Source organism: Rhizobium sp. PP-F2F-G48, assembly GCF_004342335.1.
Taxonomy (GTDB): domain Bacteria; phylum Pseudomonadota; class Alphaproteobacteria; order Rhizobiales; family Rhizobiaceae; genus Ferranicluibacter.
The window spans coordinates 153480-253843 of record NZ_SLVH01000007.1 but is presented as its reverse complement, the minus strand read 5'-3'; the positions used below and the strand labels follow the sequence as shown (position 1 = coordinate 253843).

Genomic DNA, 100364 nt, shown 5'->3' with positions numbered 1-100364 from the left:
CGGCCTGTCCACGGCGAACTTCGCAGTGCTCACCTCCACCCAGCTCGGCGGTCTGACGACCGCACAGGCCGGTGCTCTCGGAACGGCCCAGATCAAGGCGCTCTCGACCGCCCAGATCGCCGGCCTCAACACCGCACAGGTCGGGTCGCTCACCTCCACACAGATCGGTGCGCTCTCCACAGACGGACTGGCTTCCTTCACGACCGACCAGGTCGCAGCCCTCAGCGCAACCGCTGTCGCTGCGCTCTCCTCGGCCCAGATCGGCGCCCTGTCCTCCACCAAGCTTGACGCCTTCAGCACCAAGCAGCTCGCCGCTCTCTCGATCGCAGCAGTCGCAGGCCTTGCAACCGAGGATATGGCCACCATCTCCTCGACCGAGATCTCGGCGCTCAGCGCCAAGACGCTCGCCAGCATCGCCACCGCCAACTTCGCCGTCCTCACCTCCACCCAGCTCGGCGCTCTGACGACCGCGCAGACCGGTGCTCTCGGCACGGCCCAGATCAAGGTCCTCTCGACCGCCCAGATCGACGGCCTCACCACGGCGCAGGTCGCCGTGCTCTCCTCCGCACAGATCGGCGCCCTCACGACCGACGGCATCGCATCCTTCACCACCGATCAGGTGGCCGCTCTCAGCGCGGCCGGCGTCGGTGCCCTGAACTCCGCTCAGCTCGGTGCCCTCAGCACCACACAGCTCAACGCCTTCACCACCACGCAGCTCGCAGCCCTCTCCGCCACTGCCGTTGCCGGTCTCGATACCGACGACATCGCAACCATCTCCTCAACCGAGATCTCGGCCCTCAACGCCAAGACGCTCGCCGGTCTCTCCACCGCGACCTTTGCCGCCCTCACATCCACCCAGCTCGGTGGCCTGACGACGACACAGACCGCAGCGCTCACGACGGCCCAGGTCAAGGCTCTCTCGACCGCCCAGATCGACGGCCTGACGACCGCACAGATCTCCGTGCTGACGTCGAGCCAGATCGGTGCGCTCTCCACCGAAGGCGTCGCCTCGCTCTCCACCGACCAGGTCGCAGCCCTCAACGCCAAGACCATCACGTCCCTGACGAGTGCCCAGGTCGGCGCCATGAGCTCCACCCAGATCGGCGCGCTCAATGCGACCCAGATCTCCAACCTCGGCTCGGAAGAACTGGCGGCCATGGCCTCCGAGGACCTTGCAGCCTTCTCCACGGATGAGATCGCAGCCCTCAGCGCCAAGGCCATCGTCGGCCTGTCCTCCAGCGTCATCGCAACCCTGTCCACCGACCGGATCACCGCCCTCAACTCCGCAGCCGTCGGTGCCCTTTCGTCGGTCCAGATCGGGGCCCTGTCCTCCGCCCAGCTCGATGCCTTCACCACCGCGCAGCTCTCGGCCCTGTCGTCCACCGCGGTCGCAGGCCTCGAAACGGCCGACATCGCAACGATCTCCTCCACCGAGATCTCCGCGCTCAACGCCAAGACGCTCGCAAGCCTTTCCACGACCAACTTCGCCGTCCTCACCTCCACCCAGCTCGGCGCCCTGACGACCGCGCAGACCGCCGCCCTGACCGCTGCCCAGGTTCGCACCCTGAGCTCCACCCAGATCGACGGCCTCTCGACCACGCAGGTTTCGGTCCTCACCTCGGCCCAGGCAAGCTCGCTCACCACCGATGGTGTGGCCTCGCTCTCCACCGATCAGGTGGCCGTGCTGAACACAGCCGCTGTCGCTGCCCTGACCTCGACCCAGCTCGGCGCCCTGTCCTCCACCCAGCTCGGTGCCTTCAGCACTGCACAGCTGGCGGCCCTGTCGTCTGCAGCGATTGCAGGCCTTGCCACCGAAGACATGGCGACGATCTCCTCCACCGAGATCGCAGCCCTCAGCGCCAAGGCGCTCGGCGGCCTGTCCACGGCGAACTTCGCAGTGCTCACCTCCACCCAGCTCGGCGGTCTGACGACCGCACAGGCCGGTGCCCTGGGAACGGCCCAGATCAAGGCGCTTTCGACCGCCCAGATCGCCGGCCTGACGACGGCACAGGTCGGGTCGCTCACCTCCACCCAGATCGGCGCGCTCTCCACAGACGGACTGGCTTCCTTCACGACCGACCAGGTCGCAGCCCTCAGCGCAACCGCTGTCGCTGCGCTCTCCTCGGCCCAGATCGGCGCCCTGTCCTCCACCAAGCTTGACGCCTTCAGCACCAAGCAGCTCGCCGCCCTCTCGATCGCAGCGGTCGCAGGCCTTGCAACCGAGGATATGGCCACCATCTCCTCGACCGAGATCTCGGCGCTCAGCGCCAAGACGCTCGCCAGCATCGCCACCGCCAACTTCGCCGTCCTCACCTCCACCCAGCTCGGCGCTCTGACGACCGCGCAGACCGGTGCTCTCGGAACGGCCCAGATCAAGGTCCTCTCGACCGCCCAGATCGACGGCCTCACCACGGCGCAGGTCGCCGTGCTCTCCTCCGCACAGATCGGTGCCCTCACGACCGACGGCATCGCATCCTTCACCACCGATCAGGTGGCCGCTCTCAGCGCGGCCGGCGTCGGTGCCCTGAACTCCGCTCAGCTCGGTGCCCTCAGCACCACACAGCTCAACGCCTTCACCACCACGCAGCTCGCAGCCCTCTCCGCCACTGCCGTTGCCGGTCTCGATACCGACGACATCGCAACCATCTCCTCAACCGAGATCTCGGCCCTCAACGCCAAGACGCTCGCCGGCATCTCGACGGTCAGCTTCGCGGCACTCACCTCAACCCAACTTGGCGGTCTGACGACGGCGCAGACAGGTTCGCTCGTCACCGCCCAGGTCAAGGTTCTCTCGACCGGCCAGATCGCCGGCCTGACGACGGCCCAGGTCGGTTCGCTCACCTCCACCCAGATCGGTGCGCTCTCCACAGACGGACTGGCCTCGTTCACGACCGATCAGGTCGCAGCCCTCAGCGCCACTGCTGTCGCTGCGCTCTCCTCGGCCCAGATCGGTGCCCTGTCCTCCACCAAGCTCGATGCCTTCAGCACCAAGCAACTGGCGGCTCTGTCGACCGCAGCGATCGCAGGCCTTGCAACCGAGGACATGGCCACCATCTCCTCGACCGAGATCTCGGCTCTCAGCGCCAAGACCCTCGCCAACATCGCCACGGCCAACTTCGCGGTCCTGACATCCACCCAGCTCGGCGGCCTGACGACCACTCAGACCGGCGCTCTCGGCACGGCCCAGATCAAGGTCCTCTCGACCGCCCAGATCGACGGCCTCTCGACGGCACAGGTCGGATCGCTTACCTCCGTCCAGATCGGTGCGCTGACCACGGACGGGATCGCCTCGTTCACCACCGATCAGGTGGCGGCGCTCAGCACGGCAGCGATTGCCGCGCTCTCCTCCGCACAGATCGGCGCCTTGACCACGACGCAGATCGACGCCTTCAGCACCGGACAGCTGGCAGCGCTCTCCAGCAGCGCCGTCGCCGGGCTTGAGACGGGGGACATGGTGACGATCAGCTCGACGGAGATCACGGCTCTGCGGAGCGGGGCACTGGCGAGCCTGTCGACGGCGAACTTCGCCGCCCTCACGTCCACCCAGCTCGGCAGCTTGACGACCGGTCAGGCAGCGGCCCTCTCGACGGCCCAGATCAAGGTGCTTTCGACCGCCCAGATCGACGGCCTCTCGACGGCTCAGATCGGGGCACTGACCTCCGCGCAGATCGGGGCGCTGTCTTCCGACAACGTCATCTCGCTCACGACCCTTCAGGTCTCGGCCTTGAGCACGGCAGCGGTTGCCGCACTCTCGACCACGCAGCTGGATGCCATGTCGTCGGACCAGATCGGAGCCCTGACGGCGACGCAGGTCGCAGCCCTCGGTTCGGCAGCCATCGCCGCACTGTCCTCGCAGGACCTCCTGGCCTTCTCGACGGCCGATATCGCTGCCATCAACGCCAAGGCGATCGCAGGGCTCTCGACCTCGGATATCAGCAACCTGACGACGGCACAGCAGGTCGCCTTCACGACGACCCAGATCCAGGCGATGAACACCGACCAGACGAACGCGATCGTCCTCGCCTACCAGTCGATCTAAACAGAAACGCCGCCATCCGGTCCCGGATGGCGGCGCCTATCAGCAACGAAACTTCGCCGGCCGACGCTCCCGCGTCCGCCGGCTAAGTCCGTTGAAGAGAGCCGCAGCATTCTGTCCGCATGGCTTTGGCTGCAGCTTTAAGGATCAGAAGCCTTCGAGGACGATCTTGCCGCGCGCCTTGCCGCTTTCGATGACGGCATGGGCTTGCATCAGGGTCTCCGCATGGATGGGACGGAGCACGTCGGTCACCGTCGTGCGCAGCCGACCGGCATCGATCAGGGCGGCAACGTCGTCGAGGAGCTTGCCCTGTTCGGCCATGTCGGGCGTTTCGAAGATCGAACGGGTGAACATCAGCTCCCAATGGATCGACACCGCCTTGCGCTTGAAGCCGGTGACATCCAGACTTTCCGGGTCGTCGATGAGGCCGAAGCGGCCCTGAGGCGCGATAAGCTTCGCGATCTCGGCGAGATGACGGTGGGTTTCGGTCGTCGAAAACACGAAGGCGGGTGCGCCGATGCCGAGCGCAGCTATCTGATCGGCGAGCGGCCTGGAATGATCCACGACATGGTGGGCGCCGAGGTCGCTGACCCAGGCCCGGGTCTCCTCACGCGACGCCGTGGCGATGACCGTGAGATCGGTGAGCGCACGCACGAGCTGGATGGCGATCGAGCCGACCCCGCCGGCGCCGCCGATGATAAGGATGGCCTTTGCGGCGCCGGGCACCGGTTTGCGGACATCCAACCGGTCGAACAGCATTTCCCAGGCCGTGATGGCGGTGAGCGGCAAGGCTGCGGCCTCGGCATTGGAGATCGATGCGGGCTTGCGGCCCACCAGACGTTCATCTACCAGATGAAACTCGCTGTTTGCGCCCGGCCGCAGCAGCGAGCCGGCATAAAAGACCGCGTCCCCCGGCTTGAACGCCGTCACGGCACTGCCGACCTCGGCCACCCGACCGACCGCGTCCCAGCCCAGAACCTTCTGCGACCCCGCATCGGGATCCACGTTCTTGCGGATCTTGGTGTCCACCGGGTTGACCGAGATCGCATCGACCGCGACCAGGAGATCGCGGGGCCCCGGTGCGGGCCTGGGTAACTCGATATCGATGAGCGCATCGTCGCGCTCGATCGTGCCGGCCTTGGTATAGGCGACTGCTTTCATGATCGGACTCCTCGTCTTTTCGCCGCCGGGTCATCCGGTTGCGTCACGCACGATATGCGAATACGCTGGCAATATTGTTATACGCACAAAGACTGTCCATAGTGTCGAAAAGGATACCATCATGGCGAAGGTCCGGCACTCGCGGTTCGATTGCAGTCCCGGCTGCTCGGTGGAGGCCGCGATCGCCCTGATCGATGGCAAGTGGAAGTCGGTCATCCTGTTCCACCTCCTGTCGGGCACTCTGCGGTTCAACGAGATCCGCCGGACGATCCCCAACGTGACGCAACGCATGCTGACCAACCAGTTGCGCGAATTGGAAGAGGACGGACTGATCTCCCGCAAGGTCTATGCGCAGGTGCCGCCGAAGGTGGAGTACAGCCTCTCGCCACTCGGCCGGTCGATGGAGCCGGTGATGCTGGCGCTGAAGCAGTGGGGAGATGCCAATCTCAGCCTGTACGGCAAGCCGAAGACTGCGGAGACCGCTCATAACGTGCCGGAACGTGCCGAAAGCAGCTCGGCAGCTTGAAAGCTGAGGTTTGTCGGGTTCGGAATGGACATGACAGGCTGCCGATTTCCGATACGGGTTGAGGTCGGGCGGCGGAGCGGCTATCTGAAGCCGAGCGCACACGGCGCGCCTATCCCCCGAGAGTACCGTCCCCAGAGAACAAGGCGTCCGGCATGAACCAAACTTTTCTCGTCACCCATTCCGGTGGCTTCCATGCCGACGAACTCCTGTCGAGCGTCATTCTGACACGGCTCCATCCCGAGGCGAAGATCGTGCGCAGCCGCGCGCCGGAGTGGATTGCGGCGGGTGCGGACCGGATCGTCTACGATGTCGGCGGCGCCTATGATGCGGAGACCCGCATCTTCGACCATCACCAGCGGGGCGCACCGGTACGCGACGATGGCCAGCCTTACAGTTCCTTCGGATTGATCTGGCGGCATTTCGGACGGGATTATCTCCGCGCGTCCGGAATCCCCGAAACGCATGTCGAGGCCGTCCATGCCGCATTCGACGGCAGCTTCGTCCTGCCGGTCGATCTCGTCGATAATGGCGCGCTCAGCCCTTCGACGGCTGGTGTTCTTGCGGGCCTGACGCTTCCGGCGCTGCTCGAAACGCTGAAGCCCGTTTTCGACGACGCCGATCCGGAGGCCGAAACGCGGAGCTTTTACGGAGCCCTTGCCATCGCGCGCAGCTTCGTGGAGGCGAGCATCGGCAAGGCCGCCGCCAAGATTCGCGCGGAAACACTGGTGATGGACGCCATTGCGGCGGCAGGGCAGGGGCATATTCTGGAGCTTCCCATCGGCATGCCCTTCCGCTCGGCAGTGGTGAAGGCCGGGGCCGATCACCTGCTCTTCGTCGTGCATCCGCGCGACAAGGACTGGTGCGTGACGGGCATCCGGCGTGCGGATGAGGGTTTCGAGCTTCGCGCCGACCTGCCTATGGCCTGGGCGGGCCTGACAAATGCCGACCTGGAAGCGGCGAGCGGCGTGATGGGAGCGAGCTTCTGTCATAAGGGCCGCTTCATCGCCGCCGCCCGTACGCGCAAGGCCGCCCTTGCTCTCGCCGACATCGCCGTTGCCGAAGCGCTGGCCGAACGGGCCCACGCCGTCGCCTGACGGCGGCAGTTTCAGAAAGATCCGGAATGAGCGTTGCCTTCACCAAGGAAGAAAGCTTCGAGACCGCGTCGGAAACGCTCCTTCCCGATCGGCCCGTCTCCGCGCATCCAAACCTCGTCACGCAGGCGGGGTTTGCGGCACTGGAAGCCGAGATGGAGACGGCGCGGGTTGCCTATGCCGCCGCCAACCTGATCGAGGACGTCAACGAGAAGCGCCGGCAGGCCGCCACGCCACTGCGCGATCTGCGGTACCTTTCCGCAAGGATTCGAACGGCGCAAATCATGCCTGAGCCTGCGTCTCTCGCAGCTGTCGCCTTCGGCAGCACCGTGACCTTTGCCCGCGACGACGGCCGCGTTCAAACCTATCGGATCGTCGGGGAGGACGAGGCGGATCCGAAAGCCGGGACGATCTCGCACGTCTCGCCTGTTGCCGCCGCCCTGATGGGCAAGGCCGTGGGCGATGTCGTAACCGTAGCCGGGCACGAACTGGACGTGGTCAAACTTGGCTGAGCCTGCCGGTTCAACACCTTAAAAAATCTCCATCGTCGGGATTTGATCTAGTAAATATTTACTGACAGCGGCTTGCTAATCGGGCAGGCTGCGTCGTCTCTGCACCTTGTATCGATATTCGAGCGTCCGCATCTCATGGTCACCATCAAGGAAATTGCGAAAGCGGTCGGCGTCTCCTCGGCGACCGTTTCGCGCGTCCTGAACTACGATCCTGCCCTCTCGATCTCTGCCGCCAAGCGTCAGGCCGTCATCGAGACCGCGGAAGCGCTGAATTATGCAACGCCCCGCAACCGTGCCCGGCAAAGCGAGGCCTTGCAGCAGGATGGGGCGCAGAACGGAGCTGGCCATTCTACGAGCCACCAGGCCGGCCAGTTGGGACATGGCGAGCCGGGCCTGCTTCAGCGTCTCGCGATCGTCCATTTCCTCGAGCCGTCCGACGAGGTGGCCGATCCTTATTATGTCGGCGTGCGTCTCGGCATCGAGAATCGCTGCCGCGAACTGAAGAGCGATATCGTCAAGGTGTTCCACTCCGACAGCATGCCGGATGCAGCGCTCCTGGCGGATGTCTCCGGTGTCATCGTGATCGGCAAACACTCGGACAACGAGATCGCCTGGCTCGACAAGCACTGCCGCCATGTCGTCTTCGCCGACTTCGTGCCGCCGTCGGACCGCTTCGACTGCGTGCATAGCGATCTCGTCGCGGCCACGCATAAGGTCTTGGATACGCTCGATGATCTCGCTTACGAGCGCATCGCGTTCATTGGCAGCTACGAGCATCTGAACGGGGAAACCCAGCGGTTCGGCGAGCGGCGGTGCAAGGCCTATATCGACTGGCAGAAGGCGCGGGGCACCTTCGATGCGGATCTGCTGGTGCTGGGCGAGAGTTGCGATTCCGGGCAGAACCTGCGGCTGGAAACCGGCTACGAGCTCGCGCGCCAGCTGCTGTCCCGCCGGCCGTTGCCCGACATCATCGTGACAGCGAACGACAATATGGCGATCGGCACCTATCGGGCTGCGCGCGAGGCCGACCTTTCGATTCCAGACGACGTGGCGATCGTTTCCTTCAACGATATCCCCGTGGCACAGTTCCTCACCCCACCGCTCTCGACCGTGAAGATCCATGGCGAACATATCGGCGAGACGGCGGTCAACCTGCTGCTTGAGCGGCTCGGCGGCCGGGCCTATGCAAAAATGGTGACGATCCCCACCGAGACGATCTGGCGCGGCAGCTGCCGCACCCCGGAAGCCTTGTGAACGCAGGTGCAGCAGGCACTTTTTGCACCGCGATAAATATTTACTAAATATCGGTTGCCCTTGCCCAAAATTTAGGAAATACTCCCGCCCATGACAGGTGGAGCTGTCTCAGTTATCGGGACTTTCAGGGAGGAAGACCATGCATTTCCAGCGTATTTCAAAGACCTTCGCGGCCGTCGCTTTGGCGAGCACGAGCTTTTTCGCCGCCACCTCGGCCTTTGCGGGCGAGATCACCGTGTGGTGCTGGGACCCCAATTTCAATGTCGCGATCATGAAGGAAGCCGGTGCGCGCTATACCGCAAAGCACCCGGACACCACCTTCAACATCGTCGACTTCGCCAAGGCAGACGTCGAGCAAAAGCTGCAGACCGCACTGACCTCCGGCACGACGGACGCGCTTCCGGATATCGTCCTGATCGAGGACTACGGCGCGCAGAAATATCTGCAGTCCTTCCCCGGTGCCTTTGCGCCTATGTCCGATACGGTCGATTATGCCGGCTTTGCACCCTACAAGGTCAAGCTGATGACGGTGGACGACAAGGTCTACGGCATGCCGTTCGACAGCGGCGTGACGGGCCTCTACTACCGCAAGGATTACCTGGAACAGGCCGGCTTCAAGCCGTCCGACATGCAGGACATCACCTGGGATCGCTTCATCGAGATCGGCAAGGCCGTCGAAGAGAAAACGGGCAAGAAGATGCTCGGTCTCGACATCACCGACGCCGGCTTCACCCGCATCCTGATGCAGTCAGCCGGCCAGTGGTATTTCGATGCGGAAGGCAATCTGAGCATCGAGAACAACACCGCTCTGAAGGCGGCGCTCGAGACACAGCAGAAGATCCTCAAGGCCAACATTCACAAGCCCGCCGCTGGCTGGACCGATTGGGTTGGCACCTTCACGTCGGGTGATGTCGCAACGGTCACGACCGGCGTCTGGATCACCGGAACGGTCAAGGCGCAGGCCGACCAGTCCGGCAAATGGGGTGTCGCACCGCTTCCGAGCCTCGGCATCGAAGGCGCGACGCATGCGTCCAACCTCGGCGGCTCCAGCTGGTATGTCGTCGAAAGCTCGGCCGAGAAAAAGGAAGCCATCGACTTCCTCAACGAGGTCTATGCCAAGGACATCCCCTTCTACCAGAAGATCCTGACCGAACGCGGCGCCGTCGGGTCGCTGCTCGCCGCCCGCACGGGCGACGCCTACATGCTGGCCGATCCGTTCTTCGGCGGCGAAAAGGTCTGGCAGAATTTCTCGGACTGGCTCTCCAAGGTGCCCGCGGTCAATTACGGCGTCTTCACAAACGAAGTCGACACCGCCGTCGCAGCACATCTGCCGTCGCTGGCCCAGGGTGCCGACATCCCGACGGTGCTGAAAGAAATCCAGTCGCAGGCCGAAGGCCAGATTCAGTAAGCGGTTCCTCCCAACCGCGCTGCGGTGTCGCGCCTTCCTCCGGGCGCGGCACCCCTTTCTCGCCAGGGCCAAAAGGCCGGGCATTCAGGGCAGACGCGCAAGAAGGCTTAAGCCGCATCGAGCGCCATCATCATCCCAACAGGTTCCGGTCGAAACCATGGCTCACGCGAAAACAAGCGGCGCGCGGACAAGCGGGCTGAAGCGCTATTACGACGTCAACGGCTGGCTCTTCATCGCGCCCGCCATCGGCCTCATCGGCCTGTTCCTCATCTACCCCATCTTCCGCTCGCTCTATCTGTCCTTCTTCTCGGGCAAGGGCATGATGATGAAGTTTGCAGGCTTCGGGAACGTCGCGCGGCTCAGCAACGATCCGGTCTTCCTGAAAGCCTTGACCAACACGACGATCTTCTTCGTGGTGCAGGTGCCGATCATGATCGTGCTCGCGCTGATGCTCGCCTCGCTTCTGAACACCGACCGGCTCAGATTCGCGGGCGTGTTTCGCACCGCCATCTTCCTGCCCTGCGTCGCATCGCTGGTCGCCTATTCCATCCTATTCAAGAGCATGTTCTCGGTCGATGGCATCATCAACCAGGCGCTTCTGGCCGTCGGCATCATCGGCGCGCCGATCGGCTGGCTTACCGAACCGTTCTGGGCAAAGGTCCTCGTCATCATCGCCATCACCTGGCGGTGGACCGGCTACAACATGATCTTCTATCTCGCGGCCCTGCAGAACATCGATCGGTCGATCTACGAGGCCGCCCGCATCGATGGCGTTCCCGCCTGGGCGCGCTTCGTGCACCTCACCATTCCGATGCTGAAGCCGGTCATCCTGTTCACCACCATCATCTCCACGATCGGCACGATCCAGCTGTTCGACGAGGTCTATAACCTCACCGAAGGCAAGGGCGGGCCGGCGGACGCGACCATCACGCTGTCGCTCTACATCTACAATCTCACCTTCCGCTACATGCCGAGCTTCGGCTATGCCGCCACGATCTCGTATGTGATCGTCCTCATGGTGGCGGTGCTGTCCTTCCTGCAATTCTATGCCGCGAGGGAGCGTTCATGACCGCCATCTCCACCAGCCGCGCCGTCCCGGCCTCCCGCGCAGGCCGTGTCCTCCCGCGTGCCGCGACCTATGTCGCTTTGTCGGTCGCCGCCTTCGTCTCCGTCTTTCCCTTCATTTGGATGATGATCTCCTCGACCAATACGTCGATCGACATCATCAAGGGCAAGGCAACGTTCGGCAGTGCTTTTTCCAACAATGTCGCGAATTTCTTCGCGCAGGTCGACGTGCCGCTCGTGTTCTGGAACTCGGCCAAGGTGGCGATCCTCGCCACGCTGCTGACGATCGCCGTGTCGTCGCTCGCCGGCTACGGCTTCGAGATGTTCCGCTCGAAGATGCGCGACCGCATCTATTCGCTCGTTCTTCTGACGTTGATGGTGCCCTTTGCGGCGCTGATGATCCCGCTGTTCATGATGATGGGCAAGGCCGGCCTCATCAACACGCACATCGCGATCCTGCTGCCGACCGTCGCCTCCGCCTTCATCATCTTCTACTTCCGCCAGGCCACCAAGGCCTTCCCGACCGAACTGCGCGACGCAGCGAAAGTGGACGGGCTGAAGGAGTGGCAGATCTTCCTCTATATCTACGTTCCCGTGATGCGCTCGACCTATGCCGCCGCCTTCGTCATCGTCTTCATGATGAACTGGAACAATTATCTCTGGCCGCTGATCGTTCTCCAGTCGAACGACACGAAGACGATCACGCTCGTCGTATCGTCGCTGGCCTCGGCCTACTACCCCGATTTCGGCGTGGTCATGATCGGCACGATCCTCGCCACCCTCCCAACCCTTCTCGTCTTCTTCGTCATGCAGCGCCAGTTCGTGGCCGGCATGCTCGGTTCTGTGAAATAGGATGTCGACAATGCGCAGATATGAAAGCTTCAACGGCAACTGGACCTTCAGCGAAGGCTTCGATGCGGCCAAGGCCGGTCAGCCGCTGATCGGGGAAACGGTGCGCCTGCCGCACACCGCCGTCGAACTGCCCTACAACTATTTCGACGAGACGAGCTACCAGAAGGCCTTCACCTACCAGAAGGTGATCGCCTGGGAGCCGGGCTTCGAAGGCCGTGAAGTCTCGCTCGTCTTCGACGGCGCCATGGCCGACAGCGAGGTCTTCCTCAACGGCGAGAAGATCGCCTTCCACCGCGATGGCTACACGCCGTTCGAAGCGCGGCTGACGGCGGGCCTGAAGCCGGGCGACAACCTCGTTACCGTCAAGATCGACGGGTCGGAGAACCCGGAGATCCCGCCCTTCGGCGGCATGATCGACTATCTCTGCTATGCCGGCATCTATCGCGATGTCTGGCTGAAGGTCGCAAGCCCCGTCTCGATCCGCAACATGAAGATCGAAACGCCGGAGGCACTGTCGGCCAGCACGGTTTCGGTGCGCGTCGATCTTTCGAACCCGCAGGACCTGCCGACGGCAGGCACGATCCGCGTCTCGATCGCCGACAAAGCAGGCACGGTGGTCGGCAAGGGGACGGCGGATGTCGCGGGCGACAGTACGACGCTCGTCATCGATGGTCTTGCGGGCCTCGCGCTCTGGGACATCGACAATCCTGTGCTCTACACGCTGACGGCGGAGCTGGACACCGCGTCGGGCGCCGATGCGCTGTCGAGCCGGTTCGGTTTTCGCACGGCGGAGTTCACGCCGGACGGGTTTCTGCTCAACGGCAAGCCGCTCAAGCTGCGCGGGCTCAATCGCCATCAGGCCTGGCCCTATTCCGGCTATGCCATGGGCCGGCGCGCGCAGGAGAAGGATGCGGATATCCTGAAATTCGACCTGCGCTGCAACATCGTGCGCACGTCGCATTATCCGCAGGCAAAGAGCTTCATCGAGCGCTGCGACGATATCGGCCTTCTGGTGTTCGAGGAGATCCCCGGCTGGCAGCATATCGGCGGCGAGGCCTGGAAGGCGGAATCGGTCGAGAACGTCCGCCGCATGATCGAGCGCGACTGGAACCATCCGTCGATCATCATCTGGGGCGTGCGCATCAACGAAAGCCAGGACGACCACGACTTCTACGCCGAGACCAACAGGCTTGCGCGTGAACTCGACACCACCCGCCAGACCGGCGGCGTCCGGTTCATCACCAATTCCGAGCTGCTCGAAGACGTCTACACCATGAACGACTTCATTCTCGGCCAGGAGGAGATGCCGGGCAACAATCGCGGCCGCGTGGTGCTGCGCGACCGGGTCGAGACGACGGGAATCACCAAGCCGATCCCCTACATGATCACCGAATATAACGGCCATATGTACCCGACCAAGCGCTTCGACCAGGAGCAGCGGCAGGCCGAGCATGTCACGCGCCACCTGCTGATCCTCGATGCGGTCGCCGGCCGCGACGATATCTCCGGCTCCACCGGCTGGTGCATGTTCGATTACAACACGCACAAGGACTTCGGCTCGGGCGACCGCGTCTGCTACCACGGGGTGCTCGACACGTTCCGCGAACCCAAACTGGCCGCCTATGCCTACGCATCGCAGGGCGATCCGGCCGGTGGCGTCGTGCTGCAGCCGGTGACCTACTGGGCGCGCGGCGAGCGCAATATCGGCGGGGTTCTGCCGCTGATCATCCTGACGAACTGCGACTATCTGGAGATCACCTTCGGCGACTTCGCGCCGAAGCGCATCGAGCCGGATCGCGAAACCTATCCGCATCTCGCGCATCCCCCGGTCATCCTCGACATGCGCAATGTCACGCCGTCCGAGTTCGGCACCTGGGGCCGAATCTGGCGGGACGGCGTCATCACCGGCTATGTCGACGGCAAGGCGGTTAAGACCGTCGTGCTCCCGGCCGATCCGCTTCCCACGACACTGGAGATCGCGCCGGACGACACGCATCTGCGGGCCGGAGAGAAGGACGCCGTTCGCGTCATCGTTCGCGTGCTCGACCAGGGCGGCAACATCCTGCCCTTCTTCGAGGAGCCGATCCGCTTCGCCGTGGACGGCCCCGGCCGCATCATCGGCCCGTCGCTGCAGAGCTTCAAGGGCGGGGTCACCGGCTTCTGGCTCGAGGCCGGCGACGCAGCGGGAACCATCACGCTGACGGCGGAATGCGGACTGTTCGCAGACCAGACCGTCACTTTCACCGTCAGCGCATAGGAGCCGGTATGGCCGACGTCATTCTCAAGGACATCCGCAAGACATTCGGCGTGCTCGATGTCATCAAGGGCGTCGATCTCGACATCAAATCCGGCGAGTTCGTCGTTTTCGTCGGCCCGTCTGGATGCGGCAAGTCCACGCTGCTGCGCATGATCGCCGGGCTGGAGGACATCACCTCCGGCACGCTCGAGATCGGCGGGCAGGTGATGAACGATGTCGATCCCTCCAAGCGCGGGATCGCCATGGTGTTCCAGTCCTATGCGCTCTATCCGCACATGACGGTGCGCGAGAATATGGGCTTCGCGCTGCGTTTCGCCGGACAGGACAAGGCGGAGATCGCACGTCGCGTCGATGCGGCCGCGAAAATCCTCGAGCTCGGGCCGCTGATGGACCGCAAGCCGAAGGCGCTCTCCGGCGGGCAGCGCCAGCGCGTCGCCATCGGCCGCGCCATCGTGCGCGAACCCGACGTCTTCCTCTTCGACGAGCCGCTGTCGAACCTGGACGCGGAGCTTCGGGTGCACATGCGGGTGGAAATCGCCCGGCTGCACAAGGAACTGAACGCCACCATCGTCTACGTCACGCACGATCAGGTGGAAGCGATGACGCTGGCCGACAAGATCGTCGTTCTCCGGGCCGGCATCGTGGAACAGGTCGGCGCACCGCTCGATCTGTACGACGACCCCGCCAACCTGTTCGTTGCCGGCTTCATCGGCTCGCCGCGGATGAACGTCTTCGCCGGCCGGGTCATCGGCGCCAGCGGACCCTCCGCGCTCGTCTCGCTCGATGGCTTCGCCGACAAGGAAATCGCCGTGCCGCTGCAGGGTCCGGTGCCGTCTGCCGGCACCCCGATCCGTCTCGGCATCCGCCCGGAGCATTTCACCGATGCAGGCGAGGACAGCCTGTCGATCACCATCGACATGTTCGAGCATCTGGGCGGCGAGACGTTTGCCTATGGTCGCTCGACATCCGGCGAAACCATCGTCGTCACCACCCGCAACGGCCGCAGCCTCTCCACGGGTCATGTGCTGAAGGCAGGCTTCGACCCGACGCGGGCTCTGCTCTTCGCAGAAGACGGCAAGCGTATCCGGTAGGGATTGAAGACGTACGAACGAAAGAGCGCCGGCCCACACTTTGGTTCCGGCGTTTTTCGTTTGCAGAGCGGATGCTCTCGATTTTCACAGGGGTTGGTTCAGGCTGAGGGCGAAATGACACTCTAACGAGCGAAGTCCGCTATTAGGCTCGGAGCGGACAAGGCGTTGACTGCTCGGCTTTGACGCACCCGTGGTTTCCGCGTTATCTCGGTGCGATCTTTTGCCAGAGGGTGCGCATGTGAAGAAGCTGCTCGACAACGACGCTCTGGAGATTGAAATTCTGGCGGAATTTTTCAAGCAGAGCTGGACGCTGCTGGATTGTGCCGCTGATGGATCGACAAGCCATCAAACTGCTCATCGAGCTATCCAGCTACATTTCGAAAATGCTGAGCGGCTGTGGGGTGCGTACTCTAGCCAATATGTTCTGGCTAAGCGAAATGCCGCTCTTCCTGACACAAAATTACACACGGTAATCACTGCGTTAAACTTGAAGAAACAACTGATGCCGTAGCGCTGGTCGGCTACAACGATGGGGAACTGCTAGCATTTTCTGCCAACGGCCTCCGTTTGCCCGGCATGGCTCAGGACGCCATCTGGTGGACTGGAAAATTTATAAGCTGAAGCCCGCGAATGACCGCAATACTTGCACGAGAGGGAAGACGATGCCCGACTACGATAGACAACCCCTTTTAGAACACTCCCTTCAGGTGCTCATCGGCTTGCCTATGAGTATTGCTCGTAACGCTGCGGACATGAAGGTGTTTCATTTTGGCGAGATTCAGCCGCATCCTTCAGGCACAGGAACCGTCGGGCTCTATGCACTACATATTCAGTGTCCGTGGCGTCTAGTTTCCAGGGATACGGTATATACAGGGACTTCCGATCGGTTGATCGGGCCCGCCGACGGCAAGGAGGTAGATAACGGCGACCCTCGATCAGGTAGCCTGCAGGACGTCAAGCTCGCATCTCTCCTCGGAGGTTACGACGAGAAGACTAGGTCCTTCCTTAACACCAGCGAGCAGCTCATTGTTACCTCGGTCAATGTCGACAGCTTCGGTGGAGCTGATTTGCTCTTATCAGGGGATTATCGCCTGCAGATTTTTCCAGATGGATCGTGTGAAGAAGACTGGCGCCTTGTGGAAATGAAAGGGCGTCATCTCGTCATAGAAGGCGGCCGCCTACGCATTGACGATTAGCGAACTGAATCCTTAGCTACCTGAGTGCGTTGAAGGCATCGAGACAAACGTCCTGCCTTCCTTCGCCTTCCGCCTCTGCGGATATCGGCTCCCGTCACCACTCACGCCACTCCGCTGTAATATCCTCATCATCAGGGAGGCTGAAGCCCGACGCCCTTACCACCGCGTCAATCAGGACACCGAGTTCGTCGCGCTCCAGCGTCTCGATTATCCCGCTTCTGGCGTTGATCTCATTGATCGCGAGAACGATATCCTTGACCGCTGCCTGGATTGCCTGCGCATCCTGTTGGCTGGTTGCGACCTTCACCGTGTCGATGAACGCATTCAGCGATGTTTCAGCCATGGCTATGTCGAACTCGTTGAATAACTCATCTCCCTCGGCCATGGACTCCCGCCAACGTGGCGTTGGAATCTGATCCCGCAATCCTTCGACCTTATCGATATTGCCGGGCACGATCCTCTGCTCGGGCAAGGTTGCCTTCCGGCGCTTGGCCTTGACCATGGTGCGATCAGCCTGCATCAGATAGACCGCCATCAGCCGCAAGTTCGTGTCATATTTAGCGATCACGACCAAATTTCCGACAGCATGGGAATGAACAAAGCGTTCGGCTGAATGGTCCGGCAGCGTGCTGCTCTTGTCTTCTCGAAACGCACCTGCCCCGAGCTTCTCGGCCACCACGTCAGCGCTGTCTCCGAACGTCAGCCCGAATGGCAAGGCCCCTTTATAGGAACGTTGCACGACCCTGATGGCATCCAGCCCGGTAAACGACAGCCGAGAGACGATCCTCTCCTCGTCGTCCGGCAGGTGCCTTGATCGCACATCTGCGAATTCGGCAGCGTATGCGGGAAGGCTTTCCACCTGAAGGCCGAAACCACTATCAAAACCGCCAAAAAATCCAATATCCACATTTGTGCGGAAATCGATAGCATCCAGTTTTTCGTGATGGGCCAGGTACGATACGACGATAGGGTCAGCGATACTACGGCCAGGTATCTCCGAATGGTTCATTCTCCGCCTTGTCTTTTCCAGCATCCCTATCCGATGTTACCTTGTGATCTTTGTAACGTACCCTCGTCCTGCAGGCTTCCACAGAAACCGTACTGGAAACAAACGGCTCGGAGAAGCCTGTCGAAGTCTGGAAGCTTTTTCACTAAGATACCCGGCGGCTAGGCGATGAGATTGAAACAGGAGAAAAATGCATCTTGGGTTCCTCGTAGTCAACATTGCTTTGCGAAGTTGTCGGCGTAGACAGCGCTGCTATTCCCATGACCGCTGTTGGTGCGCGTCGGACGTCGAACCGTGATGTCCTCAGGACGCGGCAAGATTTGGATCAAATTCTCGACCATTATTTCCAATCTCGCTATGAGTAGGAGATCTTATGGATCCCTCGTTAAATATAAAATGAAAAATCATTTAATTTCAAACTACAACACATAGACCATCGAAGGAGGCACCGTAACATCAAGATGAAAAAATTCTTCTGGATTTTAGCCAGTTCGCTTGAAATTGGTTTCTGGGTGATGATCAGCAATCCTATATCTAATGTCATATATGCATCTTTCTTAGGTATAATAACTCTTCCTGTTGGTAGTTTTCTTGGCCTTCACCCATTGGTGTTAGCGATAATATCTTTTGTTTTTGTATTTTGGTGGAATCCAGCTAAAAAACTACGTTTGTTAGCGGCAACTAGACTCAGGACCTATTAAACTGATTTGAGATGTGATTCACAGTCTCCATTGAGGAGGCCGTGATGAGTGATTTGTTTTTGCTGAGCGAGCGTCAGATGTCTCGGATCTCGCCGTTCTTTCCCTTGGCGCATGGTGTGCCGCGGGTCGATGACCGGCGGGTGGTGAGCGGGATCGTCTATGTGATCCGCAACGGGCTGCAGTGGAAGGATGCGCCGAAGGACTACGGCCCGCACAAGACGCTCTACAATCGCTTCATCCGTTGGAGTCGGCTCAGCGTGTTCAACCGGATCTTTGCGGCTTTGGCGGGCGAAAGTCCCAAGCCCGAGCGCATCATGATCGACGCGACACACCTGAAGGCCCACCGCACGGCGGCGAGCCTGCTTGAAAAGGGGATGTTCCCCGACGTATCGGACGCACCAAGGGCGGCCTGAACTCCAAGCTCCACACCGTCTGCGACGACAAAGGCCGTCCCGTGGTCATGCTGCTATCGGAATGTCAGATGAGTGACCACAAAGGCGCCCGTCTCGTGCTGAACGCCCTCCCGCCAGCCAACGTCCTTATCGCCGATCGCGGCTACGACAGCACCTGGTTCCGGCAGGCGCTCGTAACCAAGGGCATCGAACCCTGCATTCGGTCGAGCCGAAGCCGGAAAATTCCTTATCCCTACGACAAGGGACTCTATCGCCAGCGCCACAAGGTCGAGAACCTCTTCGCCAAGCTCAAGGACTGGCGACGCATCGCTACACGATACGACAGATGCGCCCACACTTTCTTCTCAGCCATCTGCATCGCTGCAACCGTCATCTTCTGGATTTGAAACAATGAGTCCTGAGCCTAGCTATCGGACATCCATATTGTCTTTTTGGCAACATACAGCATGTGCATCGCGCTCGCGTCGGTCGGCAGATAATCGGGATGAGGGAATTCGCCGCCCTCAACTCTCATCCTAAGCCGCTGCATTACGATTTCAGAACGCTTGTTCGCCAATGCTGTAAAAGCGTAAAAGCGGGGCACATCCAAGGTACCAAATGCATAATCGAGAACCGCGCGAGCAGCTTCGGTTACATAGCCGTTGCCCCAACAGTCGCGACCCAGCCGCCAACCCACCTCTAAAGCCGGACCGAATGGAAAATCATCGCCGAGCCGATGCAGGCCAATTGCGCCAATCAATGAGCCGTCAGCGATACGCTCGGTAACCCAGAAAGTCTGGCTCGCCACCTTCGGAAAGCTGCGTCAATCGGTCAACGAAATCGCTTGTCTCAGACGCAGTCTTCGTGCCGCCGAGGAACTGCATCACTTCAGGATCAGCATGGATCACGCTCAGCAGGGCCTTATTCGCCTCTCGCCAATCCCTGAGTTTCAATCGGTCTGTCTCAATCACTCTTTCCCTCATGGCAAACAGGCTTCCGCTGCCACAATATCATCGGACCCTCTGCAAGTCATGATTTCAAATCTATAGAGCTGCAGCTTTTTGGATATCCCATGGATGGAATGAAAGACCGGAATAAGGTCAGGAAATGGTCTTCCATGAACTTTTCCAGGATGTCCCCTGTTGGCGTAAAGTGGTTGTCCCAACTGGAATAAAGACTCTTTGGGACAGCATTCAATCCATACAAATCAAAGCTTTCCGGCACTGAAATCCACAAGGGTTCAATTGGGACGACAGCCGGGGTGCTTGAAGTGTCATTCCGCCCCGTATCGGAACCGACACCTTCACAGATCCGGATGACGGACCGGATGGCGGTGGGCCATCCGGTCCGTCGGCGCGGCGGCGGCGGTCGTCGTCTCGACCCGGGAGGGTAGGTCGCGCGCTGTCTCGGCCGATCAGGCCGCGCGGACCTTCTTCTCGATGCGGGCCCATTGCGGGATCCATTCATTGTGCGCGATCAGGAGATCGTCCACCAGCGACCAGATCTGGTCGAGATCGAGTTCTGCCGCCGTGTGCGGATCCATCATGGCGGCGTGGTAGAGATGCTCGCGGTTCTCCGTCATCAGCGCCTGCACGGTCAGTTCCTGCACGTTGATGTTGGTGCGCATCAGCGCGGTCAGCTGCGGGGGCAGGGCGCCGACGAAGGTCGGCTGAATGCCGTTTTCATCGACCAGGCATGGCACTTCGGCGGCACAATTGTCCGGCAGCGACGTGATGCAGCCATTGTTGCGCTGGTTGCCGTAGATCACCGAGGGCTCGCCGGTCCAGATCGAGTTGACGATCGAGGAGGCATATTCCTTCGATTGCTTCACCTCGATCTTGTCGGCCGACATATAGGCCGCGGCCTGGCCCTTCCAGCGCTCGATCTGCTCGACGCACCGCTTGGGATATTCGTCGAGCGGGATGCCGAACTTCTCGATCAGGTCCTCGCGGCCTTCCTTGATGAAGTAGGGCGTGTATTCGGCGAAATGCTCCGAGCTCTCGGTGACGAAATAGCCGAGGCGCGTCAGCATTTCGTAGCGCACCTTGTTCGGGCAGCGCGGATTCCAGGTCGGCTTCGGCGCTCGGCCCTCGCGATAGGCGCGCAGGAGGTCCGGATAGAGATCCTTGTAGGAGCCGTCCGGCTGGCGGTGCTCGAATTTCAGATAGAAAGCCATGTGGTTGATGCCGGCCGACTTGTAGCGGATTTCCTCATAGGGGATATCGAGGTCTTCGGCGAGCTCCATGGCCGTGCCCTGCACGGAGTGGCAAAGGCCGACCTGCTTGATCTTCGGATATTTCTCGGCGATCGCCCAGGTGTTGATCGCCATCGGATTGACGTATTGCAGCAGGATCGCGTCCGGGCAGACCTGCATCATGTCCTCGCAGATCGACCAGAGGTGCGGCACGGTGCGCAGACCACGCATGATGCCGCCGACGCCGAGCGTGTCGGCGATGGTCTGGCGCAGGCCGTATTTCTTCGGCACTTCGAAGTCGGTGACCGTGCAGGGCTCGAAACCGCCGATCTGGAAGGCAACGACGACGAAATTGGCGCCATCGAGCGCGCGCTTCTGGCTCGAATGCATCTCGATGGTGGCTTTCGCGCCGAGCGACGAGATCAGCTTGCGGACGATGACTTCGCTTTCCTGAAGGCGTTCGGCATTGATATCCATCAGGGCGATCTTCGCTCCCGAAAGGGCCGGACGCTGGAGGATGTCGCCGATGATGTTCTTCATGAACGTCGTCGATCCCGCTCCGATGAAGGTGATCTTGGGTTGTCTGGTCATGGGTTGACTGGTCATGGGGGCCTCTTTCTGCTCAGGCTGCAACGTTGAAGGCGGCTCGGACGAGCCGCTCGGTGTATTCGGTCTTGGGGTTTGACAGGACCTCGGCGACAGGGCCTTCCTCGACGATCTTTCCCCGCTGCATCACCGCGACGCGGTGGCAGAGTGCGCGCACCACCTTCAGGTCGTGCGAGATGAACAGATAGGAAAGGCCCCGCTCTTCCTGCAGCTTGCGCAGCAGGTCGATGATCTGGGCCTGTACCGAAAGATCGAGCGCCGAAGTCGGCTCGTCGAGAAGGATGAACTCCGGCTCCAGCGCGATGGCACGGGCAATCGCGATGCGCTGGCGCTGGCCGCCGGAAAACTCGTGGGGAAACCGCCCGAGAATGTTGCCCGGCATGCCGGCACTCGCTAAGGCCGCATAGATCCGCCCCAGCCGCTCGTCGCGCGTCGCGCCGAGCCCGTTGACGATCAGGCCTTCCTCGATGATCTGGCCCACCGACATGCGCGGGTTGAGCGAAGAGAACGGGTCCTGGAAGACGATCTGCATACGGGCGCGCAGCGGGCGCATCTCCGTGCGGCCATAGGACTGGATCGCCTCGCCATCGAAGGTGATCTCGCCGCTCTCGGCATTCAAAAGCCGGATGAGCGCCTGGCCGAAGGTCGTCTTGCCGGAGCCGCTTTCCCCGACGATACCCAGCGTTTCGCCGCGTTTCAGCGAGAGGCTGAGATTGTTGACCGCCAAAAGCTCGCTGAATTGCGGCTTGAAGAACCCGCCGGATTTGAGCGTGAAGGCGACGCGGACATTGCGGCCTTCGAGGATGACCGGCGCCGTTGGCGAGATCGGCGCGACCGTGCCCTTCGGCTCGGACGCAAGCAGCTTGGCCGTATAGGGATGGCGCGGATCGGCGAAGAGAGCTTCGGTCGTATTGTGCTCGCGTACCTCGCCGGCGCTCATGACATAGACATAGTCCGAGAACTGCCGGACGACGGTGAGGTCGTGGGTGATCAGGATCACGGCCATGTTCATCTCACGCTGAAGCGCGCGGATGAGGTTGAGGATCTGCGCCTGCACGGTCACGTCGAGCGCCGTCGTCGGCTCGTCGGCGATCAGCACGTCCGGCTTGTTGGAGAGCGCCATGGCAATCATGACGCGCTGGCGCTGGCCGCCGGAGAGCTGGTGCGGATACTGGTTCAGCCGCGCCTCGGGCTCGGGGATCTGGACATGCCGCAGAAGCTCCAGCGCTTCCGCCATGGCCGCCTTCCGGCTCATGCGGCGATGCACGAGAATGGCTTCGGCAATCTGCGCGCCAATCGTATAGACCGGATTGAGCGAGCTCATCGGCTCCTGGAAGATCATCGAGATCCGGTCGCCGCGCAGCTTGCGCCGGCGGTTCTCGGAAAATTTCAGCACGTCCTCGCCCTTGTAGGCGATGGTCGAGCGGGGGCTGGTCACCGCGCGCTTGGAGAGCAGCCCCATGATGGTGCGGGCGGTGACGGACTTGCCGGACCCGCTTTCCCCGACGATCGCGATCGTCTCGCCGCGATAGAGCTGGAAGGACACGTCCTTTACGGCGCTGACCGTGCCGTGCTCCACCTTGAAATCGACGGCGACGTTGCGGGCATCGATGATCGGGGCGTCCGTGTGCTCAGCGAGATCGCAACGCTCAGGCGGCGCCGTGACGGAGATATCGGGTGTCGTCATGGTCTCGCTCCTCTCAATAGGGGTCGATGGCGTCGCGCAGCCCATCGCCGAGCGCATTGAAGGCGAAGACGGTGATCAGCACGATGCCGACGGGCGACAGGATCCAGGGATAGGACCCGATGACGGAATAGGTCGAGGTGTCCTGCAGCATCAGCCCCCAGGAGATCAGCGGCGGCTTGACCGCGAAACCGAGGAAGCCGAGGAAGGATTCCAGCAGCACCACGCTCGGAATGGCCAGCGTCACCGCGACGATCACATGGCTCATGACGTTCGGAAAGATATGCTGGAGGATGATGCGCCGGTCGCTGGCGCCGACCGCGATGGCAGCACGGACATAATCGATCCGGGCGAGCGCCAGCGTCTTGCCGCGCACCTCCCGTGACATCTGCGCCCAGCCGAGCGCCGACATGACGCCGACCACGAAGACGAGGAACACATGCGTGGGTGCGGTGACCGGGATCAGCGACGTGAGGGCGAGATAAAGCGGCAGCTGCGGGAAGGCGAGGACAAGTTCGACGAAGCGCTGCATCCAGGTATCGAATCGCCCGCCGAAATAGCCGGAAACCATGCCGACCGTCGTTCCCACGACCGTGACGATGAAGACCACCGTCAGAGCGATCGAAAGCGAGATCCGCGAGCCGTAGAGCATGCGGGAGAGGACATCCCGACCGAACTTGTCCGTGCCGAGGAAATGGATCGGCGAACCGTCCTGCGCCCCGATCAGGTGACGATCGAGCGGAATGAGGCCGAGCAGCTTGTAGGGCGCGCCCTTGACGAAGAGACCGAGGACCTGGGGATTGTCATAGTCCGGACCGATGATCGGCTGGAACGTCACGGGATCGAGTTCTTCCGTCTCCCGCACCGGATAGGAGCGCGGTGGAAAGACGAAATTACCGTCCTTGTCAGTGAAGCTCGGCAGCTGCGGTGGGGAGAAACCGACATTCGTCGCCTTGGGATCGACCGGGGAAAGGAAATCCGCGAAAACGGCCGAGAAGAGAAGAAGGCAGACGAGGACGAGGCCGAGCATGCCTGTCCAGGATTTCTTCAGCCGGCGCCAGACGAGCGCCATATAGCTTTCGTTGCGATGCTGCTCGGCCGGCCGTGCGTCGATCGGGTGGTGCTCGGCCTCGGCGGTCGCAACCGGCAGAGTGGCCTGGGTTTCGAAACTCATGCTGTGGCCCCTCCCATCTGGCGGACGCGGGGATCGAGCGCGGCGAGCAGAAGGTCGGCGATAATGTTGCCGACGATCAGCGTGGCCGAGAGAACGAGCATGAAGGTCGCGGTGACATAGACGTCGCCGACCGCCATGGATCCGACAATGGCCGGACCGACGGTCGGCAGCGCGAAGATGATCGCCGTCTCGATCTCGCCGGTCAGCATGTAGGGGAGAACGACGCCCTGATACATGACGAGCGGATGCAGTGCATTGGGCACGGCATGGCGCATGATGACTTTGCGCTCGGAAAGGCCCTTGGCGCGTGCCGTCTCGACATATTGCGCGTTCAGCGTATCGAGCAGATTGCCGCGCATGACGCGCATATTGTAGGCGAGCCCGCCGAAGGTCGCGATGGCGATAACCGGCCAGACATGCTTCAGGAGGTCGAGGAACTTGTCGAAGGACCAGGGCGCGCCGCCATAGCGGGCCGACTGGAACGAGCCGATCTCGCTGACATTGAAGTGGAACACCATGATGTAGACGATGATCAGCGCCATCAGGAAGCGCGGCACGGTCATGCCCAGGAACGAGATGCCGGAGAGCACCGTATCCACCCAGGTATATTGCCGCGTCGCGGCGAGGATGCCAAAGGTGATGCCGATCAGAGACGCGAGGATGTGGCAGACGAGGGCCAGCGCCAGCGTGCGGGGCAGGCGTTCACCGACGACCTCGGAGACGGGCTTGTTGTAGAATAGGCTGTGGCCGAAATCCCCGCGGGTGACGATGCCCGTGATCCAGTTCACATATTGAACGGGCAATGGCTTATCGAGGCCGTTCGCGATCTTGTAGGCCTGGGCCTGGGCGTCGGCCTCCTCGAACGAGGCGCCACCCTGGTTGATCGCCTGAGAGCGGATGTAATCGCTGTAGTCGCCGGGAGGCGCCTGGATGATGACGAAGGTGACGACGCTCAGGACGAAGAGCACCGGCAGCGCGGAGGCGATCCGCACAAGCAAAAACCTGAGCATGTCGTATCCTTTAGGAAAACCGGCCGCCGGACGCGACGCTGCCATGCGCCCGGGCGGTCATTTTTCTCTGCCGCCGGAACGCCCGGCGGCGGTGATGTCGAAGGGCAGGCATCCGATCGGTCGATCGGCTTGCGACCCGGGCCTTAGTTGATCGGGCCGGCATCTCCGGGCTTGCCGGGCAGTTGCTGCTTGAAGAGTTCGTAGTCGCCCTGCTTGTCGGCTGCGACGAAGACGCGTTCGCGCAGGATCGTATCCTCGGCCCAGTTGAACATGAAGATCGGCGCGCCCGACGGGATGTTGGAGAAGCGCTTGTTGATGATGAGCGCGCCCGGATACTCCGTCAGGCCCACCGTATCGACATTCTCGGTCGCGATCTTCTGGTACTGCTTCATCAGACCGGTCCGCTCGGTATTGTCCTGCGAGGCGATGAACTTGTTGACGATCGAGACCATGTCGCTTTCATACGGCAGGAGATCGACCGTCCCGTCCGTGCCGGCACGGTGATTCCAGCTGGTCCGCGGGCCGGTCGGGGCGAGCTGGGTCGTGTTCTGTACCACCGTCGTCAGTTCCGGATCATTGCGGCGGATCGTCCAGTCGAACTGCCCGGCATAGTGGGCATTGTCCTTCTTGACGCCATCGAGAGAGTTGAGCGTCACTTTGAGGCCCAACTGTTCCATCTGACCGATGACGCCTTCGGCGAGATTCTTGTCCGTGCCGTAGTCGGCATTGGACAGGAGAACGATCTGGACATCCTGGCCACCGTCCGTACCGGCGGGGAAGTTGACGAAACCGTTGCCGTCCGTGTCCTTCAGGCCGATCTTTTCGAGCAGCGCCTTTGCGCCCTCAAGATCGAACGGATAGTAGACGGTCGACTGGCGGTCGTAGAAGCTGGTGCCGGACGACAGACCGCCCGGATAGATGGCGGTGAACGGGCCCTTGACGAGGGAATCGCCGATCTTTTTGCGATCGACAGCCATGGTGATCGCCTTGCGGAAATCCACGTTGCGATTGAGCGCGCGGACGGCCTTGCCACGCTCGTCCGCCTCGCCCCAGCCGTTGGCCGAGAGGTTCATGCGGAGATTGTAACCGATCAGGCGGGCGCCGAAGGCGAGACGAGCAGGGGCGGTTTCCTGCGCTGCGCGCTTCAGGCTCTCGACGAAGTTTTCCGGCTGTTCGAGGTTGGAGAAATCGCCGGAGCCGGCAATGGCCTGCACGTCGCGGTCGGCCCAGGTCGACAGCTTGTAATGCAGCTCGTTGACATAAGGCAGCTGGTGGCCCGCTTCGTCGACCTTCCAGTAGTAGGGATTACGACGCAGCACGATCATGTCGTCGGGCCGGTAGGATACGGGCACCCAGGCGCCCATCACCGGAATGTTCATGTAGTCGGCAGGGAAGCCGTTCTTGTACTGGTCGTAGGTGAAGTCCTTATTGTACTTCGGATGCTTGGTCTTCAGGATATGCGCCGGACCCGGGCAGAAGGTGCCATAGGCCATGGCAAACAGATGCTGGCGGGGAAAGGCGTCCTTGAATGTCCACTCGACGGTATAGGCATCGATCGCCTTGAGCGTCGTGCCTTCGCCAAAAGTCTCAGGCGAGGCGCCGTTGAGCGGGGTCACGTTGGGATCGACGACATTGTCGTTCCAGTAGAACATCACGTCATCGGAGGTGAACTCTACGCCATCCGACCATTTGGCGCCTTCGACCAGGTGCATGGTGAGCTTGTGGCCGTCAGCCGACCATTCCCAGCTCCGCGCGAGGTTCGGAAGCGGCTCCACATCGGTCGCCTCGACCTGAAACAACGGCGCGGTGCGCGTCAGGCACTCCGACATGGCGATGTCGATACCGCCCCAGCCCTGCGTCTGACCGGCCGAATAGTTCCAGCCTTCCGGCCGGCCGCCAATGACGTGGCGCAGCGTGTCGCCATAGACGCCGACGCCGTCCGGCATATTGCCGGTCTTGTAGACCAGAGGTTCTTTCGGCAGGCGCTGCTCCACCGGCGGCAGCTTGCCAGTCGAGACGAACTTTTCCGTGACCCAGTCCGGCTCGCTGTATTTCGGGAGCGCCTTGAACTCGAGGATGGAGTCGCGCGGCACGTAGGTGATCTTGCCCTGCCCGGGAAAGGGCGCCGCTTCCGGCACCACGGTCGGCTCGGAGGCCGAGGCGGTCATTGCAAAGGCCGATACGCCGAGCATCAGCGCGGCGACAGCCCTCAAATAGCGGTTCGATGTCATGGTCATGTCTCTCCCTCAATTTCTGCCGGTCCGGTATCTCCGGCTGCGGCACTCCTCCGGAACGAGCCGGTCCGCATCTCCTCCAGACGCGGGCCGGCCGACGATGTATGTTGCTTTCAGCGTTTCGAACATTCTCCGACGCCGAAGCGATCCCGCTTCGGCTGGAGTTCTGTCAGCTCGCGGCCCGCAATTCAGCCTTCTCGGCGCGCAGCTCCTCGATCGAGCGAACCTCGCGGCGGGCCACGCCTTTCCAGTCTCGTGTCTTGACCGTGGCATGCTTCAGGCGTTCACGGGCTTCCGGAACGGCATGGGCATATTGCGGCAGCCACTCGGCCTGGGCGACGACCATCTCATCGACCATCTGCCAGACTTCGTCCGGCGTGCAGATCGCGCCGACCAGCGGATCGTGCAGCACGGCGAGCTTCAGAAGATCGATATCGCCGGAGATCGCGGCATGCACCGACATGCGCTGCACGTTGATCGATGCGATGCAGGTTGCCGCGCACGCCTCGGGAAGCGTGATACCCGCCACCATGTTGATGCCGAACCGATCGACGAAGCCGGGCGATTCGATGATGGCATCGGCCGGGAGATTGGTGATGACGCCATTGTTCTTGACGTTGAAGTGGCCGCGATAGACACGCCCCGTCTCCAGCGCTTCGAGAATATGGCTGGCGTGCTCGTTGGAGCGTTTTGCAGGGTCCAGCGGCTTGCCGGCGCTCTCCAGGAACTGTGGAAATTCCGTTTCGAACCAGTTGCGCGTTTCGGTGGAATAGCGGAGATAGCCGCCGGTCTCACCGTGGATCCAGTCCGACATATCGATCCAGCGGGTGATTTCCTCCGGCCGCTTGCGATACCAGGGCAGGTATTCCGACAGGTGGCCGTTGCTCTCGGTGGAGTAGACGCCGAAACGCTTCAGCACGTCGATGCGCAGCTTTTCCTGCTGCGAGAAGACCGGGTGCGCCTCGAAGGCGGCAACCAGTTCCTCCTTGCCGATCTTGCGACCCTTCAGTCGAACATCGGTAAACCAGGTCTGATGGTTGATCCCCGAGCAGATGAAGTCGAGTTCGCCGTCCTTGGCGCCGAGAATTTCGGCGATCTGCTCGCCGCCATGCTGGACGCCGTGGCAAAGGCCGATCGTGTCGACCTTGCCGTATTCGATCGCCGCCCAGGTGTTCATGGCCATGGGGTTGGCATAGTTCAGGAACTTGGCGCCGGGCTCGGCAAGCTCGCGGATGTCCTTGCAGAAATCGAGGATGACGGGAATGTTGCGCTGGCCATAGAGGATGCCACCGGCGCAGATCGTGTCGCCGACGCACTGGTCGACGCCATACTTCAGGGGAATGCGGATATCGTCCGCATAAGCCCCGAGCCCGCCGACCCGAACGCAGCTGATGATGTAGCGCGCGCCTTCAATGGCCTTTCGCCGATCCGTCGTTGCCGTCACCGTCGTCGGCAGACGATTGGCTTCGACGATGCGGTCGAGGATCGTCTTGATCATCGAAAGATTCTGCTCGCTGATATCGGTCAACGCGACCTCGATCTCGGCAAATTCCGGCACGGACAGAATGTCCGTGAAAAGCTTCTTGGTGAAGCCGACGCTGCCTGCGCCGATGATGGCGATCTTGAAGCTGCTCATGGCCACTGATGTCCTCCGCATGGGTCTTGTCTTTCGGCCGGGTAAAATCGCGCGGTGCAATCGGTACGCGAAGCCGTTTCGGCCTCCCGCTTCAATCCGGCTCGACGCTTCTCATACTCCCGGTATTGCTCCCTGTGGCCGCATTATGCGTATAATATCCAAGCGAGATAGAGAGGGATTGTGCTTTCATGGGTAATTCTATGCTGCAGAGATTGATGGCAAGCGGACCCCGTATGAAGACGGTTTCCCTCCCGCGTGGCCGGCATCGGCTGCACACCATGCCGACGAGCACTGGCTACGAAATCCGGGAAAAACCGAACTATGACTGGGACGGACGCAAGCGCGGGCAGACGCCGTTCACGGTCCTCCAGCACACGATCTCCGGCGTCGGAAATCTTCGCTATGACGGGCGGACCTATCGCGTGCTGCCGGGCGAGACCCTCCTGGTGACCGTGCCGCACAATCACCGTTACTGGCTGGAGCCCGGCGGGCGATGGGAGTTCTTCTGGATCTCCATGAACGGCGAGGAGGCGATGCGCCTGCATCAGGCCATTCTCTCCGCGAACGGCCCGATCCTTTCGCTCCAGCCGGACACGATCGAGCATCTCGCCGATTGCAGCTACAGGCTGATCCATGGCGGCGGGGACATGCCGGGGCGGGCATCGGCCATCGCCTATGAGGCCGCAATGGCGCTCTACGACGATGTCTTCGGGGCGCACCCCATCTTCGGACATGAATATCGCACGATGCAGCACGTCCTGTCCCATATCGCCGACAATCTCGAAAAGCCGCTCCCTGTGGAGGATCTGGCGCGCGTGTCGGGTCTCAGCCGCGCGCATTTTTCCCGTGTCTTCAGCGCGACCGAGGGCATGCCGCCGGCGGAATTCGTGCTCCGCAAGCGGCTGCAGCGTGCCGCCAAACTGTTGACGCAGGCCGCCAATCTCTCGGTAAAGGAGATTTCGCTGATGTCGGGCTTCGAGGAGCCGAACTATTTCGCCAAGGTCTTCCGCCGGCACTTCGGTGCCAGTCCGACGGAGTTTCGAACGACCGGCATGTATGCGAGCGTCGGCGAGCCTCGCGGCCGGTCGAAGGCGGAGCGCTAGGCCGTCGGGACGCTCCCGACGGAGCATGAAATCGTTACGGATTCCTTAAGCGGGCAGGTCCCAACCCCTCGAAATGCATCGAGGCATGCGGCGCCTGCATACGTCACCTGAGGCTTTCGCGCTGGTCGCTGTTGCAGTGCACGCGTATAAAGATCCCAACACAGCGGAAGAGACGAAACAAGTGTTTCGCCATCGCTGGAGACCTTGGAAAGGGGATCATCATGAACGTAGCACGCTCTTTCAATAACTGGCGCAAGTATCGTCAGACGGTGACCGAACTCGGCCGCATGTCGACGCGCGAACTCAACGACCTCGGCATCTCCCGTTCCGAGATCAGCAGCGTCGCCCGCGCCGCCGTCCGCTAAGACCGACGCCCGGCCGACAGCCGACACGATTTGAACATTTGCTTCACGCCCGCGGTCATCGCGGGCGTTTTGCGTTTGGGATCAGGCGCGCGGGCAGGGCACCCACCCAGTTCAGGCGTGATGCGGCGCGATCTTGGCGACGATGAGGTTCGACAGGGCATCGACCAGCGCTGCATCGGCGCCGCGGCGCTGCACGAGCACGAACTCCACATCGGCGAGCGGCGGCAACCGATCGGCCGAGACCTCGCGCAGGTCGGTCGGCGCCATGCTGCGCGGCTGGACCAGAAAGCCCATGCCCGCGCGCGCCGCCGCCGTCAGCCCGCTCAGACTGCCGCAGGTACAGACGATCCGCCAAGGCATCCGCGCCGCATCGAGCGCCTCTTGCGCGATGCGGCGTGTGATCGACGGCGGGGGGAAGGCGATGAGCGGCAGCGCGTTTCCGCGCGACATCAAAAGATCGGGATCGAGAGCCAGCCAGACGAGCGGTTCGCGGTAGAGCAGCCGTCCATGCGTTTCACCGATATGCCGTTTGGCAAGCACGAGATCGAGATCGCCCGCCTCCTGCATCTGGTTCAGGACAGCGCTCAAGGCCACCGTCATCTCAAGATCCACCAGCGGGTAAAGCCTGATGAAATCGGCGAGGATAGCGGTCAGGCGGCTCGCCACGACATCCTCCGATACACCAAGCCGCAGCCGGCCGCGCAGGCGGTTCTCGCCGAAAAGAGCGGTCACCTTGCCGTTCAGATCGAGCATCCCACGCGCATGACCGAGAAGCGCCTCACCCTCGGCCGTCAGCCGCACCTGATGCGTGTCGCGAAACACCAGTTGCCGCCCGAGTGACTTTTCCAACCGCTGGATATGTTGCGTCACGGTGGATTGCCCGATGCCGAGGCGGGCTGCGGCTTCGGTAAAGCTGCCGGTCTGCTGCAACATGACGAAACTGGCGATATGGGTAAGGTTCAGCATGGTTATCACGATTTGCGATGACTGTTAGTGTTTGCATCTTGCACCATGATAAGCGATGACGCGACCATCGTTCAAGACAAGACCCGTCCGAGAGCCCAGGAGGACCGCGATCATGCGCCGCTACCTGCCCGATACGTTCACCATTCTGCTCGTCTGCACCGTCATTCTCGCCTCTTTTCTGCCGATCTACGGGCGCTATGCGGAGGCGTTCAACATTGCGACGGACATCGCCATCGGGCTTCTGTTCTTCCTGCACGGCGCACGCCTGTCGCGCGACACCGTGGTGGCCGGGGCGCTTCACTGGCGCCTGCATGTGACGATCCTGCTGACGACCTTCTGCATTTTTCCGCTTCTCGGTCTCGCCATCGGCTTCATCCCGACATCGATCCTCGCAGCACCACTCTATACCGGCATCCTCTTCCTCTGCGTCCTGCCGTCCACCGTGCAGTCCTCCATCGCCTTCACCTCCATGGCGGGTGGCAACGTGCCCGCGGCCATCGTCTCGGCCTCGGGCTCCAACATCTTCGGCATGTTCCTGACGCCGCTCCTCACCGGCCTCGTTCTCTCCACCACGGGCAGCGGCGGGTTTTCCTGGAGCGCGCTGCAGAGCATTCTCCTGCAACTGATGCTCCCTTTCGTGATCGGACAGCTTCTCCAGCCCTGGATCGGCAACTGGATCCGCTCGCGCAAGAAACTGCTGATGCCGGTCGATCGCGGCTCGATCCTGATGGTCGTCTATCTCGCCTTTTCCGAGGCGGTGATGGAAGGGCTTTGGCACACGTTTTCGCTCGCCGACATCGCCGCCGTCATCGTGGTCGACATGCTGCTTCTGGCCACCGTACTCTGCATCACCATGTTCGGCAGCCGCCTTCTGGGCTTCTCCAAGGAAGATGAAATCACCATCACCTTCTGCGGCTCGAAGAAGTCGCTTGCGAGCGGCGTTCCCATGGCCAATGCGATCTTCGGCAATGCCTCGACGTCCGTCGGCGCCATCGTGTTACCGCTCATGCTGTTCCACCAGATCCAGCTGATGGCCTGCGCCGTGATCGCGCAGAAATATGCGTCGCGGCTGAAAGAGCGGGAGGCGGCAAAGCCGGTTGCGGCCTGACGCTGCGGTCGCCCCGATGCCTCTCAATGTCGATTTATGACGAAACGGAAAATGTGTTCGCATTTGCGATCTGAGACTTAGATGTAAACCATCACTTAAATCTCAATGCCTATGTTGCAGCGCAATCGTTGTCCCGCAAGGCTTGAGGCATTCTGTGAAACATATTCCGATCATTGGGAAATTTCTGAGCCTGATGGGCGTTTTCGCGCTCTTCTCCCTAGGTGTCGCCTTCTATTCCGGCGACCGGATCATGAAGACCGATGCCGCCTATTCCGCACTGTTGAGCAAGGAAGCGAAAGCCGCGACCGAACTGGCACTGGCGAACCGCGCCTTTCAGAACGCCCGCGCCGCAGCCGGCACGCTGATGATCGTCAACTCCGAGGCAGCCAAGGCCACGGCGTCGGCAGAACTTCAGTCTGCCAAGGCGGAGTTTGCCACGGAAATGGACGCGGCCCTTGCCGCAACGCCCGACAATGCGACGATCTCGGACCTGAAGGTCAAGGGCCTGTCGATCCTGAACGAAGCCTGCGGCAACGCCTTCAGCCGTGCCGCTGCCGCCAAAGGGTCGCAGGACCGCCTGAGCGCGCAAGGCGCCTTCCTGCGCGAATGCGAGATGAACTTTCCGGCCATGAGCCAGGCACTGGCAGAGGAAACCGCAGACCTGCTGGCGGTCGCAGGCACGGTGAATGATGGCCTGACGGGCGAATCGATCAAGACCTATTGGGTCACCTTCGCCCTCGTCGTGCTCGGCACGCTCATCGTCATCCTTGCAGCCTTCTTCGCCATTCGCGCATGGCTCGTCCGGCCGATCGATGCGCTGGACAGCGTGATGCAGCGTCTTGCGACGGGCGATCTCGACGCGGATGTTCTGGGCACCGAGCGTCGCGACGAAGTCGGCGGCATGGCACGGGCCGTCGAGGTCTTCAAGGAGAACGGCCTGAAGGCACGCCAGCTGGAGACCGCCGCCAATGAGCAGCGTTCCCTCAGCGAAACCGAGCGGCGTCGCCAGGCCGAACGTGAGCACGAGCGTGCCGAAGCGATGGCGCAGGCCACCAGCGGGCTTGCAAAGGGACTGGCGCATCTCGCCTCCGGCGATCTGAGCGTCCAGCTCAACGAACGCTTTGCCGACGACTTCGAAACCCTGCGCACCGACTTCAACCGCGCCGTCGAACAACTCCGCAGCACGCTGAGCGCCGTTGCCGATGCGACCGGCTCGATCGACAGCGGCTCGCGCGAGATCAGCCAGAGCGCCGACGATCTGTCCCGCCGGACCGAGCAGCAGGCGGCCTCGCTGGAGGAAACCGCAGCGGCGCTCGACCAGATCACCGCCAATGTCGCCAATTCCTCCAAGCGCGCCGAGGAAGCCCGCACTGTCGCCGTACAGGCCAACGACAATGCCCGCCAGTCCGGTGCGGTCGTGACCAGTGCCGTCGACGCGATGAGCAAGATCGAGCAGTCGTCCAACCAGATTTCCTCGATCATCGGCGTCATCGACGAGATCGCCTTCCAGACCAACCTTCTGGCGCTGAATGCCGGCGTCGAAGCGGCACGTGCCGGGGAAGCCGGCAAGGGCTTTGCCGTCGTCGCCCAGGAAGTGCGCGAACTCGCCCAGCGTTCGGCCAAGGCCGCCAAGGAAATCAAAGACCTGATCCGCAACTCCTCCGGCGAAGTGCAGAGCGGCGTGAAGCTCGTCAGCGAAACGGGCGAAGCGCTGAAGACGATCGAGGGTTACATCGTCACCATCAACCAGCACATGGATGCGATCGCTACATCGGCGCGCGAACAGTCGATCGGCCTTGCCGAAGTCAACACGGCCGTCAACCAGATGGATCAGGTGACGCAGCAGAATGCGGCGATGGTGGAGGAAGCCAATGCGGCCGGCGCCACGCTCGCCACCGAAGCGACACGTCTGAAGGATCTGGTCGCCCGCTTCCAGTTCGGCGGCGCGTCGGCGGCAGGCTACGCTCCTACGCTTTCCGTGTCGTCCCGGCCGGCACCCCGTGTGAAGACCACCGGTCGGCCGGTCGTCGCGAGCGCCACCCGCGCCCTACCCGTGGCGTCGCCCGCGCGAAAGATGGCGAACACGCTCGCGCGCGCCTTCTCCGGCGGCTCCGCCAGTGCTGCACCATCGGCATCGGCCGACAATTGGGAAGAATTCTGATCCCCTGACGGCATCAGAACCGGAAAAGCGAGGCTCTCGGCGACCGTCGAGGGCCTCTTCTCATCAGGTCGCATCCACAGCCGTCATGCCGAGAACGAGAGTTGGCCAGAACTCCGAGACGGTGGGATGAATGGGCACGGCCCAGCGCAGATCATCGTAGCGGGCGCCGACATTCATCAGGTCGAGCACGCCGTGAATGGCCTCGTCGCCGCCCGTGCCGAAAATGGCCGCACCCAGAATCTGCCGCGTGTCGGCATCGGCGACGATCTTCATCAAACCTTGCGTCTCGCCTTTCTCGACAGCCCGGCCGACCCGTGTCATCGGCAGTCGGCCGACGAGGATCCGTCTGCCCGAGGCGCGAGCCTCCCGTTCGCTCATTCCGACCCGACCGAGCGGCGGGTCGATATAAAGCGCATAGCCGGGCAGACGATCCGACACTTTGCGCACCTCTCCATCGAGCAGGTTCGCGGCGATGATCTCATAATCGTTATAGGCCGTGTGGGTGAACGCGCCGCGCCCGTTGCAATCGCCCATCGCCCAGATGCCTGGAATGCTGGTGGCGAGCGCATCATCGACGACGATATAGCCGCGGCTGTCCGTCGCCAACCCGGCGGCCTCGAGACCGAGATCGCCGGTATTGGGCGTGCGCCCCGTGGCGAGCAGGATGTCGGATCCGCGAATGTCGGGCTCGCCATCCGTGCAGCTGACGCCGACGACAAGGTCGTCTCCCTCGCGGGAAAAACGGATACACTCCGCCGCGGTCCGGACGTCGATGCCTTCGGCTTCCAGCACCGCCCGGATCGCATCGGAAATGTCCGTGTCTTCCCGCGCGACGAGGCGCGGTCCTTTCTCGACTACGGTGACCGCGGCGCCGAAGCGCCGGTACATCTGGGCGAATTCGAGCCCGATATAGCTGCCGCCGACGACGACGAGGTGTTTCGGCACGCGGTCGAGCATAACGATATCGCTGTTCGTCATGAAGGGCACATCGCGGATGCCCGGGAAATCGGGAATGGCGGCCCGGCCGCCGACATTGATGAAGATCTGCGCGGCCGTCAGACGCTCTTCGTCCACCCGCACGATGGTTCGATCCTCGAAGCGGGCATGGCCGCGGATCAGGGTGCAGTTATCGAGACCCTCGAGCCAGGCCTCGTTGCTTCGGCGGCTGTCGAGCGTGATCTGATGCGCCCGGCGAAAGACGGAGGGCATATCGATGCTGAAATCGCCGCCGACGACCACGCCGAAATCCGCCGCCCGCCGCACGATGTGGGCGGCATGGGCGCTGGCAACGAGCGCTTTGGTCGGCTTGCAGCCGGTGTTGACGCAGGTTCCCCCGACATGCTTGCGCTCGATGATCGCGACGGAGCGGCCGGCAGCCGAAAGACGGGCGGCAAGCGAAGGACCGGCCTGGCCCGCACCGATGATGATCGCGTCGAACGTTCTCATGCGGACAACGATTTGGAAACGAGGACGGGGAGGGCACCGAGAGTCAAAGGTATCAGCAGAAACATGAAATCTCCAAAGGCTGGATCGACGCGTTCAATGCAATCACAGACCGACATTCGGAACAAGGCTGCCGCATGGGGGGCACGTTCCTCACGGGCCGTCTGTCAGCGCGCTGATCCTGTCCGCCCGACCTTCGCTTTCTGCATAGCTGCACTGCAATATTGCATCTCGTAAGGGCATGCGTACGAGGGTATATCTCATTCCAACGAAGCGATGCACCTCCTCCCGCGTCCTTCGTCTCTCGAACGCTCCACTCCTCCTCCCAGGATCGTTCGAAGGAATGGCGGCATCCTCCTCCCAGCCGCCGTTCGGTTCTTATCGGAAAGCCTGCCGCACCTCCTCCCGCGGCAGGCTTTTTCGTTTTGAGCTTTGGCCTGCCTGATTTCAACCGACCCGCCATCCGTAGCTGCCGAACAGCCTAAAGACCGAGATCGAGTTGCGGCTCCTCGCGTGCGTCGGATTCCGAGCCGGCTGTCGTGAGGGAGGACAGCGTAACGCCGAGAAGCCGCACCGGCCGGCGAAAGGGATGGACCGTCGCCAGAAGCTGGTCGGCGACGTCGAGAACATCTTCGATCCGGGCGAAGGCTACGGGAAGCGTTCGCGCACGCGTTGCCTGCGTGAAGTCCGCATATTTTATCTTCACCGTCACGGTCTTGCCGGCGATATCGTGCGCCTCGCAGTAACGCCAGACTTTCTCGGCCAGCGGCCGCAACTCGGCCTCGGCGAGAGCAAGGTCGGAGATATCCTCACTGAACGTGTCTTCCGCGCCGACCGATTTGCGGATGCGATCCGGGCGAACGCGCCGCTCGTCGATCCCCCGCGCGATGCCGTGGAAGTACGCGCCGGACTTGCCGAAATGCTGCTGGAGATAGGCGAGCGGCTTGGTCTTCAGATCCATCCCCGTCTCGATGCCGTGCTTCTTCATCCGCTCGGCGGTCGCAGGACCCACGCCGTGAAATTTCTTGACGGGCAGGGCCTCCACGAAGGCCGGACCGTTTCGGGGCGTGATGACGAACTGCCCGTTCGGCTTTCGCTGATCGGACGCCATCTTGGCCAGGAACTTGTTGTAGCTGATGCCGGCCGAGGCCGTGAGGCCCGTCACGGCGAAAATCCGTGCGCGGATTTCCGCGGCGATCTCGGTCGCAATCTCCATGCCCTTCAAATTTTCGGTCACATCGAGATAGGCCTCATCCAGCGACAGCGGCTCGATCAAGGGCGTGTAATCCGCAAAGATCTCCCTGATCTGCTGGGAGACGGCGCGGTAGACCTCGAAGCGCGGCTTGACGAAGATCAGATCGGGGCATTTGCGTTTGGCGGTGACCGAGGCCATGGCCGAATGCACGCCGAAGACCCGCGCCTCGTAGCTCGCGGCCGCAACCACGCCGCGCGCGGCGGAGCCGCCGACGGCGACAGGCTTGCCGCGAAGCTCGGGATCGTCACGCTGCTCGACGGAAGCATAGAACGCGTCCATATCGACATGGATGATCTTTCGCACCGGCGCATCGCCTGTCGGCGGGGTCGTGGTCGCACCCGGATCGGGTCCAGGGGCCGTCTCGGCAGCCGGAGCGGCCAGCGCTTCGGCGAGTTCGGCCGCTTCGCGCGCCGCCTCTCTTGCTGCCATATCCAGCGTGCCCGGCTGCATGGCTTCAGCTCCACATGCCGCGCATGCGGGCGGCAACGTCGATGCGGATCTCGCGCGCACTGCGTTCCGAAGCGGACGCCGATACCAGCGGCCATGTCGCCTGTTCGAAGAACTGCAGAAGGGTTGCCGGAATAAAGCGGGTCCGCGCGGCATAGACATGCCGGTCGCCCTGCGGATTTTGCCCATGGGTAAAGAAGCGCTGCGGCGTGATCAGCGAAAGACTGTCTTTCGCCCGCGTCATTCCGACATAGAGAAGACGCCGCTCTTCCTCGATTTCCTGCGTGGTCCCGGTTCCAAGATCGGACGGGATGCAGCCATCCACCACGTTCAGCATGAAGACGGAGCGCCATTCCTGTCCCTTGGCGGAATGAATGGTGGAAAGAATGAGATAGTCTTCGTCCAGCAGCGGCACGCCGGCCTGGTCGCTGGTCGCATCCGGCGGATCGAGCGTCAGCTCGGTCAGAAAGCGCTCGCGCGAGCCGTAGCCGCCCGCGATCTGCTCCAGTTGCAGCAAGTCCGCCTTACGGGTCTCCGCATCCTCGTGAAGACGGTCGAGATGCGGCTCGTACCAGATCCGCGCGAGCCCGATATCCGCCGGCCAGCCCGGTCCGGATTTCCGCAGGCTCTCCAGCATGGTGACGAAGGGGCTCCAGTCGTCGCCGGTGCGGGGCGGCGCGGGGATTTCGGCAAGGGCTGCGAGCGGTTCGGGATCCGCCGCGATGGCATCGAGAATCTTGCCTGCCGTCTGCGGCCCCACGCCCGGCAGCATCTGCAGCAGGCGAAAGCCGGCCACGCGGTCCCGCGGGTTCTGGGCAAACCGCAGTACGGCCAGCATGTCCTTCACATGCGCACTGTCGAGGAATTTCAGACCCCCGAATTTGACGAAGGGTATGTTGCGCCGCGTCAGCTCCACTTCGAGGGGCCCGCTGTGATGGGACGACCGGAACAGCACGGCCTGCTGCTTCAGCGTCATGCCGGTCTCGCGATTGGCGAGAATCTGCTCGACGATGAAGGCGGCCTGGTCGGTCTCGTCCTTGACCGTCACCAGCTTCGGTCGCTCGGCCGACTGGCGCTCCGTCCACAGGTTCTTGGTGAAGCGCTCGCGCGCAAGATCGATGACGCCATTGGCTGCGGCGAGAATGGTCTGCGTCGAGCGGTAATTGCGGTCGAGCGTGATCACGTCGGCCGCCGGGCTGAAGGCGCCGGGGAAATCGAGGATATTGCGAACGGTGGCCGCCCGGAATGCGTAGATGGACTGCGCATCGTCGCCGACCACGGTCAGACCCCGGCCGCCGGGCTTCAGCGCCATCAGCACCGAGGCCTGCAACCGGTTCGTATCCTGGTACTCGTCGACCATGACATGGTCGAACCGCTCGCCGATATCCAGGGCAAGGTCGGGGTCGGAGACCATTTGCGCCCAGTAGAGCAGGAGATCGTCGTAATCGAGCACGTTCTGCGCTTGTTTCGCCGCGACATAGGCAGAAAACAGGCTCTTCAACTGCGCCTCCCATCCCGCGACCCAAGGGAAATGCAGACGCAGAACCTCGGCAAGCGGCGCCTGCGAATTCACGACGCGGGAATAGATCGACAGGCAGGTGCCCTTCGTCGGGAACCGGCTTTCCGTCTTGGAGAAACCGAGTTCGTGACGCACCAGGTTCATCAGGTCGGCGCTGTCCTCGCGATCGTGAATGGTGAAGTCGATGTCGAGGCCGATCTGCTCCGCATAGATCCGCAGGAGCCGCGCACCGATCCCGTGAAAAGTACCGGACCAGGCCAGCGCATCGATGAGAACGCCGGCATTGGCCCCGAGCACCTTGCGGCAGATGCGCTCGACCCGCCGCGCCATCTCCGAGGCGGCACGGCGGGAAAACGTCAAGAGAAGAATGCGCCGCGGATCGGCGCCGTGAACGATGAGATGAGCGACACGATGCGCGAGCGTGTTGGTCTTGCCCGATCCGGCACCGGCAATGATCAGGAGCGGCCCGGCGACCGTGTCGGAGGAGGCATCACCCGAAACGATGCCGTGTTCGACGGCCTGGCGTTGCCGCTCGTTCAACGTATCCAGATAGGCTACCGCCACCATGCCGTCTTCCCCGTCCTGCCGACCGCCCAGCCTCGCACAGAATCGGCACGCGAAGGCTTTCGGAACAAATAACGAACATATCAGCCGGGGAAAAGCTTGAACAGGGCCTCGGGGGAAGACCGGTGTGTCCTCCCGAGTGCGGCCAGCTTCAGATCACGCCCTTCTTGAAGATGAAGCAGCCATAGGGGCCGGGATCGGAGGTCCGCACGATCACGAAAGATCGCTTGGCCGCCGCGTAGAACGCGAAGCGCTCCAGCGCCTCCATCGGGATGGCTCGGCCCTGCGACGCATCCACCACGTCCTGCATGGCATCGAAGATCGGCATGCGCGCCTCGGGATCGCCGACGACCTGCATGCGGCTGACCGGCCGTTCGACGAAGGTATCGAGCGGGAACAGCGTCAGAATGGCGCGCGCGGCCTCCGTCAATCCGCAACCGGAGAGGTCCAGCAGGCGGCCGTAAGTCGTGTGGGCTGCAATGGTGGCCGCGGGGTGATTGATGTCGCACAAGACGAGATCGTCGCCATGGCCCATCCGCATCATCGCGTGCATGAGATCCGCGTGGATCACCGGATCGATTCCCTTGAGCATGCCGTCTCCTCCTTCACTCTCACTTCACGATGCTACTATAATTTGTGATGTATCCAAGTCTCTTTCTTCTCAACCGTGCCGAAATGAGGCTCCGACGGTCCTCTCCGTGCTCTCGCGGTCGGAATGGACCCCCCATACAACAAACCTCAACGCATCTGGCGAATAGCAATTTACAACAATGTTATTGTGTGTGAAGTTGCTGACGAACGGCGTCGATGGCGCCGGGGCTGTGAGGGAGTGCACAGCGTAAGTGGGTAGGAGGCCCCCTTTGGCGTCGATGAACATTGAAAACGTCGGTAAGGCCTATGGCAGCCTTGCCGTGATCCATGGCGTGTCCGTGGAGATTCCGGACGGCGAGTTCGTGGTCCTCGTCGGGCCGTCCGGCTGCGGAAAATCCACCTTGCTGCGCATGGTGGCCGGCCTCGAGCCGATTTCCTCGGGCGACATCCGCATCGACGGCAAGGTCGTCAACGACCTGCCGCCGAAGGACCGCGATATCGCCATGGTGTTTCAGAGCTATGCGCTCTATCCGCACAAGACCGTGGCCGACAATATGGGCTTTGCCCTGAAGATGCGCGGCGACGACAAGGCGACGATCGAGGCGCGCGTGCGCAAGGCCGCCGAGATCCTCGATCTCGTTCCCTACCTTGCGCGCTACCCGCGCCAGCTCTCCGGCGGCCAGCGGCAGCGCGTCGCGATGGGGCGGGCGATCGTGCGCGATCCCAAGGTCTTCCTGTTCGACGAACCGCTCTCCAACCTCGATGCCAAGCTGCGCGTGCAGATGCGTGCCGAGATCAAGGAACTGCAGCGGCGCCTCGCAACGACGATGATCTACGTGACGCACGACCAGGTGGAAGCCATGACGATGGCCGACCGGATCGTGGTGTTGCGCGACGGCCGCGTCGAGCAGATCGGCTCGCCGCTCGACCTCTACGACCGCCCGGCCAATGTCTTCGTTGCCGGCTTCATCGGCTCGCCCTCGATGAACCTCATCAAGGGCCGCATCCGTGCCGGCGCAGCCCCGAGCTTCGAGACGGACGACGGCATCGTCCTGCCTCTGACCACGGCCCCTGCAGGCTCCGACGGGCAGCCCGCTTACTACGGCATCCGGCCCGAGCACTTTTCGCTCGGCGGATCTGTGGAAGCCAGGATTTCGGTGATCGAATCCACGGGCTCGGAAACGCAGGTCTTCGCCCGGCTCGGGCAGCAGAAGATCATCGGTGTGTTTCGCGACCGGGTGGCCGGCGACACCGATCAGATCATCACGATGACGCCGAACCCCGCTCTGGTGCACCTGTTCGACGGTGCGTCCGGGCTGCGGCTCGGCTGATTGCGATAGACCGGCGCGCCTGGGCGGGGTGCCGGCATGCCACGCGATGTGGCGCAGATGTTTCACATGGGAGGAGACCATAATGAAAGTCAGTGACTTTGAACGAATGATGGCAATCGGCCTCAGCCGGCGCGCCATTCTGAAGACGGGCGCGAGCCTTGGGGCCGTCGCCGCGGCCAGCACGATGCTCGACGGGCTCGGCGGCTTCAACGCCGCCTTCGCACAGGACGCCTCGTTCCGCAGCCAGCTGCTGCAGATCCCGGGCGTCGGCAAGGGTTCGCCGACAGATGCCGACTGGCAGAAGGTCGGTGAAATGTGCCTGGAGGCGACGAAGAAGAGCGTGAAGCAGGGCGAATTTGCCGGCGTCGAGCTCTCTTTCATGGGTCTCAACAACCAGAACCTTCACAACGTCCTCTTCCGCGGCTTCCTCAAGCCCTGGGAGGATTACACCGGCGCGAAGATCACCTGGATCGACCTTGCACAGGCCGACTATAATCCGCGCCTGCAGCAGGCGATCGCCACCGGCACCGTCGATTTCGATCTCCTGGAGATGGGAGCACCGTTCGAGGGCGACGTCTGCGGCAAGGGCCTCGCCTCCGAGATGCCGGACTGGGTCAAGGCCCAGATCGACATGGACGACTATGTCGACTACCTCAAGGCGCCGGTCGGCACCTGGGACGGCAAGACCTACCGGATCTCGGTGGATGGCGACTGCCACAACTTCAACTACCGCACCGACTATTTCAGCGATGCCGACCTGGCGAAGGCCTGGAAGGACGAGGGACACGAGGGCGAGTGGGGCGTGCCGAAGACCTGGCAGAAGGTCCAGGAGGTCACCAAGTTCCTCAAGGGCAAGACCGTCGGCGGCATGGAAGCCGTCGGTTACCTCGATGCGCCGAAGGCGTGGGGCGGCTTCGGCTTCTACTTCCTCGGCAGCCGCGCGACGGCCTATGCCAAGCATCCCGACGACAAGGCCTGGTTGTTCGACGTCGATACGATGAAGCCGCGCATCAACAACCCCGCCTGGGTTCGCGCCATCCAGGACGTCATCGACGCCCTGCCGTCGGAAGCGGGCGACCAGTTGAACGCCGATCCGGGCACGACCGCTTTCCAGCAGTTCCTTGCCGGCACGGGCTCCATGGTCTCCTGGTGGGGCGATGTGGGTGCAAGCGCGCGCACGAGCGACAGCTCGGTCGTCGGTGACACGATCGGCTTCGACATCCTGCCGGGCTCGGACGACGTCTACAACGCCAAGACCGGCCAATGGGACAAGCTCGCCAGCGGCCCGAACCATGCGCCGAACATGGCCTATCTCGGCTGGGGCGTCTATGTCATGGCCCGCGTCGATAGCGACGAGAAGAAGAAGAAGGCGGCCTGGAGTGCGGCAGCCCATCTCGGCGGCAAGGACCTCGCCCTCTGGACGGCGGCCTATCCCTCGGGCTTCCAGTGCTACCGCAAGAGCCAGTTCGACATCAAGGAATGGGTCTCGGCCGGCTACGACGAGGCGTTCATCACGAGCTACCTCGCCTCGCAGTCGAACTCCTACAACCATCCGAACGCCGCGATCGAACCGCGCATTCCCGGCATCTTCCAGTATTACAGCGTGGCGGAAGACGAACTGGCCAAGGTCTTTGCCGGACAGGCAACGGCACAGGCGGGCGCCGACGCGATCGCGACGGCCTGGGAGAAGATCACCGACCAGCTCGGTCGCGAAAAGCAGGTCGCACTCTACAAGGCTTCGCTCGGAGCCTGACGGACAAAGCCGGGCGGCGCCTGTGCGTCGCCCGGCGCTCTCATTCGTGCATGACGCACTGCTCTGATGTGCGCCCAAGGGTTCGCCGATGTCCCATACAACCATGCCTGCCGGCACAACGCCGTCGTCGGCCGTTCCCGACCGTGCGGAGCTCCAGCTGATTTCCGCAAGGCGCGGCCGTCTGTTGTTCACCGCGGCAACGATCCTCCTCCTTGCCGTGCTCGCTCTGCAGGTGCTCGAAGCCTCCGGCGTCACCGCGATCGGCCTCGTCAGCTGGCGGCCGCTTCTGTTTGCCTACATCCTCTGGGCTGTGGCGCTCTGCGCGGCGCAGATCCTGATCCGGGGCGAGGACGGCCAGCGGGCCGCGTTCGTGCTGCCGGCCGTGCTCTTTACCGTCGCGATGGTGGTCTTCCCGACCGTCTTCGGCCTCTACATCGCCTTTACCGACTGGAACCTGAGCGCGGCAGCCGGGCGACGGTTCAACGGGCTCGACAACCTCCGAACCCTGTTTGCCGATGTCTACTTCTGGAACGCGCTCCTCAACATGGTCTACTACGTCGCGGCCGTGCTGGTGCAATATGCGATCGCCTTCGGCCTGGCGCTGCTCCTGAACGCGGAGATCCGGGCGCGGAAATTCTTCCGGGTCGCGTTCCTCCTGCCGCTGATGCTCAGCCCGGTCGCCGTGAGCTGGATGATCGGCAAGTCGCTGATGGAATATCGTTTCGGCCCCGCGGCGACGCTTGCGCGGCATCTCGGCTGGGATAACCCGGCCTTCTTCTCGACACCCTGGCTCGCGCGGACCTCCATCATCGCGATGGATGCCTGGGTGTCGATCCCCTTCATGATGATCCTGCTCCTCGCCGGCCTTCAGGCCTTGCCTGCCGAGGTCAAGGAAGCCGCCAAGGTGGACGGTGCGTCCGGCTGGCAGAGTTTCAAGGAGATCACCTTCCCGTTGATGCTGCCGGTCAGCATGACCGTGGTCATCCTGCGCATCATCTTCCAGCTGAAGCTCGCCGACATCGTCATCAACGTCACCGCCGGGGGACCGGGCGGCGCGACCGACACGGTCTCCAGCTTCATCTTCCGGGAGTATCGCGATCGATCGAACGTCGGCTACGGCACGATGCTCGCGGAATTCTATCTTGTCGTCATCATCATCTTCGTCGCGCTCATCCTCAAAGGGGCGAGCCGGTGGATGCAGCGTTCGAACTGAGGCCCGCCATGGCAAGCATCCCTTACGCCCCCGCAGGAGACGAAGGCCGGACGAGCCTCTGGTCGCGGCGCCCGCGCTTCATGACGCCGAGCCTGCTCATCTATGCCGCGCTCATCCTCTGGGCGTTCATCTCGCTTTTCCCGATCTACTGGACGATCACCACCTCGTTCAAGACGGCCGTCAATGTGACGCAGGGGCACCTCATTCCCTTCGTGGATTTCACGCCCGACTGGAAAGGATGGCGCTCGCTCGGCCTGTCGCCGGATACGATCTCGGCGCCATCGACCGTGCGCGACGAGTTCGTCCGCCGCTTCTTCAACAGCATCGTCGCCTCGGCGGGCGCCTCGTTCCTCGCCGTCGTCATCGGCTCGCTCGCCGCGTACGGCCTCAGCCGATTCTCGTACAAATTCCTCTGGATGCGCAACAAGGACATTTCGTTCTTCTTCCTGTCGCAGCTTATCCTGCCCCCCGTCGTTCTCGCCATGCCGTTCCTCGTTCTCTACAAGCATCTCATGCTGCTCGACACGCTGGTCGGCCTTATCCTCGTCTACACGCTGATGGTTCTGCCCATCGTGATCTGGATCATGCGCGACCAGTTCGATACGATCCCGCTCGAACTCGAACAGGCCGCCCTGGTCGACGGATGCTCGATCTGGGGCGCCTTCCTGCGCATCGTTCTGCCGATCGCGCTGCCGGGCATGGTGGCGGCGTTCATTCTCTCCGTCATCCTCTGCTGGAACGAGTATTTCTTCGCGGCACTGCTGACGAGCTCCAATGCGAAGACGCTGCCGGTGATGGTCGCAAGCCAGACGGGATCGCAGGGCATCAACTGGTGGTCGATGGCGGCGATCGCCACCGCGGCAATCATGCCTTTGGTGCTGGTCGGAATCTTCCTGGAGCGTTACATCGTGAAAGGCCTCACGGCGGGCGCCGTGAAATAGGCTGACAAGGGTCGCGGCGAGGGCCGCGACCAAGACGCAATGGGAGGCATTCATGCTGAAGAACATTCATCCGGCGCTCAGCGCCGACGTCCTGCACGCACTGCGATCGATGGGGCATGGCGATACGCTCGTCGTCTCGGACACCAATTTCCCGACCGACAGCGTCGGCCGGCAGACGGTGATCGGACGGCCGCTGACGATGGCCAATCTGAGCGCGCCGCAGGCCATCGCCGCGATTCTCTCGGTGCTGCCGCTCGATACGCCGCTGCAGAACTCCGCGGGACGCATGGAAGTCATGGGCGCACCGGACGAACAGCCGGACGTGCAGCGTGACGTGCAGGCGGAGATCGATCGCGCGGAAGGCAAGCCTTGCCCGATGTACGGCATCGAGCGCTTCGCCTTTTACGATCTGGCAAAGAAGGCCTATTGCGTCATCTCGACCGGCGAGACGCGCTTCTACGGCTGCTTCCTCTTCACGAAAGGTGTCATTCCGCCCGCCGGCGCGTAAAGCCCACGCCCTCAAGGCCACGAAGACGTCGGCCGGCGGAACGCTGCCCGGCCGACGTCCGACACGGGACTCTACGGCTCCGCACCTGAAATTGCCGTTGGGACCATCGAATTGGTGCGATGCACAACAGATTTAAACTTTACAACTTTTATATTTGATGTGAAGTTGGCTCACGAACAAACCGATGTGAGCCCCTGCCGTGACCGATCTCAAATTTGCGACCCGCCTCAATTCCTTCGCATCGCGCCCGCAGGCCGAATGGCCGGATCTTGTGGGTAAACCGAGCGTCATGCAGATGGTTGCGCGTGCGGCGAAGGTGGATGGCCTGACCGACCTCGACCTCAATTATCCCGACCACGGTGCCGACAAACCGGCGGAACTGGCCCGTCGCATCCAAGATCTTGGCCTTTCGGTCAATGGCTTCGCCATGCGCTACTACACCAATCCCGCCTTCAAGATCGGTGCTTTCACCAATCCGGACGCCGCCGTTCGTCGTGAAGCGATCGAGCTGACGAAAAAGGGCATCGACGCCACCCGCGAAGCCGGCGCCAAGCTGATGACGCTCTGGCTCGGCCAGGATGGTTTCGATTACGCGTTCCAGGCAGATTACGCGACGCTTTGGCAACACGAAATCGACGGTATTCGTGAAGTTTGCGAACATGATCCGGAATGCCTGATCAGCATCGAATATAAGCCGAACGAGCCGCGCTCTTACAGCCTGATGCCCGACTGCGCGACGACGCTGCTCGCGATCAAGGACGTCGGACTGCCGAACCTCGGCGTGACGCTCGACTTCGCCCATGTGCTCTACGCCGACGAACAGCCGGCCTTCGCCGCAGCGCTCATTGCCCGCTACAGCCGCGTCCTCGGCGTTCACCTCAATGATGGCTACGCCAAGCGCGACGACGGCCTGATGGTCGGTTCGGTCCATCCCCAGCAGACGATCGAGCTTCTCCGCCAGATCCGCCGCGACGGATATGACGGCGCGATCTATTTCGATACGTTCCCCGACATGACCGGTCTCGATCCGGTCCACGAATGCGAGGTGAACATCCAGACCGTCAAGCGCATGCTGAAGGTCGTGGACCGCCTCGAACAGGACAATCGCCTTTCCGGCGCGATTGACCGCCAGGACGCCGTTTCCGCACAGGCCGTCGTCCAGGAGCTGATGCTCGGCAACTGAAGTCGCTTACGCCTGCAACATTTTGAACATTGGAACCGGCATGCCACGGCGCATGTGGGACGATGAAACTCGGGAGGAAACCATGAAGACATTTCTGAAGACAACGATCGCCGCCGGCTTTGCCGCCAGCCTCTTGTTCGGCGCGGCATTCGCGCAGGACCTCGCGCCGCTGAACTCCGACACCGAAAAGGACCGGATCGACTGGTCGCAGGTCGAAGCCAAGTTCGGCGCGTTCCCCAAGGTGCCGGAAGGCACGAAGGCCGGCGCCGTTTCCAAGACGCTGACCAACGAATACTGGCGCTCGCTCGGAGAGGGCTATGAGGCTTTCGGCAAGGCGCACAACGTGCCCGTCGTCTACCAGGCGGCGCAGAGCGAAGGCGACCAGCTCGGTCAGCTGACGATCGCCGAAGGCATGATCACGCAGGGCTACAACGTGCTGCTCGTCTCGCCCCAGACGGATGCGAACCTGCAGCCGGTGATGGAACAGGCCAAGGCTGCCAACATCCCGGTCGTCAACGTCAACGACGCCGTCATTCCGCAGGCCGAGCACTATGTCGGTAACGTCCAGCGCGACAACGGCGTGCGCGTCGCCAAGTGGTTCATCGAGAACCGCCCGCAGGGCGGCAAGGTCGCGATCGTCGAGGGCCAGGCCGGCGTCTACGCCGCCGTTCAGCGGACGGACGGCTTCAAGTCGACCATCACCGAGAACGGCAAGTTCGAGGTCGTCGCCAGCGTTCCCGGTAACTGGGATCGCCAGACGTCCTACGACGCCGCCACCAACATTCTCAACCAGCATCCCGATCTCGTCGGCTTCTATGCCAACAATGACGGCATGGCGCTCGGCATCGTCGAGGCCGTGAAGGCTGCCGGCCTGCAGGACAAGGTTGCCGTGTTCGGGACCGACGGCATTTCGGATGCCTACGCATCGATCAAGGCAGGCGAACTCACCGGCACCGTCGACAGCTTCCCGGTTCTTACCGGCGAAGTGGCGCTGGAAACCGCGCTGCGCCTCGTTGCCGGTCAGAAGCTGCCCCGCGTCGTCGCCACACCGCAGGCGCTGATCACCGCCGACAACCTCGCCAAGTACCAGGGCGAAGGCGTCGACGTGCGCAAGGTGCTGATGGAAGACGCCAAGGCTGCGAAGTAAGCACGAGATCGAGACGCCGGCACCCGTCGGCGTCTCTTTCGCAAAGGGCAGGAGAGACCGATGAGCACCGTTGCACGATTGCGTTTTCAGGGAATTACCAAGGCTTTCCCTGGGGTCAAGGCGCTGTCGGATGTCTCCTTCGACGTCCAGCCCGGCGAGATCCATGGTCTGCTCGGCGAAAACGGCGCCGGCAAATCGACGCTTCTGCGAATTCTCTCCGGCGTTTTCAAGCCGACCTCCGGGACCGTCCTTGTCGATGAGATCCCGGTCACCTTCAAGAAGCCGATGGATGCCCGCACGGCGGGAATTGCGATGATCCATCAGGAGTTGCAGCAGGTTCCGCACCTCACCGTGGCGCAGAACATGTTTCTCGGACATTCCGTCACGAAAGCCGGCGGCCTTCTGGTCGCGCGCCGCGAACAGGAGCGCCGCGCCGCCGAAGCCCTGGCGATGCTCGATCCGGGCATCGATCCCGGCGCGCCCATTTCCACGCTCAAGGTCGCGCAGCGCCAGATCGTCGAGATCGGCCGCGCCCTGCTCGACAAGGCCCGCATCATCGCGATGGACGAGCCGACGTCCAGCCTGACGCCGAGCGAGTTCGAGCGGCTGGCCGAGGTCATCGCCCGTCTTGCGGCAAGCGGCGTCTCGATCGTCTACGTCTCCCACAAGATGGACGAAGTTTTTCGCATCTGCCAGCGCGCCAGCATCATGCGCGACGGACGCCTGATCGATGTGGTCGATCTTTCCAAGGTCTCGCACACCGACGTGATCACCATGATGGTGGGGCGCGAACTGATGCAGGACGCTCATGTCTCGCATGCGACGCCGACCGTGAAGCTGCAAGCGAAGAACCTCACCTCGCCGAAGATCCGCGACGTCTCCTTCAGCGTGCGCAAGGGCGAAGTCGTCGGCATTGCCGGTCTGGTCGGCTCCGGCCGGACGGAACTCTTGCGCCTGATCGCCGGCGTCGATCGCCTGTCCGGCGGCAGCCTCGAGATCGACGGCAAGCCGGTGACGCTCGCCAACCCGCGCGATGCGATCGCGGCCGGCATCGGCCTCGTGCCGGAGGAGCGCAAGCGTGACGGCATCGTGCCCGGGCGCTCCGTGGCGCTCAACATGGCGCTCGCCTCCCTTCCGGCGTTCTCCCGCAGCGGCTTCATCTCGAAAGGCCGGCTGAAGACGACCGCGAACGACCTCCTCAAGCGCGTCAACCTGCGCCCCTTTCTGCTCGACCGGCCGATCCGGCTGTTCAGCGGCGGCAACCAGCAGAAGGCGATCATCGCCCGCTGGCTTGCGGCCCGCTCCGAAATCCTGCTGTTTGACGAACCCACACGCGGCATCGATGTCGGCGCGAAGTCGGAGATCTACCATCTCATCGAGGCCCTGGCGGCCGAGGGACGATCGATCGTCGTGGTTTCCTCCGAGTTGCCGGAGGTCATCCGACTGTCCGACCGCGTGCTCGTGATGCGGGACGGACAGATCGCCGCAGAGTTGCCCCGCGAGGGCCTGAGCGAGAGCGTGATCGTTGCCCATGCCATTCCCGGCGTCGCCGAGACCGCGCCGGCTGCCTGAAACACCATTTCGACCAAGTGAACGTTGAAGAAGACGAATAGGACACTGCCATGACCCCCTCCGCTGCCGCTCCGGCCGAAAAGACCGCATCGGGCTTTGGCCGTTTCTCCTTCTCGCTGCGCGATGCCGGCACGCTGATCGGCCTCGTCGTCATCGTCGCCGTCTTCGCCACGCTCGTCCCCGGCTTCCTGTCGGAGCGAAACCTGATCAACATCCTCCAGCAATCGAGCATCAATGCCTGCCTCGCGCTCGGCATGACGCTCGTCATCATTTCCGGCGGCATCGATCTCTCGGTCGGCCCGACGGCGGCGATCTCCGCGGTCATCACCGCCACGCTGCTTCTGGCGGGAACGCCGATCCCGCTGGCGATCCTTGCCGGCCTTGGAATCGGCGTCCTCTGCGGCTTCATCAATGGGGTGCTCGTCGCCTATGTCGGCCTGCAACCCTTTATCGTCACGCTCGGCACGCTCAGCACCTATCGGGCGCTGGCGCTGATCTACACCGGCGGCAATCCGGTTCTGGGCATCCCGCCGGGCTTCCGCCAGCTCTTCAACGGCGCCCTGTTCGGCATTCCCACGCCCATCCTCATCGTCGCCGTCGTTGCGATTGCGGCCTGGGTGCTGCTGACGAAGACGCCGATCGGCGAGTATCTGATGGCTGTCGGCGGCAACGAGGAAGCGGCCTATGTCGCCGGCGTTCCCATCGCCCGCACCAAGATTACCGCCTATGTCATTTCCGGCGGACTCGCCGCTCTCGCGTCGCTCATCCTCATCGGCCGTCTCGGCGCTGCCGAACCGATCCTCGGCAACCTGTGGGAACTCGATGCGATCGCGGCGGCGGCCATCGGCGGGGCTTCGCTGATGGGCGGCAAGGGCAGCATCGTCGGCACCATTCTCGGCGCCATCATCCTCGGCACCATGCGCAACGGACTGACATTGATGAATGTGCAGGCGTTCTACCAACTTCTCGCAACCGGCCTTATAATCCTCGTCGCCATGATGATTGATCGTGCAACGAGGGGACGGGGATGAATACGGAAAGCTTCGACATGAAGGCAGTTGGGCCGCGCATCCGGATGATGATGCCGCTGCTGACCCCGCTCGAAGCAAAAGTGGTCGACACGGTTTTCGGCCTGCGCGATTTCAACGACGAGACGTCACTGAAGAAGATCGCGGCCGAGGCCGGCGTCTCCGAGGCGATGGTCGTGAAGATCACGAAGAAGCTCGGCTTTGCCGGCTACCGCGACTTTCGCGCGGCCGTCAGCCTCTACAACAGCCAGCCGACGGCGGAAATGCACCGGGAACTCTCGGTGGACGATACGTCGCAGGAAATCGTGCAGAAGGTCTTCCGCACCTCGATCCATGCGCTCGAGGAAACGCTGGCGATCCTCGACATGGCCGCCTTCGACCGGGCGGCGGACCTGATCCATACGGGAAGCCAGCGCGATTTCTACGGCGTCGGCGGCTCGGCCCAGATCGCCCGCGATGTATCGCATAAATTCCTGCGCATCGGCGTCCGGGCCAATGTCTTCGACGACAGCCACATGATGCTGATGTCGGCATCCTTGTTGAAGGAGGGCGACATCGCGGTCGGTTTCTCCCATTCGGGCAATACGACGGCGGTCATCGAAGGCATCCAACTCGCCCGCCGCAATGGCGCGAGCACCATCGCCATCACCAACTACGGCGGATCGGCGCTCGCCCAGGCCGCGGATATCGTGCTCTGCTCGACCGCGCAGGGCTCCCCCCTGATGGGCGAGAACGCCGCCGCGCGAATCGCCCAGCTCAACATTCTCGATGCGATTTTCGTCGCCGTCGCCCAGCGCGATTACCGCGCGGCGGAACGCAACCTCAAGCAGACGATGTCTGCCGTCAGCTCCAAGCGAAAAGATAGACTTCCATGACATCCACCCCCCGCGTCACCGTCTTTGGCAGCCTGCATTACGATATCGCGGTTTTCGGCCCGGCCCGGCCGCGCAAGGGCGAGACGGTGACAGGCTCGGCCTGGCATCCGAAGAGTGGCGGCAAGGGTGGCAACCAGGCGGTCTCCGCGGCCAAGACAGGCATTGCGACATCCATGATCGGCGCCGTCGCCGCGGATGACTTTGGGCGTTTCCTGATCGACAATCTGGCGCGCAAGGGCGTCGATCACCGCTTCGTCGCCCGGGACGCCCGGCGCGCAACCGGCATGAGCGTCGCGATCTTCGATGACGAAGGCGACTATGGCGCCGTTATCGTCTCCGGCAGCAATCTGGACCTTGGCGAGAGCCATCTGGAGGCCGCCTCGGAGGTTCTCGCCGAGACCGCGATTCTCGTTCTGCAGAACGAAATCCCGGATGCGGCCAACGTTCTCGCCGCGCGCCGCGTGAAGGCAGCCGGGGGTCTCGTTCTCCTCAACGCCGCTCCGGCGCGCCCTCTTTCCGACGCGCTCAAGTCGCTGGTCGACATCCTCGTCGTCAACGCCATCGAGGCGGAGATGCTGGCCGGGGTCGGCGTCGTGGAAACGCTGGAGGGTGCCCTCTCGGCAGCGCGCATTCTCAAGACGAGCTATCCGCAGGTCGTCGTCACGGCCGGTGGTGCCGGCGTCGCGGCCGTCGATGCAGACGGTCGCGAGATCACGATCGACCCGGTCAAGGTAAAGGTCGAAAGCACGCACGGCGCCGGCGACGAATTCATCGGCATGCTCGCAGCGCAGACCGCACGCGGCCTGTCGCTCGATCGTGCCCTTGCCGATGCGAACACGGCAGCGGCGCACCTCGTGGCGACGCCGGAGTCCGAGCGCTAGCCTTTTTCCGGCCGAGGCCGGATGCGTCGGCGGCGGATTGCGCCGCAGGACCAGCCTCGCAGCCTTCGTTTACCAACGACGTCGGAGATCCGTCGGATCGACTCGGACCCTCTGTCCTGTAACGTGGCACCGACGAAAGTCCGTATTCGTCCCCGCCGATACGCTCCAAACTCTTCAGGAACGCCCGCCAGGGGATGTCGGCGACGCCTACGGCGGTGGATTGCGCATGGCAAGCCGTCGGGCGTGAGCGGGACAGACTTGACAAAGCTGATCTGCCGTCCTCAATTGGCAGGATGTCAGACCAATTCTATCGCCTTGGATTTTCGTTGTGAGTGCGCTCTCCCGCGCAGCAACACGTATCGATCCGCTGCCGCCGATTAATCGGGCGCAGCAGGTGGAGACGGCGCTCGCGCAGTATGTCGAGCATGCCGGCCTGAAGGCAGGGGACCGCCTGCCGGCCGAGCGCGAACTCATGCTGGCGCTCAGCGTCGGTCGCTCGACCATTCGCGAGGCGATCGGCAAGTTCCAGGCGCTCGGCGTCGTCGAGAGCCGCAAGGGTAGCGGCAATTACCTGCTGAAGCCGATCTCCGCCGGCACCGTTCACATGCCGCTCTCCTTCGAGTCCGGCGGTCTTCGCGATGCGCTTCTGATGACGCTCGAGGTTCGTCGTGGGATCGAGGTCGAGGCGTCCATGGCCGCTGCGCGTCGCCGGACCGATGCCGATCTGCAGATCATCGAGGCCCGCCTTGACGAGATGGAGAGGGTGCATCTCGCCGAGGGCACCTCGGGCAAGGCGGATCTTGCTTTCCACCTGTCGATCTACGATGCCACGCACAATCCCCTGTTTGGTCAGCTGCTGGAGCAGATGCGCGGCGGCTTCGAGCGCTTCTGGTCGAAGCCATTCGATCGCCCGGATTTCGCGGCACGCTCCTTTCCCTTCCACCGGACGCTTTTCAACGCAATCGCCGCCGGCGATGCGGAGGCTGCGCGCATGGAAACTCTAAAGATCCTCGCCATCGTCGAGGAAGATATCAAGGACATGTCGAAATGACCCCAGGTCACGATCTCTTCGATCCTGCCGCGCTGATCGTCGCCCATGACGAGACCCACGCCTTCGAGGCCGTCGTGCCGCCGATCGTGCAAACCTCGCTCTTCACCTTTTCGAGCTATGACGAGATGGTCGCGACCTATCGCGGCGAGCGCAACCGGCCCGTCTACACCCGCGGCCTGAACCCCACCGTCCGTCTGTTCGAAGAGATGCTGGCCAAGTTGGAAGGCGCGGAAGATGCGCTCGGATTTGCCAGCGGCATGGCGGCGATCTCCTCGACCGTGCTCTCCTTCGTGGAGCCCGGCGACCGGATCGTTGCCGTCCGGCATCTCTACCCCGATGCCTTCCGGCTGTTCGGCACCTTCTTCAAGCGCATGAACATCGCCGTCACCTATGTCGACGGTCGCGACGAGGCAGCGGTCGAAGCGGCGATGCCGGGTGCCAAGCTCTTCTACATGGAAAGCCCGACGAGCTGGGTGATGGAAGCGCATGATGTCGGCGCGCTCGCAGCCATCGCCCGCCGTCACGGCGCGATTTCCGTCATCGACAATTCCTGGGCGAGCCCGATCTTCCAGCAGCCTTTGTCGCTCGGCTGCGATCTCGTGCTGCATTCGGCGTCAAAGTATCTCGGCGGTCACAGCGACGTCGTCGCCGGCGTCGTGGCCGGCCCGAAGGCGCTGATCGACCGCATCCGGGGCGAGGCCTATCCCTATCTCGGCGGCAAGCTCTCGCCGTTCGATGCCTGGCTGATCGTGCGCGGCCTGCGCACGCTGCCCATCCGCATGAAGCAGCATCAGGCGTCCGCGCTGGAGATCGCCACGCGCCTTCAGGCCATGGATGCGGTGGAGACCGTGTGCCATCCGGGCCTAGCGAACCGGCTGCCGCCGGGGCTTAACGGCACGTCCGGCCTGTTTTCCTTCATTTTTCGCGAAGGCGTCGATGTTCGCGCCTTTGCCGACCGGCTGAAGCTCTTCAAGCTCGGCGTTTCCTGGGGCGGGCACGAGAGCCTGATCGTCCCCGGAGACGTCGTGCTGGAGCAGAAAGCACAGCCCAATTCCGCCCACACCTTCGGCATCAGTGCCCGCTCCGTCCGCCTGCATGTGGGACTGGAAGGGACCGAGGCGCTCTGGGCCGATCTCGAACCCGCCATCCACGCCGCGACCAACGCGGCGGCGGCCTGACACTGCCATATCAATCAAAAAAAGGGAGAACAGCATGAAACGCCTGATCGCAGCCACACTCTTCACCGCCCTGATGGCCGGTACGGCCCTGGCCGATACCACCCTGAAGCTCGTCGAGGTCATCACCAGCCCCGAGCGCACCGAGACGCTGAAAAGCATCGTCTCCAAGTTCGAGAGCGCCAATCCGGGCACCAAGGTCGAGATCGTCTCGCTTCCCTGGAGCGACGCCTTCCAGAAATTCGCGACCATGGTCTCGGCCGGCGACGTGCCGGATGTCATCGAGATGCCGGACACATGGCTCTCGCTCTATGCCAATAACGGCATGCTGGAGAGCCTGGAACCCTATCTGAAGGAGTGGGAACACACCAAGGATCTCAGCGCCCGCACGCTGGAGCTCGGCCGCGACGTCAAGGACACGGCCTATATGCTGCCCTATGGCTTCTATCTCCGGGCGATGTTCTACAACAAGAAGCTGCTGGAACAGGCTGGCGTCACCGAACCGCCGAAGACGCTCGAAGAATTTGCCGACGCGTCCAAGAAGGTGTCCGCCATTCCCGGCAAGTATGGCTACTGCCTGCGCGGCGGTCCCGGCGGGCTGAACGGCTGGGTGATGTTCGGCGCCAGCATGGCCGGCTCCAACAGCTTCTTCAACGAAGACGGCACCTCGACCTTCGACAGCCCCGGCTGGGTCAAGGGCCTCACCTATGTGGTCGATCTCTACAAGAACGGCTATGCGCCCAAGGACAGCGTCAACTGGGGCTTCAACGAGATCGTCGCCGGCTTCTACTCCGGCACCTGCGCCTTCCTCGACCAGGATCCGGACGCGCTGATCGCCATCGCGCAGCGCATGAAGGCCGAAGACTTCGGCGTCATGACCATGCCGAAGGGCCCTGACGGCAAGACCTTCCCGACCATCGGCTTCGCCGGCTGGTCGATGATGGCGTCTTCCGCCAACAAGGATCTGTCCTGGAAGCTGATCTCGACGCTTGAAGGGCCGGAAGGCAATATCGAGTGGAACAAGAAGACCGGCGCGCTGCCGGCGCTGACGACGGCCGAGAAGGATCCGTTCTACCAGAGCGAACAGTTCAAGGGCTGGTTTGCCGAGCTGGCGGACACCAACGCCGTTCCCACGACGATGCCGACCTACCTCGAGGAATTCGCCTTCTTCAAGGACTCGCTCGTCATCAAGACCTCCCAGGAAGCCCTGCTCGGCGACATCACGCCGGAAGAGCTTGCCAAGCAGTGGGCGGATTACATGACGAAGGCGCAGAAGAAGTTCCTCGCGTCGAAGTAAGCCTTCTCGACGTCCCGGCGCGCAACCATTGCGCGCGCCGGGTCTCGCCTTCCAAGACAGCGCCGGACCTCAGGTGACCACACCATGACCCTTTCCGCCACGGGCCGCCGCCCGCGCAAGCCTTTCGCACGCCGGCTCGCCGATGCCGCCGAGCCCTGGCTCTACACGGCCCCCGTACTGGTGCTCATCATTGCCGTGATGCTGGTGCCGCTCGTGCTCGGCCTGTCCTACGCGTTTCGCGATATCCAGCTGCTCAATCCGTTCTCGGGCGGCTTCGTCGGGCTCGATCATTTTCGCGAGCTCTCGCAGGATACCGCCTTCTATCGCGCGCTGCGCAATACGCTCTGGTGGACAGGCGCTTCCGTTTTCCTCCAGTTCTTCTTCGGCCTGATCCTCGCTCTGCTGCTCGACAAGCCCTTTGCCGGGCGCGGCCTCGCACAGGCGCTGGTCTTCCTGCCCTGGGCCGTTCCGACTTTCCTTGCGGGGCTTAACTGGGCCTGGATGTTCAACCCCGTCATCGGACCTTTGCCGCACTGGATGGTGTCGCTCGGCATCCTTTCGGCGCCGAACAACATTCTGGCCGATCCCCAGCTTGCGATGTGGGGTCCGATCATCGCCAATGTCTGGTGGGGCATTCCGTTCTTCGCGATCACGCTGCTCGCAGCCCTTCAGGCCATCCCGCGCGATCTCTACGAGGCCGCCGCGATCGATGGCGCCAATCCCATCCAGCGCTTCACCTCGATCACGCTTCCGTTCCTCGCCCCGACCATCGCCATCACCGTCCTCCTGCGCACCGTCTGGATCGCCAATTTCGCCGACCTCATCATCGTCATGACCAATGGCGGCCCGGCCGACCGCACCCAGATCGTCGCAAGCTACATCTTCACCCAGGCCTTCAAGCGACTCGATTTCGGCTACGCCTCCGCCATCGCGCTCGTGCTGCTCGTGCTGCTGCTCGCCTATTCCATGGTGATCGTCGTCATCCGCCAGCGCCTGATCGAGAAGGATTGACCATGGGCATTCTTCTGACCATCGCGCATCGCCTCGCCATTCTCGCCTATGTCGTGTTCGCGCTGTTTCCGCTCTACTGGCTGCTCAAAGTGTCGGTCACGCCGAACGATCTGCTCTACAGCGAGGGCGTGCGGATGTGGCCGTCGCATGCGACGCTCGCGCATTATCGCTACGTTATCGAGAATAGCGCCTTCCCGATCTTCTTCCGCAACAGCCTGATCGTTGCGGGGTCCACGGCGCTGGCGGTGACGCTGATCTCCTCGCTTTCCGGCTATGCGCTGTCCCGCTTCGTGTTTCGCGGCAAATATGCGGTCGTTGCACTGATGTTGATCACCCAGATGTTTCCTCTGGTGATGCTGGTCGCGCCGATCTTCAAGATGCTGTCGCCGCTCGGGCTGACCAACAGCCTGACCGGCCTCGTCATCGTCTACACGGCCTTCAACGTGCCGTTCGCGACGTTCCTCATGCAATCCTTCTTCGACGGCATTCCGAGGGATCTCGAAGATGCCGCGATGATCGACGGGGCGAGCCGGTTCACGGCCTTTCGCCAGATCATCCTGCCGCTGACGCTGCCCGGCATCGCGGCAACGCTCGGCTTCGTGTTCACGGCGGCCTGGAGCGAGCTGCTCTTCGCGCTCATGCTGATCTCGGGCAATGACAGCGCGACCTTCCCGGTCGGACTGCTCACCTTCGTCTCGAAATTCTCCGTCGATTTCGGGCAGATGATGGCGGCGGGCGTCATGGCATTGGTGCCGGCCTGCCTCTTCTTCCTCCTGATCCAGCGGTATCTCGTGCAGGGCCTGACGGCCGGCGCGGTGAAAGGATAATCCATGGCCTCCATCGAAATGCGCGATATCGTCAAGACCTATGGAGACCACCCGGTTCTCCACGGCGTCGATCTGTCGATCGAAGACGGCGAATTCATCGTCCTCGTCGGCCCTTCCGGCTGCGGCAAGTCGACCCTGCTGCGGATGATCGCGGGCCTGGAGTCGATCTCCTCCGGGACCATGTCGATCGACGGACGCGAGGTCAACGACCTCAAGCCGAAGGACCGCGACATCGCCATGGTGTTCCAGTCCTATGCGCTCTACCCGCATATGACCGTCGCCGACAATATGAGCTACAGCCTGCGCCTGCGCCGCACGCCCAAGGAGAAGATCGCGGCGGCCGTGGCCGCGGCTTCGGCCAAGCTCGGCCTCGATCCCTATCTCGGACGCCGTCCCAAGGCGCTTTCCGGCGGGCAGCGCCAGCGCGTCGCGATGGGCCGCGCCATCGTCCGTCAGCCGAAGGCCTTTCTGTTCGACGAGCCGCTCTCCAATCTGGATGCGCGCCTGCGCGAACAGATGCGCGCGGAAATCAAGCGCATGCATGCCGAATTCGGCGCGACCTCCGTCTATGTCACCCATGACCAGATCGAAGCCATGACGCTCGCCTCGCGCATCGTCGCCATGAACGCCGGCGAGGTGCAGCAGATCGGTGCGCCGCTCGAGCTTTACGATCGCCCGGCCAATCTGTTCGTCGCAGGCTTCATCGGCTCGCCGGGCATGAACATGCTGGAGGGCAGCATCGTCTCCGAGACCGGGACCAGCCTCGTCCGCCTCATGAACGGCACCACGATCTCCCTCGGTCAGCGCGTGGATATGCCGGAGAGAACCTCCGTCACGCTCGGCATCCGTCCCGAGCATGTCACCATCCGCCCGCCTGCCGGCGGCGTGGCGGCGACGGTCGAACTGGTGGAACCGACCGGCCTCGGCATTATCCTGCATCTTACGGTCCACGGATTGCCGTTCAAGATCTTCAGCAGCGACCGGGCGCTGCTGACGCCGGGCGCGAGCCTGACGGTCGGCTTTCCGCCCGAGCGGCTGCATCTTTTCGGCCCGGATGGCCGGCGGGTGCACCTCGAAACCCTGTCCGGCGACGCTCTCTCGTCCTGATGTCGCCTCCGGACGGCCCGCCTCATGATTAGTGGAGGTGCGACATGGTGCAACGCGAGCCACGACACATCCGAAGCGGCGACGGAAACGGCAAGACCGAAAACATCGTGATCGTCATCGTGATCGCCACACGCGCCTTTGTGATCAGTGATCGAGGCGTCGGCGGGAACCTATCGGATGCCTCGCGCCTTCCTTGACCTGCAGGCTGCATCTTTCGTGGCCAGCATCATCATCAGACAGGACGGAGTCACCATGACAAAGCTCAACACCCTCATCGCGACAGCGACCCTTGCTCTTCTCGCCGGTGCCGGCACATCCTTTGCACAAGCGCAGGCAACCGCTCTGGTCGATATTTCGGGAAAGACGATGGTTCCGGGCTTCAACGTCACGGCAGACGATCTGGAAAGCATGAACGTCTATAACGCAGCCGGCGAGAAGATCGGCGAGATCGAGGACGTCGTGGGAACCGACGCTTCGACGCCGACCGGCGTCGCCATCGATTTCGAACGCTCTGCCAATCTCGGGCGGGAGCATCGTGTGGTCGATATTACCAAGGTAAAGCAGGATGGCCTGCGCCTCGTCGTGGACATCGATGCGGCCGCTGCGGCCCAGCTCCCGGTCTATGACGACTGATCCGCATCGGTCAGCGCACAAACACAAGAAACCGGCCTCACTCCGAGGCCGGTTTTCGATATGGGATCAGCTCCGCTCGATCGCCTTGGCAGCCGCATCGAGCGCGACGGCAATCGCCTCGATCGTCGTGGCATCGACCGTCTCCTGCTTCAGGCGGAGGCGAAGCGCAAATTTGACGTTTTCCATGGCGCGCAGGACCGGCGGCGGAACATGACCGCGGGCCGATGGCGATAGCCGGGACAGCAGAATATCCGCCAGCTCGCGGTTCTCGGTGAGAAATGCCTGACCGTCAGGCGTGATCCGGTAGAGCTTACGACCCTTCTCTTCCGGTTCGATCACCGCATAGCCCATATCGTCGAGCCAGGCGAGGGTCGGATAGGCGACACCCGGGCTCGGGACATAGCTGCCGCCGGATCTCTCCTCGACGGCCTTGATCAGCTCGTAGCCATGGCTCGGGCGGTCCGCGATCATCGCGAGAAGCAGGAGACGGAATTCGCCGTAGTCGAACAGACGATGCCGCCCGCTGCGTCGTTCGCCATCAGGGCCATGCCTGCCGTGACGCTCGCCGTGGCCCGCGGGATCGCCGTGGTGCCCGTGATCGCGATGATGGCCATGACCCCGACCGTGCCCGTGCCCGTGCCCGTGCCCATGCCCATGCCCGTGCCGTTCGTGCTTGCCCCGATGTTCCTGTTTCTCATCATGAGATGTTTCGCCGGGCGATGCTGTTGCGGATCCCTGCGTCTCGGCGCGAAGCGTGAGAGACGACGGGGTGTTTGTTTCAGAAGAGGACGTCTGTTGATTATCTGTCATATCGTGGATATATCACGATATATCGGAATGTCAAACATACCTGCCTTATTCGCAGTCGCAACAGCCTGACGTCGGTTCTGAAAGGACACTCGCTCATGACGCTTACTCCCACCGTAAACCACAGCCCGCCACCGCAGATCGACCGCGTCCGCCATGTGCTGGCGCGCCGGACTCTCTCCGTGGTCGCTATCGCGCACGTCACGCCTGCCATGTTGCGGATCACGCTGGCGGGCGACGAAATCGCGGGGTTTTCGAGCCTGTCTCCCGACGATCATGTGAAGATCATCTTTTCCGCAGAGGCTGACCGCGAAGAGCGCCGCGACTATACGCCCCGGCGTTTTGATGCGGAGACGGGTCGTCTTGACATCGACTTCGCGGTTCACGATGCCGGACCGGCGACGCGGTGGGCCGTCAACGCCAGGGTCGGTGACGCGCTTCGGATCGGCGGACCGCGCGGTTCCGCCGTCATCTCTCCCGAGGTCAAGCGTTGGCTGCTGATCGGCGACGAGACGGCCCTGCCGGCGATCGGTCGGCGGATCGAGGAAGCGGCAGGCGATTACGTGATTACAAGCCTCGTGGCCGTGGCAAACCCTCGGGAAAAGCAGTCCTTTGAGACCCAGGCATCGCTCCGGGATCTCTGGGCTTTCCGACCTTTGTCGGCCGCGAACGATCCGGCTCCGCTGCTTGATCTGCTGGAGACGATCACGATCGAACCGGATACCTTCGTCTGGATCGCCGCGGAAGCGTCCGTCACACGGGCCCTGCGAGGCGAGGTCGAGCGGCGCGGCCTGCCGCAGGGCTGGCTGAGGGCCGCCGGTTACTGGGTGATGGGAAAGGCGGACGCTCAGGAAAAATTCGACTAGCACCAACGAAAACAGGCCCGGCGAGACGCCGAGCCTGTCTGATCCTGTCGATCGTCCGTCGCCTAGAATACAGCGAGATATTTCAGCAGCGAAATGATGCCGATGATGATGACGATGATCTGGACGATCTGCTTGGCACGACCATCGATCGGCAGGCGCGCGACGAGATAGAGAACCAGAACGACGACGAGAAACGTGATCAAAATGCTGATCAGTGCAGAACTTCCCATAACCCCAACTCCTTACATAAAAGGCCTCCGGGAAATGCCTCCTGGACGCTTGTTAGGGAGATATAGCGGTTCCCTGTGAAGGGAAGGGCGTATCCGACTGAAATCGATGGAAACTTACCGATAGGTGCGGTTCGGCTTCGTCAATCGCCGATCAGACCGTCGAACACTTCGAGCATCGCTTCGGAAATGGCCGTGCCCAGCGCTGCGGCGGTTGCCGCCAGAGCCTCCTCGTTCATGTCGCGCGCGGCAATGGCGAAGGCAGCACCCTCGCTGGTGACGATCTCCTGCGCGCGCTGGATCGCCCAGAGCGCAAAATCGCTGCGGCTGCCGATTTCAGTGGTTTCCAAGGGCTTCCTCCTGACGTGAGTCTTTCGTGACGTTATAATGGTCTCTGCGAGTCCGCATAGACTCAAAGAATAAGCGGGTGTCTTCGCCCCAGTCGATCGGCAGATGAGGCAGGCAATGGCAGTGCAGTTCGACATGTTTGCGCATGAGGCGCACGAAACGACACGACCGGCAACGCGGCGCGCGAGGCCGGCCGCGGTTCCGACAGGCCCGGTCGCCGAGGCCAACCTCGTCGAGCACCTGACGGGGACCGGGCGCTATAGGGTCCTGCGCAAGCTGGAGCCGCGCGCCGTCGCAAGCGTGCTTCGTCCCGGCTTCCCGCTGCGCGGCGTCATCCTCGACACGGAGACGACGGGCCTCGATCATCGCCGCAACGAAATTATCGAGATCGGTGCGATCGCCTTCACCTACAACGAGGCCGGCGCGATCGGCGACGTCTCCGGCGTTTTCGGCGGTCTTCGGCAGCCTCTCGCCGCCATTCCGCCCGAGATTACCCGTCTCACCGGCATCACCGACGAGATGGTTGCCGGGCAGGAGATCGATATCCCCGCTCTGGAAGCGATGATCGCGCCCGCAGATCTGATCATCGCGCACAACGCCGCCTTCGATCGCCCCTTCTGCGAGACCTTCCATCCGCTCTTCGGCCGCAAGGCCTGGGCTTGCTCGAATGCGGAGGTCGGCTGGTCGGCCCGCGGCTATGAGGGCAGCAAGCTCGGCTATCTCATCGGCCAGGCCGGGTTCTTCCACGAAGGCCATAGGGCGGTGGACGATTGCTTTGCGCTTCTCGAAGTCCTCGACCGTGCTGTCGATGGCGTGCCCACGGCCTTTTGCGAGTTGCATCAGGCGAGCCAGGTCAGCCGTGTCCGGATCTATGCCGAACATAGCCCCTTCGATATGAAGGACCACCTGAAGGCGCGGGGCTATCGCTGGGCGGATGGCAGCGACGGACGACCGAAGTCCTGGTGGATCGAGATTGCCGAAGAGGCCGTCGATGAGGAACTGCGTTTCCTGCGCAACGAGATCTATCGCTATGCGGAGGCGGAACCGCCGATGCGCCGGCTGACGGCCTTCGACCGTTTTCGCGCCTGACCCACAAGATTGGTTTCAGACCTGCTTCTACCGCATGGCTGCACTGCAAAGACGTCTCTGGGAAGTCCGGCAGAGATCCGTATACTCGGCACCAACGAAGCGATGCACCTCCTCCCGCAAAGCTTCGTTCCTCAGACGATCCCGTCCTCCTCCCAGGGACGTCTGTTCGAACACCGGCTCTCCTCCTCCCAGCCCGTGTTCGGTATATTCGGAAAAGCCTGCTGCACCTCCTCCCGCAGCAGGCTTTTTCCGTTTCTGGGGTTCCCGAAATTTTGGCTCCGCACTTTGCTCGCCAGCGACCGGGCTTGCAGATGCCAACACGAAAACGCCCCGCATCGGTGCGATGCAGGGCGTTCGTTGCAATGCTGTCCGCGTGAAACGCTTACCGGAACACAGCCGGCAGCCAGAGCGAGAGGGCAGGAATGTACGTGACCAGCAGCAGAACCGCGACGCTGGCACCGAAGAACGGCCAGATCGTCTTCATCGCTTCCCGGATCGAAATGCCGCCGACGGCGCAGCCGACGAAGAGCACGGTCCCCACCGGCGGCGTGTTCAGGCCGATCCCGGCATTGAGGATCATCACCACGCCGAAATGCACCGGATCGACGCCGAACGCCTTGACGACGGGCAGGAGAACGGGCGTCGCGATGATCACCATCGGCGCCATATCCATGAAGGTCCCGAGCAACAGCAGGATGATGTTGATGACCAGGAGGACGATGATCGGATTGTCGGAAATCGCGCTGATCGCGCCAATCATCAGGGTCTGGACCTGCAGGAAGGCCATCAGCCAGCCGAAGGCCGCCGCCGTGCCGATGACGAGCAGCACCATGGAGGTGGTGCGCGCCGCACCGAGCACCGCCTCGATGAAGCCGGCCCAGTCGAGTTCGCGATAGACGAGGGTGGCGACGAGGAAGGCATAGAGCACCGCGATGCACGAGCTTTCCGTCGCCGTGAAGACGCCGGAGCGCACGCCGCCGAAGATGATGCCGATCAGGAGCAGGCCGGGGAAGGACGCGAGCAGGTAATAGCCGAGCCTCGAGAAGCCGGGGAAGGGCTCCGAAGGGTAGCCGCGGCGGCGGGCGACGATATAGGCGGTGATCATCAGGGCACCGGCGAGCAGCATGCCCGGAATGATGCCGGCGGTGAAGAGATCGGCGACCGAGACGTTACCGCCAGCAGCGATCGAATAGAGGATCATGTTGTGCGAGGGCGGGATCATCAGGGCGATGATCGCGGCGTTCACCGTGACGTTGACCGCGTAGCCGCGGTCATAGCCGCGTGCGGCCATCTGCGGGATCATCAGTCCGCCGACCGCCGAGGCATCGGCGACGGCCGATCCGGAGATGCCGCCGAAGAGGGTCGAGGCCACGATGTTGACCTGGCCGAGACCGCCCTTGAGGTGGCCGACGAGGCCTGCGGCAAAGCGGATCAGCCGGTTGGCGATGCCGCCGCGCACCATGAGGTCGCCGGCAAAGATGAAGAACGGGATCGCCATCATGGCAAAAACGTTCATGCCGGAATTCATCTGCTGGAACACGACGATGGGCGGCAGGCCCATGTAGAGCACCGTGGCGACCGAGGCGATGCCGAGGCAGAAGGCGATCGGCATGCCGATGAACATCAAAACGACGAAGGTGCCGAAAAGGATTGTGTAAGCCATTATGCAACCTCCGTCAGCACGACGACGTCGGTGACTTCCTGGCCGAGCGAGACATCGACGAAGCGTTCCGCCGCAAACAAGGCGATCAGCACGCCGCCGACGATCATGGGAAAGAAATCGACCCCGCCCGGCCAGCCGAGAACCGGAATGCGGGCGCTCCATGTACCGGCGGCCAGAAGGATCGCATAATAGGCCATGGCGATGCCAAAGAGGGTGATCAGGCCGAGACTGATCTGGTCCATCACTTTCTGGATGGCGGGCGACACCATGTGGTGCACGAGATCCAGACCGAGATGCACGCTTTCGCGCACGCCGACGGCGGCTCCGAGGAGAATGAACCACGACATGAGGTGCAGCGACAGCGGCTCCGACCAGCTCGGCGTGTCGTTCAGGACATAGCGTCCGAAAACCTGCCAGCCGATGATCAACGTCATCACGATGATACCGAGACCGGCGAGATAGAGCGCCGTCCGGTTGAGCGCGGCCAGAATCGGCCGCACAGACGACATGAAATGCCGCATTGCAGAGTCCTCCCATTGAGCCGGTGAAATGCCCGCGCCGGCACGTGCGACGACAGGCCCCGAGACGGGGCCTGTCGCTAGCGGATGTTATTGAACGGCCTGGACGCGCTCGAGCAGGTCCTTCATGGCGGGATCGGTGACGAAGCGGTCGTAGACGGGCTTCATCGCATCGGCGAAGGGCTTCTTGTCGACCTTGATGATGTTGTTGCCGGCCGCGCGGACCTTTTCCTCGGATGCCTTTTCACGCGCCGTCCAGAGTTCCCGCATCTTGCCGACGGAGTCTTTCGCGGCTTGGCGCAACAGCGTCTGGTCCTCGGGCGTCAGCTTGTCCCAGGAGATCTTGGACATGACCAGGATTTCGGGATTGAGGGAATGTTCGGTCAGCGTGTAGTTCTTGGCAACTTCGTAGTGGCGTGCGGACTCGTAGGACGGCCAGTTGTTCTCGGCACCATCCACGACGCCGGTTTCCAGCGACGAGTAGACTTCGCCCATCGGCATCGGCGTCGGGTTGGCACCGAAGGCCTGCATCATGGCGATCCAGAGGTCGGACTGCTGGACGCGGATCTTCATGCCCTTGAGATCGTCCAGTTTCTCGATCGGCTTCTTCGTCGTGTAGAAGGAGCGGGCGCCGCTGTCGTAGAAGGCCAGACCGACGAGACCGTGCGGCTCGAAGGCCTTGAGCACTTCCTCGCCGATCGGTCCATCGACCGTGTGGTGCATATGCTCGGTGGAGCGGAACAGGAAGGGCAGGCCGAGCACCGTGGTTTCCGGCACCAGGTTGTTGAACGGCGCTGCGTTAACGCGGTTCAAGTCGATGACGCCGAAACGGGTCTGCTCGATCGTGTCCTTCTCGTTGCCGAGAACGGCATTGTTGGATACCTCGATCTTGATGCGGCCATTGGACCGTTCAGAGACCAGCTGGCCCATATATTTGACCGCCTCGACGGTCGGATAGCCATCCGGATGGATGTCCGCCGAGCGCAGGGTGATTTCCTGCGCCTGTGCGGTCGATGCGGCGAGGGCGATGCCCAGCGCCATGATCAACTTGCCTGCGATGTTCATGTGTTCTCCTCCACTTTTTTAAAGAATCGTCCGGCACTCCACTGCCGAACGGACGATCGATCCTACGTTCGGCTGCCCTGCCATGCGGGAAGGCCGAAGAGTTCTTCGGGATTGTCGACCAGCGCCTGACGAAGGGCGGCTTCGTCGCTGATCCAGCCGAGAACCGTGTTCGCCAGGGCGACGTCATCGGGATAGGTATCCTGCGTCTTCGCCAGATTGTGCGGCCAGTTGCTTCCCCAGACGATGCGTTCGGGTGCATGGGCCGCCAGAACCTTCGAGAACGCGGCTACGTCGGCGTAATCCGGACCGCCGGAGCGGGAGGATTCGTAGACGCCTGCAAATTTGAACCAGCATCGGCCGCCATCCAGCAGCTGCCGCAGGGCCGTGATCTCGGGGCCATCGGGCGTGGCGCCGGCAAAAAACTTGCCGTGGTGATCGAACACCCAGCGCGATTTCAACGCCTGCAGGCGCGGGGCATGGTCGAGGATGCGGTTGCCATCGAACTGGACGGCCAGCATCCAGCCGCGGCTCGCCGCCTTCGCGTCCACCGCTTCCAGCGCGTCGAGACCGACGGCGCCGCCCGGAAGATCCATGATGCGGACGCCGACGACGCCGGCGGCCGAGAGCCGGTCGAGCTCGCTCTCGCTGGTCGTCTCGTCGATGACGGCAACGCCGCGCGCGACGTCCCCCATTTCATCGAGACAAGCAAGGAGATTGCCATTGTCGCGCTGGTGGGCATTGCCCTGCGTGATGATGACGCGGTCGATGCCGAGCCAGGCCATGAAGGCGCGGTACTGATCGGCATTGGGAAGACTGCCTGCGGGAAGGTCCGGTCCGCCCGGCTGCGCGGGATACCCCGGCAGGTACATGTGCATCTGCGCATCGACCGCACCGGCGGGAAACGCGAACGCCGGTTTTGCTCCTGAGAGGGGTCTGACGAGCATTAGATGTCCTTTCCGGCGTCGGGCATGCGGTATTCGGCGAGCGCATCGCGATCGATCTCGATGCCGAGGCCGGGGCCATCCGGGATGGCGACCACGCCGCCGACATGATCGATCGGCGTCTTGACCACCGCCTGCCGGAAGGGATTTTCCGTGCGGTCGAACTCGAGGATCGGTTCGATCGGGTTGACGCGAACCGGGCTCGGCACCATCGCCGCCATGAACTGGAGGGCGGCGGCGATGTGCACGGCCGTGCCCCAGACATGTGGCACGACGCGGACGCCATGAAGCGCTGCGAGATCCGCAATGCGCCGGGCTTCGGTAAAACCGCCCGTGCCGGCGAGATCGGGCTGGAGGATATCGACCGCGCGGGTCTCGATCGGTTCGCGCATGCCCCAGCGGCTGTGCCAGGTCTCGCCGCCGGCAACGGGGATCGGCTGGCGATGGCGCACCTCGCGGTAGGCCGCAAGCTGCTCCGGCACGACCGGCTCCTCGAACCAGTCGATATCCAGCTCGGCCGCCGCATTGCCGAAGCGGACAGCATCCAGCGCGTCGTAACCGTGATTGGCATCAACCATGATCCGGAAATCCGGCCCGACCGCATCGCGCACCGCCCGCACGATCGCGAGATCCTCCGAGACGCCGAAACCGATCTTGATCTTGCTCGCGTGAAAGCCTTCACGCTGATAGCGGGTGATGTCGGCGACGTTATCGTCGAGACGGTTGACGCCGTCGCGCTTGAAACTGCCGGTGGCATAGGCCTTGACGCTCTCGCGGAAACGACCGCCGAGCAGGGTCGAGACCGGCACGCCGAAATGCTTGCCCTTGATGTCCCAGAGCGCGATATCGATGCCGGAGAGGGCCGTGATGGCCAGCCCGCGCTGGCCCTGATCGCGCAGCGCATTGTAGAGCACCGCCCAGATCTTCTCGGTCTCCAGCGGATCGGCGCCGATCAGCCATTGGGTATAGGCCTTGATCACCGCCGCATTCGGCCGGGCGGGGCCGAGGCATTCGCCCCAGCCGACGAGGCCGTTGTCGCAGACCACCTCGACCAGAATATGCGCCCGCCGGTCGAACCGCATGGACGCGCTTTCGAACGGCGTCCGCAGCCGATATTCCAGAAGATGGGTGTGGACGGCCGCGATCTTCACCTCAGCGCCTCCAGGGATCGATCAGCCGGTCGAGAATGCCCTCTTCTTCGGCCGTCAGGTCGGAAAGGGGAGGGCGGACGGCGCCGGCATCGAAGCCCTGCAACCGGACACCGGCCTTGACGGCGGAAACGGCATAGCCCTTCCGGCGGCTGCGCAGCGCCATGAACGGGTAGAAGAATTCCTTCAGGATCGTTTCGCAGCGTGCGCGATCGCCACCGCGCAGGGCATCGTAGAATTCGACGGCGAGTTTCGGCACGAAGTTGAAGACGGCCGAGGAATAGGTGGTGAAACCGGCCGCAAGATAGGCTTCCGCAAACAGCTCGGCCGTCGGCATGCCGCCGAGATAGGTCAGCCGGTCGCCCATGGTTGCAGAGACCTGGCGGATGAGGCCGATATCCCCGGTTCCATCCTTGAAGCCGATCAGGTTCGGACAGGCGTCGCAAAGCCTTTGCAGCGTCTCGACCTGGATGACCGAATTGTCGCGATTATAGACCATGACGCCGATGCCGACGGACTGGCAGACGCGGCGCACATGCTCGAAGATGCCTTCCTGCGGCGCATCGATCAGATAATGCGGCAGCAGCAGGATGCCGTCGGCGCCCGCCTTCTCCGCGCCGCGGGCAATCTCGATCGCGATCTCCGTGCCGTAGCCGCAGCCGGACACGATGGCGGTCTTGCCGGCCGCTTCCTTTGCAGCCCGGATGATGTCGGGGATTTCACGGGGGGCGAGCGAGAAGAACTCGCCCGTGCCGCCGGCCGCAAACAGGACGGGTGCGGGAAAGCCGGCAAGCCATTCGACATGCCGGCGATAGCTCTCCGCCTGGAAAACGCCGTTTCCATCGAAATGGGTCACGGGAAATGACAATAGGCCGGCGCCAAGCGCGCGCTTTACGTCTTGCGGGTTCATCGGGGTATCCTCTTTGCCTCCTCCGGCACCCCGAGATCTACAAGTTCGTCAGACGGGTGTCAATAACCTGTCATACAGCTTTGCGGCTCTCGCGCAGCAGGGAGCGGTATCGCGTCTGGCTGCCGCGCAGATGGCGCCGCATGGCCTCGCGCGCCGCATCCTCGTCGCCATTGGAGATGGCGAACACGATGGCGCGATGCTCTTCGTCGATCAGTTTGAGATAGGCTGTCTGGTCGACCTCCTCCTCACCCGTCCGCAAAGCGGCGCGCGGAATGACGCTGGCGCCGATCATCGACAGGAAATCGCGGAAGCGGGGATTGTTCGTCGCCTCGGCGATCGCAAGGTGGAGCGCGAAGTCGGCCTCCGAACTCGACGTGCCCGCTTCCAGGCAGGCGCGAACGGCATAATGGCGTTCGAGAATGACCTCTTCCTGAAGCGGGGAGCGACGAAGTGCCGCCAAACCGGCTGATTCGACCTCGACAGCCGTTCGGAGTTCCAAAACCTCGATCATGGAGGAGACGCGCGCCGGATCGACATTCTGCAGCGAAAGCGCTGCGGGAATCATCGGCTGCGGAGGCTCCAGCACGAAGACGCCGGCACCCTGTCGTGTGTCCACGAGGCGATCGGCGCGCAGGCTGGCGATCGCCTCACGCACCACGGTCCGGCTGACACCATGCGATTTCCCCAGTTGCGCCTCGCTCGGAAGCTTGGTGCCGGGAGGAAACTGGCCATCGACGATCGCCGCGCGCAGGCTCTCGCCGAGCTTGGCCGTCAGGGTGCTTCCCATGGCGCCGGTCCTGTTCATTCTTCACGTCCCCGACTGAAATTCGATGCAGTATACGTGCATCCGACGCCACTGATATAGCCGATCTGTTGACGCGATTCCAGCAACCTGTATGATAAGTTTGACAACAGAGGAGGAATTGCCGTTGAAACGACTGCTGGTAACGGGCGCTGCAGGTGGCCTCGGCCGTGCGATGCGCGAACGACTGGGCAAGTTGGCGGACATCGTCCGGCTGTCGGACATCGCCGATCTCGGAGATGCGGCGCCGAACGAGGAACTGATGCCGTGCGACCTCGGCGATGCCGATGCGGTGATGGCGCTGGTCGAGGGCTGCGACGGCATTCTGCATCTCGGCGGCATCTCGGTCGAGGACACATTCTCCAAGATCCTCAACGCGAACATTGCCGGCCTCTATAATCTCTACGAGGCCGCACAGGCGCATGGACAGCCACGGATTCTGTTTGCCAGCTCCAACCACACGATCGGTTTCTATCGGCAGGACGAGCATATCGACACCCGATCGCCGATGCGGCCCGACGGGCTCTATGGCGTCTCCAAATGCTTCGGCGAAGCGTTGGCGCGGATGTATTATGAGAAATTCGGCCAGGAGACGGCGCTGGTCCGCATCGGGAGCTGCTTCGAGAAGCCGAGAAATCATCGGATGCTGGCAACCTGGATGTCGTTCGACGATTTCGAGGCCCTGATCGGCCGGGTCTTCCATGCGCCGATGCTCGGTTGCCCGATCATCTGGGGCGTCTCGAACAATGATTGCTCCTGGTGGGACAACAGCGCAGCCGCCTATCTCGGCTGGCGTCCGAAGGACAATGCCGAGACATTCCGGGCCGAACTCGACGCGGCGATCCCCATGCCTGCGAAAGACGACCCGGCCGCACTTTACCAGGGCGGACCTTTCGTGGCAGAGCCGATCCATAGAGATCGCAAGGTCTGATCCCGGAACTGACGTCGGGATTGTACCGCTACGATCAAGAACAGAGAAGCGAGGCGCACATGGGCAGGGATCTGGCAGACATTCTGGTCGAGGCCATCCGGAACGACGGGATGATCGAAGGCGACGCCATCTCGCAACCGGACCTCGCAGAGGCCTACGCCATCCAGTCAGCCGTGATTGGTCAGCTCGGCATTACACCGCAAGGCTGCAAGCTCTCGCTGCGCGACGGCGGCGTGCTGAGCGCACCGCTTCTGTCAGCGACCGAGACCGCCAGCTTTCCGTATCAACCCGAGGTGAAGCTGGAAGTCGAGATCGCGCTCGTTCTCGGCCGCGATCTCCCGGTGCGGGCGCAGTCCTACAGCCGGCAGGAGATCCGGGAGGCGATCTCGGCCGTGCGCATGGGGATCGAGTTCGTCCGCAGCCGCTATGTCGGCGGGCCGCAGGGCCGAACGGGCTTCCTGGTTGCCGACCTCATGAGCAATGCCGGTTACCGTCTCGGACCGGCACTCGATGCCGCAGTCCTCGATGAAGACCATGATGCGGAACATCTGCAGGTCACAGCGGGCGACCAGTCTCTCTTCGATGCGCCGGGCCGGCATCCGGACAAAGACCCGCTGGCCGCACTCGTTGCCTATGCCAATGACGGGCACCGCCCGGCAGAGACATTGCGACAGGGCACTGTCGTGACGACGGGCTCGCTCTGCGGCGGCCTGCTGATATCGAGACCCGCAACCGCCTCGATCCGCCTCGGGCGTCAGGCTTGGACGATGGACATCCTCGGCTAGGCGGCGCCGCGCCAGACGATCCGGTCCCGCGCGCGAAGACCAGCGGTTCACCACAGATCGACATTTTTGCCGTTCTTCGTCGCCATCGACGGGGCCGGACACATGTTTCCTTCAGAACATGCTTGAAATACCGGCATTCGGTCGTATGTCTCAGCCGAACGTCGCAGCCGCTGGATAGTCCCTCTGGCGCGGGTCCGGGAAGATCGATCGTATCAAGGTCGACAAGGTCAGGATGAACGCCGAAGAACTCGCCGCCCAACGCATCGCCGCGATCCGTCGCAGCGGCCTTCTCGACAAGGCCGGAAACGAACAATTCGGACATCTGACCGAGCATGTTCGCGTCGCCCTCGGCGTTCCCGTCGCCATCATTTCCATCGTCGACGAGAAACGGCAGGTCTTTGCCGGACATTGCGGCCTGCCGGAACCTTGGGCGTCGCTGGGCGAGACACCGATCACGCACTCGTTCTGCCAGCATGTCGTGAGCACGAACGCTGTTCTGACGATCGAGGACGCGCGGATCCACCACCTTGTTCGCGACAATAGGGCGATCGCCGATCTCGGCGTCGTCGCCTATCTCGGTGTTCCCATCTGTCTGCCGGACGGGCAGCTCATCGGCGCGCTCGCGGCGATCGATACCAAGCCGCGCGTTTGGGTGGATCGGGACCGACACGCGTTGGAAACGCTTGCAAACGTCGTCGAGAAGCAGATCGAGGTCGGCGTTTCCGAACTCATGTATCGCTCGCTCTTTCACGACATGCAGGAAGGCTATTACGTCGCAAGCGCCGTGCGCGACGCCACCGGCGATATCGTCGACATCCGTTTCGAGGACGTCAATCCGGCCTTCCAGCGTCTGACGGGGATGGCGCCGAACACGGTGCGCGGGGCGACGCTCTCGCAGGTCGCGCCGGGCGTTCTCGACGACATGATGCCCGCCTATCGCACGGTTTTCGAACATGGCGAGCCGATCGTGCACCTGAACAGGGCCACCGAAATCGGCGGAAAATGGTTCGAGAACCGCATCCGGCGCATCGGCGCGGACCAGATCGCCTCCGTCTTTTCCGACGTGACCGCCCGCAAACAGGCGGAAGAGCGCCTGCAGAAGAGCGAGGCGCATTGGCGCGGGCTCTTCGAGCAGCTGGAGGAAGGGTTCATCCTCGGCGAACTCATCCGCCGCAGCGATGGCGAGGTGATCGACTGGCGCTATGTCGAGGTCAACCGAGCCTGGGGCGATCTCGTCGGCGTCGCACCGTCCTCTGCCGTCGGGCGAACGGTTCGGGACGTCTTTGCGGGGGCCGAAGACGCGTGGATTCCGGCGTTTGCGGAGGTCGTCCGATCCGGGGAACCGCTTGTCTTCGTGCGGCAGGTCGGCGAAACCGGTCGCTGGTACGAAGGGCATGCGCAGCCTCTCGACCAGGAACGCTTCGTCGTTCTCTTCGTCGAGGTGACCGAGCGGCTGAAGCTTGAGGCCGAACTTCGCGACCAGCAGAGACAGCTCTCCACGATCATCGATACCATGCCGGTCGGCGTCCTCCTAGCCGAGGCGCCGACGGGTCGCATCATCCTCCAGAATGAACGGTCGCAGCAATTGCTGGGTCACGATGCGACGGCAGCACGATCGGTCGAGGACTACGACATCTTCGTCGCCACCAACCATGATGGCTCGCCTTTCGACCCGCGACACTATCCACTGGCGCGGATCATGGCCCGGGAGTGCGACCGCGCCAAGGCCGAGGTGCTCTATCACCGGCCGGACGGCAGCAAGACCTGGCTCTCGATCGTGGGCGAGGCGATCAAGGATCTATCGGGCGAACTTTCGGGCGCCGTCGTCGCCGTGACGGACATTTCGGACCGCAAGGTGGTCGAGGCGGAGAAGGAACTGATCAACCGGGAGATGGCGCACCGGCTGAAGAACATGCTCGCCATGGTGCAGGCCATCGCAACACAGACCCTGCGACCGGTGACCGAGCAGGCGCACGTCCGCACCTTCGAGAAGCGGCTGCATGCGCTCAGCCGTGCCCATGACGTCCTGCTGCACGACAATCACGATTCGGCGCCCATCCAGGCGATCATGGCGACCACGCTCGAAAGCGTGGCCCCGGCGGAACGGTTCGATCTGCGCGGCCCCCGCACGATCGTCGGGCCGAAGGGCGCGCTCTCGCTCGCCTTGCTGTTGCACGAACTCGGCACCAATGCGGTCAAATACGGTGCATTGTCGAACGAGCATGGCCGCGTCGCGATCGATTGGCTTATCGAGGGGAAGGGCCCGGAACGTTCTCTGCACGTGACGTGGCAGGAGACCAATGGACCGTCGGTCACGCCGCCCGAGCGTAAAGGCTTCGGCTCGAAGCTGCTGCGCATGGGGCTGGCAGGCTCCGGCGGCACAGATGTCGATTACGCACCGTCGGGCCTCGTCGTGAAAATGCAGGCTCTGCTGACGCAGCTTCAGCAAACGGAGTAAGTCCGCTCCTGCGTTTCTTGCGAGAGCGCTTGAATGGCGCTCCCTTCATTCGAACCTATCCATCCATCTGGGATCGGGCCGACCAGATTTCGAGCACCGATGGCGCGGCGACGAAGCTCGACGGTTGGCTGGACGCAGGTGGCGGATCGGCGATGCCTTCGCCGAGGTAGTTGAGCGCAGACATGAACCCGCTTCGGGAAAACGGCTTGGCGATGACGCCATGCGCGCCGGAAAAATCCTCCGGAATTTTCTTCGGGTTCGCGGTGACGAACACGATAACGGCAGACGGCCAGCGGTCCTGGATCAGCCGCGAAACATCGAGCCCGTTGGTGCCGCGGGCAAGCTGCATATCGACCAAAGCAAGGTCCGGCGCCGGCTCGGTCGGCATCGCCTCGACCTCATAGAGGGATGCGGCCTCGCCGACGACGCTGTGGCCCGCTTCCTCGACCATCATCTCCACATCCATGGCCAGCAGGGGTTCATCCTCGACGATGAGCACTTGCAAAGCCTTGAAGGGTGTGGGGGAGGGGGTCATGATGTCTGCTCCATTTCCGGTATTCTCAAGGTCACGCGGGTGCCCGTCGGCAGGCGGTCCCAGGCGACGGTCGTGCCGCTTTGCGGCGACAGGCGTTTGATCAAGGCATGGCCGAGGCCTGAGGACGCCGGATCCATGATCAGACCGACGCCGTCGTCCTCGATCGACAAGGTGGCTTCCTCGCCGTCTCGCGTCGCGACGATGGAAACCGATCCCGCCCTGTTCTCCCGCAGCCCATGCTTGATGGCGTTGGTGAGAACTTCGTTGAGGATCAGTCCGAGCGCCGAAGCATGCTCGGAACGAACTTCGATCGGCTCGATATCGCATCGCAGGCGGATATTGCTGCGGCCGCTTGCGCCGATCACGTCGGAGGCGAGATTGGCGGCGAAGGCGGCAACGTCGAAGCGCGTCACGTCATCCGCCTGGTAGAGCCGGCGGTGAACGGTGGCCAGTGCATCGATCCTCTCCATCATGGTCTCGAGCTTTGCGCGTATATCCGCATCGTCGATCGAGCGGACCTGCAGCCGTAGCAGCGCGCCGATCATCGTCAGGTTGTTCTTGACGCGATGATCGACCTCGTGAAGCAGCAGAGTCTTGGCTTCCAGCGCTTTTTCGAGATCGGCCGTCCGGCGCTTCACCTCGCTATCGACGGCCGCCTTCTGAGCGGCGATCGTCTCCTGCGCCATGACGCGGTCGGTCACATCGAGTTGCGAGGCGAAGAAGAATTGGACATCGCCGCTTTCGCCGCGAACGGGGCTGAGGAACAAAGCGTTCCAGAAGGTCGAGCCGTCCTTGCGGTAGTTCAGCAGATCGACGTGAATGCTTTCCGCGGCATCGATCGCGGCACGGATCCTGGAGACGCTGGACCGGTCTGTGCCTTCGCCCTGCAGGAAACGGCAGTTCCGGCCGATGATCTCCTCGCGGCTGTAACCGGTCAGGTGCTGGAACGCCTCGTTGCAGAAGACGATCGGATTATCGGGCTGCGCGGGATCGGTAATGACCATCGCCATACGCGTCGCGCGGACAGCTGCGGCAAACGGGTCACCGCGGCCATGCTCGTAATCGAGAATTTCCGTCAGATGCCAATCGTCTTTCTGGCTCATGCGTACTCCAGGCGCCGAAAAGAAGGCAGTTACAACGGCACCTCACAATGCCCTCGTACCGCCCTTTGTTCCGGCCATATGAGAATCTGCGAAATTGCCAGGTCTGGATCTCGGTCACGCAAGGCAATACGCGGCGGCGGCGTGATTGGATTTCACGGCTCTCGGCCTGTAGCCTCTATCTCGCTTCTGGCGCGCGACGGCCAGGAACAGCGTCACGGCGTCTGCCTCGTTCTCGAAAAGATGGATCTTCTCGCGTCCCGTGGTCCCGATCCGACCCCAACGACGCACCAGGGACGTCTTCCCGAACAGAGATGGTTCGATCGACAGGGCATAGAACCGGGCCATATTTTTCGCAGGCTGGGTGCGCTCGATATAGAGATAAAAGGGGTGCTGGCTCATGCCACAAGAATCGCCCGGCAGCCCTGCAGCGTCCAACCAAACTTATGAATCGATCCTGGGCGTCCGATTCATCCGCGTGATCGATACTGGAAAATTTCAGAGCGACGGCGGCTTCTTCAGGCGCAGGTCGATGGAGCGCAGCAGATTGGAGCGAGCCGTCTTCAGATGTTGACGGCAGGCACGGTCGATCGCCTTCAGGTCGCGGCGCAGCAGAGCCTCGATATAGGCGAGGTGTTCGCTCAGCGCCGTAAATGCGCGCTGCTTCTCGTCCACGGCGTCCCATTGCGCATTGTAGTGAAACAGCATCGAGATGATGTCGTAGAAATCCTTGATGAAGCGATTGTCGGCGGTTTCGTGCACCGTGCGGTGAAGGCGCTCGTCCAGATCCGGAAACAGGGCATAGCCCGTGTCGATGTCCGCCAGCAGCGCCCGATGTTCCCTCTCGATCGTCCGCATGCGCTGCCAGGGCGGCGACGGATCGGGAAGGGCGATGAAGCTGCGCGCCGCGCGCAGCTCGAACATTTCGCGCACGTCATAGATCTCGTGGGCGAAGGCCGGCGTGACGCCTTTGAAGAGCCAGGCGCTGTTTGGCCGTCGCTCGATCAGGCCGAAATGCTGGAAATGCGGCAGATGCTCGCGGATGATCGTGGTCGACGTCCCGAATTGCCGCGCAAGCTCAGCCGCCGTTAGCAGATGGCCGGGGCCGATATGGCCTTGCAGGATCCATTCGAGGAACCGCCGCTCGACCGTGGCGCTGGTGGACACGGTCTGCGTATCGGGAAAGGCATCCTTCGGTTCGGGACGACGCGTCAGACGGCGCGATGACCCCTGGCGCGTGAGGATGCCCGCGGCTTCCAGTCCGGCCATGACCGCCCGGATCGTCGTGCGGCTGACCGAGAGAGACTGCGAAATCTCGTTTTCGGACGGCATTTCGGCGCCGGGCGCAAGGGTCTCGCAGATCGAAAGGCAGCCATTGTAGCTCCGCTTGTAGACGGCTTTCCCTTTCACCCCAGTGCCTCCCAGCCTGTTTCGTCACCAGCCCATCCTGTCCATTACATCAAACAAACACAATAAAACGTTGCGCGCCGCCCTGCTCTTTGCATATAAAATGCAAGGAAGACCGGGGAGGGTCAAGCGCATGACGAAAAGACGGAGCGACGGGACCATCGGGCTGGTGCTCCGCGTCAGCATCATGCGCACCGTGCCTGGCGTCGCGACAGCGGACAGCCGCACGTGAGCACCCGGATCATCCAGTTCGGAACGAGCCGGTTTCTCCAGGCGCATGTCGATCTTTTTGTTCACGAGGCGCGGGAGGCCGGTCAGGCGATCGGACCCATCACCATCGTGCAGGTGTCGGGCGCCCCGGAGCGTGCCGGTCGCGTCGCAGCCTTCGGCCGACCCGAAGGGTACCCCGTCATCATTCGCGGCATCGAAGCCGGCGAAAGGGTCGAGCGTCGGATCGCGGTCACATCCGTCGATGGCGGTCTCTCGGCCGAGGCCGATTGGGCAAGGCTGAAAGCGCTTTTCGCCGCGGACGCGGCCTTCGTCGTCTCGAATACGGGCGACCGCGGATACGAGGTGCCGGCAGGCGATCGCAGCGCGGCGCTTTTGTCAGGTCTCGTGCCCGCATCCTTCGTCGGCAAGCTCACCGCATTGCTGCATCATCGCTGGCGGTCCCAGGGTGGTCCGCTCACCGTGCTGCCCTGCGAGCTCTTGAACCGCAACGGCGACAGGCTGAAAGAGGCGGTCCTCTCGCTTGCCACGGACGCCGGCGCGGACGACGCGTTCCGCGCCTTTGTCGAGACCGACGTCCTCTTCGCCAACACCTTGGTGGACCGCATCGTTTCCGAGCCGATCGAACCCGTTGGCGCGGTGGCCGAGCCCTACGCCCTCTGGGCGATCGAGGCCAAGCCCGGGCTGTCGCTGCCGTTTCAACATCCCTCGGTCGTCCTGACGGACGATCTCGAACCCTTCGAACGGTTGAAACTGCACATCCTGAACCTCGGCCACACCTTTCTCGCGGAGATCTGGCTGCGCGAAGGCCGCGCGCCGGACGAAACGGTCCGGGCCCTCCTGCAGGATGCCGCCATTCGCGAACGGCTGCTCGCCGTCTATCGGCAGGAGGTCGTGCCGGGCTTTGGCGCACAGGGCATGGCCGACGCGGCCAAGGCCTATGTCGATGTCACACTCGAACGGTTCGACAACCCGTTTCTCGATCATCGCGTGGCCGACATCGCTCAGAACCACGGCGTCAAGATCGAGCGGCGCATCGCGGCCTTTCTGGCCTGGGTCGCGCAGTCGGGTGCAACGCCTCCGGCACCGATCCTGCGCAACCTTGTCGCCGCACAGAGCGACGCCACGATCGAGACGGAAAAGGCCAAGGCTTGAGCGACGGCGACCCTGCCCAGACCTGATGACGACGCTATCAGAGACGCCGGGTCTTCCGGCTTCTGCCCCGAGACGAGACGACGAACGATCTGCTAAGGTGATGTCATGAAAGCCCTGATCTGCAACGAGCCCGGCCGTCTTTCGGTCATCGACCGTCCCGTTCCCGAGCCGGCGCCGGACGAGGTGCTCGTCCGCATCCGCCGCGTCGGAATCTGCGGGACGGACTACCACATCTTCCAAGGCAAGCATCCCTTCCTCGAATATCCCCGGATCATGGGACATGAACTCTCGGGCACCGTGGAGCGCGCGCCCGAGGGCAGCGCGCTGAAAGCTGGCGAAGCCGTCTATATCGTGCCCTATCTGTCCTGCGGAACCTGCCATGCCTGCCGCAAGGGTGTGTCGAATGCCTGCCAGACCATCGCCGTGCTCGGCGTCCATCGCGATGGCGGCATGGCGGAATATCTCTGCGTGCCGGAAGGAAACGTGGTGTCCGCCGGAAGCGCATCGCTCGATGCCGCCGCCACCATCGAGTTCCTGGCCATCGGCGCGCACGGCGTGAAGCGCGGCAGCGTGTCCGCGGCAGACCGCGTTCTCGTGGTCGGCTCCGGGCCGATCGGCATGTCGGCGATCATCTTTGCCAAGGCGCGCGGCGCGCATGTCACGGTCATGGATGTCCGCGAGGATCGCCTGGGCTTCACCCTCGACCGGCTCGGCGCCGATGCGATGATCAGGGCCGATGCGTCGGCGGAGGCAGAGGCGTCGCGAATGACGGGCGGCGACTTCTTCGACGTCGTCGTCGACGCGACCGGCAATGCCGCCGCCATGCAGCGCGGCTTCGGTTTCCTCGCGCATGCCGGGCGATACGTCCTCGTCAGCGTCGTGCGCACGGACATCACCTTCTCGGACCCCGAGTTTCACAAACGCGAGGCGACGCTGTTTGCCAGCCGCAACGCGCAGGCCGACGATTTTGCCGAGGTCGTGCGCCAGATGGCGGCCGGCCGCGTGCCGGTCGATGCGCTGATCACGCATCGTGGCGCACTGGCCGACGGACCGGAGCTGTTTCCGCAGTGGTTGCGCCCGGACGCCGGCACCATCAAAGCCATTCTGGAGGTCTGACCATGCCGACGCCCCGTGTCCTGCGCCTCAACGATGCCGACAACGTGATCATCGCCATCGACCGCGTGTCGAAGGGCGACAGCCTGCCAAACGGCGTGGCGGCGCGCAGCGCGGTGGGCAAGGGGCACAAGATCGCGCTCGTGCCGATCGCCGAAGGAGAGCCGATCCGCAAGTTCGGCCAGATCATCGGTTTCGCCGCGGCCGCGATCGCCCCGGGCGACTGGGTGCACGAGCACAATGTGGCGATCCATGATTTCGCCCGCGACTACGCCTTTGCCACCGAGGCTCGCCCCGACGGCGGCCTCTTGGCGGGCGAGGTGCCGGAGACATTCCAGGGCTTTCGCCGCCCGGACGGGCGCGTCGGCACGCGCAACTATATCGGCATCCTGTCGTCGGTGAACTGTTCCGCCACCGTCGCCGGCTTCATTGCCGAGGCGGTGGAACGCTCCGGCATTCTCCTGGACTATCCGGAGATCGACGGCGTCATCCCGTTCACCCATGGCACCGGCTGCGGCATGGCCTCCACGGGCGAGGGATACGACATCCTTGCACGCACCCAGTGGGGCTACGCCACGCATCCCAATCTCGCGGCCGTCCTGCTCGTCGGCCTTGGCTGCGAAGTCTTTCAGATTCCGCGCCTGAAGCAGCAATATGGGATCGTCGAGGGCGATCATTTCCAGAGCCTGACGATCCAGGAAACCGGGGGCACACGCCGCTCGATCGAGGCCGGTGTGGCACGCGTCCGCGATCTCTTGCCCGTTGCCGCAAAGGCGCGTCGCGAAACCGTCGCCGCGTCCGAAATCACGCTTGCGCTCCAGTGCGGCGGTTCCGATGGCTATTCCGGCCTCACGGCAAATCCGGCGCTCGGCGCGGCGGTGGATCAGCTCGTGCGGCAGGGCGGCACGGCCATCCTCTCCGAGACGCCCGAAATCTTCGGCGCAGAGCACCTGCTCACGCGGCGGGCGGAAAGCGAGGCGGTCGGCCGGAAGATCGTCGATCTGATCGATTGGTGGACGGAGTATGCGGCGCGGGCCGGTGGCGAGCTCAACAACAATCCTTCGCCCGGCAACAAGGCGGGCGGATTGACCACGATCCTCGAAAAGTCGCTCGGCGCCGTCGCCAAGGGCGGCACGTCGACCCTGCGCGGCGTCTACGGCTATGCCGAACGGATCGATCGCAAGGGGTTCGTCTACATGGACACGCCGGGCTACGATCCGGTCGCCGCCACCGGGCAGGTGGCAGGTGGCGCCAATGTCATCGCGTTCACCACCGGCCGCGGTTCGGCCTATGGCTGCAAGCCGACGCCGTCGATCAAGCTTGCCACCAATTCCGATCTCTACCGCCGCATGGAAGAGGACATGGACATCAATTGCGGGGACGTCCTCGAAGGCGTTTCGATCGAGGAAAAGGGTCGCGAAATCTTTCAGACCGTCCTGCGCGTCGCCTCCGGCGAGCGCTCCAAGTCCGAGGAGCTCGGCTATGGCGCAAACGAATTCGTTCCCTGGCAGCTGGGCGCCACGATGTAACACGGGGCGCTTGCCCCCGGACTCTCCGATCACGCGCACCCTCGCGGGCCCGGTTACGCCGACTGGGCCGAGTGCACCAGAGAATGGTGGGTGGAACCCCTGCGGATCGGCTCGGGGATTTCGGTCTCGTGCAAAACCTGGTTTCGGCCGGACGACTTGGCGAGATAGAGGGCCTTGTCGGCTGCTGCAAAGAGCTGCGCGAACTCTTCGTGCTGCGCAAACTCCGCGACCCCTGCCGAGACGGTAACGACCGTATCGACATCGCCCAGATCGATGACGGTGCCCGCGATGCGGCTGACGGCCGCTCCGGCAAGGGCCAGGCGATCCGCGTCGCGCAGGCCTGTGACGAGCACCGCGAATTCTTCGCCGCCAATCCGGGCAACCACGTGCGGCGTCTGGAAACTCGCCTTGAGAACGGCGGCGACCGACATGATCGCCCGATCGCCGGCCTCATGTCCAAAGCTGTCGTTCAGCGCCTTGAAGCGGTCGATGTCGAAAATGACGAGGGACGCAGGGCCCTGATGGTGCGCATAGGCATCGAGAAAGGCGCGGCGGTTGAGGAGGCCAGACAGCTGGTCGGTCCGGCTCAGTTCCTCGAAGCGTGCGCGGGAGATCGAGAGATCGTGGATCGCGAGACCGACGATATAGAGGACGGTGAAGATCAGCGGTATGCCGAGCAGGGTTGTGATCAGCGCGCCGACGGTGGCCGCCGGCACGAGCGGGTAGGGCAGCAGGCCGAACCGATCGAGGACCACATGGCCGATCACATTCAGGATATCGCCGACGAAAATGACACCGACGGCGGAGCGCTTGGCGATCGAAAACACATCGCGACGCGACGCGAAGGCGTTGGTTGCGCAGAAGGCGAGTATCTGGCGTTTCACCCAGCCGATCATGGCGTGAGATCTCCTTTATGCCGCAACCTAGTGAGCATCTTCTAATAAATTACCCGAGATGTGGCGGTCCTCCTTCTCTTGAGCCCTGAAAGGTTCTCACTTCACGCCTGAAAGCCGCGCAATTCACGGAAGTCGCTCGGCGTGCTTTACGGAGTCTTATCGCTTCCCTCGTTGTCACATCATCCTGTCAGCATCTCGATGCGGGCCTCGGTTTCCGCGTCGAAGACGTGAACGTGCTGCGGAGCGATACCGATCGTGATCATGTCCCCGGGCGCGACCGGGCTGCGGCCATTGGTGACGAGGACGATCTCCGGCTTGCTGGCGGTGGTGATGTAGCTGTTGGAGCCCGTGCTTTCGACGGCGGCGACCCGAAGCCGGATCGGCCCCGCGCCGGTCGGATCGATCACGAGATGCTCCGGTCGAAGGCCCGCGATCAGCGGCCGGCCGGCGGCGATCGGGCGATCGAGGGCAAGCCTCTGCCCCTCGCCGAGATCGAGCAGCAGCGACCGCCCGTCGTCGCCGGCGACCGCCGGCACGAAGTTCATGGCCGGCGAGCCGATGAAACCGGCGACGAAGCGGTTGACGGGGCGGTCGTAGAGATCGAGCGGCGCACCCTGCTGCTCGATGATGCCCTGACGCATCACCACGACATGGTCGGCCATGGTCATCGCCTCGATCTGGTCGTGCGTGACGTAGACGGAGGTGGCGCCCAGCCGGTCGTGCAGCGCGCGAATCTCCTTGCGCATGTGGACACGCAGGGCCGCATCGAGATTGGAGAGCGGCTCGTCGAACAGGAACGCCTTGGGATGGCGGATGATGGCGCGGCTCATGGCGACGCGCTGGCGCTGGCCGCCGGAGAGTTCGCGCGGATAGCGACCCATGAGACCGGAAAGACCCGTGGTGGCCGCGACGTCCTCGGCCGCCTTCTTCGCCTCGGCCTTTTTCACGCCGCGAATGCGCAGGCTGTAGGTCAGGTTTTCCTCCACCGTCATGTGCGGGTAGAGCGCATAGGACTGGAAGACCATGGCAAGATCGCGCTTGCGCGGCGGCACGTTGTTCATTCGCTCGCCGGCGATGAAGAGGTCGCCGCTGGTGATGGACTCCAACCCTGCCATGGAGCGCAGCAGCGTGGACTTGCCGCAGCCGGACGGGCCGACAAGCGCGACGAACGAGCCCTTCGCGATGCGCAGGTCGATATTCTTCAGGGCGTGATAGGCGCCATAATGCTTGTTGACGGCTGTCAACGCGATCTGCAGGTCGGTCTGGTTGCTCATTTGAGGGCTCCCGAGGTGAGGCCGGAGACGATGCGGCGCTGAAGCAGGACGAAGATGGCCAGGATCGGCGTCACATACATCGAGGCAAACGCCAGGATGTTGTTCCACTCGTTGGTGTTCGGACCCATGAAGGAATTGAGCCCGACGCTGGCCGGCTGGAGCTCGATGTTCTGGATCATCGACTTGGAATAGACGAACTCGCCGAACGCCTGCATGAAGATGAGGATGCCGCTGACGAGAATGCCGTTGCGGGCGAGCGGCAGCACGATGTTGAAGAACGCACCGACGCGCGAATTGCCATCGACGAGCGCGGCTTCCTCGAGCTCCATCGGCACGCTCATGAAGGTGGAGCGCACAAGCACCACGTAGAACGGCATGCTCTTTGCCGCGATGGCGATGATGACGGCGGTTCGCGGGGTGTTCAGCAGACCGAGCTGGGAAAAGCCGACGAAGATCGGGGTGATCAGCAGCGAGGCCGGCAGAACCTGTAGCATGAGGATGAGAAACAGGCCGACATCGACCCAGCGGCTGCGGTATCGGGCCAGCACATAGGCACAGCCCGTGCCGAGAAGCACGATGAGCGCGACCGAGCCGGCGGCGATCACCAGCGAATTCCACATGTAGCGACCCATGTCCCGGGATTCCCAGACATAGCTGTAGACGCTCCACTGCGGATCGACCGGGAACAGGCCGGGCGGCGTTGCAAACATCGCCGAACCGCTTTTCAGCGACGTGACGTACATCCAGTAGAGCGGAAAGAGATAGACGGCCGCGAGGATGCAGGCGATCGCGAGCATCAGCCGGTGTTTCGACACTTCGCTCATCCGCGCACCTCGTGCCGTGTGGATCTGACATAGACGATGGACGCGATCATCACGAAGACGATCATGACCACCGAAATGGTCGCGCCCTGCGCGAAGTCGTATTGCCGGAACGACAGCTCCCACGCCCAGTACTGGGTGACGTTGGAGGCATTGTTCGGCCCGCCGGAAGTGATGGCCGCGAACAGGTCGAATTGCTGCAGGGTAAAGATCAGCCCGAGGGAGATGACGGCACCGATGGTCGAGCGCATCATCGGCAGGGTGATCGTCGTAAATCGCTGGAAGGCATTGGCGCCGTCGAGTTCCGCCGCCTCGAACAGGTCCTTCGGAATGGCGGAAAGGCCGACCGACAGGAGGATCATGTTGAACGAGGTGCCGAGCCAGATATTGGCGATAATGACGGCCCAGAGCGCATAGGCCGGATCGGAACGCCAGAAAATGTTGCCGTCGATGATGCCGAGCGTGTTCAGGAGGTAGTTGAGAACGCCGAAATCGCCGGAAAGAATCCAGTTCCAGATGGCGCCGACCACGAGGCCGGGCATGACCCAGGAGACGAGAAACAGGCCGCGCAGCCACGAGGCGCCGGGAAAATTGGTCCAGAAGAACAGCGCGAGCCCGAAGCCGACGACGAACTGGCCGGCGATCGAGGCACAGACGAAGATCGCGGTGTTCTTGAGGATCGGCCAGGTCTCCGGCTGCGAGAACAGCGTCACGTAGTTCTTGAAACCGACGAAGGGCCGCGCGAAGGAACCGAGGCTGAACATGTCGACCTCCTGGAAGCTCATGATGACGTTATAAACAAGCGGCAGACCCGCCATCACGAACAGGAAGGCGAAGGGGAAGACGATCAAGGCGATATCGAAGCCTTTTCCGTCCGCAAGACTGGAGAAGATGCGTTTCATCGTCGCTCCCATCAGAGCTTTTCCGGGCAACGGGGCGCGATCCCGCGGTGGTCATGCGTCGGAATGAGGTTGGACAGGGTGCAGGCGGTGCCCGAACACGGCACCGGAGGAGGCAAGCGGACCTTGGCCCTCCTCCGGTCACCATGCTCTCCGGGAGGAAGCCCGTTTAGCCGAGAACCGACTTGATCTTCTCCGCCGCCTGGTCGAGCGCGTCCTGCGCACTCATCTGCCCGGTCAGCGCGGCCTGGATGGCATTCTGGATGGCCTTGGAGATTTTCGGCCATTCCGGATGGGGGCCGCGCGGCTTGGCATATTTCAGCTGCTCCACGAACACCTTCAGCGCCGCATCCTTCTTGTCGTTGCCGGTCGGAGGAATGGCGATATCGGAGCGGGCGGGCAGCTGGCCGAAGTCCTTGAACATCCGGTCGTCCTGCGAGGCGAAATATTCGAGCACCTTGAAGGCTTCGTCCGGATGCTGTGTGGTCGAGAAGATCGCCCAGTTGAAATCGCCCATGGCGGAGGAGCGCTCGGCGCCGGCTTCCGGCACGGGAAGCAGGGTCACGGCCCAGTCGAACTTCGCCTCGGTGCTCATCCGGTCGAGCTCCCACGGACCGGAGATGACCATGGCGGCATTACCGGAATTGAAGGTGCCGGTGGAATCCCACTGGCCGCGCGTCAGCGTGTCGGGCGAGGCGAGCTTCTCGTCCATGATGGTCTTCCAGGTTTCGAGCGCCTTCACGGCACCTGGCGCATTGATCGTTTCATAAGAGGCGCCGCCCATCTGCGCCCAGGGCAGAAACTGGAAGGTGCCTTCCTCGTTGGCCTTTGCCGAGAAGGCCAGGCCATAGACGTTCTTGGCCGGATCGTTCAGCTTGCGCGCGGCATCGAGCAGCTCCGCCCATGTCTGCGGCGGCTTGTCGGGATCGAGACCTTTCGCCTTGAACATGTCCTTGTTGTAGTAGAGCGCGATCGTGTTCGTGGCCTTCGGAATGCCGAAATACTTGCCATCCCACATGACGGAGGCGAGGGGGCCGGGAAAATAGTTCTCGGTCTTGACCACGGTCGAGGCGGCGATCTTGTCGCTCAGGTCGAGAAAGGCGCCGCGCGACGAGAAGAGCGCGTGCTCCGGATTGTCAATCGCGATGATGTCGGGCGCCTGACCGGTCGAATAGGCGCGCATGGCCTCGCTGACAACGTCGTCGAACTGGATCTGGCGATGTTCGACCGTGATGCCGTTCTTCAGCGCGTTGAAATCCTTGATCAGGTTCGGTGCCGGCTGGATATCGCGGTCGAGCGTCCAGACGGTGATCTTCACGTCTTCGGCGTGCGCGACGGGCACAAACGTGGAAGCGGTGGCCAGTGCGAGCGCACCGGCGGCAAGCCAGGTCTTCATGGTCATGTTCTCCTCCTTGGTTTACGGGTTTTCCTCCGGGCGCCATCCTCCATGGCGCCCGGCCGTCTCATTGCGGGTCGGTCACGAAAGTTCCGCCCCGGCATGTCTTGAGATAGTTCAGGCCGTGCACCTGCCCGGTCATTTCCAGCGCGTCGCGATAGACCGGATCGTGCCAGCCCTCGATGTCGATCGAACCGGACCAGCCGGCGAGGCGCAGCTCCGAGATGATGTCGGTCCAGTTGCTGTCGCCGAAGCCCGGCGTGCGCATGAGCACGAATTTTTCCTTGCCGAAGATGCCATGCTCGCGGATGACATCCCAGCGGATCGTCGCGTCCTTGCCGTGAACGTGGAAGATCTTGGATGCCCATTTGCGGATCTGCGGCAGCGGGTCGATCAGGTAGACCATCTGGTGGCAGGGCTCCCATTCGAGCCCGATATTGTCGTCCGGGGTCTCGTTGAACATCAGCTCCCAGGCATCCGGGTTGTGAGCGATGTTCCAGTCGCCGCTCTGCCAGTTGCCGTCCATGGCGCAATTCTCGAAGGCGATCTTCACGCCCTTGTCGGCGGCGCGGCGGGCAAGCTCGCTCCAGATCTCGCGGTAGCGCGGCAGGCTCTCGGGCAGGGGCTTATCGCGAACGCGGCCGGTGAATCCGGCAACGCAGGTGGCGCCGAAGTGATGGGCATTGTCGATGCAGTCCTTCCATCCCTGCAGCGTCTGCAGGTCGAGGTCCTGTTCCTCCAGCGGATTGCCGAACATGCCGATGGTGGAGATCGTGATGTCGCGCTCCCCGATCGCCTCGCGGCAGCGCTTGCCGAGGTCTGCCAGATCCTGCCCGTTGGTGGTCTGCCAGAAGAAGGGCTCGAAGCTTTCGAAGCCAAGATCGGCGATCTGCCCGATGCGGGTGGCCGCCTGTCCGGCGCTCGCGCTGATCATGGTGCCGACGCGGATGGAATTTGCGGGGTTGTTCAAGACTTTTGTCCTTCTGCTGAAAGATCGACGGCAAGGCCGGTCCGGGCGCTCTCGATGGCGCCGAACACCATGGAGAGGCTCTTGATATTGTCGTGCCCGATCGTCTCCGGCTCGCCGCCGGTTTCGATCGCGCGGAGGAAATCGAGGAGGACGCTGGTATGCCCGAGCGTTTCCGCCGCGTCGGCGGCGTCCGGCATCGGCAGGGCGCGGGCGCCGTGGAGAAGGCCGGGCTCGTGACCGGAAACCGTGACGTCGAACATGTCCTCGCCGTCCCAGGTCATCATGCCCTCCGAACCGACCAGCCGCCATTCGCTCTCCCAGCTCGTGCGTCGGCCTTCCGCGCACCAGGAGCCGCGATAGGTGAAGACGGCATCGTCCGACAGCTTGAAGACGGCATTGGCCGCAGCGCCATGCGCATACCACGAGCCTGCGGGGTTGGTTTCCACGCAATAGACCGACAGTGGCGCCTTGCCGGATACGAAGCGGGCGGCATCGAAGGTGTGGATCGCCATGTCCAGCAGCAGGACGTTCTGCATCTGGTCGCGAAAGCCGCCGAAATGCGGGGCGAGGAAGAAGTCGCAATGGACCGCCGTCAGCGCCCCGATCGCGCCGCTCTCCACGAGCCGCTTCATGCGCCGCACGCCGGAGATGAAACGGCGGTTCTGGACGATGGCGTGGAGACGGCCAGCCTTTCGGGCGAGATCGAGAAGCTCGCGGGCCTCGTCGAGCGAGGTCGCCATCGGCTTTTCGCTCAGCACGTGGCATCCCTGTGCGAGCGCGGCGGAGACGACGGCGCGGCGGGCTGCGGGAATGACGACGTCGAAGACGATCTGCGGCTGCGTCGCCTCCAGCATCGAGGGCAGGTCGGTTCCGATCGCGGCATCACTGAGGCCGAACTCGCGGGCGAGCGCTTCCGCCATGGCGCGATCGAGATCGACCAGGCCGACGATCTCGATGCGGCTGCGGAGAAGCGGGTCTGCGGCAAGCGCCTTCAGCCAGCCTTTGGCCATAGCTCCGCACCCGCATAAAACGGCTCTGTATGCTGTCACTGAAGTCCTCCCGAACGGGATCGAAACTCCTCTTTCGATCTCCGTAAACGTTTACGAGACTATGGACAGAAGAGGGTTCGTGTCAATAGGATTTGTCGAAAGCGAAGGATTGATGACGGTGGTGGTGAAGGGCATACGGCAGTTGGCCGAACATCTGGAGATCTCGATCGGCACGGTTTCGCGCGCGCTGAACGGGAAGAAGGACGTCAACGAAGAGACGCGGCGGCGGGTTCTCGAAGCGGCCGAGCGGCTCGGCTACGTCGCCAATCAGTCCGGCCGGGCGCTGCGCAAAGGCTCGACTGGCGTCATCGGCTTCATGATGCAGACCGGCCATGAGATCACGGGGGAGGGCGATACCTTCTTCATGAGCGTGTTCGATGGCGTGCAGACGGTGTTTGCCCGACACGGGCTGGATCTGGTCGCGCTGCTCTGCTCCTCGGAGGAGGATCCGGATGCTTATCTCGAGCGGGTGGTGGCGCGCGGCTTTGCCGATGGCATCATGCTGTCGGCGACGCGGCGGATCGACGAGCGTTTCGCCCTGCTCGACCGGCGCAAGATCCCCTTCGTCTCCCTCGGCCGCAGCCTCACCGATGTCGGGCAGCCCTTCATCGATCTCGATTTCGAAGGCATGGCGACGACGGTGATGACGCGGCTGGCGCAGCGCGGCCACCGCCGCATCGCGGTGCTCCGCCCGCATGACGACCTCAATCTCGGCCATGTCTTCCTGGAGCGTTGCCGCACGGTGCTGGCCGAATACGGGCTGGCGTTGGATGAAGGCCTGGTCTTCACCGCATCGCCCAACGAAGCTGGCGGCTATCGCGTCGGGCAGGACCTCGCACGCCATCCCAACCGCCCCTCGGCCATCGTCGTGCTGAACGATGGCAGCGTCACCGGGCTGTTCCACGGTTTGGAAGCAGCCGGTCTCACGCCCGGCAAGGATATTGCCGTCATCGGCCTGCACAGCCCGCAGGCCCGCTATCTCTCGCCACGCCTGACCTGCTTCGACCTCTCGCTTCGCGATCTCGGCATCTCGCTCGCCGAAACGCTCCTTGCCAGCATGCCCGCCTATGCCGCCCTCTATCCGAACGCCGCCCATCGCCAGCTCTGGCCGATGACGCTGATCGATGGTGACAGCGGTTGAATGTCAGACGTGAGCATGGCATTTTTCGCCGTTGCACGCACCTTGCGAAGACCTGTGCATGCTTATTTTCTGACCTTGCTATCCGCTTGACACATTTTTAGGCCGCTCATAGAAATTGAACCAATCGATCAAAAAACGGGGATCTCACATGACCAAGCAGTTCTTGATGTCGCGCCGCGCCGTTCTGGTATCGGGAATGGCCTTGGGCGCCGGCGCCTTCGCCCCCGCCCTGCGTGCGGCCACGCCGGTAAAGGTCGCCGGCATCCACGGGTCTCCGGTCGAAAATGCGTGGAACTCCGTGCTGCACAAGGCAATGCAGGACGCCGCCAAGGACGGCATCATCGAATATGTCTTCTCGGAAGGGGTCTCCGGCACGGACTATCCCCGCGCCATGCGGGAATATGCGGAACAGGGCGCAAAGCTCATCATCGGCGAGACGTTTCCGGTCGAGAAGCAGGCGCGCGAAGTCGCGGCCGACTATCCGGATACGGCCTTCGTCATGGGCTCCAGCGGCAAGGAAGCCGGTGACAATTTCGGCGTGTTCGGCACCTGGAATTTCGACGGCGCCTATCTCGCCGGCATGCTTGCCGGCAAGATGACGAAATCGGACGTGGTCGGCTCGGTCGGCGCGATGCCGATCCCCGAGGTCAACATGCTGATCAACGCCTTTGCCGCCGGCGTGAAGGCGGTGAATCCGGATGCCAAGCACTTGGTCACCTTCATCGGCACCTTCTTCGATCCGCCGAAGGCACGCGAGGCCGGTCTGGCGCAGATCGATGCCGGTGCGGACATTCTCTTCGGCGAGCGCATCGGCACGGCGGACGCCGCCAAGGAACGCGGCATCAAGTCCGTGGGGTCGCTCGTGGACTACACGCCGCGCTATCCCGACACGGTCTTTGCCAATGCGCTGTGGAACTTCCGCCCGATCCTGAACGCCGCGCTGGCGGACGTCGCCGCCGGCAAGCCCACCGGCCGCGACTACACCGCCTACGGCCTGATGAAGGAAGGCGGCAGCGATATCGTCTTCGTGAAGGGCGTCGCCCCGGCCGATGCCGAAGCCGCGATGGAGGCCAAGCGCGCCGAGATCAAGGCCGGCACCTTCGAGGTTCCCAAGGTTGCCGACGAGCCGAAATAGGTGTCCCCCATCGCCGATGCGACGGCGCTGGCCGAGGCAATCGCCCGTGGTCGCCTGACCGCGCGCGAGGCCATGCAGGCGTCGCTGTCGGCCGCCGAGACCTTTGCCGGCCTCGGCGCCATCACGTCCTTGAATGCGGAGAGGGGTCTCGCCGCGGCAGCAGCGATCGACGCTTTGCCGGGAATCTCGCGGGGGCGCATGCCATTTGCCGGCGTGCCGACGCTCGCCAAGGATCTCGGCGGCCCGTTTGCAGGCTTCCCCGTCGCTGCAGGATCAAGGCAGCTTGCCCGTGGCGATACGGTCGGACCGGACCCGGATTCCGATCTCGCCGAACGGTTTCGCGCCTCCGGCCTCTGCCTCTTCGGCCTGACCACGAGCCCGGAATTCGGACTGTCGCTGGCCAGCGAACCCGCCATCGGCCCGATCTGCCGCAATCCGCTCGACACGACGCGGACGGCGGGCGGCTCTTCCGGCGGGGCAGCGGCCGCGGTGGCCGCCGGCATCGTCTCCATCGCCCACGCGACGGATGCGGGCGGTTCCATCCGCGTGCCCGCCGCCTGCTGCGGCCTCGTCGGTCTCAAGCCCAGCCGCGGCGCGATGCCGGCCGGCCCGAGCTTCGGCAACCATCTCGGCGGCATCGCGACGGAACTTGCCGTCTGCCGGTCGGTGCGCGACGCATCGAGCATTTTCACCGCCGCCAGCGGACGGGCGCGCGGGCCGTTCCCGCACGTCGAACCTGTGCCGCATATCGAGGGACCGCTGCGGGTCGGCGTTCTCACAGACACCGGCACACTCTACCCGACACATGCCGAGCACATGGCCATCGTGGAGACGGCGGGCAGGGCGTTGGAAACGCAGGGACACCGGCTCGTCGCCGTTCCCTTCTCAGCGGTGGACGAGGCCGGCGCCGCAAGCCGGCAGGCTTTTCTCGACATCGTCTGCGTGAACCTTGCCGAGGCAATAACGGCCTTCGGCCTGGATGCCGCGCGGACCGAGCCGTTGACGCAGGCCGTCATCGCGCGCGGCCTGTCCCGTCCGGCGACAGATCTCTGGAAAAGCCTGAATGCCATGGTTCTCGTCAGCCGCGATCTCTGGCGCCTGTTCGACGACATCGACGTTCTGCTCTGCCCGATGCTGTCAGGCCCGCCGCCGGCCCTTGGGTCCTTTCCGAGCGATCATGGCGATATCGACCTGCATTTCCGGCGCATGGCAGCGTTCGCCCCGCTTGCCGCCCTCGCCAATGCTTCGGGATGTCCCGCCATCACGCTGCCGTTCGGGTCGGACGCTGTCGGCCTGCCTCTGCCGGTCCAGCTTATGGCGCCGATGGGCGGGGAGGCGCGCCTCCTGCAACTGGCTGCGTCTCTTGAACGGGAGCAGCACTATGCACATCGCTTTCCCATCGCAGGATTGCCGGCATGACGGCGCCCGTTCTCGACATCGTCGACGTCAGCAAGCGCTTCGGCACCAACCTCGCCAATGACGGCATCTCGCTCTCGCTGGCAAAGGGCGAGATCGTGGCACTTCTCGGCGAGAATGGCGCGGGCAAGACCACGCTGATGAGCATTCTCTTCGGACATTACGTCCCCGACAGCGGTAAGGTGCTGGTCGATGGGACGCCGCTGCCGCCCGGCAAGCCACGGGCCGCCATCCGCGCCGGAATCGGCATGGTACACCAGCATTTCTCGCTCGCACCGAACCTCACCGTTCTGGAAAACGTGACCACGGGAACGGAAAGCCTGTGGTCGCCGCGCTCGCGCCGCGGGCAGGCGCGGGCCAAACTGGTCGATATCGCGCAGCGCTTCGGTCTCGCCGTCGATCCCGATGCACGGCTCGGGGATCTCTCCGTGGGCGAACAGCAGCGCGTGGAGATCCTGAAAGCGCTCTACAATGATGCCCGCATCCTGGTGCTGGACGAGCCGACCGCGGTGCTGACGCAGCCGGAGGCCGAGACGCTGTTCTCGACCCTGAAGGACATGGCGCGCCAGGGCCTTTCGCTGATCTTCATCTCCCACAAGCTGGACGAGGTGATGGCGACGGCCGACCGCGTCGTCGTCCTGCGCGGCGGCCGGCATATCGCAGATCGAAAGACCTCGGAAACCAGCAAATCGGAACTGGCCGAACTCATGGTCGGGCGCAGCGTGGCGCGGCCGGTTCGCGAGGCATCGGCGCCGGGCAAAACGGTTCTCGAGGCCGTTCGCGTGACCGTGCGAAGCGGTGGCGTCGATCGGCTGAAGGCCGTCGATTTCCATCTGCGCGCCGGCGAGGTTCTCGGCATCATCGGCGTCTCCGGCAACGGGCAGGGGGCGCTGGCGCAGTTTCTGTCCGGCACGCTTGCCCGAACGTCGGGCGAGCTTTTGCTGTTCGGCAAGGCCGTCGATCATCTCACGGTCGCGGATGTCGTCGCAGCCGGCATCGGGCGCGTTCCGGAAGATCGAAACAAAGACGGTGCGATCGGCGAGATGGCCATCTGGGAAAACGCCGTCCTCGAACGACTCCCGCGCTTTGCAAAATACGGCCTCGTGGACCGTGCCGCAGGCCTGACATTCGCCGGCGATATCATCGAGCAGTTCGACGTGCGCGGGGGCACGCCCACGACACGCACCCGGTTGCTCTCGGGCGGCAACATGCAGAAACTGATCCTCGGCCGCAATCTCATCGACAGGCTGCGCATTCTCCTTGCCGCACAGCCCGCGCGAGGGCTGGACGAAGGGGCCGTCGCCGCCGTTCATGCACGGATCCTCGAAGCGCGCGCGGCCGGCACGGCCGTCCTTCTGATGTCCGAGGATCTGGACGAGGTGATGGCGCTGGCCGACCGGATACAGGCGATCGTCGGTGGTCGGCTTTCGCCGCCGATCCGCAGCGAGGATGCCGACAGGCGAAGGCTGGGCCTGATGATGGCGGGCGAATGGCAGACGGAGGCACGAGATGCGGTTTGAGCGGCGCGAACACCGGCCTGTCGCTCTGGTCATCGCGACGCCGATCATCGCGATCGCCGCAGCGCTCGCCATCTCGGGCGTGCTGATCGCCCTGGCCGGCGCACCGGTCTGGGAAGCCTACTGGCGCATTCTGAAGGGTGCCTTCGGGTCGCGCCTGTCCGCCACGGAAACCCTGACGCGGGCCACGCCACTGATGCTCACCGGCCTTGCCGCCGCCGTCGCCTTCCGGGCGCGGCTCTGGAATATCGGCGCGGAAGGCCAGCTCTATCTCGGCGGCATCGTCGTGGCGGCGGCAAGTTCCCATCTCCTCGGCGGACTTCCCGCCATTCTTCAGATCCCGGCGCTGCTCGTCCTCGGCGCTCTCGCCGGCATGGTTCTGCTGCTCGTGCCGCTCTGGCTCCGCCTGCGCTTTTCCGTCGATGAAGTGGTGACGACGCTGCTCCTCAATTTCGTCGCCGTGCTCTTCGTCTCCATGCTGATCGATACGGTGCTGAAAGATCCCGCCGCCTTCGGTTGGCCGCAGTCGCAATCGGTCGCGGACGGCGCCGTGCTGCCAAAACTGCTGTCGCGCTCCCGGCTGCATCTCGGGCTCGTCCTCGCTCTCGTCTTCGCCGTTCTCTTGCACCTCGTGCAGTCGCGCACGGTCTTCGGCCTGCAGTCGCGCGCAGCCGGCCTCAATCCGCAGGCGGCGGTCTATGCCGGCGTGCCGCTCGCCCGCACGCTCGTCATCGTCGCCTGCATCTCCGGCGGTCTTGCGGGGCTCGCCGGCGCGGTCGAGGTCATGGGCGTCAAGGGCTATGTGACGACCGATCTCTCGCCCGGCTATGGCTATTCCGGCATCGTCGTCGCCATGCTCGCCAATCTGCATCCGCTCGGCGTGGTGCTCGCCGCTCTGTTCACCGCGACGATGTTCGTCGGTGCGGATGGCATGAGCCGCAGCATGGGCATTCCGAGCTACATCGCGGACCTCACCGTGTCGCTGTCGCTGCTCACCATGCTGGTGGCCGTCTTCTTCACCCAGTACAGGATCCGCCGATGACCGCGGTGTTCGACATCCTCGCATCCGCCGGGCTCTGGGCCGCGGTGCTGCGCATCGCCACGCCGCTGATCCTCGGCACGCTTGGCGCCTTGCTCTGCGAGCGGGCAGGCGTCCTCAATCTCGGCATCGAAGGCATCATGACCTTCGGGGCGATGATTGGTTGGCTTTCGGTCTACAATGGCGCCGACCTCTGGACGGGCCTGATCGTTGCCGCCATCGCCGGCGCCGTCTTCGGTGCCCTGCATGCGCTGCTCACGGTCACGCTCGGCCTGTCGCAGCACGTCTCCGGTCTCGGCGTCACCCTGTTTGCCTCCAGCCTCAGCTACTTTCTCTTCCGCCTGCTGGTGCCGGTCGCCGGAAACCCGCCGACGATCGAGCCGTTCCAGCCGATCGCCATTCCCGGCCTCAGCGATCTCCCGTTCGTTGGGCCGGCGCTGTTCGCGCAGACGCCGCCGACCTACCTGGCGATCCTGATCGCCGTCGTCATGGCCTATGTCCTGTTCCGAACCCCGCTGGGGCTTGCGATCCGCATGACCGGTGAAAATCCGCATGCGGCCGACGCGCAAGGGGTCGATCCGATGGCGATCCGCTACGGCGCCGTCATGGCCGGCAGCGCCCTGATGGGCATGGCCGGCGCCTTCCTGACGCTCTCGGCGTTCAACAGCTTCTTCCCGACGATGGTGCAAGGTCGCGGCTGGATCTGCATCGCGCTCGTCGTCTTCGCGTCATGGCACCCGGGCCGGGCCCTCATCGGCGCGCTTCTCTTCGCCTTCTTCGACGGCTTCCAATTGCGCCTGCAAACGGCACTGGGCGGTGTCGTTCCATACCAGCTGTTCCTGATGATCCCCTACATCCTCTCCATCGCCGCCCTCGCCATCACCGCCCGCCGCGCCCGCGTGCCGCAGGCTTTGATGCAGCCATATCGACGGGGTGAACGGTGAGAGCAATGGTGAGGCTGAGAAGTTCCATAACGTTGATTATCTGATCCAGAGGTGTAGCCGCAAAGTTAGAATGTCTTGTTTCTGCAAAGTTTTGTTATTCAACCAAAATGTCCAGAACTCAAGTTTGTGTCCCAAATTAGTGCAAGGACATATTTCCCTGAACGCGGCGACGTGCTGTAAAACGACCTGCTCTCTCCCGTTTTTGCATCATCTCAGATCTTTATCTGATTCCTACTGTGGTTAAATTTGTAGGCACAAATACACGAAATTGAAAATCTTACGGGTTGTACCAAGAAATGTAATTGCTGACTATGAATGCCGCCAGATGTGACAGAGGCAACCAGTTCCTCGGAGAGCAGACTTTCCACGCGCGTCGTCAGCATGGGATCGCTCGCCCTGAGCTGATCGAGATCCCGCGAAGCAGACGTGCGCGTGAACCCTAACCCCCTCACGCCGTAGCCAGTCACAAGCAGTGTCGCAATGTCGGCCGCCGTCTGGAGGTCGATCCATCGATGCCGCCGGAACCCTCGTAGATCTCGCCCAGGATCACCTGTTCGGGCGCCCGGCAACATGGCGATTTCGCTCCGGTAGGTCTGGATCGCCCTGTTGCGCTCACTGGACCTGCGCCATTCGACGTGCCGGAAATGTCCGTCGGCGGTGTCCGGCTTGCCTCACGACGACGATCGCTTCGATCCTGCCGGTCGCGAGCGCCAGCCGCACGACGGCGTGCCCGGCCTCATGGACGCAGATGGGGCAACTCTCCGCCTCCGCTAGGGCCTCGAGGGGCGGCACGATGGAAAGGAAATCGTCGCCGCAGACGGGTCTGCGCTTCTTGCGTGCGACACGGCGGGCATCCCTGACAAGCTGCCGAAGGCCTGCTCCGGTGTAGCCGCTTGTCGCAAGACCGATGTTTCGCAGCTCGTCCGACGGGAGGGCACGACCGATATGCGCCGACAGGATCTGCTCTTGTGCTTCCATGTGAGGCATCTCGACCTGGATGTGTCTATCAAGCCTTCCCGGCCTTCGCAGTGCCGTATCGATGTCGTCCGGCCTGTTGGTTGCGGCGATCACCATGACCCCGTGACGTCCGGATACGCCATCGAGATTTGAGGCGCTTGAGGAAGCGCTAAGTGGTTCAGCTAGAGCCTTGCCTGAGCAACTCGAGCAGTTGGGCAAACTGCTTGCCAGCAGAAGGACGCAGAACCGCGAACTCGGGCTGCGCTTTGATTGTGATCTTAGCCGGACACGGTCGCTTCCTTTCAGTTTGTGGCGTTTAAAAACGACGTTCGGTGGCCATTTGTCTCGTATTTTAGCACTAACGTGTTTGCAGCAAGGGTCGCTTAAAGTCTCGTTCCAGCAGCTCGGGCGGAATCTCCACCCATTTCCAATCGGTTCCGTCCCAACGTGCGACGCCGTGCTTACGGTCGAAATATACCAGCATGTTTCCGAAGGCTTGGATCTTCAGGGGAACCGGGACGTTTTGATTGATAGACGGCGAATTCATAACGGGCTTCACCACCTTCAGCTTGTGCCCGTCGAAGCTGCGAAGCCCGTCATCGGTTGCGAAGTAGAGAGTTGAAGAGCGTCGGGCTGCACTGAATAGGGTTTCCGTGTCGCCATGGAAGCCGAGTGTTTCAAAACTGCCATCGCTTCGACTCCTCATGATCAGCCCGTTGACACCGAGCAGCCAGACGCTGCCATCCTCGTCGCGATAAAGACCACTGATCACGATGTCCTGCGGCACAGAACGTTCCGTAAAGCTGCCGTCGCGATAGGTGTATAGCCGCTGCTGGCGCGACCGCGTGTTGCGCTTCTCTTCATCTTCATCCATCATTGCCAGGAACTGCTCCGGTGTCATGTTTTCCCAGCGTTTCGGATCGAGATCCGCAGCCGTCGTCTCGGAAGCCGGCCGTTGAAATGCTTCGATCAACAGGGCACCATCCACCGCAATAGCCCCGCCGAAATGTTCAGCCTCATACCCTTCTGCATGAGACGCATCCGCCGAGATGCGCTGCCAGTCGCCCAATCCGTCGCGTTGATAAAGCTGCCGGCTGTTGCCAACGACATATTGCTGCGCGCCGTCCACCACTAGCTCGTGTACGGCGCCAAATCCTTCCGCATCCTCGCTTAACACCCCGGCTCCCGGTATCTTTGACCACTCGGCCCGATCCTCCCTGACGACATAGACGTCACCCTCGTTGCTGAGGGAAACGGGAACGAAACCTTCGGAGCCACCAATGTCAAGATAGGAGACATCGACGATCTCGCGACGAACGTCCGTCCGGCTCCAGGGCTGCGGGAACTGGCCATCATAGGAGATGATCGCCGTGAAGGGATCGTCGTATTCGAGTTCGCCGAGGCAGATGGTGAAACGGTCGGCGTCCAGCGCGACGGCTGCCTGCATTGTTGCAGCCCATTCGTTGACATACATCAGTATTGTCCCCTTCTCGGCCTCGCCGGTTGGTAGCGGCCGTTCCTTTATACGACCGGGCGCGGCGGCACTGGTATTAGCGAACACTTGCCCGGTCGCCATCGTCGCTGCAAGTTTTTGCATTCCGGCGGCAGATCCGGGATGTCGTTGATGACCTTGATGCTTTCCCCTGAGGATAGTCTCCATCCGGGCTGTTCCCGGTAGCGGGAATCTGAGCAACCGACTGACCGCTTCGAGCCCCGAAAGCGAAACATTCTGGCTTTCAGAGCTTCACCAGGTATAGACCATGGGCGTTATTCCACAGAAACTAAGATTGTTCAGGTTCTACGGCCGGACGCGATCACGGCAGATCTGGATTTTCGATTCTTTCCCATTCGCGGCCATCGAAGCAAAGAATGTCCTTCTGACCTACCACCCATAGAACATCGCCTATGGCGCAGGCGTAGAAGATATAGTCGCCGCGCAGCTTCGGCATGCTAGGCGAAAAACGACTGAGTTCCGATGTCGCTGGATCAAGCTCGAAGAGCCCGCCGGGGCGGACGCTCGAGGCCATCACCAGCTGGCCGCGGTAAGGCGTGATCATATGGAAGAGGTTAAGCTGTTCGCGCAGATTGACGGGGGTGAAGCCCCGCGCAAAGCTGCCGTGAAGAAGCACACCCTCCCTCCCGCAGACCCAGATGCTGTCGGCATGCTCGATCCAGATGTTGGTCAGCGCCGCTTCTTCCAGATGCACCTTCTGCTCGTGCAGCGCCGTTCCGTCCCAGTAATACAGGATCGGCCTCGTTGCCTCCTCTCCGCAGAGATAGATTGCATCTTCCGAGAGCCCTGCTATCGCATTGAACGAAATGTTCCTGGGCGCCTGCTTCTGATAGTCCCGAAGCCAATCCAGATAGGCCGGATCCGTCGTCTTGGGGCGGCCTTCCTTCTTCTTTTGGTAGGCTGTTCTATCGAAAAGCAAGGCGTCCGTGAGAAGCTGCCAATCGTCCTGGCCCTGCCGCCGATAGATCTGGCCGCCCTGCCCGCACGCGTAAAGCCTGTCGCCGATCTGCGCGATCGCCGACATCCTGCCATGGCCTTTCGCATCGTCCGCCCAGGTTCCAGCGGCAGGGATTTTCTCGCGGAAGTTCCCCTTCCACCAGGCATGGAACACGTCACCCTCCGACGAAAGATAGGTGAGGTAATCCGTCGTCGCATCGATCTCCGGATTGCGGAACAAGGTCACGTCCTGCACGTGAAAATTGAAGTCGTCGAAATACCACTGTTCCCCCGCCTGGCCGTCATGCTCGAAGCGGAAGAGCCGCGTTTCCGGATGATAGGTATCCGAACCGGCCAGAGCCGCCGCAATGACCAGTACGTTGGCGGACCGGGCGCAGGCGCGGGTAAATTCGATCATGCTGGTCTCGCTTTCAAGGTCTTGCATTGGCGCCTCTGATTGCGCCGGTTCTCAATGCGGTCAGTGTGGATTGCGGCAAAGGTGGGTACTGCTTGGCCCGCAGCAACTGGCTGGGGCATTGAGAACGCGGTCCTTTGTTTCCCTGCCCGGGCGATCTCCCAAGCGATAGGTCATGTCGGCAACGACATGGTGCGCATAGCCGAGTTCATCAAGAATGATGAAGTCGAGGCGATTGAGATAATCCGCCGTTCGTCCTTGCTTTCCGCTGCGTGTTTCC

90 protein-coding genes and 1 pseudogene are annotated in these 100364 nt (G+C 62.9%); 51 read left to right on the top strand and 40 right to left on the bottom strand.

Going from position 1 to position 100364, the window contains the following annotated elements; all coding sequences use genetic code 11:
• Positions 1-4039: hypothetical protein (locus tag C8J36_RS17150; RefSeq protein WP_165915090.1), on the top strand; the 4039-nt coding region annotated here is incomplete at its 5' end.
• 144 nt (positions 4040-4183) lie between these two features.
• Here the strand turns inward: C8J36_RS17150 and C8J36_RS17145 are convergent.
• Positions 4184-5197: a zinc-binding alcohol dehydrogenase family protein gene (locus C8J36_RS17145; protein WP_132536611.1), complete on the bottom strand. Its 1014-nt coding sequence runs from the start codon at positions 5195-5197 to the stop codon at positions 4184-4186.
• 121 nt (positions 5198-5318) lie between these two features.
• Between C8J36_RS17145 and C8J36_RS17140 the strand changes: the two genes are divergently transcribed.
• The 11 genes from C8J36_RS17140 to C8J36_RS17090 all read left to right on the top strand — a co-directional run bounded on the left by C8J36_RS17140 (position 5319) and on the right by C8J36_RS17090 (position 16449).
• Positions 5319-5723 (top strand): helix-turn-helix domain-containing protein, encoded by a 405-nt coding sequence (locus C8J36_RS17140; RefSeq protein WP_132536610.1) that lies wholly within the window; start codon positions 5319-5321, stop codon positions 5721-5723.
• Between the two features lie 152 nt (positions 5724-5875).
• On the top strand, positions 5876-6817 hold the full coding sequence (locus tag C8J36_RS17135) for an MYG1 family protein (RefSeq protein WP_132536609.1): 942 nt from the start codon (positions 5876-5878) through the stop codon (positions 6815-6817).
• A gap of 26 nt (positions 6818-6843) precedes the next feature.
• Entirely contained in the window at positions 6844-7326 is a 483-nt protein-coding gene (gene greA / locus C8J36_RS17130; protein WP_132536608.1) for a transcription elongation factor GreA, read from the top strand.
• A 135-nt stretch (positions 7327-7461) separates the two neighbouring features.
• Positions 7462-8580, top strand: a complete 1119-nt coding sequence (locus C8J36_RS17125) for a LacI family DNA-binding transcriptional regulator (protein ID WP_132536607.1) — start codon at positions 7462-7464, stop codon at positions 8578-8580.
• Between the two features lie 139 nt (positions 8581-8719).
• Complete coding sequence (locus C8J36_RS17120) at positions 8720-9988, top strand: extracellular solute-binding protein (RefSeq protein ID WP_132536606.1); 1269 nt, start codon at positions 8720-8722, stop codon at positions 9986-9988.
• Positions 9989-10145: 157 nt separating this feature from the next.
• On the top strand, positions 10146-11057 hold the full coding sequence (locus tag C8J36_RS17115; RefSeq protein WP_132536605.1) for a sugar ABC transporter permease: 912 nt from the start codon (positions 10146-10148) through the stop codon (positions 11055-11057).
• Entirely contained in the window at positions 11054-11905 is an 852-nt protein-coding gene (locus C8J36_RS17110; protein WP_132536604.1) for a carbohydrate ABC transporter permease, read from the top strand. The genes C8J36_RS17115 and C8J36_RS17110 overlap by 4 nt, the downstream gene beginning before the upstream one ends.
• A 10-nt stretch (positions 11906-11915) precedes the next feature.
• Positions 11916-14162: a glycoside hydrolase family 2 TIM barrel-domain containing protein gene (locus C8J36_RS17105; RefSeq protein WP_132536603.1), complete on the top strand. Its 2247-nt coding sequence runs from the start codon at positions 11916-11918 to the stop codon at positions 14160-14162.
• A gap of 8 nt (positions 14163-14170) precedes the next feature.
• Positions 14171-15253 (top strand): sn-glycerol-3-phosphate ABC transporter ATP-binding protein UgpC, encoded by a 1083-nt coding sequence (gene ugpC / locus C8J36_RS17100; protein ID WP_132536602.1) that lies wholly within the window; start codon positions 14171-14173, stop codon positions 15251-15253.
• 238 nt (positions 15254-15491) lie between these two features.
• Positions 15492-15764, top strand: coding sequence for a hypothetical protein (locus C8J36_RS17095; RefSeq protein ID WP_132536601.1), 273 nt, complete (start codon positions 15492-15494; stop codon positions 15762-15764).
• A gap of 85 nt (positions 15765-15849) precedes the next feature.
• On the top strand, positions 15850-16449 hold the full coding sequence (locus C8J36_RS17090) for a hypothetical protein (protein WP_245506598.1): 600 nt from the start codon (positions 15850-15852) through the stop codon (positions 16447-16449).
• 94 nt (positions 16450-16543) lie between these two features.
• Here the strand turns inward: C8J36_RS17090 and C8J36_RS17085 are convergent, their stop codons facing one another.
• Positions 16544-17482 (bottom strand): hypothetical protein, encoded by a 939-nt coding sequence (locus C8J36_RS17085; RefSeq protein WP_132536600.1) that lies wholly within the window; start codon positions 17480-17482, stop codon positions 16544-16546.
• Positions 17483-18200: 718 nt separating this feature from the next.
• Between C8J36_RS17085 and C8J36_RS17080 the strand changes: the two genes are divergently transcribed.
• Positions 18201-18955 (top strand): IS5 family transposase gene (locus C8J36_RS17080; RefSeq protein WP_132536599.1). Its coding sequence is split into 2 segments (ribosomal slippage): positions 18201-18534 and positions 18534-18955, totalling 756 coding nucleotides; the frame shifts between segments, so codons are not numbered across the junction.
• Positions 18956-18972: 17 nt separating this feature from the next.
• Here the strand turns inward: C8J36_RS17080 and C8J36_RS17075 are convergent.
• The 7 genes from C8J36_RS17075 to C8J36_RS17045 all read right to left on the bottom strand — a co-directional run bounded on the left by C8J36_RS17075 (position 18973) and on the right by C8J36_RS17045 (position 29086).
• Positions 18973-19356, bottom strand: a complete 384-nt coding sequence (locus C8J36_RS17075; protein WP_132536598.1) for a GNAT family N-acetyltransferase — start codon at positions 19354-19356, stop codon at positions 18973-18975.
• 606 nt (positions 19357-19962) lie between these two features.
• Complete coding sequence (locus tag C8J36_RS17070; RefSeq protein ID WP_062596204.1) at positions 19963-21333, bottom strand: alpha-glucosidase/alpha-galactosidase; 1371 nt, start codon at positions 21331-21333, stop codon at positions 19963-19965.
• Positions 21334-21364: 31 nt separating this feature from the next.
• Complete coding sequence (locus C8J36_RS17065; RefSeq protein ID WP_132536597.1) at positions 21365-23035, bottom strand: ABC transporter ATP-binding protein; 1671 nt, start codon at positions 23033-23035, stop codon at positions 21365-21367.
• A 13-nt stretch (positions 23036-23048) separates the two neighbouring features.
• Complete coding sequence (locus tag C8J36_RS17060; RefSeq protein ID WP_132536596.1) at positions 23049-24206, bottom strand: ABC transporter permease; 1158 nt, start codon at positions 24204-24206, stop codon at positions 23049-23051.
• On the bottom strand, positions 24203-25216 hold the full coding sequence (locus tag C8J36_RS17055) for an ABC transporter permease (protein WP_132536595.1): 1014 nt from the start codon (positions 25214-25216) through the stop codon (positions 24203-24205). Before C8J36_RS17055 ends, C8J36_RS17060 begins: the two co-directional genes overlap by 4 nt.
• Before the next feature lie 143 nt (positions 25217-25359).
• Positions 25360-27447: an ABC transporter substrate-binding protein gene (locus tag C8J36_RS17050; protein WP_132536659.1), complete on the bottom strand. Its 2088-nt coding sequence runs from the start codon at positions 27445-27447 to the stop codon at positions 25360-25362.
• A 172-nt stretch (positions 27448-27619) separates the two neighbouring features.
• Positions 27620-29086 carry an alpha-glucosidase/alpha-galactosidase gene (locus C8J36_RS17045; protein WP_132536594.1) on the bottom strand — a complete coding sequence of 489 codons (1467 nt, stop codon included), beginning with the start codon at positions 29084-29086 and terminating at the stop codon, positions 27620-27622.
• Between the two features lie 188 nt (positions 29087-29274).
• Between C8J36_RS17045 and C8J36_RS17040 the strand changes: the two genes are divergently transcribed.
• Together C8J36_RS17040 and C8J36_RS17035 are read left to right on the top strand one after the other, a co-directional pair.
• Entirely contained in the window at positions 29275-30189 is a 915-nt protein-coding gene (locus tag C8J36_RS17040; protein ID WP_132536593.1) for an AraC family transcriptional regulator, read from the top strand.
• A gap of 221 nt (positions 30190-30410) precedes the next feature.
• Entirely contained in the window at positions 30411-30554 is a 144-nt protein-coding gene (locus tag C8J36_RS17035) for a DUF1127 domain-containing protein (RefSeq protein ID WP_082477325.1), read from the top strand.
• Between the two features lie 111 nt (positions 30555-30665).
• Here C8J36_RS17035 and C8J36_RS17030 read toward each other — a convergent pair whose 3' ends face one another.
• Entirely contained in the window at positions 30666-31520 is an 855-nt protein-coding gene (locus tag C8J36_RS17030; RefSeq protein WP_132536592.1) for a LysR substrate-binding domain-containing protein, read from the bottom strand.
• 112 nt (positions 31521-31632) lie between these two features.
• On the opposite strand from C8J36_RS17030, the gene C8J36_RS17025 reads away from it, so the two are divergent.
• Positions 31633-32628 carry a bile acid:sodium symporter family protein gene (locus tag C8J36_RS17025; RefSeq protein WP_132536591.1) on the top strand — a complete coding sequence of 332 codons (996 nt, stop codon included), beginning with the start codon at positions 31633-31635 and terminating at the stop codon, positions 32626-32628.
• Between the two features lie 154 nt (positions 32629-32782).
• Entirely contained in the window at positions 32783-34789 is a 2007-nt protein-coding gene (locus C8J36_RS17020; protein WP_132536590.1) for a HAMP domain-containing methyl-accepting chemotaxis protein, read from the top strand.
• 63 nt (positions 34790-34852) lie between these two features.
• Here C8J36_RS17020 and C8J36_RS17015 read toward each other — a convergent pair whose 3' ends face one another.
• From C8J36_RS17015 to C8J36_RS17000, 4 genes are all read right to left on the bottom strand, one after another.
• A complete protein-coding gene (locus C8J36_RS17015) occupies positions 34853-36235 on the bottom strand; it encodes an FAD-containing oxidoreductase (RefSeq protein ID WP_132536589.1) in 1383 nt (460 codons plus the stop codon).
• Between the two features lie 478 nt (positions 36236-36713).
• Positions 36714-37937 carry a DNA polymerase IV gene (gene dinB / locus C8J36_RS17010; protein WP_281029246.1) on the bottom strand — a complete coding sequence of 408 codons (1224 nt, stop codon included), beginning with the start codon at positions 37935-37937 and terminating at the stop codon, positions 36714-36716.
• 4 nt (positions 37938-37941) lie between these two features.
• On the bottom strand, positions 37942-40020 hold the full coding sequence (locus tag C8J36_RS17005; RefSeq protein WP_207897541.1) for an ATP-dependent helicase: 2079 nt from the start codon (positions 40018-40020) through the stop codon (positions 37942-37944).
• Between the two features lie 148 nt (positions 40021-40168).
• Positions 40169-40609 carry an RbsD/FucU domain-containing protein gene (locus tag C8J36_RS17000; RefSeq protein ID WP_132536588.1) on the bottom strand — a complete coding sequence of 147 codons (441 nt, stop codon included), beginning with the start codon at positions 40607-40609 and terminating at the stop codon, positions 40169-40171.
• A gap of 268 nt (positions 40610-40877) precedes the next feature.
• Here C8J36_RS17000 and ugpC (C8J36_RS16995) point away from each other — a divergent pair, with 268 nt between their 5' ends.
• From ugpC (C8J36_RS16995) to C8J36_RS16910, 19 genes are all read left to right on the top strand, one after another.
• A complete protein-coding gene (ugpC, locus tag C8J36_RS16995) occupies positions 40878-41939 on the top strand; it encodes a sn-glycerol-3-phosphate ABC transporter ATP-binding protein UgpC (RefSeq protein WP_062596193.1) in 1062 nt (353 codons plus the stop codon).
• 82 nt (positions 41940-42021) lie between these two features.
• Positions 42022-43692, top strand: a complete 1671-nt coding sequence (locus tag C8J36_RS16990; protein WP_132536587.1) for a sugar ABC transporter substrate-binding protein — start codon at positions 42022-42024, stop codon at positions 43690-43692.
• A gap of 103 nt (positions 43693-43795) precedes the next feature.
• The gene (locus C8J36_RS16985; protein ID WP_132536656.1) at positions 43796-44905 is read left to right on the top strand and encodes a sugar ABC transporter permease; all 1110 of its coding nucleotides are present in this window, start codon (positions 43796-43798) and stop codon (positions 44903-44905) included.
• A gap of 80 nt (positions 44906-44985) precedes the next feature.
• Positions 44986-45846, top strand: a complete 861-nt coding sequence (locus C8J36_RS16980; protein ID WP_062596237.1) for a carbohydrate ABC transporter permease — start codon at positions 44986-44988, stop codon at positions 45844-45846.
• A gap of 52 nt (positions 45847-45898) precedes the next feature.
• The gene (locus tag C8J36_RS16975; RefSeq protein ID WP_062596190.1) at positions 45899-46354 is read left to right on the top strand and encodes an RbsD/FucU family protein; all 456 of its coding nucleotides are present in this window, start codon (positions 45899-45901) and stop codon (positions 46352-46354) included.
• Positions 46355-46553: 199 nt separating this feature from the next.
• The gene (locus C8J36_RS16970; RefSeq protein ID WP_062596189.1) at positions 46554-47537 is read left to right on the top strand and encodes a sugar phosphate isomerase/epimerase family protein; all 984 of its coding nucleotides are present in this window, start codon (positions 46554-46556) and stop codon (positions 47535-47537) included.
• A gap of 82 nt (positions 47538-47619) precedes the next feature.
• Complete coding sequence (locus tag C8J36_RS16965; protein ID WP_062596188.1) at positions 47620-48684, top strand: substrate-binding domain-containing protein; 1065 nt, start codon at positions 47620-47622, stop codon at positions 48682-48684.
• A gap of 60 nt (positions 48685-48744) precedes the next feature.
• On the top strand, positions 48745-50256 hold the full coding sequence (locus C8J36_RS16960) for a sugar ABC transporter ATP-binding protein (RefSeq protein ID WP_132536585.1): 1512 nt from the start codon (positions 48745-48747) through the stop codon (positions 50254-50256).
• A 50-nt stretch (positions 50257-50306) separates the two neighbouring features.
• A complete protein-coding gene (locus tag C8J36_RS16955) occupies positions 50307-51287 on the top strand; it encodes an ABC transporter permease (RefSeq protein WP_062596186.1) in 981 nt (326 codons plus the stop codon).
• Positions 51284-52159, top strand: a complete 876-nt coding sequence (locus C8J36_RS16950) for a MurR/RpiR family transcriptional regulator (protein ID WP_132536584.1) — start codon at positions 51284-51286, stop codon at positions 52157-52159. The genes C8J36_RS16955 and C8J36_RS16950 overlap by 4 nt, the downstream gene beginning before the upstream one ends.
• Positions 52156-53040: a ribokinase gene (locus C8J36_RS16945; RefSeq protein WP_132536583.1), complete on the top strand. Its 885-nt coding sequence runs from the start codon at positions 52156-52158 to the stop codon at positions 53038-53040. Before C8J36_RS16950 ends, C8J36_RS16945 begins: the two co-directional genes overlap by 4 nt.
• A gap of 358 nt (positions 53041-53398) precedes the next feature.
• Entirely contained in the window at positions 53399-54091 is a 693-nt protein-coding gene (locus C8J36_RS16940) for a FadR/GntR family transcriptional regulator (protein ID WP_132536654.1), read from the top strand.
• A complete protein-coding gene (locus C8J36_RS16935) occupies positions 54088-55269 on the top strand; it encodes a PLP-dependent transferase (RefSeq protein ID WP_132536582.1) in 1182 nt (393 codons plus the stop codon). Before C8J36_RS16940 ends, C8J36_RS16935 begins: the two co-directional genes overlap by 4 nt.
• Before the next feature lie 34 nt (positions 55270-55303).
• The gene (locus C8J36_RS16930; RefSeq protein WP_132536581.1) at positions 55304-56563 is read left to right on the top strand and encodes a sugar ABC transporter substrate-binding protein; all 1260 of its coding nucleotides are present in this window, start codon (positions 55304-55306) and stop codon (positions 56561-56563) included.
• Between the two features lie 84 nt (positions 56564-56647).
• Positions 56648-57574 carry a sugar ABC transporter permease gene (locus C8J36_RS16925; RefSeq protein ID WP_062596181.1) on the top strand — a complete coding sequence of 309 codons (927 nt, stop codon included), beginning with the start codon at positions 56648-56650 and terminating at the stop codon, positions 57572-57574.
• On the top strand, positions 57571-58401 hold the full coding sequence (locus C8J36_RS16920) for a carbohydrate ABC transporter permease (RefSeq protein WP_162242446.1): 831 nt from the start codon (positions 57571-57573) through the stop codon (positions 58399-58401). The genes C8J36_RS16925 and C8J36_RS16920 overlap by 4 nt, the downstream gene beginning before the upstream one ends.
• 3 nt (positions 58402-58404) lie before the next feature.
• Positions 58405-59508: a sn-glycerol-3-phosphate ABC transporter ATP-binding protein UgpC gene (gene ugpC / locus C8J36_RS16915; RefSeq protein ID WP_132536580.1), complete on the top strand. Its 1104-nt coding sequence runs from the start codon at positions 58405-58407 to the stop codon at positions 59506-59508.
• A gap of 44 nt (positions 59509-59552) precedes the next feature.
• Positions 59553-59705, top strand: a complete 153-nt coding sequence (locus tag C8J36_RS24995; RefSeq protein WP_165915088.1) for a hypothetical protein — start codon at positions 59553-59555, stop codon at positions 59703-59705.
• Positions 59706-59760: 55 nt separating this feature from the next.
• Entirely contained in the window at positions 59761-60141 is a 381-nt protein-coding gene (locus C8J36_RS16910; protein ID WP_165915087.1) for a PRC-barrel domain-containing protein, read from the top strand.
• 66 nt (positions 60142-60207) lie between these two features.
• Here C8J36_RS16910 and C8J36_RS25180 read toward each other — a convergent pair whose 3' ends face one another.
• Entirely contained in the window at positions 60208-60612 is a 405-nt protein-coding gene (locus C8J36_RS25180; protein WP_207897539.1) for a PadR family transcriptional regulator, read from the bottom strand.
• A complete protein-coding gene (locus C8J36_RS25175; protein ID WP_207897537.1) occupies positions 60609-60842 on the bottom strand; it encodes a hypothetical protein in 234 nt (77 codons plus the stop codon). Before C8J36_RS25175 ends, C8J36_RS25180 begins: the two co-directional genes overlap by 4 nt.
• Positions 60843-61046: 204 nt before the next feature.
• On the opposite strand from C8J36_RS25175, the gene C8J36_RS16900 reads away from it, so the two are divergent.
• The gene (locus C8J36_RS16900; protein WP_132536577.1) at positions 61047-61814 is read left to right on the top strand and encodes a siderophore-interacting protein; all 768 of its coding nucleotides are present in this window, start codon (positions 61047-61049) and stop codon (positions 61812-61814) included.
• 62 nt (positions 61815-61876) lie between these two features.
• Here C8J36_RS16900 and C8J36_RS16895 read toward each other — a convergent pair whose 3' ends face one another.
• Both C8J36_RS16895 and C8J36_RS16890 read right to left on the bottom strand, forming a co-directional pair.
• Positions 61877-62044, bottom strand: coding sequence for a Thivi_2564 family membrane protein (locus C8J36_RS16895; protein ID WP_092936807.1), 168 nt, complete (start codon positions 62042-62044; stop codon positions 61877-61879).
• Positions 62045-62184: 140 nt separating this feature from the next.
• Entirely contained in the window at positions 62185-62391 is a 207-nt protein-coding gene (locus C8J36_RS16890) for a hypothetical protein (protein WP_062596174.1), read from the bottom strand.
• 115 nt (positions 62392-62506) lie between these two features.
• On the opposite strand from C8J36_RS16890, the gene C8J36_RS16885 reads away from it, so the two are divergent.
• Complete coding sequence (locus tag C8J36_RS16885; RefSeq protein ID WP_062596173.1) at positions 62507-63478, top strand: 3'-5' exonuclease; 972 nt, start codon at positions 62507-62509, stop codon at positions 63476-63478.
• Between the two features lie 382 nt (positions 63479-63860).
• On the opposite strand, the gene C8J36_RS16880 is transcribed toward C8J36_RS16885, so the two are convergent.
• The 7 genes from C8J36_RS16880 to C8J36_RS16850 all read right to left on the bottom strand — a co-directional run bounded on the left by C8J36_RS16880 (position 63861) and on the right by C8J36_RS16850 (position 70528).
• The gene (locus tag C8J36_RS16880; RefSeq protein ID WP_062596172.1) at positions 63861-65141 is read right to left on the bottom strand and encodes a TRAP transporter large permease; all 1281 of its coding nucleotides are present in this window, start codon (positions 65139-65141) and stop codon (positions 63861-63863) included.
• Positions 65141-65662 (bottom strand): TRAP transporter small permease, encoded by a 522-nt coding sequence (locus tag C8J36_RS16875; protein ID WP_062596171.1) that lies wholly within the window; start codon positions 65660-65662, stop codon positions 65141-65143. Before C8J36_RS16875 ends, C8J36_RS16880 begins: the two co-directional genes overlap by 1 nt.
• Before the next feature lie 87 nt (positions 65663-65749).
• Positions 65750-66724 carry a TRAP transporter substrate-binding protein gene (locus tag C8J36_RS16870; RefSeq protein WP_132536576.1) on the bottom strand — a complete coding sequence of 325 codons (975 nt, stop codon included), beginning with the start codon at positions 66722-66724 and terminating at the stop codon, positions 65750-65752.
• 62 nt (positions 66725-66786) lie between these two features.
• Positions 66787-67668, bottom strand: a complete 882-nt coding sequence (locus C8J36_RS16865) for an amidohydrolase family protein (protein WP_132536575.1) — start codon at positions 67666-67668, stop codon at positions 66787-66789.
• Entirely contained in the window at positions 67668-68816 is a 1149-nt protein-coding gene (locus C8J36_RS16860) for a mandelate racemase/muconate lactonizing enzyme family protein (protein WP_132536574.1), read from the bottom strand. Before C8J36_RS16860 ends, C8J36_RS16865 begins: the two co-directional genes overlap by 1 nt.
• A gap of 1 nt (position 68817) precedes the next feature.
• Entirely contained in the window at positions 68818-69723 is a 906-nt protein-coding gene (kdgD, locus tag C8J36_RS16855) for a 5-dehydro-4-deoxyglucarate dehydratase (protein ID WP_132536573.1), read from the bottom strand.
• A 70-nt stretch (positions 69724-69793) separates the two neighbouring features.
• Entirely contained in the window at positions 69794-70528 is a 735-nt protein-coding gene (locus tag C8J36_RS16850) for a FadR/GntR family transcriptional regulator (RefSeq protein ID WP_132536572.1), read from the bottom strand.
• 124 nt (positions 70529-70652) lie between these two features.
• Between C8J36_RS16850 and C8J36_RS16845 the strand changes: the two genes are divergently transcribed.
• From C8J36_RS16845 to C8J36_RS16835, 3 genes are all read left to right on the top strand, one after another.
• A complete protein-coding gene (locus C8J36_RS16845) occupies positions 70653-71456 on the top strand; it encodes an NAD(P)-dependent oxidoreductase (protein ID WP_132536571.1) in 804 nt (267 codons plus the stop codon).
• Between the two features lie 59 nt (positions 71457-71515).
• A complete protein-coding gene (locus tag C8J36_RS16840; protein WP_132536570.1) occupies positions 71516-72241 on the top strand; it encodes a hypothetical protein in 726 nt (241 codons plus the stop codon).
• A gap of 232 nt (positions 72242-72473) precedes the next feature.
• The gene (locus C8J36_RS16835) at positions 72474-74699 is read left to right on the top strand and encodes a PAS domain S-box protein (RefSeq protein WP_132536569.1); all 2226 of its coding nucleotides are present in this window, start codon (positions 72474-72476) and stop codon (positions 74697-74699) included.
• A gap of 55 nt (positions 74700-74754) precedes the next feature.
• Here the strand turns inward: C8J36_RS16835 and C8J36_RS16830 are convergent, their stop codons facing one another.
• From C8J36_RS16830 to C8J36_RS16815, 4 genes are all read right to left on the bottom strand, one after another.
• Positions 74755-75234: a response regulator gene (locus tag C8J36_RS16830; RefSeq protein ID WP_062596162.1), complete on the bottom strand. Its 480-nt coding sequence runs from the start codon at positions 75232-75234 to the stop codon at positions 74755-74757.
• The gene (locus tag C8J36_RS16825) at positions 75231-76337 is read right to left on the bottom strand and encodes a PAS domain-containing protein (RefSeq protein ID WP_132536568.1); all 1107 of its coding nucleotides are present in this window, start codon (positions 76335-76337) and stop codon (positions 75231-75233) included. Before C8J36_RS16825 ends, C8J36_RS16830 begins: the two co-directional genes overlap by 4 nt.
• A 114-nt stretch (positions 76338-76451) precedes the next feature.
• On the bottom strand, positions 76452-76736 hold the full coding sequence (locus C8J36_RS16820) for a WGR domain-containing protein (RefSeq protein WP_132536567.1): 285 nt from the start codon (positions 76734-76736) through the stop codon (positions 76452-76454).
• Between the two features lie 96 nt (positions 76737-76832).
• Positions 76833-77744 (bottom strand): GntR family transcriptional regulator, encoded by a 912-nt coding sequence (locus tag C8J36_RS16815; RefSeq protein WP_132536566.1) that lies wholly within the window; start codon positions 77742-77744, stop codon positions 76833-76835.
• Positions 77745-77969: 225 nt separating this feature from the next.
• Here C8J36_RS16815 and C8J36_RS16810 point away from each other — a divergent pair, with 225 nt between their 5' ends.
• From C8J36_RS16810 to C8J36_RS16800, 3 genes are all read left to right on the top strand, one after another.
• Positions 77970-79124, top strand: coding sequence for a mannitol dehydrogenase family protein (locus tag C8J36_RS16810; protein WP_132536565.1), 1155 nt, complete (start codon positions 77970-77972; stop codon positions 79122-79124).
• 105 nt (positions 79125-79229) lie between these two features.
• Positions 79230-80240: a zinc-binding alcohol dehydrogenase family protein gene (locus tag C8J36_RS16805; protein WP_132536564.1), complete on the top strand. Its 1011-nt coding sequence runs from the start codon at positions 79230-79232 to the stop codon at positions 80238-80240.
• A 2-nt stretch (positions 80241-80242) separates the two neighbouring features.
• Complete coding sequence (locus C8J36_RS16800) at positions 80243-81766, top strand: altronate dehydratase family protein (protein ID WP_132536563.1); 1524 nt, start codon at positions 80243-80245, stop codon at positions 81764-81766.
• A 53-nt stretch (positions 81767-81819) separates the two neighbouring features.
• Here the strand turns inward: C8J36_RS16800 and C8J36_RS16795 are convergent, their stop codons facing one another.
• From C8J36_RS16795 to C8J36_RS16765, 7 genes are all read right to left on the bottom strand, one after another.
• Positions 81820-82662 (bottom strand): GGDEF domain-containing protein, encoded by an 843-nt coding sequence (locus C8J36_RS16795; protein WP_132536562.1) that lies wholly within the window; start codon positions 82660-82662, stop codon positions 81820-81822.
• A 179-nt stretch (positions 82663-82841) separates the two neighbouring features.
• Complete coding sequence (ugpC, locus tag C8J36_RS16790; protein ID WP_132536561.1) at positions 82842-83936, bottom strand: sn-glycerol-3-phosphate ABC transporter ATP-binding protein UgpC; 1095 nt, start codon at positions 83934-83936, stop codon at positions 82842-82844.
• The gene (locus C8J36_RS16785) at positions 83933-84760 is read right to left on the bottom strand and encodes a carbohydrate ABC transporter permease (protein WP_132536560.1); all 828 of its coding nucleotides are present in this window, start codon (positions 84758-84760) and stop codon (positions 83933-83935) included. Before C8J36_RS16785 ends, ugpC (C8J36_RS16790) begins: the two co-directional genes overlap by 4 nt.
• Positions 84757-85659: a sugar ABC transporter permease gene (locus C8J36_RS16780; RefSeq protein WP_132536559.1), complete on the bottom strand. Its 903-nt coding sequence runs from the start codon at positions 85657-85659 to the stop codon at positions 84757-84759. The genes C8J36_RS16785 and C8J36_RS16780 overlap by 4 nt, the downstream gene beginning before the upstream one ends.
• 166 nt (positions 85660-85825) lie before the next feature.
• A complete protein-coding gene (locus C8J36_RS16775; RefSeq protein WP_062596152.1) occupies positions 85826-87058 on the bottom strand; it encodes a sugar ABC transporter substrate-binding protein in 1233 nt (410 codons plus the stop codon).
• A gap of 61 nt (positions 87059-87119) precedes the next feature.
• Complete coding sequence (locus C8J36_RS16770) at positions 87120-88022, bottom strand: sugar phosphate isomerase/epimerase (RefSeq protein WP_132536558.1); 903 nt, start codon at positions 88020-88022, stop codon at positions 87120-87122.
• Entirely contained in the window at positions 88019-89071 is a 1053-nt protein-coding gene (locus C8J36_RS16765; RefSeq protein WP_281029245.1) for a Gfo/Idh/MocA family oxidoreductase, read from the bottom strand. The genes C8J36_RS16770 and C8J36_RS16765 overlap by 4 nt, the downstream gene beginning before the upstream one ends.
• A 124-nt stretch (positions 89072-89195) precedes the next feature.
• On the opposite strand from C8J36_RS16765, the gene C8J36_RS16760 reads away from it, so the two are divergent.
• The 6 genes from C8J36_RS16760 (at position 89196) to C8J36_RS16735 (ending at position 96263) form a co-directional block, all read left to right on the top strand.
• On the top strand, positions 89196-90212 hold the full coding sequence (locus tag C8J36_RS16760) for a LacI family DNA-binding transcriptional regulator (protein ID WP_132536653.1): 1017 nt from the start codon (positions 89196-89198) through the stop codon (positions 90210-90212).
• Between the two features lie 148 nt (positions 90213-90360).
• Positions 90361-91347 carry a BMP family protein gene (locus C8J36_RS16755; protein WP_132536556.1) on the top strand — a complete coding sequence of 329 codons (987 nt, stop codon included), beginning with the start codon at positions 90361-90363 and terminating at the stop codon, positions 91345-91347.
• Positions 91348-92766 (top strand): amidase, encoded by a 1419-nt coding sequence (locus C8J36_RS16750; RefSeq protein WP_245506597.1) that lies wholly within the window; start codon positions 91348-91350, stop codon positions 92764-92766.
• Complete coding sequence (locus C8J36_RS16745; protein ID WP_132536555.1) at positions 92763-94283, top strand: ABC transporter ATP-binding protein; 1521 nt, start codon at positions 92763-92765, stop codon at positions 94281-94283. The genes C8J36_RS16750 and C8J36_RS16745 overlap by 4 nt, the downstream gene beginning before the upstream one ends.
• A complete protein-coding gene (locus C8J36_RS16740; protein ID WP_132536554.1) occupies positions 94273-95322 on the top strand; it encodes an ABC transporter permease in 1050 nt (349 codons plus the stop codon). Before C8J36_RS16745 ends, C8J36_RS16740 begins: the two co-directional genes overlap by 11 nt.
• On the top strand, positions 95319-96263 hold the full coding sequence (locus C8J36_RS16735) for an ABC transporter permease (protein ID WP_132536553.1): 945 nt from the start codon (positions 95319-95321) through the stop codon (positions 96261-96263). The genes C8J36_RS16740 and C8J36_RS16735 overlap by 4 nt, the downstream gene beginning before the upstream one ends.
• A gap of 612 nt (positions 96264-96875) precedes the next feature.
• Here the strand turns inward: C8J36_RS16735 and C8J36_RS24990 are convergent.
• From C8J36_RS24990 to C8J36_RS16715, 3 genes are all read right to left on the bottom strand, one after another.
• Positions 96876-97241 carry a hypothetical protein gene (locus C8J36_RS24990; RefSeq protein WP_245506606.1) on the bottom strand — a complete coding sequence of 122 codons (366 nt, stop codon included), beginning with the start codon at positions 97239-97241 and terminating at the stop codon, positions 96876-96878.
• Positions 97242-97578: 337 nt separating this feature from the next.
• The gene (locus C8J36_RS16720; RefSeq protein WP_245506596.1) at positions 97579-98880 is read right to left on the bottom strand and encodes a hypothetical protein; all 1302 of its coding nucleotides are present in this window, start codon (positions 98878-98880) and stop codon (positions 97579-97581) included.
• Between the two features lie 154 nt (positions 98881-99034).
• Complete coding sequence (locus tag C8J36_RS16715) at positions 99035-99910, bottom strand: hypothetical protein (RefSeq protein ID WP_132536541.1); 876 nt, start codon at positions 99908-99910, stop codon at positions 99035-99037.
• Positions 99911-99925: 15 nt separating this feature from the next.
• Between C8J36_RS16715 and C8J36_RS16710 the strand changes: the two genes are divergently transcribed.
• Entirely contained in the window at positions 99926-100126 is a 201-nt protein-coding gene (locus tag C8J36_RS16710; protein WP_132536539.1) for a hypothetical protein, read from the top strand.
• 156 nt (positions 100127-100282) lie between these two features.
• Here C8J36_RS16710 and C8J36_RS16705 read toward each other — a convergent pair.
• Positions 100283-100364 (bottom strand): annotated as a pseudogene (locus tag C8J36_RS16705) (IS21-like element helper ATPase IstB); the annotation flags it as partial.

What these genes read in the sequence shown, in the direction of transcription:
- C8J36_RS16900 (WP_132536577.1), top strand. Translation starts at nt 61,047, where the DNA reads ATGACGCTTACTCCCACCGTAAACCACAGCCCGCCACCGCAGATCGAC.
- C8J36_RS16935 (WP_132536582.1), top strand. Translation starts at nt 54,088, where the DNA reads ATGACCCCAGGTCACGATCTCTTCGATCCTGCCGCGCTGATCGTCGCC.
- C8J36_RS16955 (WP_062596186.1), top strand. Translation starts at nt 50,307, where the DNA reads ATGACCCCCTCCGCTGCCGCTCCGGCCGAAAAGACCGCATCGGGCTTT.
- C8J36_RS17070 (WP_062596204.1), bottom strand. Translation starts at nt 21,333, where the DNA reads ATGACCAGACAACCCAAGATCACCTTCATCGGAGCGGGATCGACGACG.
- C8J36_RS16785 (WP_132536560.1), bottom strand. Translation starts at nt 84,760, where the DNA reads ATGAGCGAAGTGTCGAAACACCGGCTGATGCTCGCGATCGCCTGCATC.
- C8J36_RS17060 (WP_132536596.1), bottom strand. Translation starts at nt 24,206, where the DNA reads ATGAGTTTCGAAACCCAGGCCACTCTGCCGGTTGCGACCGCCGAGGCC.
- C8J36_RS24995 (WP_165915088.1), top strand. Translation starts at nt 59,553, where the DNA reads ATGGTGCAACGCGAGCCACGACACATCCGAAGCGGCGACGGAAACGGC.
- C8J36_RS16910 (WP_165915087.1), top strand. Translation starts at nt 59,761, where the DNA reads ATGACAAAGCTCAACACCCTCATCGCGACAGCGACCCTTGCTCTTCTC.
- C8J36_RS16925 (WP_062596181.1), top strand. Translation starts at nt 56,648, where the DNA reads ATGACCCTTTCCGCCACGGGCCGCCGCCCGCGCAAGCCTTTCGCACGC.
- C8J36_RS17035 (WP_082477325.1), top strand. Translation starts at nt 30,411, where the DNA reads ATGAACGTAGCACGCTCTTTCAATAACTGGCGCAAGTATCGTCAGACG.
- C8J36_RS16865 (WP_132536575.1), bottom strand. Translation starts at nt 67,668, where the DNA reads ATGCTCGTCAGACCCCTCTCAGGAGCAAAACCGGCGTTCGCGTTTCCC.
- C8J36_RS16850 (WP_132536572.1), bottom strand. Translation starts at nt 70,528, where the DNA reads ATGAACAGGACCGGCGCCATGGGAAGCACCCTGACGGCCAAGCTCGGC.
- C8J36_RS17030 (WP_132536592.1), bottom strand. Translation starts at nt 31,520, where the DNA reads ATGCTGAACCTTACCCATATCGCCAGTTTCGTCATGTTGCAGCAGACC.
- C8J36_RS16930 (WP_132536581.1), top strand. Translation starts at nt 55,304, where the DNA reads ATGAAACGCCTGATCGCAGCCACACTCTTCACCGCCCTGATGGCCGGT.
- C8J36_RS17040 (WP_132536593.1), top strand. Translation starts at nt 29,275, where the DNA reads ATGGGTAATTCTATGCTGCAGAGATTGATGGCAAGCGGACCCCGTATG.
- C8J36_RS16840 (WP_132536570.1), top strand. Translation starts at nt 71,516, where the DNA reads ATGGGCAGGGATCTGGCAGACATTCTGGTCGAGGCCATCCGGAACGAC.
- C8J36_RS17025 (WP_132536591.1), top strand. Translation starts at nt 31,633, where the DNA reads ATGCGCCGCTACCTGCCCGATACGTTCACCATTCTGCTCGTCTGCACC.
- C8J36_RS16945 (WP_132536583.1), top strand. Translation starts at nt 52,156, where the DNA reads ATGACATCCACCCCCCGCGTCACCGTCTTTGGCAGCCTGCATTACGAT.
- C8J36_RS16720 (WP_245506596.1), bottom strand. Translation starts at nt 98,880, where the DNA reads ATGGAGACTATCCTCAGGGGAAAGCATCAAGGTCATCAACGACATCCC.
- C8J36_RS16800 (WP_132536563.1), top strand. Translation starts at nt 80,243, where the DNA reads ATGCCGACGCCCCGTGTCCTGCGCCTCAACGATGCCGACAACGTGATC.
- ugpC (WP_132536580.1), top strand. Translation starts at nt 58,405, where the DNA reads ATGGCCTCCATCGAAATGCGCGATATCGTCAAGACCTATGGAGACCAC.
- C8J36_RS17000 (WP_132536588.1), bottom strand. Translation starts at nt 40,609, where the DNA reads ATGCTCAAGGGAATCGATCCGGTGATCCACGCGGATCTCATGCACGCG.
- C8J36_RS24990 (WP_245506606.1), bottom strand. Translation starts at nt 97,241, where the DNA reads ATGGAAGCACAAGAGCAGATCCTGTCGGCGCATATCGGTCGTGCCCTC.
- C8J36_RS17110 (WP_132536604.1), top strand. Translation starts at nt 11,054, where the DNA reads ATGACCGCCATCTCCACCAGCCGCGCCGTCCCGGCCTCCCGCGCAGGC.
- C8J36_RS17085 (WP_132536600.1), bottom strand. Translation starts at nt 17,482, where the DNA reads ATGCTGGAAAAGACAAGGCGGAGAATGAACCATTCGGAGATACCTGGC.
- C8J36_RS16795 (WP_132536562.1), bottom strand. Translation starts at nt 82,662, where the DNA reads ATGATCGGCTGGGTGAAACGCCAGATACTCGCCTTCTGCGCAACCAAC.
- C8J36_RS16980 (WP_062596237.1), top strand. Translation starts at nt 44,986, where the DNA reads ATGACGCCGAGCCTGCTCATCTATGCCGCGCTCATCCTCTGGGCGTTC.
- C8J36_RS17015 (WP_132536589.1), bottom strand. Translation starts at nt 36,235, where the DNA reads ATGAGAACGTTCGACGCGATCATCATCGGTGCGGGCCAGGCCGGTCCT.
- C8J36_RS25175 (WP_207897537.1), bottom strand. Translation starts at nt 60,842, where the DNA reads ATGATGAGAAACAGGAACATCGGGGCAAGCACGAACGGCACGGGCATG.
- C8J36_RS16775 (WP_062596152.1), bottom strand. Translation starts at nt 87,058, where the DNA reads ATGACCATGAAGACCTGGCTTGCCGCCGGTGCGCTCGCACTGGCCACC.
- C8J36_RS16975 (WP_062596190.1), top strand. Translation starts at nt 45,899, where the DNA reads ATGCTGAAGAACATTCATCCGGCGCTCAGCGCCGACGTCCTGCACGCA.
- C8J36_RS16830 (WP_062596162.1), bottom strand. Translation starts at nt 75,234, where the DNA reads ATGACCCCCTCCCCCACACCCTTCAAGGCTTTGCAAGTGCTCATCGTC.
- C8J36_RS16965 (WP_062596188.1), top strand. Translation starts at nt 47,620, where the DNA reads ATGAAGACATTTCTGAAGACAACGATCGCCGCCGGCTTTGCCGCCAGC.
- kdgD (WP_132536573.1), bottom strand. Translation starts at nt 69,723, where the DNA reads ATGAACCCGCAAGACGTAAAGCGCGCGCTTGGCGCCGGCCTATTGTCA.
- C8J36_RS17050 (WP_132536659.1), bottom strand. Translation starts at nt 27,447, where the DNA reads ATGACATCGAACCGCTATTTGAGGGCTGTCGCCGCGCTGATGCTCGGC.
- C8J36_RS17105 (WP_132536603.1), top strand. Translation starts at nt 11,916, where the DNA reads ATGCGCAGATATGAAAGCTTCAACGGCAACTGGACCTTCAGCGAAGGC.
- C8J36_RS16870 (WP_132536576.1), bottom strand. Translation starts at nt 66,724, where the DNA reads ATGAACATCGCAGGCAAGTTGATCATGGCGCTGGGCATCGCCCTCGCC.
- C8J36_RS16880 (WP_062596172.1), bottom strand. Translation starts at nt 65,141, where the DNA reads ATGGCTTACACAATCCTTTTCGGCACCTTCGTCGTTTTGATGTTCATC.
- C8J36_RS16875 (WP_062596171.1), bottom strand. Translation starts at nt 65,662, where the DNA reads ATGCGGCATTTCATGTCGTCTGTGCGGCCGATTCTGGCCGCGCTCAAC.
- C8J36_RS16780 (WP_132536559.1), bottom strand. Translation starts at nt 85,659, where the DNA reads ATGAAACGCATCTTCTCCAGTCTTGCGGACGGAAAAGGCTTCGATATC.
- C8J36_RS17115 (WP_132536605.1), top strand. Translation starts at nt 10,146, where the DNA reads ATGGCTCACGCGAAAACAAGCGGCGCGCGGACAAGCGGGCTGAAGCGC.
- C8J36_RS17135 (WP_132536609.1), top strand. Translation starts at nt 5,876, where the DNA reads ATGAACCAAACTTTTCTCGTCACCCATTCCGGTGGCTTCCATGCCGAC.
- C8J36_RS16745 (WP_132536555.1), top strand. Translation starts at nt 92,763, where the DNA reads ATGACGGCGCCCGTTCTCGACATCGTCGACGTCAGCAAGCGCTTCGGC.
- C8J36_RS16960 (WP_132536585.1), top strand. Translation starts at nt 48,745, where the DNA reads ATGAGCACCGTTGCACGATTGCGTTTTCAGGGAATTACCAAGGCTTTC.
- C8J36_RS16735 (WP_132536553.1), top strand. Translation starts at nt 95,319, where the DNA reads ATGACCGCGGTGTTCGACATCCTCGCATCCGCCGGGCTCTGGGCCGCG.
- C8J36_RS16740 (WP_132536554.1), top strand. Translation starts at nt 94,273, where the DNA reads ATGCGGTTTGAGCGGCGCGAACACCGGCCTGTCGCTCTGGTCATCGCG.
- greA (WP_132536608.1), top strand. Translation starts at nt 6,844, where the DNA reads ATGAGCGTTGCCTTCACCAAGGAAGAAAGCTTCGAGACCGCGTCGGAA.
- C8J36_RS16755 (WP_132536556.1), top strand. Translation starts at nt 90,361, where the DNA reads ATGACCAAGCAGTTCTTGATGTCGCGCCGCGCCGTTCTGGTATCGGGA.
- C8J36_RS17140 (WP_132536610.1), top strand. Translation starts at nt 5,319, where the DNA reads ATGGCGAAGGTCCGGCACTCGCGGTTCGATTGCAGTCCCGGCTGCTCG.
- C8J36_RS16990 (WP_132536587.1), top strand. Translation starts at nt 42,022, where the DNA reads ATGAAAGTCAGTGACTTTGAACGAATGATGGCAATCGGCCTCAGCCGG.
- C8J36_RS17125 (WP_132536607.1), top strand. Translation starts at nt 7,462, where the DNA reads ATGGTCACCATCAAGGAAATTGCGAAAGCGGTCGGCGTCTCCTCGGCG.
- C8J36_RS17005 (WP_207897541.1), bottom strand. Translation starts at nt 40,020, where the DNA reads ATGGTGGCGGTAGCCTATCTGGATACGTTGAACGAGCGGCAACGCCAG.
- C8J36_RS17065 (WP_132536597.1), bottom strand. Translation starts at nt 23,035, where the DNA reads ATGACGACACCCGATATCTCCGTCACGGCGCCGCCTGAGCGTTGCGAT.
- ugpC (WP_132536602.1), top strand. Translation starts at nt 14,171, where the DNA reads ATGGCCGACGTCATTCTCAAGGACATCCGCAAGACATTCGGCGTGCTC.
- C8J36_RS17145 (WP_132536611.1), bottom strand. Translation starts at nt 5,197, where the DNA reads ATGAAAGCAGTCGCCTATACCAAGGCCGGCACGATCGAGCGCGACGAT.
- C8J36_RS16950 (WP_132536584.1), top strand. Translation starts at nt 51,284, where the DNA reads ATGAATACGGAAAGCTTCGACATGAAGGCAGTTGGGCCGCGCATCCGG.
- C8J36_RS17055 (WP_132536595.1), bottom strand. Translation starts at nt 25,216, where the DNA reads ATGCTCAGGTTTTTGCTTGTGCGGATCGCCTCCGCGCTGCCGGTGCTC.
- C8J36_RS16985 (WP_132536656.1), top strand. Translation starts at nt 43,796, where the DNA reads ATGCCTGCCGGCACAACGCCGTCGTCGGCCGTTCCCGACCGTGCGGAG.
- C8J36_RS16805 (WP_132536564.1), top strand. Translation starts at nt 79,230, where the DNA reads ATGAAAGCCCTGATCTGCAACGAGCCCGGCCGTCTTTCGGTCATCGAC.
- C8J36_RS16835 (WP_132536569.1), top strand. Translation starts at nt 72,474, where the DNA reads ATGAACGCCGAAGAACTCGCCGCCCAACGCATCGCCGCGATCCGTCGC.
- C8J36_RS25180 (WP_207897539.1), bottom strand. Translation starts at nt 60,612, where the DNA reads ATGATCGCGGACCGCCCGAGCCATGGCTACGAGCTGATCAAGGCCGTC.
- ugpC (WP_132536561.1), bottom strand. Translation starts at nt 83,936, where the DNA reads ATGAGCAACCAGACCGACCTGCAGATCGCGTTGACAGCCGTCAACAAG.
- C8J36_RS16825 (WP_132536568.1), bottom strand. Translation starts at nt 76,337, where the DNA reads ATGAGCCAGAAAGACGATTGGCATCTGACGGAAATTCTCGATTACGAG.
- C8J36_RS16820 (WP_132536567.1), bottom strand. Translation starts at nt 76,736, where the DNA reads ATGAGCCAGCACCCCTTTTATCTCTATATCGAGCGCACCCAGCCTGCG.
- C8J36_RS16885 (WP_062596173.1), top strand. Translation starts at nt 62,507, where the DNA reads ATGGCAGTGCAGTTCGACATGTTTGCGCATGAGGCGCACGAAACGACA.
- C8J36_RS17045 (WP_132536594.1), bottom strand. Translation starts at nt 29,086, where the DNA reads ATGAGCAGCTTCAAGATCGCCATCATCGGCGCAGGCAGCGTCGGCTTC.
- C8J36_RS16895 (WP_092936807.1), bottom strand. Translation starts at nt 62,044, where the DNA reads ATGGGAAGTTCTGCACTGATCAGCATTTTGATCACGTTTCTCGTCGTC.
- C8J36_RS17120 (WP_132536606.1), top strand. Translation starts at nt 8,720, where the DNA reads ATGCATTTCCAGCGTATTTCAAAGACCTTCGCGGCCGTCGCTTTGGCG.
- dinB (WP_281029246.1), bottom strand. Translation starts at nt 37,937, where the DNA reads ATGCAGCCGGGCACGCTGGATATGGCAGCAAGAGAGGCGGCGCGCGAA.